Here is an 88,034-nt window from a genome sequence, read left to right on the forward strand (position 1 = left end):
GGACGGCGGAGACCAATGCCGGCGAACTCGCCGAGCTGATGGTCGGGCGCCGCGTGCTCCTGCGGGTCGAGAAGGGCGAGGCGGCCCCCGCCGGCCCGGCGCTCGAAGTCGCCGGCCTGACGGTGCGCGACGCCCGCGGCGTCGTCATGGTCGACGACGTGTCCTTCTCGGTGCGGGCCGGCGAGATCGTCGGCATCGCCGGGGTCGCCGGCAACGGGCAGTCCGAACTCCTCGAGGCGCTGGCCGGCATCCGCCGGGCCGAGCGGGGCACGATCCGCCTGAAAGGCGAGGCGCTCGATCCGACCGGCGATCTCGATCCTGCCGCGATGCGGGGGCGGGGGCTCGCCCATGTGCCGGAGGACCGGCACCATATGGGCCTCGTGCTGCAGTTCCAGGAATGCGAGAACGCCATTCTCGGCTATCACCGCGATCCCGCCTACGCCGCCGGGCCGTTCCTCGATATCGCCGCCATGCGCGAGGACGCCAAGGCCAAGATCGCCGCCTACGACATCCGGCCGCCTTCCTGCGATCTGAAGACCGCCAACTTCTCGGGCGGCAACCAGCAGAAGATCGTGCTGGCGCGCGAGATGGAGCGCGACCCCGCCGTGCTCCTCATCGGCCAGCCAACCCGCGGCGTCGATGTCGGCGCCATCGAGTTCATCCACCGCCGCATCATCGAGATGCGCGACGCCGGCAAGGCGATTCTGCTCGTCTCCGTCGAGCTCGACGAGATCCGCGCGCTCTCCGACCGCATCCTCGTCATGTTCGCCGGCCGCATGGTGGGTGAACGGCTCGCCGATGCCGACGAGGGCGATCTCGGCCTGCTCATGGCCGGCGCGGGTCTCAAGGACGCCGCGCAATGATCGACGCTCGCATCACGCTGGTCACGCTCGGCGTCGTCGATCTCGAGCGATCGGCCCGCTTCTACGAGGCGATCGGCTGGCGCCGCACGGCGGCCGGCAACGAAAAGGTCGTCTTCCTGCAAGGGGAGGGGATCGTGCTTTCGCTCTTCGGGCAGGCGGATCTCGCCGCGGATGCCGGGCTCGATGCGGCCGAACCGCTGCCGCGCTTTCGCGGCATCACGCTGGCGATCAACTTGGCCAGCGAGGCCGAGACCGACCGTCTGTTCGCGCTCGCGGTGACGGCCGGGGCCGAGCCTGTGAAGCCGCCGCAGGCGGTCTTCTGGGGCGGCTATTCCGGCTACTTCGCCGATCCCGACGGCCATTTCTGGGAACTCGCCCACAATCCGTTCTTCGCGCTCGACGCGGCGGGCCGCCTCGACCTCCTGACCCCGAACGAGGAGCCGGCATGAGCCGCCCCTATGCGAAACTGCCCGGCTGGGTGGATCACGGCGTCATTCCGCTCGTCAACGTGGTGGTGGCCTTTCTGGTCGCCGGGCTCGTCGTGCTGGCGGTCGGCGAGAGCCCGGTCGAGGCCGCGCGGCTGATGATCCGAGGTGCCTTCGGCTATGGCGAGGGCGTCGGCTTCACGCTCTACTACATGACGAACTTCGTCTTCACGGGCCTTGCCGTCGCCGTCGCCTTCCATGGCGGGCTCTTCAACATCGGCGGCGAAGGGCAGGCCTATGTGGGCGGCCTCGGCGTCGCGCTGGTGGCGCTCAATCTCGGCACCATCCTGCCCTGGTGGGCGAACCTGCCGCTGGCGATGCTGGCCTCCTTCGTCTTCGGCGCGGCCTGGGCCTTCCTGCCGGGCGTGCTTCAGGCCAAGCGCGGCAGTCATGTCGTGATCACCACGATCATGTTCAATTTCATCGCCGCCGCTCTCATGGTCTACCTCCTCGTCGGGCCGCTGCGCCCGCTCGGCACGATGCAGCCCGAGACCCGCCAGTTCGCCGAAGGCGGGCAACTGCCCAAGCTGGGGTCGATGTTCGAGCGCTTCGGCTGGGACCTCGGCGGCGCACCGCTCAACGTCACTTTCTTCGTCTGCCTGCTCGCCGCGCTCGCCGTCTGGGTGCTGATCTGGCGCACGCGCCTCGGCTACGAGATCCGCACGCTCGGCTTCAGCCCCCAGGCCGCGCGCTATGCCGGCATGCGCGAGACCCGGCTCATCGTCACCATCATGGTCATCTCCGGCGGCCTTGCGGGCATGATGGCGCTGAACTCGGTGATGGGCGACCAGTACCGCCTGCAGCTCAACTTCCCCGCCGGCGCCGGCTTCGTCGGCATCGCCGTGGCGCTGATGGGGCGCGGCCACCCGCTCGGCATCCTGCCGGCGGCGCTGCTCTTCGGCGTTCTCTACCAGGGCGGCGCGGAACTGGCCTTCGACATGCCGTCGATCTCGCGCGACATGATCGTCATCATCCAGGGTCTCGTCATCCTCTTCGCCGGCGCCCTCGAGAACATGCTGCGCCCCGGCATCGGCCGCGCCTACGGATTGATGGCGCTGCGCCTGACCAAGCCCGTGCCGGCCGAGGAGGCGCGCTGATGGATTCGCTCGGGCTCCTCAACCTTCTCGATTCGACGATCCGCCTCTCGACGCCGCTGATCTTCGCGGCGCTCGCCGGGCTCTATTCCGAGCGCGCCGGGGTCTTCGACATCGGGCTGGAGGGCAAGATGCTCGCCGCCGCCTTCGCCTCGGCGGCGACTGCCGGCGTCACCGGCTCGGCCTTTGCCGGGCTGGGCGCAGGCATCGCGGTCGCCATCCTCTTCGCGCTCGTTCATGGGCTGGCGTCGATCACCTATCGCGGCAACCAGATCGTCTCCGGCGTCGCGCTCAACTTCGTCGCCTCCGGCCTCACCATCATTCTCGGCTCGGCCTGGTTCGGCATGGGCGGCGGCACGCCGACGCTTGGCCCCTCCGGCCGCTTCCTCGACATCGACCTGCCGGGCGCCGAGGCCCTGCGCGACGTGCCGGTGCTCGGCTTCGTCTATTCCGGCCTCGTGTCCGGCCAGAACCTCCTCGTCTACATCGCCTTCCTCGCCGTGCCGCTGACATGGTGGGTGCTGTCTCGCACGCGCTTCGGCCTGCGCCTTCGCGCTGTCGGCGAGAACCCGGCGGCGGTGGACACGGCCGGCATCTCGGTGGCGTGGCTGCGCTATCGAGCCGTGTTGATCTGCGGCGTGCTGACCGGGCTGGCCGGGACCTACCTCGCCATCGCGCAATCGGCCGGCTTTGCCCGCGAGATGACGGCGGGGCGCGGCTACATCGCGCTGGCCGCGCTGATCTTCGCCAACTGGAAGCCGGTGCCGACGATGCTCGCCTGCCTCCTGTTCGGCTTCCTCGACGCCGCCTCGATCCGGCTGCAGACCACCGAACTGCCGGGCATCGGCCAGATTCCCCCGCAATTCGTGCAGGCGCTGCCCTACATCCTGACGGTGATCCTGCTCGCCGGCTTCGTCGGCAAGTCCACCCCGCCCAAAGCCGGCGGCGTACCCTACGTCAAGGAGCGCTGAGGGCTCGCCCTCGCGCCCGACCCACGAGAGCCGGAAAGGCCCCGCTCATGTCCGAAGACCTCTTTTCCAAAGCCCGCTCCGCGATGAAAAAGTGCCACGCGCCCTATTCGAACTTCCCGGTCGGCGCGGCGCTGCGCACCGAGGACGGGCGCATCTACGCCGGCTGCAACATCGAGGTCGTCAGCTTTCCCGAGGGCTGGTGCGCCGAGACCACGGCCATCGCCCACATGGTGATGGACGGCGGCGGGGTGATCGCCGAGATCGCGGTGGTGGCCGAGCGCCTGCGTGGCTGTTCGCCCTGCGGCGGCTGCCGCCAGCGCATCGCAGAGTTCGCGCGGCCCGACACCCGCGTCTTCCTCTGCGACGCCACCGAGGGCGTGATCGAGACGATCCTGATGGACGATCTGCTGCCGAAGGCCTTCCCGACGGATTCGCTCTCGTGAGCCGCAGCGCGAGCGTTCTCCTCGAGCGGCTGGGCGCCCGCCGGCCGCGTATCGCCCTCGTGCTGGGCTCGGGCCTCGGCGCGATGGTCGAGACGGTCGAAGACCCCTTGCGCCTTCCCTATGCCGAGATCCCCGGATTTCCCGTCTCGGCCGTGTCCGGCCATGCCGGCGAGATCGTCGCGGGTCGGCTCGCCGGCATTGATGTGCTGATCCTCTCGGGCCGCATCCACTATTACGAAAGCGGCGATGCCTCAGCGATGCGCCCGGCGCTGGAGGCGCTGAAGGCGGTCGGCATCGAGACGCTGGTGCTGACGAATGCTGCAGGCTCAGTCAACGCCGCCATCGCGCCCGGTGAGGTCATGCTGATCGACGATCACATCAACTTCTCCGGCCGCAACCCGCTGATCTCAGAGCCAAGCGACGCCCGCTTCACCGGCATGACCACGGCCTACGACGCGGCCCTTCGCGAGACGATGGTCGCCAGCGCGGCAGAGATCGGCGAGGTGCTGCATCGCGGCGTCTACATGTGGTTCTCCGGACCCTCCTTCGAGACGCCGGCCGAGATCCGCATGGCGCGCGTTCTCGGCGCCGATGCGGTGGGCATGTCCACCGTGCCCGAAACGATCCTCGCCCGCTTTCTCGGCCTTCGCGTCGTCGCCGCGTCCGTTGTCACGAACTACGGGGCGGGCATGACCGGGGATGAACTGTCCCATGCCGAGACGAAGGACGTCGCCCCGCGCGGCGGCGCCAAGCTCGCCCGCATCCTCGCCGCCGCCCTGCCGGAGTTCGCCTGACATGATCGACCTTCAGCACGAAGCGCGACAGCTGATCGCCGCGCTCGACCTCACCAACCTCAACGACGACTGCACGCCAGCCGATATCGACGCGCTCATCGCCCGCGCCGCGACGCCGGAAGGCGCGGTCGCCGCGATCTGCATCTGGCCGCGCTTCGTGGCGCAGGCGCGCGCCGGTCTGCCGGCGAGCATCCGGCTCGCCACCGTCGTCAACTTCCCGGCCGGCGGCGAGGATGTGGACGCGAGCGTCGCCGAGACGGCCCAAGCGGTGGCGGACGGCGCCGACGAGATCGACCTCGTGATCGCCTGGCGCCGCGTCGCCGCCGATCCCGGCTTCATCGAGCGGCAGGTGCGAGCCGTCAAGGCGGCGGCGGGCTCGGCCACGCTGAAGACGATCCTCGAGACCGGCGAACTCGCCGATCCCGACCTCATCCTCTCGGCCTGCGAGGCGGCGCTCGGTGGTGGCACCGACTTCCTGAAGACCTCCACCGGCAAGACCGCCGTCAGCGCCACGCCGGAGGCCGGGCGCATCCTGCTCCAGGCCATACGGGCCCATGGCGGCACCGTCGGCTTCAAGCCGTCCGGCGGCATCAAGTCCTTCGAGGACGCCAAGCTCTATCGCGACATGGCGACGGAGATCTGCGGCGAGGCCTATCCGACGCCTGAACGCTTTCGCCTCGGGGCGTCCGGCGTGCTGACCGATCTCCTGTCGGTCGCGCGCGGCGAGGGGCGCGACGGGGCGAAGGCCGGCTACTGATGCGCCTGCCGCAGGAGATCATCCGCGACAAGCGCGACGGCCGCACGATCGGCGGCGCCGACATCGCCGATCTCGTCGCCGGCATCACCTCCGGCGCGGTGGTGGACGCGCAGATCGCCGCCTTCGCCATGGCCGTCTTCCTGCGCGGCATGGATGGATCTGAGACCGTGGCGCTCACAGTGGCGATGCGCGATTCCGGCGATGTCCTCGACTGGCGATGGCTCGACCGGCCGGTGATCGACAAGCATTCCACCGGCGGCGTCGGAGACAATGTCTCGCTCATGCTGGCGCCGATCCTGGCCGCATGCGGCGCGGCCGTGCCGATGATCTCGGGGCGCGGCCTCGGCCACACCGGGGGTACGCTCGATAAGCTGGAGGCCATTCCCGGCTATACGGTCGTGCCCGATCCCGTTGTCTTCCGGCGGGTGGTGGACGAGATCGGCTGCGCCATCGTCGGCCAAAGCGCCCGGCTGGCGCCGGCGGACGGGCGCATCTATGCGGTGCGCGACACGACCGCCACCGTGGAATCGATACCGCTGATCGTCGCCTCCATTCTCTCGAAGAAGCTGGCCGCCGGGGTCCAGGGTCTCGTTCTCGACGTGAAGACGGGCTCGGGCGCCTTCATGGCCGACATCGACGACGCACGGGCTCTGGCCCGCGCCCTCGTCGAGGTCGCCGGCGGGTCGGGCCTGCGCGCGGCGGCGCTCGTCACCGGCATGGACGAGCCGCTGGCGAGCGATGCCGGCAATGCCGTCGAGATCCGCAACGCCGTCCGCTTTCTCACCGGCGAGCGCCGCGATCCCCGCCTGCTCGCGGTGACCTTGAGTCTTGCGGCCGAGATGCTCGTGCTCGCGGGTCTCGCCGTCAGCGCGGCTGAGGGCGAGCGGATGGCGCTCGCCGCGCTCATTGAGGGCCACGCCGCCGAGCGCTTCGCCCGCATGGTCGCCGCGCTTGGCGGCCCCAACGATTTCGTCGAGTGGATGGACCGGCATCTCGCGCGAGCCCCCGTGGTCCGCCCGGTTCCCGCCGATCGGGACGGATGCGTCGCATCGATCGCGACGCGCGTCGTGGGGCTTGCCGTGGTGACGCTCGGCGGCGGGCGCACCCGGCCGGGCGATCCCGTGGACCCGGCGGTCGGCATCACTGGCATCCTGCCGCTCGGCACGGACGTCACAACGGGAGAACCGCTCGCCTTCGTCCACGCCCGCGACGAGGCGGCAGCCGAGCGCGCCGTCGCCGCGCTGCGCGGTGCGATCACCGTCGGCGATGTCGCCTCGCCCTCGCATGGCGTGATCGAGCGCTTCGCCTGACCTACTGGACGAGCGTCAGCCGGCCGTTCTCGACGCCGTAGCGCTTCAGTTTCTTCAGGAAGCTCATGCCGAGCAGCGTGGTGCCGAGGCCATTGCCCTTGGCCACCATCGCCTCGACGTCGCGCACCTCGACACCGCCGATCGACAGCCGGTCGATCGTCGCCATTGCCACCGGCATCGGCCCGTTGGCGGTCTCGGCGGTGTAGCGGAAGTCGGCCGGCGACAGGCGCACGCCGAGGCGTCGGGCCGTGGTGTCGCTGACGGCGACGTAGGTCGCGCCGGTATCCACCAGCACCGGCTCGGGGCGGCCGTTGAAGCGCGCTTGCGCGCGGAAATGGCCGTCGGCATCGGCGTCGAGCCGCAGCGAGCGCCCGCTCGGCGGCGCGGCGACCTCGACGGCTTTGGGCGCGGGATCGAGCTGCTCGCTCTCGCCGGTCACGAGATCGGCCCGGTAGCGCTCGTAGAGCGAGGGGAAGCCAAGCATCAGCAGGGCGCCGAAGGTGAGGATGTTGAGGATCTTCGACATGGCGCGGCGAGCCTCTGGCGGGCCGCAACGGCCGCGCGTCTCTCAAAGCCTGTCCCGTCGAAGCGGTTCGGCTTCGCCATCGGACAATGCGGACAAAACAAGGACCTGTCGCCTGCCCGGCGAAGAGATCGCCGCTGGACGGACGTCAGCTCATCAACTGTCGCCTGCCAGTCGTTTCCGCATCCTCAACGCGTGGGCGCTGCACGCCGCGCATGGTGAACGAGCGATGAAGTTCGCTCGCGCCCGCCTACTTCGTGCCGTACATCCGGTCGCCGGCATCGCCGAGGCCGGGCATGATGTACCCCTTCTCGTTCAAACCGCGATCGATCGAGGCGGTGAAGATGGGAATGTCGGGATGGGCGTCGCGGAACCGCTGGATGCCCTCGGGCGCAGCCAGCAGGCAGAGGAAGCGGATGTTCCTCGCACCGCGCTCCTTCAGCTTCTCCATTGCCGCAGTCGCGGAATTGGCGGTCGCCAGCATCGGGTCGACGACGATCACCAGCCGGTTGCCGAGATCCTCGGGAGCCTTGAAGTAGTATTCCACCGGCTGCAGCGTCTCGTGGTCGCGATACATGCCGATATGGGCGACGCGCGCGGCCGGCACGAGGTCGAGCATGCCTTCGAGAAGGCCGTTGCCGGCGCGCAGGATCGAGGCGAAGACCATCTTCTTGCCTTCGAGGATGGGCGCGTCCATCGCTTCCATCGGCGTTTCGATCGGCATCGTCGTCAGGTCGAGATCGCGCGTCACCTCGTAGCAGAGGAGAGTGGAGATCTCGCGCAACAGCCGGCGGAAGCTGGCGGTCGAGGTCTCCTTGCGCCGCATCAGCGTCAGCTTGTGCTGGACGAGCGGATGATCGATGACGGTGACGCCGTCCATGCGGGGGACCTCCAGGAAGGGTTGCTCAAGCGCTTCGAGCCTCAAGGCCAAGCTCTAGTCGCTGGCGCCGGGCGCGCCAAGCGAAATGGCGAGGACCGCGAGCCGTTCCAGCAGGCGTTGGCGCGTCGCCTCGTCGACGAAGGCGGCCTCGATCGCGGTGCGGGTCAGCGCCAGTCGTTGCGCCTCGGTGAAGCCGTGCCGTTCAGTGAACGCGTACTCTTCAGTCAGGCTGGTGCCGAAGAACGGCGGGTCGTCGGAGGAGACGGTCAGGCGCAGCCCTGCGTCCCGCAGGCGCTTGAGCGGATGGTCGCTCGGGGCGGCATAGAGGCCGAGCGCGACGTTGGACGTGGGGCAGAGTTCGAGGGTGATGCGCTCGGCCTGCAAGCGCGCCATCAGGCTCGCGTCCTCGATCGCCCGCACGCCGTGGCCGAGGCGCGTGACCTTCAACGCGTCCAGGGTCTCGGCGATGGCGGCGGGCCCGGCAAACTCGCCGGCATGCGCGGTGAGCCCAAGGCCGGCTTCGCCGGCAATGGCAAAGGCGCGAGCGAAATCGGCGGGGCGGCCGACACGTTCGTCGCCGGCGAGGCCGAAGCCGGCGATGTCCGGGTGAGGGGAGCGGACGGCAAAGCGCGCTGCCGCTTCCACCGCATCCGGCCCGAGATGACGGATGCCGACCACCACCAGCCGCGAGACGATGCCGGTTTCGGCCTCGGCCTCCGCCGCGCCGGACGCCAGCGCCCGCACATAGGCGGTGGGATCGAGCCCGGCGCTCGCAGCATGATCGGGCGAGACGAAGAGTTCGGCGTAGAGCGCGCCCGCCCGGCCGATGTCGCTCAGATACGATGCGGCGAGGCGACGGTAGTCGTCCTCCGATCGGAAGAGGGTCGCGACCCGGTCGTAGGCCCGCAGGAAACTGCCGAAGTCGCTCCAGCGATAGCGCTCGCCGTCGAGGAGATCGTCGATCTCGACGCCGTAGCGCCGCGCCTGGCTGCGGGCGAGCGCAGGCGACGCCGTACCCTCGACATGGCAGTGCAGTTCGGCGAGCGGGAAGGGCGGCCGGGTGGCCTCGGCGAGGGTTCGCAGGCGCTCGGTGAGCGTCACAGGAAACTCGCGCCGTGCCGGCCGGGATCGAGGCCGAGATGGGCGGCGACGCTCTCGCCGATGTCGGCGAAGGTCGAGCGCCGGCCGATGTCGCGGGGTGCGATGCCCGGCCCGAAGCCGAGGATGGGCACGCATTCGCGGGTGTGGTCGCTGCCCGGCCAGGTCGGATCGCAGCCGTGGTCTGCGGTGAGGATCACGAGATCATCGGGGCCAAGCGCCGCTTCGAGTTCGGGCAGGCGGCGATCGAAGGCCTCGAGCGCCGCGGCATAGCCGGGCACGTCGCGGCGATGGCCGAAGAGCATGTCGAAATCGACGAAATTGGCGAAGACGAGATCGCCGTCGCGGGCGTCGGGGAGGGCGGAGATCATCGCGTCGAACAGCGCCATGTTGCCGTCGCCCTTGCGCACCTCGCAGATGCCCTGGTGGGCGAAGATGTCGCCGATCTTGCCGATGGCGATGACGCGTCGGCCGGCGGCTACGGCGCGGTCGAGCAGCGTCGCTTCCGGCGGCGGCACCGAATAGTCGCGCCGGTTCGCGGTGCGGCGGAAGTTCGCCGCGTCATCGCCCGTGAAGGGCCGCGCGATGACGCGGCCGATATTCAGCGGGTCGACATGCCGGCGCGCAGCCTCGCAGAGGTCGTGGAGGCGATCGAGCCCGAAATGGGTCTCGTGCGCGGCGATCTGCAGGACGCTGTCGGAGGAGGTGTAGAGGATCGGCCGGCCCGTTGCGATGCTCTCCTGCCCAAGCGCGGCGATGATCTCGGTGCCCGACGCATGGCAGTCGCCGAGGATGCCGGGTAGGCCGGTATCGTCGAGAATGGCGGCGACGAGTTCCGCGGGGAGGGCGGGCACCGTGCGCGGGAAATAGCCCCAGTCGAACAGTACCGGCACCCCGGCGATCTCCCAATGGCCCGACGGCGTGTCCTTGCCGCGCGAGACCTCCGCCGCCGAGCCATGGAGGCCGGCTGGTGTCGGCCCCCCGTCGAGGCCGGCGGACGCGAGGAGGCCCAGACGTTCGAGGTTCGGCAGATGGAGCGGCCCGGCGCGCAAGGCTGCGCTGTCGCCGCGCCCGGCCGCGCAGGCCGCTCGGATATGGCCGAACGTATCGGCACCGCGATCACCGAATGCTTCGGCATCGGGCGCATGTCCGATGCCGAAGGAATCGAGGACGATGAGAATGGCGCGGGGCAAGCGGACTTCCTTCTGACGACGCCGCGAGAGTTTCGCACGTCTTCTCGCTCGCCTCAAAGCGGTGCTGGGGATTGCGCGCGGTCCGGTCGTTGATGGTCAGGAAAACCGACGAGACAGGCGTGCCCATACGGCCAAAGCTGCAGCGTGCTCGTGCCTCCCGGCGCGGGACCGGTCAAAGGCCGTTGTCGCGATCGCTGAAAACGGTGATCCTGGTCACAGTCGCCGCCGCTCGATCCGCCTCAGTTGTCGGTCTTGATCATGCCTTCGCGGGCGGCAAACTGGCCGGCGGCTTGCGCGAACGCTCCGACTTCGTCGCCGATGACGACCTTCGGCTCGCATTGGGGCGCGCAGGCGTAGGTGGTCCGCGCCGCCTGTCGGTAGATCCGAACGGAGTGATCCTCGAAGCTCGTGACGATGACGCTGTCATCGAAGACGACATTGCCGCCGGCCCCGATGACGACGACGTTCGTCACCCCGTAGGAGCGCCCGGTCAGGACGAGCGTTTCGGCATCATGGACGGTCACGTCGACGATCGAGGGATTGCCGATGATGATGGTCTCGGCCGCCTGGGGGATCTTGAGGATGCGGGCATGATCCACCGCGACCTCCAGCGTGTCGCTTGTGCCGGCTGCGGCCGGTGTAGCGGCGGCGATGAGAAGCAGGGAGAGGAGAAGGGATACGCGCATGGACACCTTGAAACTCCGCCGCTTCCCATATCGGATGGCTCGGCAACAAGGTTTACGCCCGCTGAATTAAAAGATGTTTAAATCAGCGTTTACCGGTTTGTTAAGCTTAAGTTATCGCCGGCGTGCGGTAGTGAAAGCTTAACGATGATTTTTAAGCCGTCGGCAATTCGGCCGCGATACTCCTTTGGCATCCGAACGACGGAAGACTTGGGTCGTCGGCAGAGTTACCACTCAGGAGATCACCCCATGTTCAAGCTTCTCGCTCGCTTCAAGAAGAACTCCAAGGGCGCGACCGCCATCGAATACGGCCTGATCGCCGCGCTCGTCGGCACCGCGATCATCGCCGGCGCCTCGACGCTGGGCACCAAGCTCGGCACCACGTTCTCGACGATCGGCACGACGGTCGGCACCGCAACGAAGACCCAGTAAGCTCTTCTTCCGGAAGACTGGCCTCGGTCTAGCCTGTGGTTGTCGTCATGGCGGGTCCTGTGCTCGTCTGGCGGCAACCGCTGGCGTTTTGGGAACCACCATCGTCTTACCAAAGGACCGGCGTCTGACATGATCCCTTCGCTGTCACCGCTGCTGCTGCTCGCGTTTCCTCTCGCGATGTTCGCTGCCATGGCCACGGATCTCACCAGCATGACCATCCCGAACCGGCTCGTGCTCGGGCTGGGCGGGATCTTCGTTCTTTATGCGCTGTCGGCGGACTGGCAGTGGGATGCTGTCGCGTTTCATCTCGCGGCCGGTCTGGGCGCGCTGGCGGTCGGCATCGGATGTTTCGCCGCCGGCTGGATGGGGGGCGGGGACGCCAAGCTGATCGCGGCGGTCGCCCTGTGGTTCGGCCTGTCGCCGGATCTGGCAGAGTTCGCACTGCTCTCGTCCGTCTTCGGCGGCGTCCTCACGCTGGTCGTTCTGCTCGCCCGCACGCTGCTGCGCCCGACGACCGGCCATGGGTCGATCGATCGCCTTCTGGATCGTGCCAACGGCGTGCCCTACGGCGTGGCCTTGGGCATTGCGGGTCTCGCGACATTCGCCCAGTCGGGCCTGTCGCTTCCCCTTCGAACGATGTTCGACATCTGATGATTGCCAGAGTCTGACGAATTCCAACCATCGTCAGCATTCCGTTAACCATGCCTTGAGGGTTTGCGGGGGATAAAGCCCCGTCGGGTCCATGGCGGACCTCCTCTGGCAGGGGTTTGGGAATGCGGATCGCGCGGGTGGCAATCTTCGGCGTCGCGGCGGTGGCCGCGGTCGGCGCCAGCCTTCTGGCGCTGAACCTGGCGGCTCCGCCGCCGCCCGAACCCATCATCATCACCGCCCAGCCGGCCGAACCGCCGATCAGGCTCGTCGATGTCCTTGTCGCGTCGACGGACATCGCGATGGGCGCTCGCGTCGATGACGGACTCGACTGGATGAAGTGGCCGGAAGACGGCGCATCGGCGACGCTGCTGCGCCGTGATGCCCGCCCCGATGCGATCAACGAGCTCAAGGGCTCGATCGCCCGCCAGAGCTTCTTCGCCGGCGAACCGATCCGCGAAGCCAAGCTGATCAAGTCCGACCACGGCTTCATGTCCGCGATCCTGCCGACCGGCAAGCGCGCCATCGCCGTGCAGATCGCCGCCGACACCTCGGCCGGCGGTTTCGTCCTGCCCAACGATCATGTCGACGTCATCATGTCCCGCGAGCGGCCGGCCGTCGGCAACTCGCAGCCAGCCGGCTTCGTCACCGAGACCGTCCTCAAGAACCTGCGGGTCCTCGCGATCGATCAGGCCATCGAGGAGAAGGACGGGGAGCGCGTCGTGGTCGGCTCGACCGCGACGCTCGAGGTCGACCCCGCGCAGGCCGAGGCGCTGACGGCCGCCCAGCGCATGACCGACAAGCTGGTCCTGTCGCTGCGCTCGCTGTCGGACTCGGTGCCGGGTTCGCCGGGCTACGCAGCCTTCCTGCTGGAGCAGGCCAACGCGCCGACGGATACCAAGATCCGGCTCGTTCGCTACGGCAAGTCCACCGACATCACCACGAGGAACTGACGGATGGCCCTTCGCAACCGTTCCGGCCTTCTGCGCTCCGTCGCCCGGCCATTCCTGAACGCGACGCTTGTCGTCGCGACGATCGCCAGCCCCCTGGCGGCCGGCGTCGCGCACGCCGAGGATCCGGTCATCCGGGTCAGCCGCACCAACCAGACCATCGGGCTCGGGCTCAACAAGTCGAAGGTCATCGACCTGCCGCGCGATGCCCATGACATCATCGTCTCCAACCCGCAGGTGGCCGATGCCGTGACGCGCACGGCGCGCCGCATCTACATCTTCGGCAAGCAGATCGGCCAGACCAACATCTTTGTCTTCGATGCCGCCGGTCGCGAGATCGCGGTCCTCGATCTGAAGATCGAGCGCGACATCGCCGGTCTTGCCTCGACGATCCGCAAGTACATCCCGACCGCCGACGTCAAGGCCGAGATGCTCAACGACAACGTCATCCTGACGGGGACGGTCGAGAACGCGCAGGATGCCAAGCGGGCAGAGGATCTCGCGACCATCTTCGTCACGGGCGGCGAGGGCACCACCGGCCAGTACATCCAGACGGCAACCTCCGGCAGTTCGTCGGCGGCCGGCGGCGTCGCGATCGGCGGCGTGTCGCAGGCGCAGGAGCAGCGGCGGGTCAGCCAGATCGTCAACCTCCTGCAGATCCAAGGCGAAGATCAAGTGACGCTGAAGGTCACCGTCGCAGAAGTGCAGCGCTCGGTGGTCAAGCAGCTCGGACTCGATGGTCTCGTCAAGGGCACGATCGACGGTGTCTCCTTTGCGGCGGCGACCGACAATCCGTTCGGTCTCGGCAAGGCGATCGCGGAGGCCGGCGCCGACTTCACGAACCTGTCAGGTGCCAACGATCTTAACGGCGTCTCGGGCCAACTCCGGGCACTCGAGCAGGCCGGCGTCATGCGTACCCTGGCCGAACCGAGCCTGACGGCAATCTCCGGCGAGAGCGCCTCTTTCAAGGTCGGCGGCGAGTTCTCGATCGCAAGCGGTAAGGAGGAGAAGGCGCAAACATCGACGCCGATCCTCAACGCGGCCGGTCAGATCGTCGGCTACGACACGACGCCTGCGAGCGTCGGCTATGAGCATGAGAAGATCGACTACGGCATCGGTCTCGACTTCACGCCCGTCGTCCTGTCGCCCGGCCGCATCAGCCTGAAGATCCGCACCAGCGTTTCAGAGCCGACCTTCGAGACGCCGTTCAACATTCCGAAGGGCGTCGGAGCCGGCATGAACATCATTGGCATCCGCAAGCGATTGGCCGATACGACCGTCGAACTGCCGTCGGGCGGTTCGCTGGTGATCGCGGGTCTGGTGCGCGATGAGGTCCGTCAGGTCATCTCCGGCTTCCCCGGCCTCTCGAAGGTCCCAATCCTCGGGACGCTGTTCCGCTCGCGCGACTTCCAGCGCTACGAGACCGAGCTCGTGGTCATCGTCACGCCCTATCTCGTGCGCCCTGTCGCGAGGCAGGATCTGGCACGGCCGGACGACAACCTGAATTTTACCTCCGACGGCGCCGGCAATTTCCTCGGCCGCATCAACCGCGTCTACGGCGCCGCCGAGACCGCTCCTCCCTCCGGCCGGTATCACGGCACTGTCGGGTACATCTACAAATGAGCGCGCAGACGGGCTACTTCTCCCCTTGCTTCACCGTCCTGGCCGCCCTGCTCCTGGCGGGAACGGCAGGCCTCGGCGGCTGCGCCACGCCGCCCGAAACCGTCGGCACCGTTCCCGACGACTACCGCACGCGCCATCCGATCACCGTGCGCGAGGCGACGCGCGACCTCGACATCTTCGTGGCCTCCTCCGACACGCGGCTGACGCTGCCCGACGAGACCCGCGTCGAAGAGTTCACGACGCGCTTTCGCGCTTCGCGAGCCGCCGTCATCCGGGTTCAACTGCCCTCGGGCACGTCGAACGGCGCCGCTGCCCGGCTTGTCGCCGACAACATCGTGAAGGTGCTGGCGCGCCACGGCGTGCCCCGCTCGCGCGTTGTTGTCACGCCCTATCAGGCGGCGAGCCTTGCCGACGCGCCGCCGGTGCGCTTGTCCTACAATGCCGTCGTCGCGGAGGTGGAGCCCTGCGGGCGCTGGCCCGAGGATCTCGGCAACACCGACCAGAACCGCAACTACTACAATTTCGGCTGCGCCTCGCAGAGCAATCTCGCGGCCCAGATCTCCGATCCGCGCGATCTCCTCGGGCCCCGCGGCATGAGCGAGATCGATGCCGAGCGCCGCACGACCGTCATCGGTGACTATCGGACGGGCGCGAACACGGCATCGGATCGCCCGCGCACCGAATCCAACTACGAATGGTAGGGACCGGACCGATGATCGAAGCTCCCGACGGCGACGGCGCCTACCACCCGAGCGACAGCGACATGCGCTCCCGCCTCGATGCCCTGCGCCCCATTCCGCGCATCACGGTCCAGGCCTTCTGCGAGACCGCCGAGGTGGCCGCCGCCATCGAGGCGGCAGCCGCCGACCGGCGCATGGTGAAGGCGCATGTGCGCGTCAACACCGGCGGCATCCGGGCTGCCGTCGAGCATTACAGTGCAGCGCCGACGCCCAACCTCGTGATCCTCGAGTCGAAATACCCGCCGGCCGAACTCCTCCTGGAACTGGAGTCGCTTGCCGACGTCTGCGATCCCGGCTCGAAGGTCGTGGTGGTCGGACACTACAACGACGTCTCGCTCTATCGCGAGCTGACCCGGCGCGGCATTTCGGAATATGTGGTGGCGCCGGTGCATCTGGCCGACGTGATCGCCATCGTCTCGCAGCTCTTCGTCGCCGAAGGCGTCGAGCCGCTCGGTCGCTCGCTCGCCTTCATCGGCGCCAAGGGCGGCGTCGGTTCCTCGACCATCGCCCACAACGTCGCCTGGTCGATCTCGAAGCTCTTTGCCAGCGACGTGCTGCTGGCCGATCTCGACCTGCCCTTCGGCACCGCCAACATCAATTTCGACAAGGACCCCGCGCAGGGGATCGCCGAGGCCGTCTTCTCCGCCGATCGCCTCGACGACGTTTTCCTCGACCGCCTGCTCGCCAAGTGCGCCGACCATCTGACGTTGCTGGCGGCGCCCTCGGTGCTCGATCGCACCTACGACTTCGAGCCGGAGGCCTTCTCGGCACTCATCGAGGCCGCCCAGCGCGGCACGCCTTGCGTCGTGCTCGACGTGCCGCATGGCTGGAACGACTGGACGCGCTCGGTGCTGCAGCAGGCCGACGAGGTTGTGGTGGTAGCGAGCCCGGACCTGGCGAACCTTCGCAACGCCAAGAACCTCATCGACACGCTGCGCAAGGCGCGGCCGAACGATCCGCCGCCGCGTCTCGTCCTCAATCAGGTCGGCATGGCCAAGCGTCCCGAGATCGACGTCGCCGAATTCGCCGAACCGCTCGGCGTCGAGGCCTTGGCGACGATCGCCTTCGATCCGCATGCCTTCGGCACCGCCGCCAACAACGGGCGGATGATCGCCGAAGGCGATGCCAAGCATGCCGCGGCTCTCGCCTTCGGAGAGATCGCCCATGCGCTGACCGGGCGCAACCCGGCCAAGCGCCTTGCCAAGCCAGCCAAGGGCGGACTTCGCGCCTTCATGCGTCGCCGTTGAACCGGCGGCCTCTCCCATCATGACGAGGTCCGGGTTCGATGTTCGGTAAACGCGGCAACGAGGGCGCTGTCACCAGCCCCAAGGCGATTCCCATCCCTGCTCCCATGCGGTCGGCCCCGGTCGCGGTCGCCGCGACCGTCGCTGCGCCCGTCTCTGCCGCCGTCTCGCGGGTCGCCAGAGAGGAGGCGCCGCCCCCGGTCGCCGTGCGGACACGCCCGGAAAGCTACTACGAGACCAAGAGCAAGGTCTTCGGCGCGCTGATCGACACGATCGACCTGTCGCAACTCGCACGTCTTGAGACCGAGATGGCGCGCGAGGAAATCCGCGACATCGTCAACGACATCATCGCCATCAAGAACTTCGCGATGACGATCGCCGAGCAGGAGGACCTGCTCGCCGACATTTGCAACGACGTCCTCGGCTACGGGCCGCTCGAGCCGCTGCTGGTGCGCGACGACATCGCTGACATCATGGTCAACGGCGCCAAGCAGACCTTCATCGAGGTGAACGGCAAGGTCATCGAGGCGGGCGTTCGCTTTCGTGATAACCAGCAGCTTCTCAACATCTGCCAGCGCATCGTCAGCCAGGTCGGCCGCCGCGTCGACGAAAGCTCGCCGATCTGCGACGCGCGTCTGCCCGACGGCTCGCGCGTCAACGTCATCGCGCCGCCGCTCGCGATCGACGGCACCGTCCTCACCATCCGAAAGTTCAAGAAGGACAAGCTGACCCTGCCGCAGCTCGTCGAGTTCGGCGCGATCTCGCCGGAGGGGGCGACGATCCTCGAGATCATCGGCCGCGTGCGCTGCAACGTCGTGATCTCCGGCGGCACCGGCTCGGGCAAGACGACGCTCCTCAATTGCCTGACGCGCTACATCGACGAGGACGAGCGCATCATTACCTGCGAGGACTCGGCCGAGCTTCAACTGCAGCAGCCCCATGTCGTGCGTCTGGAAACCCGTCCGCCCAACATCGAGGGCGAGGGCGAGATCACGATGCGCGATCTCGTCAAGAACTGCCTGCGCATGCGTCCCGAACGCATCATCGTCGGCGAGGTTCGCGGACCCGAGGTCTTCGACCTCTTGCAGGCGATGAACACCGGCCACGACGGCTCGATGGGCACGATCCACGCCAACTCGCCGCGCGAATGCCTCAACCGCATGGAGGCGATGATCGCGATGGGCGGCTTCACGCTGCCCGCCCGCACGGTGAAGGAGATCATCGTCGGGTCCGTCGACGTCATCGTCCAGGCCGCCCGCCTGCGCGACGGCTCGCGCCGCATCACCCACATTACCGAGGTGATCGGGATGGAGGGCGACGTGATCATCACGCAGGACCTCTTCCTCTACGACATTCTCGGCGAGGACTCGCGCGGGCGCCTCGTCGGCCGTCATCGCGCCACCGGCATCGGGCGTCCCGCCTTCTGGGACCGGGCCCGCTACTACAACGAGGAGCAGCGCCTCGCGCGCGCGCTTGACGCCGCCAATATCGGCGAGGAGGCACGGGCGTGATCGTCGTCGGCTTCGTCCTCCTCATCACCCTGGCAACGCTGGCGCTGGTCTACGGCATTCTCGAACCGAGGCTGCAGCTCGAAAAGAACACCAAGAGCCGGATCAGCCAGTACAAGTCGGCGGAAACCGATCGAGCCACCCGGCAGCATGCGCGCGACCGGGTCAACGAGGTCTCGAAGCGCCGCAAGACGCTCCAGAACTCGCTCAAGGATCTGGAGGAAAAGACGCAGGCGCGCGACCGGCACACCAAGAAGCTGTCGCTCGAGCGCCGGATCGCCCAGGCCGGTCTGAAGACCTCCATGCGCAGCTTCGTCCTCGTCTGTTTCGGTGTCGGCGCTGCGGCCTTCCTCGCCTCGCTCGTCTTTCAGCTGTCTCTGGTGATCGCTCTCGGCATCGGCGTCGTCGCCGGTTTCGGCCTGCCGCGCTGGGTGCTGGGCTATCTGCGCAAGCGCCGGCAGGCCAGCTTCACGCTGGAATTCGCCAACGCCATCGACGTCATCACACGCGGCATCCGCTCGGGCCTGCCGCTCAACGACACGCTGCGGATGATCGCCGCCGACACGCCCGAACCCGTGCGGTCCGAGTTCGCCCGCATCGTCGAGGCGCAGCAGATGGGCATGCCGATCGCCGAAGCGGTGGAGCGGCTCTACCAGAACATGCCGCTGCCGGAGACCAACTTCTTCGCGATCGTCGTCTCCATCCAGTCGCAGGCCGGCGGCAATCTCGCCGAAGCCCTGTCGAACCTGTCGAGCGTCCTGCGCGAGCGCCGGCGCATGAAGGGCAAGATCAAGGCCATGTCGATGGAAGCCAAGGCGTCCGGCTACATCATCGGCTCGCTCCCGATCATCGTCGGCTTCCTCGTCTACCTGACCTCGCCCGACTACATCTCGGTCCTGTTCACGACCTCGACCGGCCACATCGTCCTCGCCGCATCGGCGTTCTGGATGGGGCTTGGGATCATGGTCATGCGCAACATGATCAATTTCGACTTCTGACGAGCAAGGCGGCGCCGACATGGACTTCTTCTTCCGCTCGCTCGGCATTTCCAGCCACGCCGCGCTCGGCATCCTGGTGGGCGTCGCCGTCTTCGCGACCTTCCTGACGATCGCGCTGCCGATGATGTCGGGACGCGAACTCAAGACGCGCATGAAGGCGGTGGCGCTGGAGCGCGACCAGGTTCGGGCCCGCGAACGGGCTCGTCTCGCGAGCGACCGGGACCAGGGTCGCAAGGGTCTTCGCCAGGAGGTCGATGCGGGGTTCGCCGCGAAGGTGGTCGAGAAGCTAGACCTGCGCAAGGCGCTCGTCGACGATGCCACGCTCGTCAAGCTGAAGATCGCGGGCTACCGGACGCAGCGCGCCCTGACGCTCTTTCTCTTCTGCCGGCTGACCCTGCCGCTCGCCTTCGGCATTTTCTGCGCCTTCTACATTTTCGGCATCGGCGTGCTCGCCGACAAGTCGCTGGTCATCCGGATTTTCGTCTGCGTGGTCGCCGCCTATGCCGGCTTCTACGCGCCCAACGCTTACGTCTCGAATGCATCGTCGAAGCGTGCGCAGTCGATCTCGCGGGCCTGGCCGGACGCGCTCGATCTCCTGCTGATCTGCGTCGAGTCCGGCAATTCCATCGAGGCGGCGTTCCGCCGGGTGGCCAACGAGATCGGCATCCAGTCGATCGCGCTGGCCGAGGAACTGGTGCTGGTCTGCGCCGAGCTCTCCTACCTTCCCGATCGCAAGCAAGCCTACGAGAACCTCGTGGCGCGCACGGGTCTGGAATCGGTGCGCTCGGTTTCGACGGCGCTGGTCCAGGCGGAGCGATACGGAACGCCGCTCGGCGTGGCGCTGCGCACAATGGCGCAGGAGAGCCGCGACGTGCGCATGGCCGCGGCCGAGGCCAAGGCCGCTGCCCTGCCGCCCAAGCTCACGGTGCCGATGATCCTCTTCTTCCTGCCGGTGCTCTTCGCCGTCATCATCGGCCCCGCCGTCATCGACATCATGGCCATTCGCGCCAACTGATCGGACGTCGCACGAAGTCGAGCCATGGCTCCCGCATGAAAAAGACCCGCGCCCTCGTTGGAGGGGCGCGGGCCTTCTGACCAAAGTTGATGGAGCTTCGTGCTGCGGCATCGCCGGGGGCGTCAGCCGCGCCCCTCCGTCTTCAGTTCCGACCACGTGCTGCGCTGCGAGACCATCTGGCGAAGATACGCGATGTTGGCCTCGGCCTCGGCGGGCGAGAGCACGGCGGCGGCGATTTTTTCCGCCTCGTCGAAGCGCCCCTGCAGGCCGACTGCGAGCGCCAGGTTCTGGCGCACGCGCGCATCGGCGCCGGGCTGCGCCACTGCGCGCGACAGGTAACGCTCGGCGGATGGCAGGTCGTTGGCGAGGATCGACGACATGCCGAGATTGGAGAGCACCGAGGGTTCGTTCGGCTCGATCACCAGCGCCTTCTCGTAGAGGACACGGGCCTTGTCGCGCTCGCCGAGCTGATCGAGGATCGCGCCCTCGGCCGAGAGCAGACGCCAGTCCGGCCGGTCCGGCGTCTGCGCGCGGCGCACGGTTTCGAGCGCCTTGGGCAGTTCGCCCGCCGCCGCCAGCGCCTTGCCGTAGGCTGCGAGGACATCGCGGTCGGTCGGGTTGGCGATCGCCACCTGCTGCATGACGGCGAGCGACTGGTCGTTGCGGCCGGTCGCCTGCAGCGCCGAGGCATAGGCGAGCCCCGTCGCCTTGTCCTTGGGCTGGCGCTCGTAGTTCGCGCCGTAGACCTTGACGACGCCCGCGAGGTCCCCGGCCGACAGCGTCGAGAGATCGCGCGGGGCCGGCGAGGACGTGGAGGAGGCGACCTGCGGACGGTCGATCGAGCCGGTGTGCATCCGCGTTGTCTGGTTGCAGCCGCTCAACGCCAGAAGCGAGGCGAGGCCAGCGAGCGCGACGGCCGAACGGGTTGCGCCGCCGGGCCGGCGGGCGTAGCACCGCGCGGGCGCCCTGCCGATGCCGGCGGCGCCGTCCTCGGAACGGGCGGCTTCGTACGGGGATGTCTGGTGTCGGCGCATTCGCATCTCGTTCCCGGTGACGGCCATTGCGGGCATGCCGGGGACAATAAGTTGTTAACCCTAACGCTCCGTTAATCCTCTGGAGCGTGGCTAGCCGAGGATCCCGTCATGATCGAGCCGCTGATCGCCGAAGCCGAGGCCGGAGCCGCCGGTCTGCCCGTCCATTTCGCCTTCGAGGGCGAGGGGCACGCTTGGCCGGCATCGGCGCAGGCCTGGGCGAGCGCCAACGGCTTCAAGGCAGGCGCCGGCAGCGTGCTCGTGCTGCCCGGGACGGACGGCGCTCTCGCCGGCGCCCTGCTGGGCCTCGGCAAGCGCGCAACGGGCCAGGGCGGGCAGGGTGCCGATACGGCGCTTCTTGCTGGTGCGCTGGCGCAGCAGCTTCCCGCTGGAACCTGGCGCCTTGCGGCGCCGAACGAGCAGGGGCTCGATGCCGATCTCGTCGCGCTCGCCCTTCTCCTCGGCAGCTACCGCTTCGATCGCTATCTCGCCAAGCCGCGCGACGGGCTCCCGCGCTTTCTCACCCCCGAGGGCGCCGATGCGGCCCGGGTCCTGCGCGAGGCCGAGGCGATCGCGCTCGTTCGCGACCTCGTCAACACGCCGACCAACGATCTCGGCCCCGACGGCATCGAGGCGGCCGCGCGACGGACCGCCGAGGAGTTCGGTGCAACGGTGTCCGTCATCACCGGCGACGCGCTTCTGAGCGCCAACTTCCCGCTGATTCATGCGGTCGGCCGCGCCTCGGCGGTCGCGCCGCGCCTCATCGACATGAGTTGGGGCCGAGAGGACGCGCCGCGCATCACCCTCGTCGGCAAGGGCGTCGCCTTCGACACCGGCGGGCTCGACATCAAGCCGGCCTCCGGCATGCTGCTGATGAAGAAGGACATGGGCGGGGCCGCCAATGTCCTCGGTCTCGCGCGCCTGGTGATGGGCGCCAAGCTTGCCGTGCGTCTGCGTGTCCTGATCCCGGCGGTGGAAAACTCGATTGCCGGCGATGCCTTCCGGCCGGGCGACATCCTGCGCAGCCGCAAGGGCAAGACCGTCGAAATCGGCAACACTGACGCCGAAGGGCGCCTGATCCTCGCCGACGCGCTGGCGCTGGCCGACGAGGAAGCGCCCGAGATCCTCGTCGACATGGCGACGCTGACGGGTGCCGCCCGCGTCGCGCTCGGGCCGGACCTGCCGCCCTTCTACACCGACGACGCAAATCTCGCGGCCGAGATCGAGCGGTCGAGCCTCGCGCTGGCCGATCCGCTCTGGCGCCTGCCGCTCTGGCAGCCCTATGCCCGCAACCTCACCTCGAAGATCGCCGACATCAACAACGTGACGAGCGACGGCTTCGCGGGCTCGATCACCGCGGCGCTCTTCCTTCAGGGCTTCGTCGAGAAGGCCGGCGCCTGGGTGCATCTCGACGTCTTCGGCTGGCGGCCGCAAGCCTCGGTGCTCGGTCCCGCCGGCGGCGAGGCGCAGGGCATCCGTGCCCTGTCGGCGGTTTTTGCCGGGCGCTACCCGCCGACATCTTGAATCCGTCGCCGCTCTCCTGTTCAGTGTCCGGAACGGAGCCGGAACGAACCCGATCGCCGAGCCGGATGGCGGGCGCGGGCAGGGGAGACCGTATGGGGATCGAGATGAAACCGGCGCAGGCGCTGCGTCTTCTCCATGGCAACGCCCTTCGCCAGACGAAGGACGACAGCCCGGACCTGACCCTTCGCCAGACCGCGATCCTCCTCACCGTCTATCTCGAGCCGCCACCGCACACGGTGCGCGGCTTGGCCACCCGCCTCGCGGTCGCCAAGCCGGTGGTGACGCGGGCGCTCGACACGATGGGGCGGCTCGAACTCCTGGAGCGTCGCCGCGATCCGGCCGACCTTCGCAACGTTCTCGTGCGACGCACGGTGAAGGGAAGCCAGTTCGTCTCCGAAATGGCAGACCGCCTCGTCGATGAAGCCGGAGCCCTGTCGCGATGACCCTGCCGCTCGATCCTCGCCTGCACGCCGTCCGGCCGGACCTCGCCGACGAGCGCCTGCGCGGCCGCGTCGAGGCGCGCGCCTTCGTGGCGGGGCGGGCGGCCCATGTCGCGGTGCCGCTGGCGGACCTGCGCCGCCGGCCCGGTGCCGATGCGCCGCTGGAGACGCAGGCACTGCACGGCGAGGGGGTCCGCGTCTTCGAGGACGGGGAGGAGGGCTGGTCCTGGGTCCAACTCGACGGCGACGGCTATGTCGGCTGGATGCCGACCGTGGCGCTGGTCGGCGGCGCGCCGCCCACGGCGACCCACCGCGTCGCGGCGCCGCGGACCTTCGTCTTTCCCGGTCCCGACATCAAGAAGCCGCCGATGCACGACCTGCCGATGGGGGCGGTGGTCGCGGTGCGCGGCGAGGCCGAGGATCACAACGCGGCCTACGCGCTCATCGAACCCTTCGGCGCCGTCGTCCGCCAGCATCTGCGCCCTTTATCCGAGACCACCGACGATTTCGTCGCGGTGGCCGAGCGCTTTCTCGGGGTGCCCTATCTGTGGGGCGGAAAGTCGATGCTCGGCATCGATTGTTCGGGCCTCGTGCAACTCGCACTGGCGCAGTGCGGGATACCCGCGCCGCGCGACACGGATCTCCAGTGCGCCGGTCTCGGGCAGCCCTTGTCCGCCGACACCGCCGCACGTCGCGGCGACCTCGTCTTCTGGCGCGGTCATGTCGGGATCATGATGGACGGGGTCAGGCTGCTGCATGCCAACGCCCACCACATGATGACGGCGATCGAGCCGCTGGCGGAGGCCGTGAAGAGGCTGGGCGCCAAGGGCGCTCCGGTCACCGGGTTGCGACGCCCGACGACGCGTTAACGCGGGTACTGCACAAAAAAGACTGGGCGCCAGAGGCGCCCAGTCTTCATCTCGTTGGGATCCTGCCTTGGCAGATTACAGAGCCTGGAAGTCGTTCGCCGACAGCTTCACGTTGTTGTCGAACTGCGCGATCGCGATGGCCTGACCGGCACCGACGCCATCGGCGTCATAGTACAGGATGTGGGTCTTGGTGTCGTAGATGCCCTGCGGGCCGTTGCCCACGGCGTTGTCGAGGTTGAAGCCCGGGGCGCCACCGAAGTCGGAGGGGACAAAGCCGAGCTTGTCGGAGCCCGACGTGAAGCCACGGATACGGTCGAGGCCGTTCTCGGTCGGAGCGCTGAACACGAACAGGTCCGCATCGGCACCGCCGGTCAGGTCGTCGTTGCCGCCGCCACCGATGATGGTGTCGCTGCCGCCGAGGCCGGAGATCTTGTTGGCGCCAGCGTCGCCCGTCAGACGATCGGCGAAGTTCGAGCCTTCGAGGTTCTCGAAGCCGACCAGACGGTCGATGCCCTGATCGCCGCCGATGATCTGCGCTGCCGTGGTGGCGAGCGAAACCGTCACGCCGCCGGTCGAGAACTTGTAGGTGACTTCGTCGACGCCAACGCCACCGTTCATGGTGTCGTTGCCTTGGTCACCGGAGATGATGTCGTTGCCGGCACCGCCGTTGATGTCGTCATTGCCGACGAGACCGCGCAGGCTGTTGTTGCCGCCGTTGCCGAGAATGCGATTGTCGAGATCGTTGCCGGAACCGTTGAGGTTCAGGTCGCTTTCGGTGCCGGTGGCCGACGTGAAGACGCCGTTCGACAGGAGACGGAGGACTTCGACGTTCGACGAGAGCTTGTAGCTCTGGTTGCTGTAAAGCGGCTCGCCGCCTTCGCCAAAGGTGATCTCGCTCGTGTAACCAGCGAACACGACCGTATCGGTGCCCTCGCCGGAGAACTCGACGACGCGGTCGCCGCGGTCGTCGACGTAGTAGGTGTCGTTACCGACGCCGCCCACCATGGAGTCGGCACCCTCGCCGCCGCTCAACTGATCGTCGCCTTCGCCGCCGAGAAGCGTGTCGTTGCCGGCACCGGCATAGAGCCGATCGTTGCCGGCGCCGCCCTCGAGGCGGTCGTTACCTGCGTAACCGTAGATGAAGTCGTCTCCCGCGGTGCCCGCGAGATCGTTGTCTGCGCCTGCCGTACCAGTGATCTTAGCCATCGTAGCCTCTCAGCGTTCATTCCCGAAGCGAGACCTACCGTTACGTTAAGAAATTGGCAAGCTTACCGTAGTGTGAAAATACCCCTCTGGTGAAAATTAATGGTGAATGCCCCGGATCGCTCGGATTTTAATAAAGTAAAATAATTCTGTCATCGCGTCGGCAGGCTGGCGATGGTGCCAACTGCCGCTGTGGAGACCCGTTTCGTCTCGGTCAGCTTGTGGGACAGATGAATGAAGAAACGTTCGATCGTCAGGTAGCTGATGATAGAAACGACGATCGCGGCAGCAATGATCATCGTCGCGAGCACGGGCCACGGCAGCGATGATCCCTTGAAGATCATGATCGAGGGCACAATCACGAACGGGTGGCTGAGGTAGAGCGAGTAAGAGGCGTCACCCAGCAGGATGAACAAGCGGCTTGAGCGCACAGTATCGTTCAGATCTTTCGACATCACGACGCCTGCAAAGAGCGCCAGCGACGGAAGTCCTCGATAGAGGAACCGGTAATTCATGTCGAAGGCAGGGGTCCAATACGGGCTGAGGACCATGTTGCCGAGGATGAAGCCCGCTAGGCCCAACACGACGAGAGCCACGGCCGAACCCAGGTTCAGCCGGTATCCGCGGACGAACAGATGGTAGGCGACCATGCCGCCGATGAATTCGAGGAGAACCGTGTTGGACAGGAAGCTCGAGAGGACCGTCGCACTGCCGAAAAGGCTGTTGGCGACGACGAACAGGACGATGGCCGCCGAGGCGACGATCTTGATCCGCCTCACGCCGAACAGGATGCAGGCCGCGACGATCGCGTAGAAGAACATCTCGTAGTTCAGCGTCCAGCCCTGACCGAGGATCGGCCGGACGAGCTCTTCCCCGGCCGGGACGAACGGGATGAACAGGAGCGAGCGCAGGAGGTCGGCCAGCGGCGGTATGCCGCCGCCGCGGGGTATGGCGATCGCGGCCGCGAAGAAGAGCGCCGTGTAGAACCAATAGACGGGTGCCACGCGAATGAGGCGACGCAGGCTGAACGAGACGCCCGCCTTCAGGCCGCGAGGCCGGTGCCGCACGACATGTGCGATGATGAAGCCGCTGATGATGAAGAAGATGTCGACGCCGCTGCCCCACGGGACGAGGTCGATCGACCGGTAGGTGGCATCGGGGATCAGTGCGGCCTCGTGCATCATCATCATCACATGTCCGAACAGGACGATGAAGGCGGCGAAGAAGCGAAGGTACTGGACGGAATCGATCCGGAACGACGGTGTCGGGGCTGACGGTCTCACGCTCATCGTCCGGCCTTCTCTTCGATCGCGAGCGCGGCGGGTCCGCGGGTCTGTGTCAGGGGACGCCGAGCCGGCTTCGGCGAGCGTCGCGGGCGGCGAGCCCTGTCGTTGGTCAAGCGCGGATACAGCAGCGTGAAGATCGGCATGATGTACCAGATGATGAAGTCGCCTTGGAACGGGCCGTCATTGTGATAGAAAATGTGCGCGGCGTAGGGCGTGAAGGCCAAGGCGATCAAGGTCTTGCTGCGCATCTTGTAGATCGCGAAGCCGGCGAGCACGAGAATCAGCGCGCCATACTTGTTCAGGATCATCAGATAATAGTTGTGGAGGGCATGCAGCGTCATGGCCAGCGGGTTTTCGTAGTTCTTCAACGTGTCCCAATAGCTGTGCCAATACTCGACGCTGTCGAAGGACAGGCCATAGCCGTAGGGTCTTGCCAGGAACAGGAGAGACCCGAACGCGCGAAGGACGGCCCGGCCCGCCGAGGAGCCGTCGTCCGTGCGCGCCACGCGCCAGCCGAGGTCGGCGAGCGTCAGCATGATGTCGTCGAGGAAGACCACGAAGGGCAGGAGCGTGACGGTGAGGATCACCGCGATCGCCGGCCGGACGAGGAACAGGTAGAAGACGATGAACAGGACGGCGCCGATCAGCGGCGACCGATTGCCGGAGACGATCGATCCGAAGAGGAAGAAGGCGAGCAGCAGCGCGGTCGGCTTGTCGAAGCTGCGCAGCAGATCCTTGTGCTCGACGGCGCGAGCGGCAAAGCCGACCGCGAACAGAAGACAGAGCTGGGTTCCCAGGTGGACCGGACTGAAGGACAGTCCCATGGCGCGCAGGCGCCGGGTCAGGAAGACGCTTTCGTCGCCCATGTCGAGCGGTTGCATGCGCTGCAGCGTATCACGCAGCGCCCAGGCCGGGTTGAAGTGAAGAAACTGGAGGAAGGCGACGAAGGTCGTCAGGCCAATGGCCGCTGCGAAGATGTAGAACACCATGCGAGGTCCGCAGACCCGCACGAGGCAGGCGCCGACGACGACGCTGACGGCGGCCTGGACGTGGATCTCGAGGATCTGGCGTCCGAGATCGGCGGCCGGCATGCCGTTGATGAGGCTCGACATGATGCCGATCGCCGCGCACGCGGCGATGATGCCGAGAATGGTGCGGATATCCTGCACGGCGCGCACGAGAAGGCCGGGGGAGGTGAGGCCGATCAGGCCGAGGATGGCCATCGCCGTCATGGCGCGCAACGGCAGGCCGCCGAAGCCGTATTTCACCAGCGCGATCGACAGCAGCAGCGTGATGAAGAAGAGGGCGGCGCAGCTGTAGTAGAGGTAGTCGCGCCGGATCCCGTCGCGCGAGGCCGGCGGCGCGGCGTTCCGGGCGCGTCGCCGGGCGCCGGACATCGATCGGTGCATCGTCTGCGAGGCCATCATCGTCTCCTTCGCGAGCCCGGAAGCTCCGGCGTCCCCGATCGTCCGGCGGGGCGGTCTGCCAGGGACCCGGACGGTCCGCCGTCAGCCTCAGGCGCTGGCGCGGATGCCGTCGCCGAGCGAGACGGGCACCGCGGCGACGGCCGGCTGCTGGCCGGCAGCCGGGCGGGGAATGTCGAGCACGTCGCAGAAATGGCCGATCGTGGTCTGCCAGTCGTCGAAGAGCTCACGCGAGACGACGAAGGCCTGCGGGTCGAGCATGGCCTCACGGATCTTGTCGGCGAGCCCCTGCGGCGCGTCGGGATCGAAGTAGAAGCGATCGGGGAAGGCGAGGTCGCGGTTGGCGTCGATGTCCGAGAGGATGAGCGGCATCCCCTCCTGGATCGCCTCCAGCACCGCGTTCGACATGCCCTCGTGATGCGAGCAGTTGATGAAGAGGCCGTGGCGGCGCATCTCCTTCAGGACCTCCTCGCGCGGACGGGCGCCCATGAACGAGACGCGGCTCGCGCCCCGTTCGGTGGCGAGCGCCGCCAGCATCGGCGCTTCCGGCGAATTGTCGGCCCCGCCGACGATCGCGATGTCGGGGCAGTCGTCGCCGAGGAGGGCGGCGGCCTCGACGAGGACGCGGTAGTTCTTCTGGACGGTGAGGCGGCCCACCGCCAGAACCGAGCGCGAGCGCTCCGCCAGCGCCACCGGTGCCTCGCGCTGCGCGCGCGCCAGACCGTTGCGGATGACGCTCGCCTCGATGCCGAGGGTCGCCAGATGCTTCTGGATGCTCGGCGTCACCGCGACGACGCGGTGCGCGAAGCGCGCCAGCTTCTCGGACACCTGGAACACGGTCGACATGACCGGTCCCCACTTGGCGAGGATGTGGTCGATCGAGCCCGAGCGCACGACGACGCGCGTGCCGCGCGGGCCCATGAGCCGGGCGAGCGGCGCCAGCATGGCGAAATTGATGCCGAGGATGAAGACGCGGTCGTAGCGCCCCGTCAGGATCCGCCAGAAGGCGTGGACGAGATAGAGCGCCTTGTCGGTGCGCATCAGCTTCGAGGCGGGAACCTTGAGGATGCGCACGTCGCGGCGCGTCTCGTCGCCGGTCAGCACCATGACGCTGATGTCGGCGACGCCGGCGGCATGGTTGACGAACTCTTCGGCGAACTTCTCGACGCCGCCTTCGTGGCCCGAGACGCTGCGCGGGCCGACGATCAGGAGCCGGTGTCTATCGTCCATGTCCCAGTCTCCGCCTTACAGATCGCAACCAAGAGGGAATGAGCAGCAGCTTGGTGTAGGTCACCATCGTGCGCCACGGCGACACCGGCCCCTGGCTTTCGGAATCGTGGATGAGCCGGGCGGCGAAGGAATACAGCATCTGCCGCCGCCGCTTGCTCACGGTGATGGAATTGCCATGATAGGTGCGCGTGACCAGGATCTTCGGGATCGCGCCGAAGGTCAGCCCGGCGCGGATCGCGCGCAGGTAGAGGTCGTAGTCCTGTGCGTAGCGGAAGGTCTCGTCGTAATGCCCGATCGGCGCCGTCGAGGATTTCCGAAAGGCCAGCGAGGAATGGACGATGAAGTTGCGGCTCGCCAGCTCGCGCTTGATGCCGGCATCGTCGGTCGGGCCGCCGATCGTCCACGTCTTGCCCGAGGTGACGTCGAGGCCGAGGGCGTAGGTGAAGAGGAGATCGCATTCGGGATGCGCAACGAAATGGGCGATCGTCTCGGTGGCGCGCGTCGGCTCAGGCAGGTCGTCGTCGTCGTTGCGCAGGATCAGATCCCCGGTCGAGACCGCGATCGCCTTGTTGAGCGAGCGCGTCAGTCCGATCTGGCGCTCGTTCTGCAGGAAGCGCACACGCGCCTCGCCGGCGAAGGGCGCCGACATCGCCGCAAGGTCCGCGGCGGGATTGTCGATCACGACCAGGATCTCGTGGGCCGCGGGATCGGCGAGATAGGTGCGCACGATCTCCTCGGCCCGTCCGTCGCCCGTGGTGGGAATGAGGATCGTGGTGGTCGGCGCTTCCACCTGCCGGGCCGAGCCCGGCGAGGGGGCGGGTGCAACGCTGCCGAAGGCGTCCATTCGAGTTCCGCTCCATTGATGGCTGCCAGACCCGCCGGCCCTGACGGCCGAAGGGCACGGGTGACCCGGCGATCTGCGTGGATCCTGCAAGCCATCCAAAACGGCGTCTGCAAGATGGTCGGCAGAGGACTGAAATCAACCTATCCAACCTGTCCTATAGCCAATTGTGCAGAGCAACACAAAGCGGCTAAGGAGAGGCGAAGTCGCCGATTCCGGTTTTTTCGTCGCCTGGATTGCCGTTCTGCCACAACAGACGAATGCGAGGAGGCCCGAGGCCATGCGTTATCTCGTGACCGGCACGGCCGGATTCATCGGCTTCCACCTGGCGCGGCGGCTGCTGCGCGAGGGCCACGAAGTCGTCGGCATCGACGGTCTGACGACCTATTACGACGTGCTGCTCAAGCAGCGGCGTCTCGCCATTCTGCAGGAATTTCCCGGCTTCAGTCCTTATGAGTTCATGCTCGAGGACGAGGCGGCGGTCATACGGGTGTTCGAGGAGACCAAGCCCGAGATCGTCGTGCATCTGGCCGCGCAGGCCGGCGTTCGCTATTCGATCGAGAACCCGCGCGCCTACATCAACGCCAACGTCGTCGGCACGTTCAACGTCCTGGAGGCCTGCCGCTTCCATCCGGTGAAGCACCTCGTCCTTGCCTCGACCTCCTCGGCCTACGGCGCCAACGAGAAGACGCCGTTCGAGGAGACCGACAAGTCGATCCATCCGATCACGCTCTACGCGGCGACGAAGACCTCGACCGAACTGATGGCGCATTGCTACGCGCATCTCTTCGCGATTCCGACCACGGCGTTCCGCTTCTTCACGGTCTACGGACCCTGGGGCCGGCCGGACATGGCCTATTACATCTTCGCCCGGAAGATCCTGGCCGGCGAGCCGATCGAGATCTTCAACAACGGCGAGAGCTACCGCGACTTCACCTATATCGACGACCTCGTGGAATCGATCGTGCGCCTCGTCGCCGCGCCTCCGGCCTTCCCGGCCGATCGCAGCGGCGAGCCGGCTCCGGCGATCGATACGCTGAGCCCGGTCGCGCCCTATCGCATGGTCAATATCGGCGGCGGTCATCCCGTCAAGCTGATGGATTTCGTCGAGGAGATCGAGACGGCGCTCGGCGTCACCGCGCAGAAGGTGCTGAAGCCGCTGCCGCCGGGCGACGTCGTGGGCACCTACGCCTCGGCCGAGCTCCTGCAGCACGTCATCGGCTACAAGCCGGACACGCCGCTCTCGGTCGGCATTCCCGCCTTCGTCGAATGGTATCGCGCGCACGTCAACTGACATCGCCGTCCTTGCGATGAAACGAGAAAGGCCCCGGCTCGCGCGAGCCGGGGCCTTTTCTGTCGGGCTCCCCGCGGGACGACCGTCCCTGCGGGGAGCGCACTCTGGGCGCTACCAGATCAGGATGTCGGCAGCGGTCAGCGCGAGGTTGGACGAGAGCGTGGCGATCTGCTGGGCCGCCGCGCCGCCGGCGCCGTCCGCGTCGTAGAACAGGCCGCCGGTCTTGGCGTTGTAGATCACGTGCTGGTCGGCCGTAGTGGCCACCGTGCCGATCGTGAACTGCGAGGCCGAGAGCTGGAAGCCGATCGATCCCTGAAGGGCCGTGAAGACCGTGTGGTCGAGCGCGATCGTGTCGTCGGCGGCGTTGTAGTCGGTGATGCGGTCGAGGCCGGCGCCGGCGAGCGGGCTGTCGAAGAGGAAGATGTCCTGCCCCGCGCCGCCGGTGAGCTGGTCGGCGCCGGCGCCGCCGGAGAGACGGTCGTTGCCTTCGCCACCTTCGAGGCGATCGATGCCGGTGCCGCCGATGAGCGTGTCGTTGCCGGCGAGGCCCCGCAGCGTGTCGTCGCCCTCCAGGCCGCTGAGGATGTTGGCGCCGGTGGTGCCGCCGATGACGTTGGCGAGCGCGTTGCCCGTCCCGTTGAGGGCTGCCGTGCCGGTCAGGGTCAGGTTTTCAACGAAGGCGCCGAGGACGAAGGAGACGCTGGACTGAACCGTGTCGGTGCCGCCGCCGGCGCTGCTTTCCACCACCGTGTCGCCGACGCCGTCGACGTAATAGATGTCGTTGCCGTTGCCGCCTTCCATGCGATCGGAGCCGGTCCCGCCGTCGAGCTTGTCGTTGCCGTCGCCGCCGAGCAGCGTGTCGTTGCCGGCGTCGCCGGAGATGGAGTCGTCGCCCGCACCACCGTCGAGGACGTTGGCGGCCACGTTGCCGATCAGGCGGTTGACGAGCGCGTTGCCCGTGCCGTCGATGGCGGCGGTGCCGCTCAGGGTCAGGTTCTCGACATAGGTGCCGAGGCGGTAGCTGACGCTCGACATCACGGTGTCGACGCCGTCGGCGGCCGAGGTCTCGATGGCGATGTCGGCGATGTTGTCGACGGTGTACGTGTCGTTGCCTGCGCCGCCCGTCATCACGTCGGCTCCCGTGCCGCCGTCGAGGCGGTCGTTGCCGGCGCCGCCGAAGAGAAGGTCGCGGCCGTCGCCGCCCGACAGCATGTCGTCGCCCGCTTCGCCCGACAGGATGTTGGCGTTGGCGTTGCCCATGATGCGGTTGTCGAGGCCGTTGCCGGTGCCGATGCTCGCTGCGCCCATCAGCGTCAGGTTTTCGATGCCGGCGCCCAGTACGAAGTCGACCGAGGCGGTGACGCGGTCGTTGCCGCCCGCATCGCTTCCGTCCGCCAGCGTCTCGATCACCGCGTCGCCGGCATTGTCGACGGAGTAGACGTCGTCGCCTGCGCCGCCTTCCATGCGGTCGGCGCCCGTGCCGCCGTCGAGAAGATCGTTTCCGCTACCGCCGAAGAGCTGGTCGTTGCCGCCCATGCCGCGCAGCGTGTCGTTTCCGGCTTCGCCGTAGAGCTTGTTGGCCCCGTCGTTGCCGGTCAGTTCGTTGACGCCCGCGTTGCCGAAGCCGTCGATCGCATTCGAGCCCGTGAGGATCAGCCGCTCGACATTGTCGGCGAGCGCGTAGGAGACCGAAGCGCGAACCGTGTCCATGCCGCCGGTGTCGGAGCCGTCGGCTGCCGTTTCGGAGATACGGTCGTCGATGTCGTCGACGACATAGGCGTCATTGCCGGATCCGCCGGCCATCCAGTCCGCACCCAGCTCGCCGTCGAGCTGATCGTTGCCATTGCCACCTTCGAGCGTGTCGGCCCCGATGCCGCCGGAGAGTCGATCGTTCCCGTCTCTGCCCCAGAGTATGTCGTCCTTCCCGGTGCCCGCAAGCCGGTCGTCGCCGTCCGTACCCTCGATCGTCAGGCCGCTCACGACGGGGGCGGTGACGGCGGCGGCGAAGCGGAAGACCTGCGCCGCGTTCTGCTGGAGATAGGTGATGTCGACGCCGACGAGCTCGACCACGAACTCCATCGTGTAGAGGGATCCGGCGCCGTCGCGGTCGATCGAGATGATCGTGTTGCCGTTGGCGCGCGTCATCTCGACAAAGTCGGCGAGATCGGCACCGTTGAGGTTGGCGCCGGGCAGGGCGAACTTCGGCAGGACGCCGCCGAAGTTCAGCATGTCGCCCTCGGCGATGTTGAAGCCGGTGACGAAGGTGGCGTGCTTGGTGTCGAGGAAGGCGAAGGTATCGGCCTTGCCGGCCGTCGCGGCGACATGCGCGACCTGCTTGGTGACGCTGAGCGTGAAGCCGGTCAGCAGGCCCTGGATATATTCGGAGATGTTGTCGTATCCGTCGCCGTCGGAATCCTTCTGGCTGTCCGCCGTCTTGGCATCCATGCCGAAAATGTCCTCGAACCAGTCGGGGAGGGCGTCGCCGTCGGTGTCGCGCGCGGCTGCGACGCTGACGTTGACGGCCTTGCCGCCGGCCTCGGCCACCGAGTTGACGATCGTGCCGGTGCCGGTCAGCGCCTCGTTGATGATGCGCGTGTCGACGGTGTCGCGGCTGTAGGGGTTGGCGCCGGCATTGGTCAGAACGTGGTTGATGACGTTCTGCGAGTCGAGGATGATGACGTTGCTGCCGCCGAAGAGATGGGTGTCCGAGAGGCCCGTCTTCAGGCCCTTCTCGCTGATCAGCGCGGTCTGGGTCTGGTTGCCGTTCTCGTCGGTCTTCATCGGGGTGAAGAGATTGTCCTCAAGATAGACGCCGCTTCCCTCGCCCATGGCGGAGAGCATGATCGGCTTGCGGCTGCCCACCGTGCTGAGGCCGGGATCGAGCACGTTGCCGATGACATGGACCGTGGTTTCCAGCGTGCCGTTCGTACCGCCGCCAATGGCGATGCCCCGCTCGGACCGGCCGTAGTTGTAAATATAGTTGTTGACGATCTCGATATTCTGGCCGGCCCGGACCTCCGGGTTGCGGTCCATGTTGTCGGCCATCAGGTTCTTGGTGATCGTGATGTTGCTGGAGAGCCCGCCATCGGTGCCCTCCCAGTTCGACACGAGGAGCCCCTTCGAGTGCTCGCCCTTGGTGTGGACGCTCTTGCTGAGGCCTTCGGCGATAATGTTGTTGGAAACGGTGACGTCCTGCATGTAGCCGTTGAGCGAAAGGTTCTCGTCGACGCCCCAGGTGAACGTGTTGTGGTCGATGACGACGTTCTTGATCGTGAAGTCGGTGGTGCCGACCATGAGGCCGTCGCGATCGGCCACCGGCTGGCCGTCGGCATCGTCGCCGGGGCGGAACTTCATGCCCTGGATGATGACCTCGCTCGTCTTCACCCGGATGCGACCGTCCTCGATCGTGATGCCGTCGCCCGGCGCCGTCTGTCCGGCAATGGTGATGTTCGGGTTCTCGATGAGGATCTGCGACTTCAGCTCGATGGCGCCCGACACCTCGAAGACGACGATGCGAGGCCCGTCCACGTTCTCGCAGGCCCAGCGCAGGCTGCCGACGCCGGAGTCGTTGAGATTGGTGACCTTCACGATCTGGCCACCGCGGCCACCGGCCGTGTGGGCGCCGTAACCTTCAGCACCTTCGAAAGCGAGAAGTTCGTTGGACATGGGGTTTCCCTGCAAATGTGGACTAGTTCGCAGGTTATGCTGTAGAAATGAAAGACACGTCGGGAGAGTTGCTTCAAATCGTCGAAACGTTTCATGGTTTTTTTCGAAACGTCGAATCAATTGAGGAGAAATTTGACAGCGATGTTGTGACGCTGCCTTAACCGTGTCGGGCCGCGGGGCGGATCGGGGCGGCGGCCGGCGATGTTGCGGCGCGGTGGGATGCTCTGTAGGACTTCAGCAACCGGTGGACGGCCCCGTCCCTCCACGCCGGTCGCCGGCCATCGATGGAGAGCGCGCCTTGAGAATGCTGTTGTTGCTGTCGTTCGGCGGATCCCTGCGCAAGTGGCACGAGGCCGGTATCCTGTCGCGCGAGATCGAGCTTTATCTCGAGTATCTGCGCCTCGATCTCTTCAGCGACATCGACATCTTCTCCTACGATCCCGACGATGCCGCGTCGCTGGCGCTGATCGACTGCGAACCGGCGATCCGCGCGCGCCTGCACGTGATCGTGCCGCAGCCCTCGCGCCGCGGGCGGATGGGCGCGCTGCGCCATTCGCTCGACCGGGCGCTCGTACGTCGCATGGCGCGGTCCGGCGTTTCGGTGGTGAAGACGAACCAGGCGAGCGGTGGCTGGACGGCACTGCTCTTTGCCGCCGCCGGCATTCCGATCTTCGCACGCTGCGGCTACATCCTGTCGCGCCGCCACTGGAAGAACCGCAAGATCCCGCAGGCTGCGATCTCCTGGGCACTCGAGTTCGCCCTGTTCAACGCCGCGCGCGTCATCTCAGTCACCACCGATGCCGCCGCGGCGACCGTGCGCTCGATGACGTTCGGGCGGCGGCCCGTCTTCGTGGCGCCGACCTACGTCAACACCGATCTGTTCAAGGGCGACGTGCGCGACAAGCCGCAGAGCGACGCCGTGATCTTCGTCGGGCGCCTGACGCCCCAGAAGAACGTCCTGGCCCTCGTCGAGGCCGTGAAGATCGCCGGCGTGCCGCTGACCATCGTCGGCGACGGCCCCTTGCGCGGCGAGGTCGACGCGCTGATCACGAGGCTGGGCGCCGACGTGTCGATCATCCCCCGCCTGCAGAACACCGAGATCGCCGCCCTCTATCGCACGCACCGCCTGTTCGCGCTGCCGAGCGTCCACGAGGGCCTGCCGAAGGTGCTGATCGAAGCCATGTCGGCGGAGATGATCTGCGTCGGCACGGCGGTGCCCGGCATCGTCGACATGATCGAGGACGGTCGCACCGGCTATCTCGCACCCGATCTCGCACCGGCGACGATCGCGGCGGCGATCGACCGGGCGCGAAGCGATCCCGCCCGCGAGCGCGTGGCGGCGGCGGCGCGCGCGCATGTTCTCGCGCGCCACTCGCTGCGGTCCTATGTCGAGCGCGAGTTCGACCGGATCCGCGCGGCGATCCCCTCGCTCGGTCGCGGCGATGCCAAGATCCCGGCCGCTGCCTCGCGGCCGGCGAACTGAGCGTCGAAAGACTTAACGGCAGGCGCTCGAGACGCCGCCGACCGCCTTCTGCTCGTCGCAGAGCCAGCCTGCCAGGCGCTTGAGGTCGCCCTCGCCGGCGATCCGACCCTCGACCGGCGCGTCCACCGGCCGGCTCGTCGGCTCGATCCTGGGATAGCCGCCGGCATCGGCCTCCGTACCGATGATGCGCAATGTGCCCGCGCGGATGCCGGCGATGGCGCGGGCATCGATCGGATTGCGCGCGCCGGGCCGGGCGCCCGCCTGATCGAGGATCGCGGGATAGACATAGGCCGAGGCGCGTGTGCGCCAGTCGTCCACGGGCCGGACGGGTGCGTCCGAGAGGCCGGCGGGGATCGGCGCCTTGGCCGCATCGATACAGCCGGCGTCGTCGCCGATCGCGCGGTTGTCGGCGAGATGAACGTCGGTGCGCGGCCCCCCGTCGAAGAAATCCTTGCTCATCTGCACGATCGGCTGCTTGCAGGTGCTGTCGCCGGTCGCCTGGTAGACGTTGCCGACGACGTCGATCGCGCCGGGATTGAGGATGGTCTTCGAGCGGTCGATATGGGTCGAGGCGCGCCCATAGCCGTAGATGAAATTGTTGATCACCGCCGCGCGGTTGCCGTTCGTCAGGCGCGGACTGCGCTGTTCGCTGCCGGCGAAGATGTTGCCGAGGATCTCGGCGCGCTGCACGGGATTGCCGAGCAGCAGGTTCATCGAATGGACGCCCTTGGGATGCCCGCCATTCCGCAACCCTTGCACGAAGAACGAGTGCTCGACGCGCACGCCGTCGACCAGCCCCTGCAGGTCCATGTTCTCGTCGACGCCCCAGCCCGCCGTCACATGCGAGAGCACGACGTCGCGAATAACGTTCTTGCGCGAGGGCGAACCGTAGACCGAAATGGAGTCGCGGTTCTCGGCGATCTTGGGATCGTTCGTCGAGCCCGCATAGACGGCGATGTTGCGCAGTTCGACCTGGCCGGTGCGCACCTTCAGAGATCCGCCGCGCAGGACGATGCCGGTGCCGGGCGCGGTCTCTCCGGCCACCGTCACCTGGCCGGACTGGATGATGAGGTCCGATTCCAGTTCGATATAGCCGCCGACGGAGAAGACGACGATGCGCGGGCCCCGCTGGTCGAGCGCCGCGCGTAGCGAGCCCGGACCCTTGTCGGCGAGCGTCGAGACGGTGACGATGCGGGCGCCGACCTGCAGGCCGCGCCCATTGGCGGGCGAGGTGGCCGCCTCGGCCCGTGATGCCGGCAGGATGCCGGCCGTGACGAGCGCCACCCCGACGAGGAGGGCGGCGGCGCGGCGGCGCGAGGTCGAGGTCGGGGAAATCGGCAGCATGGTCACTCCGGAAAGGGCAAATCGCGAATGGATCGGCGGACGGCGCGGCCCGGCCCGTCGCGACGCGAAACCGACACAAAGAGGTCGGCAAGCAGGGGTTGGCATGGGTTCATGTTGCAGTGCATTCATATCTGCTAATCGGTAGAAGCCGTCCTTTAGATGGCGCAGGGCTCGCAGCCCTCGATCGAAGACACGGGGCCGGGGCCTCGTCGGGGAACGAACGCGATGTCGAAGAATAAGGTCGTGGGGGCGGACGTCCTGGAAAACGGGGAGAAACGCGGCAAGGCCGGCGTGCTTCGTTTCTTCCTGCGCAACGGACCGCTGGCCATCGCAGCCTCGTCGCTGCCGGGCTTCGTGAACTACTTCATCATCCTCTACCTGACCTATCGCTCGAGCGCGGCGGAGGTCGGCGACTACCGCATCCTCATGTCGTTCTTCGCGCTGGCCGGTCTCGTCTCGGTGCAGGAATCCTCGAAGGTCGTCATCCGCTCGACGGCGATGAACGATCGCGACAGCTACGCGACGATCTTCCTCATCCGCCTCGTCTTCTCCAGTGCGGCGCTGGTCGCGACGCTTCTCGTCTGGGCCCTGTCCGACGCGATCGGCTGGGATTTTCCGCCGGCCGGCCTCATCCCCATCGTGCTGATGAGCGCGCTGTTCTATCCGCTCGACATCTTCAACTCGTACTTTCAGGCCAAGCGCCAGTTCATGACGATGTCGCTGGTGGCGCTGGCCAAGTACCTGATGGCGCTCGTCGTCTTCATGGTGGCGCTCTGGCTGGGGGCTTCCGCCTTCCAGGCGACACTCTGGCAGATCGCCTCGATGGTGCTCTTTCACCTCGTGTTCTTCGCCAACTGGATCGGGCGCGACGTGTGGGAGTCGCTGCGCGCCTCGTTCGACGTCATCGGCCGGTTGAAGAGCAAGCCGTCGCGTGAGTCGATCGTCCTGTCGATCGCCAATCTCCTGCCGAGCTCGCTCGAGCATGTCGACAAGATCGTCATTGGGTCGGTGTTCGGGCTGGAGGCGCTCGGCCTCTACACGCTCGGCTTCTCCACCGGCCGCTTCATCTACAATGCGCTGAAACCCGCGCTCTACATCTACTATGCCCAGTTCGTCGAGAAGATGCCGACCGTGCGCATGCTCTGGGCGGTCATGGTCGTGTTCACGCTTTTCGGACTGGCGCTGACCGGCGCCTTTCTGTGGAGCGTCGACAATCTCGCCTTCATGCACAAGTTCCAGGGCACGAAGCTCGTCACGGCCATCATGTTCCTGTCCTACGGCGTCGCCATGGTGGATGCGATCTACCTGCAGGCCTACGCGATCAACAAGGACACCAACTCCAACCATCTTCTCGTCTCGAATACGATCAGCGGCTTCGGCTGTCTCCTCCTCTTTGCTGCGGCGTCGCAGACCACCGCCTACACCGCGATGATCATCTGCTCGATGCACTATCCGATCCGCCACGGCGCGACCGTCATGATCGTCTCGGCCCTGCGCCGCCGCGAAGAGTCGCGCCGTCTCGTCGACGGATCGAAGCCGTCCGCCGAACTCTCCGCCACCTGACGTCGGTGGGCTGACCGATCAGCGAAAGGCCGGCAACCTTGTTGCCGGCCTTTCTCGTTGAGACGGGCCGATCCCGGCCGAATGACCTGTCAGCGCTCCGAGTCGAGCCGGCCCTCGAAGGCGAACCGGATGCCGGCGGGCTGGAAGTCGATCTGCGCCTCGCCCGCGAAGTAGCCGGGTACCACGCGTTCGATCAGGCGGCTCCCGAAGCCGCGCCGCGTGGGCGGGGCGACCGGCGGTCCGCCGGTCTCGCGCCATTCGAAGCGAAAACCGTGGTCGGGTTCGGTTCGCCAGGTGATGAAGACCCGGCCCTCGTCGGTGGAGAGCGCGCCATATTTCACGGCGTTCGTCGCGAGCTCATGGATGGCGAGCGCGATGCCCATGCTCTGCTGCGCCGTGAGGCGGGCGTCGGGTCCATCGAGGACGAAGCGGTTCGGGCGGTCGGCATGCGGCGCGATCGAGGCTTCCACCACGGGACGGATGTCGGCGACCTCCCAACTGGCATCCGTCAGCATGTCCTGCGCCCGCCCGAGCGCCTGGATCCGCGCCGAGGCGATGGTGGCGGCGTCCGCAGGGGACGTGGCATGCCGCAGGCTCTGCGACACGACGGCCTGCACCATCGCCAGCGTGTTCTTCATGCGGTGCGACAGCTCTCGCTGCAGCACGCGCTGCAGGCGTTCGGCCTCGCGCTGGCGCTCCAGCGCGTGGCTCGTGCGCTCGTATTCGAGCGCGAGGATGGCATTGGCGCGCGCCAGCGCCTCGCGATTTTCGACGTCGCGCGTCGTCTCGTTCACGACGTTCATGAACCCCACGATCACACCGGCGTCGTCGTAGAGCGGACTGTAGGAAAAGGTCCAATAGGTCTGGCAGGTGCGCCCGTTGCGGGTGAGGAGCAAGGGCAGGTCCTCCGACCACGTGCCTTCGCCGGTCATCGCCCGCTCGAAGAAGGGGCGCACGCCCTCGAACACTTCGCCCCAGTAGATCTTGAACGGCGCGCCGACCGGTTCGGGCGGCATGCCGTCGAGCACGGGGCCGTAGACCTCGTTGAAGAACTGAAGAAGGTCCGGGCCCCAGAAGAAGACGATGGGCTGTCGCGACTTCATCACCAGCCGGATGGTCGTGCGCAGGGCGGTCGACCATCGCGTGATCGGGCCGAGCGAGGTGGCCGACCAATCCTTGCCGAGGATGTCGGCGCCGATCGGGCCGCAGCCATGTAGAAACTCGATGAACCCTGCGATTTCAGCGGCTGAAGGAGCGTCTGTCACGCAGGTCGAGTCCGGTCGAACGATGGAGGCGATTGTCAGCTTCTACCGATCCTGCGAACTGGCGCAATGGGCCGCGGGGCCTTCTTCTGGTCGCAGGACGCGTGTGGCGGCTTCAACGCCGACCTGTGGCGGCATGGAAGCCAGCCGCGACGGGTAGAGGCCAGCGGTCATGCGCCTAGCGCGTGGCTTCGGTCTTGTAGCCGGAGAGCGGGTCGGCTTCGACCTGGTTGACGCTGCCGATGGCGACGAAGGCAATGCCGGCAACGAGGAGAAGGCTGCCGACCAGAAGGCCGTAGCGGACGAAACGAATGTGAAGAGGCGAGCGACTGCGCATGGAGATTCCCGTGTTGGATCAGCGGGAAAAGGCTCGATCCCCCGAAATCGTTCCAGCCGGGCCGAAATCGCGGTTACCAGACGCTGACGCGCCAGCAGGTGAAACGATCAGTGTGAGGGGCGGCTCAACAGAAAGGCAAGAACGGCGCAGGCGATCAGGGCGACGCTGGCCAGCGCCAAGGGCGGGGCACCGGACGCCCAGAGGACGAGAAAGCTGACTGCCATCCAGACCGCCGCCAGCACCTTAGCGGGCAATGGGACGACACCGCGCTCCCGCCAGTTCCGCAAGAGCGGTCCGAACTGGCGATGCCGCTCGATCCGGGCCGCCCATTCGGGCGCACCGCGACCGAACGCCCAGACCGCCAGCAGGAGAAACGGCGTCGCGGGCAGACCCGGCAGCACGACCCCCGCGACGCCCAGCGCGAACGCCACCGCGCCCAAGGCCCGGTAGGCGAGGGCGGCGGCCGGGCCGATGCGCGGTTCGATCGGATCTGGCATGGGCTCGCACGGTTTCAGAGGATGCGGATACCGGGTGCGGACGCGGCGCCGGGATCGCCGTTGCCGACCGATAGATATGACGGTGCGCCGCCAGGTCGATCGCCGCGGGCTCATGGGATGAAGATCCCGCCGGGACGATGCGCCCCGAGGATCGGGATCGTGCCACGGCCAAGACGACGGGTTCGACCAGGCAAGAAAAAACCCGCTCGGGGGAGGACCGAGCGGGTTCAAGTCTGAAGCATCAATCTGGGAGGAAACGATGCACCCTCCTTAAAGCATGCTGCACTGCAGCTTGAAACCATCGAGATCGCATGGGAGATATGCGTTTATAGTGGTGCTCGTGATCCGCTGACACTGAAGATCGTCGGCGATCCTCAAATGTCGGAAGACTGTCCCACACGCGGACCTAAGCGCGAACTGGTTTTCGACACGGCGAGGCAGGCGCGTCGCGAGAGTTGCAGGCCCATCCCAAGCGCCATGGCGGCCATCAGCACCACGGTCGAGAGCGCGGCGAGAAGGCCAACGATCGCGAAGAAGCCGATCTTGCGTCCCTGCGCGCTCCATCCGCGGCGCGGCGGCGCGGCCCGCGACGTCCAGTCGGCCTTGGCGGTTTTCGTCAGCATTCCGGCGCCTTTCGAAACGGTGTCCGCCGATCCTGCCTGCAATGGATTGCCATTTGGTATCGCACGGTCACGAGGCCCTCGATCCTGCGGCGCGAAGCCATCCCGATCCTGAACTTTGCGCCGGGTCGCCCCGCCGGCACCCTGGCGTGCGGATCTTCTGCCCCTATGGATCGCCGGGTCCGAGAACCTCGATAAGGTCGCGCAGACGCTGGCGCACCTCCACGTCGGGCAGCCGGTCGATCGCTAGCGACAGGGTCATCTCGCCATTGGCGAGCGTCGTCTTCGGCAGGGCTTCCGGCGGCACCTCCGTTTCGGGCACCCCGTCGAACAGCGCCTCGACGTCGCAGAGGAGAGCATCCGCAAGGCGATAGAGCGTTGCGGCGCTGACGCGGCAGGTGCCGCGCTCGTATTTCTGGATCTGCTGGTGGGTGACACCGACCGCCCGCGCCAGATCCTGCAGCGAAAGCCCGCGCGCCAGACGGTTTTCGCGAATGCGCTCGCCGATGGCGAGATCGATCGTCGTGGGCTTGGCCATGCCCTCGCCCTCCTCCGGTTCTTGTCCCGGAAGCATGACCTGTCTGTCCCGGGGTGCCAAGTCCGCGCCGGCGGACGACGCCGTTTGAGAGCTCGACACCTCTCGCGTGACGCCGACCCATCGCGATCTCCGCCATGGATCGGCGTCGGGCTCAGCCCCGCATGGATCTGGCTTGGGTCCGTAGATCGAACCCGTCGTCGCGCGGGCGCTCGGTCGCCTTCGACCGGTCTGCAGCCGGCGCCCGGACGAAATCTGCGACGCTCGCCTGCAGGGCGCGCACGTCCCGGCCCGCAAGCGCCGTCGCCGGTCCCGGCTGGGTCGTGGTTGCAAAGGCGGTGTCTTCGAGCGTGAAGAACGACGCGCTGTCCGAAAGCCGCCCGGCCTCGGCCGAGAGCTGTTCCGAGGTCGCCGACATCTCGTTGGCTGCACCGGCGTTCGCCTGTGTCACCTGATCCAGCTGCTGGATCGCCTGGTTGATCTGCTCCACCCCGACCGACTGCTCGCGGCACGCGGCTGAGATCTCGGTGACGAGGTCCGCCGTGCGCTGGATGTCCGGCACAAGGTTGCCGAGCATCCGGCCCGCCTCTTCCGAAGCGGAGAGCGTTTCAGACGACAGCGTGCCGATCTCCGACGCCGCCTGCTGCGAGCGCTCGGCCAGCTTGCGCACTTCGGACGCCACCACCGCGAAACCCTTGCCGTGCTGGCCCGCACGCGCTGCCTCGATCGCCGCGTTCAGCGCCAGGAGGTCGGTCTGGCGGGCGATCTCCTGCACGACCTGGATCTTCTGCGCGATGGTCCGCATCGCCTCGACGGAGTGGGCGACGGCCACGCCGGTCTTCTCGGCGCTGATGCTGGCCTGCGCCGCGATCTTCTCGGTGGTGGATGCGTTGTCGGCGTTCTGACGGATGTTGGCGGTCATCTCCTCCATCGCAGCCGAGGCCTGCTCCGAGGCCGCGGCCTGCTCGGTCGAGCCCGAGGAGAGCTGCTCGGCGGTCGCCGCGGATTGGGTGGAACCGGAAGCGACTTGCGTCGCCGACGTTGTCACGTCCCGCATCACCTTGTTCAGCTTCAGGCGCATCTGGCAAAGGTCCGTCAAGAGCGTCCCCAGTTCGTCGCGGCGGGTGTGGACGATGCGGTGCGACAGGTCGCCCGAGCCGAAGCGTCGGACATTGGCGGTCAGTTCCCGGAGGCCGCGCATGATGTCGAGCGCGATCCCTGTCGCCAGCGCCGCGCCGAGCAGCACCGCTGCCGCGACGATGCCGACGAGGATGGCGAAGTTGCGCTCGTGATCGGCCGCGGCGACGGCGAGGAAGTCGTCGGCGCGCCCCTGCGCCCGCTGCGTGAGCTGTGCCATCCGGTCGGTGAGCGCAGTGGCAGCGGGGCGTTCCGTCGTGTCCATGAAGGTGCGCGCGTCCGCGGTACCGGCATTGCCGAGGGTTTGGTCGGCAATGGCGCGATAGGCCTGAAGGCTCGGAAGCAAGTCGGCGATCTCGCGCTTGCCGCTCTCCGTCTGTACGGCGCGCACGAACTGGGCCGCGCCGCTGTCGAGCTCCGCCCAGGACGCATCGTACGCGCCCTTGGCCGCCGCTGCGCGCGCGGGATCGGCGAGGAGGGTGGTCTCGGTGAGGATGCGATGGACGGTTTCGAGGTTCTTCGACACGAGCGCCGCACCCTGGACCTGCTGGAACGGGCGCGCCGCGAACTGCGCCATGTCTCCATTGCTCTTCGACATCGCGTGGATCCCGACGACGCCCATCGCTCCCGTCAGGAGGAGGAGCACCGAAAAGCTCGCTCCGAGCTTGGCCTTCAACGTCAAACGCATGATGAAACTCGCTGCACTGTTTGCTCGCCTTGGGCGAGACCTTGGCCGCTAATTGACCGCGCTTCCTGCCAAATCCAGACCACGAGGCGCTCATGCCGGGGTCAATTGGGAGGGAGGGTGTACGGCTCTTTAAAACGCAATCGCAGGGTATGAGATCGACAACCGCCCGTTCTAATGGGAGCGCCTCGTTGCGGATTGCCGCAGGTCGCGTGGATGCCGGGAAAGTTTGGACTGCGACGATCCCTATGCACTTCGTCTGCGAGGGACGGGGATCGCTCGTTCTCTCACGGTTCAAGGCGTCCGATTGGACAGGGAGGCACATAGGGAACCGTTCAGATTGTACGCCTCAGGGTTGTTGCCCCTCCCGCCAGTTGAAATGGAGAATGAGGCCGGACATTCTTGTCGCGGGCCACTTGAACTCCGTCCTTCCCATGGCATCTTCGGCGAGCGGTGTTGCCGTTCAAATGTGACGGCAACGATCGCTGCAATGCTTGGGCACAAGAACGATGTCGTTTGAAACTGTTCTGGGCTTCTGGTGTTGGGACGTGAAGCGGGACAAGCTCTTCGCGGAAGCAACTGTCTGCGAATATTTCGGACTTCTGCCGGAAGAAGGTGTCGAAGGCGTGTCCCTCACCGCCTTTATCGAGGGGATACATCGGAGCGACCGCAGGACTATTGTCGACCGGATCGGAGCGGCCACTGCGAACGGCAGTCGATTTTCCGAGACCTATCGCGTGGTCAGCGCCAAGCATGGAACGAAGACGATCCAGTCGATCGGGTTCTGCTTCCGCGACTCCAGCGGACGGCCGAGCTACTATCCCGGTGTCGTGACCGAGAGTTCTGTCGCCTACGATGTCGCGCCGATCCATGTCGAGATCGCCGACCATCTCGTCCGCGCCAAGGAACTCTCCGAAGTCGCGCGGGAATTGCTGCTCGGCCGCCTGATCGACGCCGTGCTGCTCGAAACCGGCCAGCGTCTGGCAGCCCGCATCAAGGCCATGGCATCGGGCGCAGCCGGCTCGTCGGTCATCGCCCTCGACCGGCTGGAGGCGGCGATCGGCTCGCCGCACGGCCCGATCGGGCTTGCGGGCTCGATCCCGGTCGCGTTGGGGCAGGGGGCCCCCGAGCCGGTGTCGGACGCCGATGCCCGCAAGACGGCGATCCGCCTGCAGCCGATCCAGATCGCCCTTCCCGCCAGCGAAGGCCGGGGGGTCCTCGTCTACAACGGCGCCAAGCTGGTCGCCGTCCTCGCGCAGATGGGCGAGGAGGCGGGCGACCGGCTGGTCGGTTCGTGGACGATCGAGGCCGGGTTCGACCATATGGGCTTCTCGACCGGCCAGATCTTCGGTGATCTCGAAGAGGCGCAGGACTGGATCAAGCGGCGCGTTCGCTGACGAAGCGACACTCTACAAGGCGCGGCGGCTCTCCCAAGACCGATTGCCGCCTGACGATCCCCGCGCCTCGGTACGCGACCGCCCGCTTCAACCCTCGCCGGACTGGATCCGGCCGCGCACGACGGCGGCCAGTTCCTCGAGCGCTGAAATCGGGACGACGCGAAGGCCGCCGGGCAGCGTGTCGCCGGCTTCCAGCGACTCGACGATCCGCAGCGCGATCCGTTCGGCGGCATAGGGCTCGTAGCGCTCGGCGAGGATCTCCGAGATCCGGGAAACCACCACGTCCACGTCTGCAACCATGTCGATCCCCCGGCTGGCGTCACTCCAGGTTATAACGCCGCGCCGGGGAGTGCGACTCCGCGAAAGCTGCAAAACAGCGGAGAGGCGAGCAGGCCGAAGGCCCCGCGCCCGCCATCAGCGCCCGGCGGAGAGCTGCCGTCTTCGGTTCAGTTGCCGGTCACCGTCTGGATCGAGCCGCCGATGTTGCGGCCGACATCCTCGAGCTGCGTGCCCAGACGATCGCGCGCTCCGCGGTCGACGATCGCGGCCGGGATGTTGACGGTGGCGCCGATCGCAGACCCGACGCCCTGCGCCGTGCCGATCGCCGCGGCGCCGAGCGTGTCGCCGAGCCCGAGTTTCGAATCCGACACCCGGTCGCCCGCGATCAGCCGCGCGCCGATCGCCTGCACCACGTCGGCGCTTTCTGCGAACTTGGTGTGGTTGAGGCTGTCGCCAGCCCGAACGCTGGTGAGATCCACGACGTCGATGCCGCGCTGCGCGAAGGCTGCCTGCACGTCGGGCTGCGTCAGATCGACCGAGCCGAGGCGCTGCACCCCGCCGGCCAGACGCCGCGACACCAGAAGCGCGCGGTCGTCCTGCGAGGTGAAGATGGTGATACGCGCCTGTTCCGGGCCGATCTCGTCGAGCTGCTCGCGAAAGACGTCGACGTCGAGGTCGGGCGAGGCGAGGATGATATTGGTGAGCTTGGAAGGCAGGTGGCCGCGGCGGATGGCGATCTGGCGCAGCGCCTCCATCGTCAGCCAGCTTCCCATCGAATGCGCCATCACCGTGATCTCGCCGACGTCGGGCCGCTGGGCGGCGCCTTCGATGATCTGTTCGAGGCTGGTGCGGGAGTAGTTGGCGCTCTCGCGGTCGTAGAGATAGCCGAAGATCGAGCCCTGCGAGGGCCAGGTGAAGAGGATCGGCGCGGCGTTGACGCCGGTGTCGCGGCTGATCTGAGCGAAGCGGAACACCGCCTCCTCGTAGGTCGAATTGAAGCCGTGGACGAAGATGAGGACGCGCTGCTTGGGCCCGGCGACGCGGCGATACCAGTCGGACGCGCCCTGCGCCTCCAGCGGCTCGACCTTGAGCGTGACGAACTCGGTGGCGGGATTGCCGGGGTTGCGGCGGGGATAGATCACGGCGCCGGGCTTGCGCACGCTGTCGGGCGGGATCGACACCACGATGTTCTCGACCGACAGGCCGGGTCCGCGCTCGCCGGAGAAGACGACGCCGGGCACCGGGGAGGGCGCGCGCGTCGTCGCCACCAGCATGTCGACGAGATGCGCGCCGGGTGCCGAGGCCGGCACCGGGGTCAGCGTCGCGTAGGGGCGGCTGGCGCAGCCCGACAGCAGGACCATCGCGGCGAGCGGCCCGCAGAGGATGCGCCGCCAGGTCGTTTGGCGGTTCGAAGAAGCGTGCGGCAAGGGTCTTTGGATCCTGCGGGTTGGTCGAACGGTGCGCTGGCGCCTATGCCCCTTCGGCGAGCGAACGAGGCGCAGGCGGCGACGGTTGCATGACGCACCGTCCCGGCAAGTCTTCCTTATGCCCGACCACGCGACGCCTTGCCATGCACGATCCGCTCATCGGCCGGGCGAGGGGCCGACAATCCCGGTTCCAAGCGCGGGATGACGCGGTACCGTTCCACACTCACCGTCGATTGCCTCTCGTGCCCGGCCGTCCCGCCTGATACCGACGGACGGAACATCGTGGTGAGAGACGACGTCGGCCGCACGGCCGGCCAGACTGCAGGGATGCTCGCATGGATCCGATCCTCGTTCTCGACGGCGGCATGAGCCGCGAGCTTCAGCGGCTCGGCGCCGTGCTGCGCCAACCCGAATGGTCGGCGCTGGCGCTGATCGAATCCCCCGAGATCGTGCAGCAGGTCCACGCCGAGTTCATCGAGGCCGGCGCGCGCGTCGTCACCACCAACAGCTATGCGCTCGTGCCCTTCCATATCGGCGAGGCGCGGTTCCGCGCCGAGGGTCTGGCCCTGGCGGCTCTGGCCGGACGGCTGGCGCGTGCCGCCGCAGACGCTGCGCCGGGCGGCGAGACCCGCGTCGCCGGCGGCCTGCCGCCGGTCTTCGGCTCCTACGAGCCGCAGCTCTTCGACGCCTCGCGGGTGCAGGACTATCTCGCCGTCCTGGTGGAAGGGCTCGATCCCTCCGTCGATCTCTGGCTCGGCGAGACGCTGAGCCTGATCGCCGAGGGCGACGCGGTTCGACAGGCGGTCGCCGGCACCGGCAAGCCGTTCTGGATCTCCTTCACTCTGCGCGACGACAGCGAGGCGATCGCCGGCGCCGAGCCGGCGCTGCGTTCGGGCGAAAGCGTCGCGGACGCCGCCGCCTGGGCGCTCGAGGCCGGCGCCGGTGCGCTCCTGTTCAACTGCTCGGCGCCCGAGGTGATGGCGGGCGCGGTGCGCTCGGCCAGCGATGTCTTCGCAAAAGCCGGGCGGTCCCTGCCGATCGGCGTCTATGCCAATGCCTTCGAGGAGGAAGCCGATGCGGGGCCGGCCAACGAGGGCCTGGGGGGCACGCGCCAGGAATTGACGCCGGCGCTCTACGCACGCTTCGCCGCCGACTGGGTCGAGGCCGGCGCTTCGATGGTCGGCGGCTGCTGCGGCATCGGCACCGGCCATGTCCACGGGCTGGCCGATCGCTTCCGCCCGTCCTGACGCGCCCGCCAACGAGCGCGCGGCCCTCGGGGCTTTCGCTCATTCCACTGTTCGACTAGACCAATCCACTGCGTACCGTTCCACCCGGCCTTCGCCTCGAGGAAGAGATCTCCATCATGAACCAGTTCCGCTCCCACCTTGCCGGCCCGACCCGGCGCAGCATCCTGAAGACGGGAGCGGCGGGTGCCATGGGTGCGATGATGGCTGGCGTGCCGATCCTCGGCGCGCGGGCGCAGGATGCGGTGGTGACGCCCAAGCGTGGCGGACATCTCGTCCTCGGCCTCGACACGGCCTCCAGCTCCGACAAGCTCGACCCGGCCTTCTACACCGAATCCTACATGTACACGGTGGGCTTCCAGCTCTTCAACACGCTGGTGGAGCTCGGTGAAGACGGCAAGCTACGCCCCTCGCTCGCCGAGAGCTGGGAGCCGGCGGCCCCGGACGGCTCGAAGTGGATCTTCAAGATCCGCCGCGGCGTCCAGTTCCACAACGGCAAGGAACTGACGGCCGCCGACGTCATCGCCTCGATCGACCATCATCGCGGCGCCGAAAATCCGTCGGGCGCCAAGGGCCAGCTTCTCGCCGTCACCGACATTAGCGAGAGCGCGCCCTATGAGGTGACGTTCGCGCTGCGCGAGGGCAATGCCGACTTCCCCTACGGCCTCTCGGACTTCCACCTCGGCATCGGCCCCGCCGGCGAGGATTTCAACAAAGGCATCGGAACCGGTGCCTTCAAGCTCGAGAGCTTCCAGCCGGGCGTGCGCACGCTGACGAGCCGCTTCGCCGACCATTGGAACAATGAGCGCGGTTTTGTCGACAGCTGCGAGACGCTGGCGATGAACGACGCGACGGCGCGCATGGCCGCGCTCCTCAGCGGTCAGGTCCACGTCATCAACCGCGTCGAGCCCCGCATGCTCGGCCGCATCAAGGCGATGAAGCAGGTTCGTGTCGAGGCGACGCCCGCCAGCACGATGTACACGTTCCCGATGCTCTGCAACGTCGCGCCGTTCGACAAGGTCGAGGTGCGTCAGGCGCTCAAGCACGCGATCGACCGCGAGGCGATCCTTGCCAAGGTGCTCGGCGGCGCCGGCATCGTCAGCAACGACAATCCGATCGCGCCCTGGAACCCCTACTTCTCGGCCGACGTGCCGAAGAACGACTACGATCCCGAGAAGGCCCGCTCGCTGATGGCCAAGGCCGGTGTCACCGCACCGATCGAGCTTTCGGTGTCCGACAACGGCTTTCCGGGGTCGGTGGACGCCGCGCAGCTCTTCCAGGTGGCGGCTGAGAAGGCGGGTATCGAGATCGCGGTCAACCGTGTCCCGTCCGACGGCTACTGGGACGAGATCTGGCTGAAGAAGCCCTTCTGCGCTTCCAACTGGGCGGTGCGGCCCACCGCCGACGCCATGCTCTCTCTCATCCTTCAGTCGGACGCGCCCTGGAACGAGACCGCCTGGAAGGTGCCGGCCTTCGACGAGAAGCTGATCGCAGCCCGCTCGGAACTCGACGAGGCCAAGCGCCGGGTGCTCTATCACGACCTGCAGGTGATGCTAGCCGAGAGCGGCGGCGAGCTCATCCCGGTCTTCGCCGACCAGATGATCGCGACCTCGACGAAGGTCGGCGGCGTGACGAGCGTGCCCGGCGGCGGCGATCTCAGCGGCTATCGCATCGCCGAGAAGGTCTGGCTCGACGCCTGAGCCGATCGCGGCCACAGTCGAGACGACGAGCGCCGCCCCCGACGCGGCCAAGGGGATCGGAGCCATGCTGGACAACACGCAAGCGGGACGGGAGCCGGCGCTGACGGCGCCGGTGACGACCCTTGCACCGGGTCATCGCATGGGCGCCGGGCGCGGGCGTTCGCTCGCACGGCTCGTCGCCGGCCGTCTTCTCATCGGTGCCGGGCTGCTTCTCGCCGTGTCGCTGCTGATCTTTGCGGGAACGCAGATCCTGCCGGGCGACGTCGCCACCGCGATGCTCGGCCAGCAGGCGACGCCGGAGGCCGTCGCCGCCATTCGCGCCAAGCTCGGCCTCGACCAGCCGGCGGCGTGGCGTTACCTGCAATGGCTCGGCGGCGTCCTCACCGGCGATCTCGGGGTCAGCACGAGCAATGCGCAGGACATCGCGGTGAGCATCGCGCCGCGCTTGTGGAACACGCTGCTTCTGGCGGGCCTGGCTGCCGCGATCTCGGTGCCGCTGGCGATCCTTCTCGGCGGCCTCTCGGTGATCTATCGCGAAGGCATCGTCGACCGCGTCCTCAACATCGCGACGCTCGCCTTCGTCTCGCTGCCCGAGTTCGTGATCGGCTATCTCCTGATCTTCTACCTCGCCGTCCAGTGGAACTGGCTGCCGTCCTCGGCCGTGGTGCATGACGGAATGGGGGTGGCCGAACGCCTTCAGGCCATGGCGCTGCCGGCGCTGACGCTGGTGCTCGCCGTGCTCGGCCACATGATGCGCATGACCCGCGCGGCGCTGATCAACGTCGTCGCCTCTCCCTATGTCGAGACGGCGGAGCTCAAGGGCCTGTCGCGCGCACGGGTGCTCTGGGTCCATGCGCTCCTCAACGCGCTCGGGCCCATCATCAACGTCGTAGCGCTCAATCTGGCCTATCTCGTGGTGGGCGTCGTCGTGGTCGAGGTCATCTTCGTCTATCCCGGCATGGGCCAGTACATGGTGGACCACGTGACGAAGCGCGACGTTCCGGTGGTGCAGGCCTGCGGGCTGATCTTCGCGGGCGTCTATATCGGCCTCAACATCCTCGCCGATCTCGCCGCCATCATCGCCAATCCACGCCTTCGCCACAGGAGCTGACGCCGTGCCCCGTCCCAGCCTGCCGGCGGCGCTCGCCCTTCTCGTGCTCGCGCTCATGGTGATCGCCGCCGTCTTCGCGCCGCTGATCGCGCCCCATTCGGCCTCCGAGCCGGTCGGCGATCTCTGGATGCCGGCCTCTCCGGAAGCGCTGCTCGGCACCGACAATATCGGCCGCGACCTTCTCTCCCGCGTCATCTGGGGCGCCCGCATCACCTTCGCGATCGCCGGCGCGGCGACGATCCTCGCCTTCGCGCTCGGCATGACGCTCGGCTTTCTGGCGGCGGTGCGCGGCGGCGCGGTGGATCTCGTTCTCTCGCGCGGCAATGACCTTCTCATGGCCGTGCCGACGCTGATCTTCGCGCTCGTGGTGCTTTCCGTCCTGCCGAAAAACGCCATCGTGCTGATCGCGGTGATGGGCGTCCTTGATTCAACCCGCGTCTTCCGCATCGCCCGCTCTCTCGCCGCTGATCTCGCGGTGTCGGATTTCGTCGAGGTCGCGCGCATGCGGGGCGAGGGCTGGGGCTGGATCGTGTTCCGCGAGATCCTGCCGAATGCGGCGACACCGCTTCTGGCCGAACTCGGCCTGCGCTTCACCTTCGCCGTGCTCTTCCTCTCGACGCTCTCCTTCCTCGGCCTCGGCGTGCAGCCGCCGGCCACCGACTGGGGCGGGCTGGTGCGCGAGAACACCGACGGGCTGGTCTTCGGCGTCAACGCCGCCCTCGTGCCGGGCGCGGCCATCGCGATCCTCGCGATCTCGGTCAATCTCGTCGCCGACTGGGTGATGACCCGAACCTCCAGCCTGCGGGGAGGGCGCGGCGATGCATGAGCCGCTCCTCGACATCCGCCATCTCACGATCGTCGCCCGCAACCGCGCGGGCTGGGGCCGCACGGTCGAGACGCCGATCGTCGACGACGTCTCCTTCACGCTGGAGCGGGGCCGCGTGATCGGCCTCATCGGCGAAAGCGGCGCCGGCAAGTCCACCATCGGGCTGGCCGCGCTCGGTCGCCAGCGGCCGGGGCTGCATGTCGCCGGCGGCGAAATCCGACTCGCCGGCCGGAACCTCGTCGGTCTCGCGCCCGCAGCGCTGCGCCGGCTTCGCGGCGAGAGCGTCGCCTATGTCGCGCAGTCGGCGGCGGCGGCGTTCAACCCGGCCTATCCGCTGCTGGCGCAGGTGATCGAGACCACCGTCCGCCACGGGCGGGCGACGCGGGCGCAGGCCGAGGCGCGAGCGCGCGATCTCTTCCGTCTGCTGGCGCTGCCCGAGCCCGAGCGCTTCGGAGACCGCTACCCCCATCAGGCCTCGGGCGGCCAGTTGCAGCGGGCGATGACGGCGATGGCGCTCTGTGCCGAACCCGCGCTCGTGGTCTTCGACGAGCCCACCACGGCGCTCGACGTGACCACGCAGATCGAGGTTCTCGCTGCCATCCGCGCCGCGATCGAGGACACCGGCACGGCGGCGATCTACATCACCCACGACCTCGCGCTCATCGCCCAGATCGCCGACGACATTCTCGTGCTGCGGGGCGGGCGCACCGTCGAGGCCGGCCCGCGCGAGGCGATCATCGAGCGCCCGCGCGAGGACTACACCCGCCGTCTTCTCGCCGCCCGCCGGACCGACGGGCCGGCCTCGATCGGCGAGCCCGCACCCGTTCTCGAAATCGCGTGGCTGGACGCCGGCTACGGCAACACCCCGATCCTTCACGGCATCGACCTGACGGTGGAGCGTGGACGCACGCTGGCCGTGGTCGGCGAATCCGGGTCGGGCAAGTCGACGCTGGCGCGGGTCGTCACCGGCCTGCTGCCACCCGGTGCGGGCACGATGCACTTCGACGGCCGGCCGCTCGCAGGGAGCCTTCGTCAGCGCACCAAGGACGAGCTGCGGCGCATCCAGATCGTCAACCAGATCCCCGATCTCGCGCTCAATCCGCGCCAGAGCGTCGGCGAGATCGTCGGCCGTCCGCTCACCTTCTATTTCGGGCTGCGCGGCGCCGAGCGCCGCCGCCGCGTCGAGGCGCTCTGCGACAGCATCGAACTGCCGGCCTCGCTTCTCGCGCGCTATCCGGCCGAACTCTCCGGCGGCCAGAAACAGCGCGTCTGCATCGCCCGCGCGCTTGCCGCCGAGCCCGAGCTCATCGTCTGCGACGAGCCGACCTCGGCGCTCGATCCGCTCGTCGCCGAAGGGGTGCTCAAGCTACTCGCCCGCCTGCAGGCCGAGCGCGGTGTCTCCTACCTCTTCATCACCCACGACCTCGCCACGGTGGATGCGATCGCTCACTCGGTGGCGGTCATGCGCGAGGGGCGGATCCTGCGCTCCGGGCCGCGCCAGACGGTGCTCTCGCCGCCCTTCGATCCCTACACGCAGGCGCTTCTCGCCAGCGTCCCGCAGATGCGGATCGGCTGGCTCGACGGCGTCCTTGCCGGGCGAAGCCTCGGCGGCGTGAAGGTGCAGAGCTAGGCACCTATCCCGCCGACCGACAGCGGATAGATCGCGGTGAAGCCGGTGTCGGGTATGTCGATCAGGTGGCAGTCGACGCCGTAGACGGCCCGCAGCGTTTCCGGCGTCAGGACGCTGCGGGTCGCACCCGCACCTTGCACCCGTCCCCCCGCCAGGAGCAGCGTCGAGGCGGCGTAGCGGGTGGCGAGGTTCAGGTCGTGCAGGATCGTCAGCGTCACCACCTCGTGGCGCCGCGTGTAGTCGGCGACGGCCGCCAGCATCTGCAGCTGGTTGGCGAGATCGAGCGCCGAGGTCGGCTCGTCGAGCAGCAGGAGGCGCGGGCGCCGCACGAGCGCCAGCGCCAGCGCGATCATCTGCCGCTCGCCGCCTGAAAGGGTGGCGGGCCGGGCGCGGGCGAAGCGCGTCAGCTTGAGCGTCTCGAGGATTTCCTCGGCCTGCGCCAAGCTGTGCGCCTGCGTGCGCCAGGAGCGCCGCCCGCCGTTCTGCGCCAGCAGCATCAGTTCGAACACGCTCAGCTGGACGTTGAGATGCGTCACGTCCTGCGCGACGTAGCCGACGAGGCGCGCTCGCTGCGCCAGGCTCGCCCTGGCGAGATCGATGCCGCCGAGATGCAGCCGCCCGGTAGCGGGCCGAAGGCCGCAGAGGCCCTTCATGAAAGTCGACTTGCCCGCGCCGTTCGGGCCGAGCACGGCCAGGATCTCACCGGGCGCCGCCGAGACGCTGACGTCCCGCACGATCTCCCGCCGGCCGATAGCGACGCCGTAACCTTCGAGGACGAGGCTCATCGGTCCAGCCCCCGCGTCTGGCGCAGCACGAGAAAGATGAAGAAGGGCAGGCCGGTCAGCGACGTCACCATGCCGAGCGGCAGCACCGCGCCGGGAACGATCGTCTTCGTCGCCAGCGAGGCGAGGACGGCGAAGACCGCGCCGACCGCGATCGTCGCCGCAATGGTAAACCGGTGATCCTCGCCGACGAGCATGCGCGCGACGTGCGGCCCGACCAGCCCGATGAAGCCGATGATGCCGACGACCGCGGTGACGGCGCCGGCGAGAAGCGCCGAGAGCGCCAGCATGAGGATGCGCAGCCGTCGAACGCGCACGCCGAACACCGCCGCTTCCTCGCCGAAGGAGCGCATCGCCGTCAGCGACCAGGCATTGATCATCACCAGCGGAAGCGCGGCGAGGCAGAGGCCTCCGGCGATCGCGACCTTCAGCCAGGTGGCGCGCTGCAGCGAGCCCATCAGCCAGAAGACGATGCTTTGCAGCTGGTCGACGCTCGCCATGTACTGAACGAGCGAGAGGAGCGAGGAAAAGACGAAATGCAGGGCGATGCCGAGCAGCGTGATCGATTGGACGCTCGTTCCCCCGCGCGATAGCGCGAGAACGAGGCCCGCCGCCAGCAGCGCGAAGAGAAAGGCGTTGACGGCCGTGACGAGTTCGGGCGGCAGGAAGGGCAGGGCGGAGGTCACCGAGACGCTGAAGCCGAGCGACAGCGCGGCGCCGAAGCCGGCGGCCGAGGAGACGCCGAGCGTGAACGGCTCGGCCAGCGGATTGTCGAGGATGGTCTGCATCAGCAGCCCCGACAGCGACAGGCTGACGCCGGTGACGAGCGCCATCAACGTCATCGGCATGCGCAGGTCCCAGACGATGAACCGTGTGGCAGCTTCTGCCGATCCCGGCCACAGCAGCGCCTCGGCCACCTCGCGCAGCGACAGCGTGCCCGAGCCGACCGCGATGTCGACGATGAACGTGCCGGCGGCGACCACCAGCAGGCCGGCGATGATCGCGATCCGCCGCGCGACCGAATGTCCGTAATCCCAGCTGGCGTCGCGCAACGCATCGCCGGAAAGAGGGGCGGGGATCGATGAGGCCATGACAATCCGGGGTGGTCGATGTCGGGACGGGCAAACCGCATCGAACGGGCCGCCTCGAAAGGCTGGCCCGTTCGGGTGAAGTTCCGGTTCGGTCGCGCGTGCCAGCCGTCAGTTGGCGGCGGGAGCCTTGGCGCCGAGGACGATCGGCAGATCCGCGGGCAGGCCGGTGAAGCGGCCGATCAGCGTCTTGAGGTCGGCGTCGGGATCGAGATCGGCGAAGCGCTCGGGATAGAAGGCTTTGGCCATGGATTCCACGGCGTAGATGTTCCAGGCGCTGGCGTAGAGCTGGTGGTAGAGGCCGTAGACGCGGTTGGTCTCGACGGCCTTCACATGCTCGAAGCCGGGACGGGCCACCAGCTTGCCGAGGGCGGCCTCGACGTCGGCCTTTGCTGCGCCGATGCCGAAGCCCGGCGAGACCGAGCCTTCGTTGCTAAAGGGCGATCCGGTCATCACGAACACGTCCGGCTGCGAAGCGATCAGCGTTTCCGTGGTGATGTCGCCGGTGCGGCCCTTCACGAGGGTGGTGCCGAGATTGTCGCCGCCGGCCGCCGTCACGAGCTTGCCCCAGTAGACGTCGCCATGGGTGAAGCAGCAGGAATCAAGGCCCTTCTGGCCGGCCTTCGCCTCGACGAACACCTTCGGCCGGGTCGTGCCCGCGATGCCGGCCGCAACGCTGGCCATGCGCGCGGCGTAGAAATCGGTATAGGCCTTGGCCTCCGCCTCGCGGTTCAGGACGCGGCCGAGGAGGTCGATGGTCTTCGGCGCATTCAGCGTCGGCTCCATCTCGGTGTCGATGAGGAGGATGGGAATGCCCAGCGTCTTCAAGCGGTCGAAGATCGCGGCATCGTCCAGCGCCTGCCGGACGCGGGTCTGGAAGATCAGGAGATCGGGCTTGGTGGCGGCGACCTGCTCGAGATTGACCTGTCCCTCGTCGCCGAACTTCATGTCGATGGGCTTCGCCGAACTGTCCGGCCACTGCGTCTGAAAGGCGGCCCAGGAGCGCGGATCGGAACGCGACAGGATGTTGTTCCAGGCGACGATGCGGCGGAAGGGATCCTGCCGGTCAAGCAGCGCCAGTGCGAAGAGGTCGCGTCCGTCCTGAACCACGATCCGCTGCGGCTCGGCGGCGATCTCGACCTCGCGGCCGGCGAGATCGGTGACCGTGAGCGGATAGTCGGTCGCCTGAGCGGGGGCGGCCGCGAGCGCGCAGGCACAAAGCGCAATCGCGCGAACAAGATGCGAGATCATAAGGGAGTAGTCCTTTCCAGACTCGAGCGTTCGCGAAGACCGCCGCCCTCCCACGCGAGCGTCTTCGTAGTATCGTGACGCCGCAGCGTCAGTTTCGCTTGTGTCGTCAAAAGTGGACGGCGTCAATCATATTTATAGGACGCGTCGTTTAGAGATCGCGAAGGCGCCAAGCGTTCGAACTTGTTTGGAATCATTCCGATGAGCGGTGGCGCTGCTGGGTTGAAGCGAGCGCGCGCGTCGCGTGTACTTCGGCGCGCGTTCGGTCGAAGGGCGGCGCGGCCCTTCGCTCAGAGGCTGAAAGCGTCGCGGAAGCGCTGGAGCGCCAGTTCGTCGTTGTCGAGGGGCCACGCCTCGAGGCCGATGACGCCGCGATAGCCCATGGCCTCTAGGGCGCGCGCGATGGCAGGATAGTGGATCTCGCCGGTGCCGGGCTCGTGCCGGCCGGGAACGTCGGCGACCTGAATCTCGCCGATATGGGGCAGCGCCCGGCGGCAGAGTTCGATCAGGTTCCCTTCGCCGATCTGCGCATGGTAGAGATCGAGGTTCAGTTTCAGCGATGGGCGGTTCACCGCCTCCACCAGCGCGATCGTGTCGGCCGCCTTCGCGAAGGGTGTCCGGGGATGGTCCACCGCCTCGTTGAGATTTTCGAGGACGAAGGTGACGCCCTCGCGCTCGCCGAGATCGGCGATGCGGCGCAGCGTGTCGACGGCCTTCAGCCACATCGTCCCGGTCACGACCTCGGATTTCACCACCGGCAGGCCCTGTCCGTCGAGTCCGGTGCCGTGCAGGTTGAGGCGCGGGCAGTCCAGCTCCTTCGCCACCGGGATCGACAGGGCGGCGGTGCGCAGCAACTCGTCGGCGCCCGCGTCATCGGCGAGCGTGCCGGTGACGTAGCCGGTCATCGAGGAGAAGGTCGCGCCGGAGCGCGCGAGGCCCGCGATGTCGTGCTTCGTCCAGTCCCAGATCTCGACGAGGAAACCCGCCGCCGTCAGCCGCGCCAGCCGCTCGCTCACCGGCAGCGCGGCGAAGACCATTTCGGCGCAAACCGCCAGCGGAAACGGGCTCGAACGGGTCTCGCTCATCGGGCGTCCTCAACGGTCATCGCGCTTGTCCTTGTGTGTTCCAGGCCGACCGACATTCGGGCGAAAGCGAGGGGATGCCAAGCCCTCGCGCTCGCCGCCTGCGTCAGTCGTCCAGCCGACCGGCGCGGATGCCGACGGCGAGGCCCACCGATGGCGGCAGGAGCGGCAGGAGACAGGCCTGCAGCGCATGATAGAGGTCGGGCTTGCCGGCAAAGGGTTCGGCCTTCGGCAGATTGTCGGCGCCGAGCTGCGGATGCCAGCCGCCGTTCTCGCGGTCGATCAGGCGCAGCGCCGCGAAGTCCCAGATCCGGCGATACCAGGTCTCGTAGAGCGGATCGTCGGTGACGGCGGCGAGTGCCGCGGCCGCGGCGATGCCCTCGCAGACCGGCCACCAGTAGCGGTCCTCGATCCGGGGGCGCCCGTCCCAGCCGAGCGTGTAGACGAACCCGCCGCGGGCCGCGTCCCAGCCGTCCTCGACCGCCCGTGCGAAGAGATGGCGCGCAGCCTCCAGCATCCACGGCGTGCGGCGCCCCTCCAGTTCCCAGAGCTGGACGAGGAGCCTCGCCCATTCCAGCCAGTGGCCGGGCGTCGTGCCGGCCGGGCGGAAGATCGGGTTGCCGTCGTAGGCCTTGTCGAGCGACCAGTCCTGCCGGAAATGCTCGGGCAGGTGCCAGTTCATCGCCCGCGCATGACGGTTGACGACGAGATCGGCGATGCGGCCGGCCATGGCGAGATAGCGGTCCTCGCCGGTCGCCTCGAACGCCGCCATCAGCGCCTCGGTCAGGTGCATGTTGGAGTTCTGGCCGCGATAGGTGTCGAAGGGCTGCCAATCCGCCGTGAACTCTTCCGCCGAGGCGCCGTGGTCCTCCTCCCAGAACCGCTCGGTGAGCACCTGCGTGACGTCGGCAAGCAGGCGGGGGGCGTCGGGATGCCCGGCCATGAGGGCGCTGGAGGCCGCGAGCAGCACGAAGGCGTGGCCGTAGGCCTGCTTCTTGTCGTCCACCGGACCGTTGCGGTCGAAGCTCCAGACATAGCCGCCGTTCGCGGGGTCGCGGTGGCGCTCCCAAAGCGCGCGCATGCCGTGGTCGACGATCGCCATGGCGCCCGGCCGGCCCATCATCGCGGCGAGCGCGAAGCCATGAACGAGGCGGGTCGTCGTGTGCAGCTCCGTCGGATCCGCTTGGCCGGTCGGCCGGCCGTCGGTGCCCGGGATGGAGAAGCCGCCCTCGGGATCGACGCTCGCGCCCTCGAAGAAGCGCAGGAGATCGTCCGCCTCCTGCCGCAGCCAGCGCCGATGGGCGCTCAGCGAAAGCCATTTGGGCTCGGGAAGACCGGCGGCGGCGTGCGATGGATGCAAGATCGGTGTCCTTGTCCTGTTCCGGCCCCCGCGCATACCAGAGCGCGCTGCTGGCGAGAAGATCGGCCCGGTGCGCGGCCGCTCAGCTGAAGCCGGAGACCTATATGTACCACTCCGCTCGAGGCCACCGTTTCGCGCTCTCCGAAGTGATCGGGGTCGCGCGCGGAACGGTGGCCTCGAGCGGATGCCGCGCCAGATGCGTCGCAGGTCAACGAACAAGGACGGGCGGACATGACGCAATCGACACGGGCGGGTTGGGCTTCGGCCGCAGCGGTGGCCATGGCGGCGATGGTCGCCGCCGTTCCGGCAGCCGAGGCGCGCACCTTCGTCTACGTCTCCGCGGCGGGCGGCGGTACGGTCGACGCCTACAGGCTGGACGAGGCGAGTGGCGCGCTGGCCCCGCTCGGCAAGGTCGAGGCCGGAGCCAAGGTCGGCCCGCTCGCCGTCAGTCCGGATCGGGCGCATCTCTACGCCGCCGTCGGCGCGCAGCCCTACCGGGTCGTGACCTTCGCGATCGATCCGCAGTCGGGCGCGCTGCGCGAAAAGGCCGTCGCCGCGCTGCCCGACGCCATGCCCTACATCGCGACCGACGTGACCGGACGCCTTCTCCTCGCCGCCTCCTACGGCGGAAGCTCGCTCGCCGTCCTGCCGATCCGGGCGGACGGCCTCGTCCTCGATGGCACGCGCCAGTTCGTCCCCGCCGGCCGCAATGCGCATGCGATCGTCAACGACCGGAGCGGTCGCTATGTCTTCGTCCCCGCACTGGGCTCCGATGTCGTCGAGCAGTTCGTGCTGAATGCCCGGACAGGGATGCTCGAACCCAACGATCCGCCGTCGGTCGCGACGAAGCCGGGTCTCGGGCCCCGTCACATGGCGCTGTCGCCGGACGGCAAGGCCGTCTACGTGATCGGAGAACTGACGGGCGAGGTCGTCCACTTCACCCTCGATGCCGATAGCGGGACGCTGCGCGCGGTCGAGACCGTTTCCTTCGTGCCGCCGGAGGCCGGCCTCGAGCCCGGCATCACGCCGCCACCGCCGCCGCCCTTCGGCGTCGAGGCGTCGCCTACTGAGCCGGCCGACGACGGCCGGCCGAGGGTCTGGGCCGCCGACATCGCCGTCACGCCGAACGGCCGCTTCCTCTACGCCACCGAACGCACCCAGAGCCGGATCGCGATGATGACCGTCGCCCCCGACACCGGAACGCTTCGCCATGTCAGCGATGTGCCGACCGAGACGCAGCCGCGCGACATCGCGATTGACCCCGCCGGGCGCTACCTCGTGGCCTCCGGCGAGAAGTCGGACCGTCTGGCGGTCTACGCGATCGACGCGGACAACGGTTCCCTCACGGAGGTCGGGCGCTATCCCGTGTCCGCCGGCGCCAACTGGGTCGAGATCGTCACGCTGCCCTGACGGCCGTCTCTCCCCCCGGGGGGGTGGGCTGTTCGCTCGCGCCACTCGCGCCGTCGCCGGAAGGGGCGAGGCTGCGGACGGTCGGCTGGCGAAGACATGCGGCCCGTCGCATGATCGCGACGGGGCTCGCCTCCTGGTTCCGCTGGCGACCTGATCAGCTCAGCTCAGCTCAGGTTCGTTTCACCCGGCCGGGCCCGGCCCGACCCAGCGCACCGCGCGTCCCATCCAGCGAACCACCGACGACTCAGCACGCCGCCCGCTCCCTAAATGCAAATGTTTCGCAAGTGCAATTGACTCCTGCAAATGGTTTGCAATATCAAGGTGGCATTGCTGAACGACGATGGGAACCTGACCGCATGACGCGAACTCGCCTGGGCCTTCTGGCTGCCGCCGCTCTCGGCCTCCTCACGGCCGGTGCCGGTGCGCAGGAGCCGGCCAAGCCGTTCAAGGTCGTCACCACCTTCACGGTGATCGCCGACATGGCCCGCAACGTCGCGGGCGAGGGCGCCGAGGTCGTCTCCATCACCAAGCCGGGCGCCGAGATCCACGGCTACGAGCCGACGCCGCAGGATATCGTGCGCTCGCGCGATGCCGACCTGATCCTCTGGAACGGGCTCAACCTGGAGCGCTGGTTCGAGCAGTTCGTCGGCAATCTCGGCGAGGTGCCCTCCGCCACGGTGAGCGAGGGCATCGTCCCCATCGCGATCACCGAGGGCGATTATGAGGGCCGCGCCAATCCGCATGCCTGGATGGGTCTCGACAGCGCCATCGTCTATGTCGACAACATCCGCGACGCGCTCGCGCAGCACGATCCCGCCCATGCCGCGCTCTACGCCGCCAATGCCGAAGCCTACAAGACGCGCATCCGCGCTGCGATCGAGCCGTTGCGCGAGCGGATCGCCGGGATCCCCGAGGCCAAGCGCTGGCTCGTCACCTGCGAGGGCGCCTTCAGCTATCTCGCCCGCGACTTCGGCCTTCGCGAACTCTATCTCTGGCCGATCAATGCCGACCAGACCGGCACGCCGCGCCAAGTGCGCAAGGTCGTCGATGGCGTGCGCGAGCACCAGATCCCGGCGGTCTTCTGCGAGAGCACGGTGAGCGACGCGCCGGCGCGGCAGGTGGCGCGCGAGACCGGCGCGGCCTTCGGCGGCGTCCTCTACGTCGACAGTCTCAGCGAGAGCGACGGGCCGGTGCCGACCTATCTCGATCTCCTGCGCGTCACATCGCAGACGGTGGCCGACGGTCTCGCCCCGCGCGTCGATTGACCCGCCCCATCCCGCCCGACCTCTTCCCCAAGGACACCCCATGCTCGACCGCGTGAGCGCCGCGACCCCGAACGAACCCGGCGGCGACGACGGGATCATGACCCGCGACGTCACCGTCACCTATCGCAACGGCCACACGGCGCTGCGCGACGCCAGCTTCGCCATTCCGCGCGGCACGGTGACGGCGCTCGTCGGCGTCAACGGCGCCGGCAAGTCGACGCTGTTCAAGGCGATCATGGGCTTCGTGAAGCCGGCGCGCGGCGAGATCCGCATTCTCGGACGCCCGATGAAACAGGCGCTGCGTGAAAATCTCGTCGCCTACGTGCCGCAGGCCGAGGAGGTCGACTGGACCTTTCCGGTCCTCGTCGAGGACGTGGTGATGATGGGACGCTATGGGCACATGGGCTTCCTGCGCCGCCCGTCGGCCGGGGACCGCGCAATGGTGGACACGGCGCTGGCGCGCGTCGGCATGGCGGATCTGCGCCGGCGTCAGATCGGCGAACTCTCCGGCGGCCAGCGCAAGCGGGTCTTCCTGGCGCGGGCGCTGGCGCAGGACGGGCAGGTCATCCTCCTCGACGAGCCCTTCACCGGCGTCGATGTCGGCACCGAGGAGCGGATCGTGGCCCTCCTCGGCGAACTGAAGCGCGAAGGCCGCGTCATGCTCGTCTCCACCCACAATCTCGCCAGCGTGCCGCAGTTCTGCGACCGGGTCGTCTTCGTCAAGGGAACGGTGCTGGCCGCCGGCCCGACCGCAACGACCTTCACCCCCGCCAATCTGGAGCGCGCCTTCGAGGGCGTCATGCGCCATTTTCCGCTCGACCTGCTCGCGCGGGCCCCGAAGCCCGAGCCGGTGCGGTCATGATCGAGCTTCTCGTCGAGCCCTTCGGCTACGGCTACATGCGCAACGCCATGTGGGTGTCGGCCCTCGTCGGCGGCGTCTGCGCCTTTCTCTCCTGCTATCTCATGCTCAAGGGCTGGTCGCTGATCGGCGACGCGCTCAGCCATTCCGTGGTGCCGGGCGTCGCCGGCGCCTACATTCTCGGCCTGCCTTTCGCGCTCGGCGCGTTCCTCTCCGGCGGCCTTGCGGCGGGGGCGATGCTGTTCCTCAGCGACCGATCCGGTCTCAAGGCCGACGTCGTGATCGGCATCATCTTCACCGCCTTCTTCGGGCTCGGCCTCTTCCTGGTCTCGATCCATCCGATGTCGGTCAGCATCCAGACGATCACGATGGGCAACATCCTCGCGATCACGCCGGGCGACACGCTGCAACTGGCGATCATCGGCTTCGTCTCGCTGGCGGTGCTCCTCGCCAAGTGGAAGGACCTGATGGTCACCTTCTTCGACGAGAACCACGCCCGCTCGATCGGTCTTCGTCCCGGCCTTCTCAAGGCCGTCTACTTCACGCTCCTCTCGGCTTGCGTCGTTGCGGCGATGCAGACGGTGGGCGCCTTCCTCGTCATCGCCATGGTGGTGACGCCGGGCGCCACGGCCTATCTCCTCACTGACCGCTTCCCCCGGATGATCGCGCTCGCCGTCGCCATCGGCACGGCGACGAGCTTTCTGGGCGCCTATGCCAGCTATTTTCTCGACGGGGCGACGGGCGGGGTCATCGTCACCCTGCAGACGTTCGTCTTCCTCGCCGCCTTCGTCTTCGCGCCGCGCCATGGGTTGCTGGCGGCGCGCCGCAGGGCCGCGAACGCCCTGCGTCCAAGCGGGGAGGCGTTGTCATGAGCCTCGAGACGCTGCTTCTGCCCTTCGAGTTTCCCTTCATGCGCAACGCCTTCCTCATCGCGGCGATGGTCGCGGTGCCCACCGCCATCCTCTCCTGCTTCCTCGTCCTCAAGGGCTGGGCGCTGATGGGCGATGCCGTCAGCCACGCCGTGGTGCCGGGTGTCGTGCTGGCCTGGATCGTCGGTCTCCCGCTCATCGTCGGGGCCTTCGCGGCCGGCATGGTCTGCGCGCTCGCCACTGGCTATCTCGCGGCCAACAGCCGGGTGAAGCAGGACACGGTGATGGGCGTGGTCTTCTCCGGCATGTTCGCCGTCGGTATCGTCCTCTACACCGCGACGCCCACGAACGAGCATCTCGACCACATCCTGTTCGGCAACATGCTCGGCGTGGGCACGGACGATCTCCTGACCTCCGGCCTCATCGCGCTCGGGGTCACCGCGGGGCTGCTCCTCAAATGGAGGGATCTCCTGCTCCACGCCTTCGATCCCGCGCAGGCGCGCGCCTCGGGGCTGGCGACCAGGCTCCTCCACTATGGCCTGCTGGCCGCGCTCTCGCTGACGATCGTCGCGACGCTCTCCTCGGTCGGGCTGGTGCTGGCGGTGGCGCTCCTCGTGACGCCCGGTGCCACGGCCTTCCTGCTGGTGCGCAGTTTCGCGCCGATGATGGCGGTGTCGGTCGCGGTCTGCCTCGGGGCGATGCTGTCGGGCACCTATCTCAGCTTCTTCCTCGACAGCGCACCGGCGCCGACGATCGTCCTCGTCCTGACCGCGCTGTTCCTCGCCGCGTTCGCCCGCCGGCTTTATCGAACCCGCGCGACCTCGAGGATGGCCGGAGCCGCCGGCCCGCCCGCATGACCGCCGGCATGGCGCGCGTGCGACGACGCCGTTGCCTGGTGCTCCTCGCAGCCGGGCTTGTCGTCATCGGGGCGGCGGCACGCGCTGATGAACCGGAGCCGCTCATTGACCCGGCGGTGCGTCTCTGCGAACACCTGATCCGCGAAGCCGTGCGCACGCGCTCGACCTATATCCGCGAGACCGTCGCCTTCGGCCGCCCGCGCGGTGGCCGCGCCTTCACCCGCATCACCTTCACCGCGCTCGCCCAGAACGGCTACCACATGCACGGCAAGGCCGAGTGCCGGTTCGACGATGCGCCGGCCACCGCCCGCGAGGCCGCGCGCTGCCCGACCTGCACCCACTACACGTTCCACAGCTTCGTCTTCGACGGCGAGGACCTCGTCCTGCCGCAGCCCAGCCCCCGCATCAGCAGCACCGAGAGCGCACTGCCCGCCCGGGACGGCTGACGAGCGACACGTCCGGAGAACGGCACCCGTCGAGCCCGTCCGTCGAGCCAGCGGCTCATGCAGGCGTCCGACTCTCACGCCTGCGAACTCTCATCCCCACAAGTTGCCGAGTTGCAGCACGCCGGCCGGCGTCGCGCCTGGCGGTCCGTTCGAGTGATCGCAAATCCCTCGCAGCCCAATGCCGCGAGGTGGCTTCGGCACGTCGCCTCGCCAACCGCGAAGACATCGTGCCAAAACTCGCTTGACAACTTTCGCGCCATGCCCGCAGATACAGCAGTCCGCTATTGCAGTCAGATGAACACTATAGCGGACATCAACGGCGATCAGGAGAGTGGCATGGATGTGAAGTCCCTTATCTGCGGTCTGGCGGCGACGACCGTCCTCGCTCTCGCGGCCACCGGTGCGCAGGCCGGCAAGCTCGAGGACGTGCTGGCGCGCGGCACGCTCGTCGTCGGCACCGGCTCGACGAATGCGCCCTGGCACTTCAAGGATGCCGGCGACACGCTGCAGGGCTTCGACATCGACGTGTCGAAGATCGTCGCCAAGGCGCTGTTCGGCGACGCCGAGAAGGTCGAGTTCGTCAACCAGTCCTCCGATGCCCGCATCCCCAACATCACCACCGGCAAGGTCGACATGACCTGCCAGTTCATGACGGTGACGGGCGAGCGCGCGCAGCAGGTGAACTTCACCGTTCCCTACTATCGCGAGGGCGTCGGCCTGATGCTGAAGGCCGACAGCCAATATGCCGACTACGCGGCGCTGAAGGCGGCAGGCTCGTCGGTCACGGTCGCCGTGCTCCAGAACGTCTATGCTGAGGAACTGGTCCACAAGGCGCTGCCCGAGGCGAGCGTCGACCAGTACGAGAGCCAGGACCTTCTCTATCAGGCGCTGCAGTCGGGCCGCGCCGACACGGCGGCGACCGATCAGTCCTCGATCGCCTGGTACGTCACGCAGAACGCCGGCCAGTACAAGGATGCCGGCTACGGCTGGAGCCCGCAGACCTACGCCTGCGCACTGGCGCGCGGCGATCAGGACTGGCTGAACTTCGTCAACACCGCCCTGCACGAGGCGATGACCGGCGTCGAATTCGACACCTATGCCGCCTCCTACAAGGAGTGGTTCGGCAAGGATCTGGCGCCGCCCGCGATCGGCTTCCCCGTCGAGTTCAAGTAGGCCCCGCCATGCTCCCGGCCCTCGCGCGGCCGGGAGCATCCTTCCCGCTCGGCGCGCGGCGCCGCCAGAACCACCGCAGGCGGTCATGGGTTACACGCTGAACTTCGCCGCCGTCTGGCGCAATTTCGACGACCTCGTCTGGGGCCTCGGGCTCAGTCTCGCGCTGGCTTTCGTCGCCATCGGCCTCGGCTGCGTCATCGGCCTCGTCACCGCCTTCGGCCGCACGGCACGCAACCCCGTGCCGAGGGCGCTCGCCGGTGTTTATGTCAGCGTCTTCCGCAACACGCCGCTTCTCGTGCTCGTGCTCTTTTCCTTCTTCGCGCTGCCGCAGCTCGGCTTTCGCCTGTCGAAGACCAACTCCTTCGTGCTGGCGCTCAGCCTCTATTCCGGCGCCTATCTCGCCGAGGTGTTTCGCGGCGGGCTGCTCGGCGTGCCCAAGGGCCTGCGCGAGGCAGGCCTCGCCATCGGCCTGACCGAAGGGCAGATCCGACGTCGCATCGTCGTGCCGGTCATGCTGCGGGCCGTGCTGCCGGCGCTCGGCAGCACCTTCATCGGCCTCTTCAAGGACACCTCGCTCGCCGCCGCCATCGCGGTGCCGGAGCTGACCTTCGAGGCCCGCAAGATCAATGTCGAGACGTTCCGCGTGGTCGAGACCTGGCTCGTCGCCTCCGCCCTCTACGTCGTCACCTGCTCGATCCTCGCCGCGCTCCTGCGCCGGGTCGAGGCCCGTCTCGCGGTTTCGAGGTAAGGCCATGAACGCTCCCGCCTCCTTCCTCGATCTCGTCTGGCTCGCGCGCTGGCCGCTCCTCTACGGGCTCGGCACCACGATCGCGATCTCCGCGCTCGCCATTCTCGGCGGCACGGTCGTCGGCACCGCGCTCGGCCTCGCGCTCACCTTCGGCAACCGCGCGGTGCGCTTCGTCGCGCGTCTCTACACCGACTTCGTGCGCGGCACGCCGGTGCTCGTCCTGGTGCTGGCGAGCTACTACATCCTGGGCACGATCGGCCTCGACCTCACGCCCTTCCAGGCCGGCGTGCTGGCGCTCACCGTGTTCTGCTCCTCGCATGTCGGCGAGATCACGCGTGGCGCACTGCAGGCGCTGCCGCGCGGGCAGGGCGAAGCCGCCAAGGCGATCGGCCTGACCTTCCGCCAGACCTTTCGATACGTGCTGGCGCCGCAGGCGCTGCGCCTCGGTCTGCCGGCTCTCGTCAACACGGCGGCCGAGATGGTGAAGGCCTCGACGCTGCTGTCGGTCATCGGCGTCGCCGAGCTTCTGCTGCGCACGCAGGAGGTGATCTCCCGGACCTTCCAGAGCCTCGAATTCTACCTGCTGGCGGGGCTTCTCTACTTCCTCGTCAACTCCGCCATCGAACGTCTCGGCCGCTTCGTCGAGCGCCGCGTCAGCCTCGCCTGAGGGACCTGCCATGACCGCCAACCTTCTGGAAATCCGGGATCTGCACAAGCGCTACGGCCCGCTTGAGGTCCTCAAGGGCGTCGACTGCGACGTTCGCGCCGGCGAGGTGATCTCGATCATCGGCTCGTCGGGCTCGGGCAAGACCACGATGCTGCGCTGCGTCAACATGCTCGAGGAGTTCGAGGGCGGCACGATCCGCATCGACGGCGAGGAGATCGGCTTCACGACGCAAGGCGGCGTGCGCACGCGCAAGAGCGAGCGCGAGATCGCCCGCCAGCGCGCGCTCACCGGCATGGCGTTCCAGCAGTTCAACCTCTTCCCGCACATGACTGCGGTCGAGAACGTGATGCTCGGGCTCCAGCTCGTGCGCAAGATGAGCCGCGACGAGGCGAGAGCCGTCGGCGAGACCTGGCTCGACCGCGTCGGGCTCCTCGCGCGCAAGGACCAGTATCCCGCAAGGCTTTCCGGCGGCCAGCAGCAGCGCGTGGCGATCGCCCGCGCCATCGCGATGAGCCCGCGCCTCATGCTGTTCGACGAGGTGACCTCGGCGCTCGATCCCGAACTCGTGGCCGAGGTGCTGCAGGTCGTCGGCGATCTCGCCAAGGACGGGATGACGATGCTGCTCGTCACCCACGAGATGCGCTTCGCCTACGAGGTGTCCAGCCGCGTCATCTTCATGAATGGCGGGCGGATCGGCGAGGAGGGGAACCCGCGCGAGATGTTCGTGGCCCCCAAGACCGAGCGGCTGGCCGATTTCCTCAAGTCCTCCCGCTTCAACTGAACCCACAAGGAAGACCCATGTCATTGATCCGTTATGGTGCCGGCGAAACAGGGGCCGGAGGCCAGGCGCTTCCGTTTGCGCGCGCGGTCGAGGCCGACGGCTGGCTGTACGTCTCCGGTCAGGTCGCCATGGAGAAGGGCGAGATCGTCGGCGGCGGCGTGGTCGCGCAGACCCACAAGACGATGGAGAACCTTCTCGCCATTCTTAAAGAGGCCGGATACGGGCTGGAGGACGTGGTGCGCGTCGGCGTCTGGCTCGACGATCCCCGCGACTTCTGGAGCTTCAACGGCGTCTACGCGCAGTATTTCGGCGAGCATCCGCCGGCGCGGGCCTGCGTCCAGTCCGCGATGATGGTGGATTGCAAGGTCGAGATTGACTGCGTTGCCTTCAAGCGGAAATAAGCCGGACGGTGAACGGGGAGTCGGGAATGGACAAGCGGGTCGAGGATGTCGCGAACCGCAGGTCGCGGGGGCTGGAACGGGCCTTCGACATTCTCGACTGCCTGCGCGACGCCGGGCGGCCGCTGCGGCCGAACGAGATCGCCACCGCGATGGGGGCGCCGCGCTCGACCATCTACGAGCTGACCGGCGTTCTCCTCAAACTCGGCGTTCTCGAATCGCGGGGCGGCGAGGGGCGTCTGTTCCTCGGCGCCAAGCTCTTCCTCTTCGGCGCCGCCTATGCCGACCAGTCCGACGTGATGCGCCATGCCTCCGAGCTTCTCGACCGGATCGTCGAGGAGACGCGCGAGACCGCGCAGTTCTGTCTCCTCGACGGCCACAAATACACGGTCGCGATGATGCGGGAGAGTTCGCGCCCGTTCCGCATCTCCTCGAGCGTCGGCGAGCGCACGCCCATCCCGTGGACGGCCTCCGGGCGCCTGCTGCTCGGCCATCTCGGCGAGGCCGAGATCCGCGCCTTCGTGCCGCCCGAGGACTTCCGGCTGCCGTCCGGCGAATGGCTCGACCCCGCGCTCTTCAGCGAGCAGGCGCATCGGGCGCTGAAGGAAGGGGTCTTCACCTTCGATTCCATCGTCGACAGCTATACGCACTGCTTCGCGGTGCCGGTGCTACGCCCCGATGGCTCGGCGGCGGCCACGCTCTGCCTCGTCGCCCCCAAGGACGACGCCCGCCAGAACCACGAACGCTACGTCCGATGCCTGAAGGACGCGGCCGACCGCCTGTCGGTCTGGTACGGCGCGCTCTGAGCGCCGCGCGGGACGGCGGCGAAGCGCGTCCCGTCTACAGCGCCTCGGCGATCTCGCGCCAGGCCGGGTTCTCGCCTCTGTCGGGCTCGCGCACGCCGAAGAACTGGGCCGCCAGCGTCCGGTCGGCGGCGTAGAGTTCGACGGAGGTGAGGAGGCCGAAGCGCGTCGGCTTGCGCACCACGAAGGCGTCGCCGACGAGATCCTCGCGGAAATGCAGTGTGAAGCCGGGCTCCATCGCGTTGATCCACGGGCCCATCGCGCGCACGGTCGTCACCGGTCCGCTGCGGATCTGGATGCCGCCGCGGTTTCCGACGAAGCACATCACCGGCACGCCGGCGGCCGCCGCAGCTTCCAGAAGGCGGGTCGTGGCGAGCGCTTCGAGCGGGCGAACATGCGCTGCGTCCATCGCATCGAGCGCGGAGCGACGGTCGAGCCCATGCCGACGCAGGATCGCGAAGAACTCGTGGATGTCGGCCATGCCGGCGACGTGGCGGCGGAAGGCGTCGGGGTCGGCCGGTCGGCTGGGGCCAGGTGCTGATGCGCGCGGCGAGACGACGAGCGGCGCGCGGCTGCCGGATGCGAAGCCATCGCGAAGGGCTTCGAAGGCATCGACGTCGGACGTCGCGCGAAGATGCACCTTCAGGATCGCGTCGCCCGCAGCGTCGAAGACCTGGACGCTGCGGCGCGGGCCCGCTTCGTCGGGGATTTCCACCGCGAAAGCATGGCGCCACTCCGCGAGGAAGAGCCGCATGTCGAGCGGCGGGTTGACGACGAGGGCGCTCATGCCCTCGATCCCGATGCCGCCGAACTGCCCGACCGTCTCGTGGACGGCCACCTCGTTGCGCATCAGGCTAAGCACTTCGCCGAGCGCCGGCAGGGCCCGGAGAAGCGCCGCCATTTCCGGCCGCAGCCGCACGACCTCCGGCCCGTCGTGGCGAGCCAGCAACGAGGCTTCCGCGAGGCCGAGTTCGTCGGCGAGATCGCGCGGACGGTTGGAGCGCATGTAGTAGGGAAGCGGGCGTTCAGGCGCGAGCGGCGTGTCCATGGGGATCCTCGGAGAGGGCCGCGGTCTGCGGCAGGATGAAGGGAATGTGCGGGGGAGGAAGCACGCCGACGCGAAGGTCGAGGCGGAACACGGACACGACGAGCGCATCGGTCAGGATGTGGCCCGGCGGGCCGTCGGCGACCACGGCCCCTTCGGCGATGACCACGAGCCGGTCGGCAAAGCCCGCGGCGAGGTTGAGATCGTGCAGCACGGCGACGACGCCGCCGCCGGCGCGGGCGAACTCGCGGGCGATCTGCAGCACCGCGATCTGGTGGCGGATGTCGAGGCTGGAAATGGGCTCGTCGAGGAACAGGAAGCGGGTGGGCTCGTTCGGCGCCGGCGTACCTGCTTGGCAGAGGACGCGGGCGAGATGCACCCGCTGCTGCTCGCCGCCCGACAGTTCGCCATAGACCCTCGCCCCGAACCCGGAGAGCTCCACCCGCGCCAGCGCCTGCTCCACCGCCGTAGGCCCGCCGCCCCGCCCGCCGGCGTCGAGGCCGAGCCGAACGACCTCGGCGACGGTGAAGGGAAAGGACAGCGCCGAACTCTGCGGCAGAACGGCGCGGCGCCGGGCGATCGCGGCGGGCGACAGTCGCGCCATGTCGACGCCGTCGAGCCGCACCCGGCCCGACGCCGGCGCGATCTCGCCGGTCGCGAGTTTCAGAAGCGTCGACTTGCCGGCCCCGTTCGGCCCGGCGATCACGGTGAGCTGGCCCGGCACGAAGGCGAGCGTCGTGGGATGCAGCGCGATCCGGCCGCGATAGGCGAGGGCGGCGTCGTCGAGGCGGATCATCGCGGCCACGTTCATAGGCCCGAGACGCCGCGTCGGCGCATCAGGATCCAGAGGAAGACGGGCGCGCCGATCGCGGCGGTGAGGATGCCGATGGGAAGCTCGGCCGGCGCCACGATCGTGCGGGCCGCCATGTCGGCGACGAGAAGCAGCGCGCCGCCGCCGAGCGCGGAGGCCGGCAGGAGGTGGCGGTGGTCCGGCCCGATCGACAGGCGCAGGAGATGGGGCACGACGATACCGACGAAGCCGATCGGCCCGGCGACGGCGACGGCCGCGCCGGTGGCGAGCGCCACGAGGAGGATCGTCAGGCGCTTGAGGCGCTGCACGCGGATGCCGAGATGGAAGGCTTCCGCCTCGCCGAGCACGATGCCGTTGAGGCCGCGCGCGATCAGCGGCATCAGCGCGAGGGCGGCGAGCATCATCGGCGCGCCGGCGAGGAGCTTTGTCCAAGTCGCGCCGCCGAGCCCGCCGAGGCTCCAGAAGGTGAGGTCGCGCAGCTGCGCGTCGTCGCTGCCATAGACGAGAAGCCCGATGCCGGCGCTGGCGAAGGCACCGAGCGCGATGCCGGCGAGCAGCATGAGCGCGACCGAGGACTGTCCGGCGCGCGTGCCGATGCGATAGATCAGCAGCGTCGTCGCCAAGCCTCCGCCGAAAGCGGCGACCGGCAGGGCGTAGACGCCGAAGAGCGCGACGAGCGGCGCCAGCGCGCCGTGCGACAGCACGATCGTCGCCACCGCCGCGAGTGCGGCGCCGGAGGAGACGCCGACGAGACCGGGATCGGCGAGCGGGTTGCGGAACAGGCCCTGCATCATCGCCCCGACCGAACCGAGCGCCGCGCCGACGAGCGCCCCGAGCAGCACGCGCGGCAGCCGGATCTGCCACACGATCACCGTCTCGGCGAGCGGCGCGCCGCGCCCCTGCGGCCCGGCGGCGAGGATCGAGGCGACGCGCGCCGGCGACAGCATGGCCGGGCCGACGCCGACCGCCATCACCGCAATGGCGAGGAGGCTGAGCCCGAGCGCCAGCAGCACCGCTCGCCCCACCGCGCTGCGGTCGCCGGACCGCGTGCGGGCGGGGGGGCGATCGGTGAGACTCGCGATGTCAACGGACAAGGGGGCCGTCGCCTTCGGCAAGGTCGGGATAGAGGCGGGCGGCGAGATCGCGCACGGCGTCGGGCGTGCGCGGTCCGAAGCCGAGGAGATAGAGACCGTCCATGCGGATCAGCGCGCCGGCCTGTCCCGCCGGCGTCGCCGCCAGTGCGGGCACGCTGAACGGGTCGGCGGGGGGCGAGCCGGCGCGATCCACCATGAGGATGACGTCCGGCTGCAGCGCCGCCAGGGCCTCGCTCGACAGGATCTTGTAGCCCTCGACCTCGTCGAAGACGTTGTCAGCGCCGGCGAGGCGGATCACCGTGTCGGCACCGGTGCCGCGACCGGCGGCGTTCGGGCGACCGTCCGCCAGCGACAGGATGAAGAGGACGCGCTTGCGACGCTCCACCGCGCTGAGCGCCGTCTCCAGCGCCGTGAACTTGGCGGCCATGGCGGTCGCCATCGCCTCGCCCTCCGCCGGGTGCCCGACCGCTGCGGCGACGGCGCGCACCTTGTCGAGGAGGCTCGGCACGGTGAGGCCGGTCGGCACGTGGCGCACGGGCACGCCCGCGGCATCGATCAGCGTCACCGCCTCTGGCGGACCGGCGCCCTCGTCCATCAGGATAAGGTCCGGCGACAGCGACAGGACCCCTTCGGCCGAGAGCGCGCGCATGTAACCGACATTGGGCTTGGTGGCCATGACTTCGGGCGGATGGAGGCTGGTCGTGTCCACGGCCGCCACGCGGTCGCCCTCGCCGAGCGCATAGAGGATCTCGGTGATCGCGCCGCCGATGGAGACGATGCGGCGGGGCAGTTCGTCGGCCTGCGATCGGCCCGTGGCCAGACCGGCCGTGACGAGCGCGAGGGTGAGAAGGGCGGCGGAGCGAAACGGGCGCATGACGCAAGGGATCCGGACTTGCGCCGCCTCGCGAAGCTCGGGGCTCGGAGCCAAGCGGCGATAGCGGCGAGGGAATGATCGCTCTTCCGATTGCGGCATCGCACAGTGAGTGTCAAGCAAAGTCATCTTAAGAACGCTTCTAATATTGACATTGGAACGTCTCGAAACTGGAAATATTCCAGCCAATACTGAAATGGTTCTAACAAACTGAACTATTGACTCTTTGTCATCCGATGAAATACCGAACGATGACGCACGCCGCATCTGCCCTGCCGCTCGAACATCGAGCGATGCCTGCCGGGTCGTCCTGCGTCGATTTTCAGACACGGGGTTCGGGACTTGAAAGACATGACACGGTCGATACGAGGATGGATGGCGGGCGTCGCCGTGTCGGCCCTGGCCATGGGTGCGCTCGCAGTGCCGACCCCGGCGCTGGCGCAGGCGGTTGCCGGCGCTGACGACGACGTGGTGCTCGATCCCGTCGTGGTCGAAAGCGCGGCGGCGCCGGTCTCGGCCGCCAAGACGACCACCGCCACCACCACCACGACGACGCGCCGCACGATCGACGACAAGCTCGTCGACAGCATCGCCGATCTCGGACGCACCGAGGAGGCCGGCGTCACCTTCAACCGCCGCACCAACAGCCTCAACGTGCGCGGCTTGGAGGGCTCGCGCGTCCTCACCACGATCGACGGCGTGCGGGTTCCCTATCTCAACGACGCCACGCGCGGCGCCACCGGCGGTGGAAGCTCGTTCGACTTCGACACGCTCTCGGCGCTCGATCTCACCCGCGGTACGGCGCCGCTCGCCGGCTCGGGCGCGCTCGGCGGCGTCCTGGCGCTGCGCACGCTCGACCCGGAAGACCTGCTCCTCGGCGGGCGCCGGATCGGCGGGCTGACGAAGAACGGCTACGATTCCGTCGATCGCAGCTGGTTCACCAGCAATGCCGCCGCCATGCGCTCGGGCGACACGCTCGTCCTGGTGCAGGGCGGCTATCGCGGCGGTCACGAGTTCGACTCGATGGGCGACCGGGATATCCTGGGGGCTGCGCGCACCGCGCCGAACCCGTCCGACACCGAGCAGGGCAACCTCCTCGCCAAGCTCCACCAGTATGTCGAGGGCGGCCACCGCTTCGGTCTCGTCGGCGAGATCTACGATCGCAACGAGGATATCGACGGCCGCACGACGCAGACGGCCACCGGCAACTATCGGGGCGGCCAGTACTTCACCGGCGAGGAGCTGGCCCGGCGCAAGGCGGCGCTCACTTATGATTTCGACGCGCCGGAGCGCGGCACCGGCTGGATCGACGAGGCCAACGCCACGCTCTACTACCAGGAGGTCGAGCGGCACACGAGTGTCGATGCCTATCGCTCGACCTCCGTGGTCGGCCCGTTCACCCGTGACAACAGCTACGAGGAGGGGACCTACGGGTTCAACGGTTCGGCGTCGGGCGACTACGCGCTGGGCGCGGCCCGGCACCGCATCACGGTCGGCACCGAACTGCGCTCGGGCACCTCGACGCAGTATTCCGCCGGCGAGGACGGCTGCCCCGCTGGCCCGCCCTATCCGCGCGCCTTCACCGCCTGCAACAACCTCCACACCAATCAGGCCGACACGCCGAAGGTCGACAGCCGGGCGATCGGCTTCTACGCGCAGGACGAGGTGGCGCTCCTTGCCGAGCGGCTGCGGATCACGCCGGGCCTGCGCTTCGACTGGTACGAGGAGAAGCCAGAGCTGACCCCGGAATACGAGGGGAGCGCGGCCTTCAACGGCAGGCTGCCCGCATCCTCCAGCGATCAGGCGCTGTCGCCCAAGCTTCTCGCCGAATACGACCTCCTGCCCGAGCTCACCGCCTATGCGCAGTGGGGCATGGGCTTCCGGGCACCCACGGCGGGCGAGCTCTACTCGCGCTTCGGCGCCGTCGGCACCTATCTGCGCATCGGCAACGAGGATCTCGATCCCGAGACGAGCCGGGGCTTCGATGTCGGCCTGCGGGCCGGCAATGCCGATCTCGGCGGCCAGCTCAACGTCTTCCACACCCGCTATCGCAACTTCATCGACACGGTGACGCTCGCCCGGCCCGGCGGCGAGTACCCGCAGGGCGGCATCACCGGCTACCGGAACATTCCCGACGCCGAGATCGCGGGCGTCGAGGTCGGCGGCCATGTCCGCTTCCTCGACGGCTGGCAGGCGCGGGCCTCGCTCGCCTATGCGCAGGGGCGCAACCTGACGGACGATACCTATCTCGATTCGGTGTCGCCGCTGACCGCGTTGCTCGGCCTCGGCTACGAGCGGCAGGACTGGGGCGGGGAGGTCACGACGAAGCTCGCGGCACGGCGCGACAAGGTCGACGAGGGCTTCGTCGCCCCCGGCTACGGCGTCCTCGACGTCACCGCCTGGTACGCGCCGGCACGCCTGCCCGGTCTCAAGCTGACCGGCGGCGTCTTCAACATTCTCGACAAGACCTACTACGACGCCGTGAACGTGCCCGACAGCCGGACGCAGCCGTCACTCTACTATTCCGAGCCCGGCCGCTCGTTCAAGCTGAACGTCACCTATCAGTTCTAGGCAGCAAGACGCACCGTCGGCGAAGTCAGGCGACCCGGACCGGCAAGACGGTTCGGGTCGTTTGGCGTTCGGACGCTGGCGGACCTCGCGAGACCCGGCGCGTCAGGCGCCCATGCCCGCGAAGTGGGCGAGCATGCGTTCGGCATCGGGCTCGATCCCGGTGAAGAGGCGGAAGGCGCCGACGGCCTGGAACACCGCCATGCCGCCGCCGTCCACCGTGCAGCATCCGAGCGCCCGTGCGCGGCGTAGCAGCTCGGTCTCCAGCGGAAAATAGACGATCTCGGCGACCCATATGGCGGGGCGCAGCATCTCGGCCGGCAGCGGCAGGCCGGGATGGGCGGCCATGCCGGTCGGCGTCGCGTGGACGAGGCCCGACGCCCGCGCCATCGCGGCGCCAAGGTCCGTGCCAGGCTCGACGCGTGCCCCCTCGAATTGCGCCTGCATCTCGCTCGCCAAGGCTGCGGCGCGGCCGGCGTCGCGGTCGAAGATCGTCAGGTGGCGTGCCCCCAGCCCAAGCGTCGCATGGGCCACCGCGGCACCCGCGCCGCCGGCGCCGAGCTGCACGACCGAGCGCATGTCCGCGTCCGGCAGGCCGCGGCGGAAGCCTTCCGCGAAGCCGGACTGGTCGGTGTTGTGGCCGATGCGACGCCCCTCGCGCAGCACCACCGTGTTGACGGCGCCGAGCGCCCGGGCTGCGGGAGAGAGGTCGTGCAGGAAGGGGATCACCGCCTGCTTGGCGGGATGGGTGACGTTGACGCCGGCAAAGCCGCGCGCCTCGACCTCGGCAAGGAGATCGGGCAGCGCCGCGACCCCGACGCCCCGCCGGTCGAGATCGATCAGCTCGTAGCGCAGCGACAGGCCGTTGGCGCGGCCTTCCTCGGTGTGAAGGGCGGGCGAGCGCGAAAGCTGGATGCCGCTGCCGATGAGGCCGACATCGATCGTGCGGGTGGGTCTGTCGAGCATCGCGGCGGTCCCGCTTCTTGGGGTCTGGGAAGGCGGACCCGCCACGGGAGGGCGGGCCGCGGAAAGGGGCGTCCCGCGCCCTCGGCCGATCGTCGGCTTCGAGGGGCGGGCCGCCGGGGCGCGGCGCGTCTTACTGCGTGCCGCGAAGGCGCTTCAGCTCGGCCGCCACCGCATCCACCGTTTCGCCGCCGATCTGGTCGCGGAACTGCGCGACCACCGGCTGCACCGCCGCGCGGAAGCCTTCCAACTCTTCGGGCGTCAGTTCGGTGACCTCCATGCCGCTGGCCTTGATGTCGGCGAGGAAGCCGGCATTGGCGTCGCGCGAGACCTTGCGCTGGTAGTCGCGCGCCTCGTTCGCGGCGTCGCGGAGAAGCGCCTGCTCGTCGGCGTCGAGCTTGTCCCAGAAAGTCTTCGAGACGAGAACGACCTGCGGATTGTACTGGTGGCCGGTCAGCGTCAGGTACTTCTGCACCTCGGTGAACTTGGCGTTGACGATGTTGGAGAGGGGGTTCTCCTGGCCGTCCACGGTGCCGGTCTCCAGCGCCGAGTAGAGCTCGGGATAGGGCAGCGGCACGGCGTTGGCGCCGAGCGCGTTGAACATGGCAATGGGGACCGCCGACTGCACGGTGCGGATCTTCAGGCCCGCGACCTCGCCGACGCTCTTCACCGCATGGCGGTCGTTCGTCAGGTGGCGGAAGCCCAGCTCCCAGAAGCCGAGACCGACCAGCCGGTTCGCCGGCAGGCGCTCCGTGAGCGCGGTGCCGACCGGTCCGTCCATCACCGCATCGGCCTCTTCCGGCGTGCCGAAGAGGAAGGGCAGGTCGACGACGCCGAACTCCTTGACCGTGCCGGACAGGAGGCCGGCATTCATCACGCTCATCTCGACGATGCCGCCCTGCAGCGCCGACAGGGTCTGGACGTCGCCGCCGAGCGTGCCGCCGGGGAAGAGCTTCACGGCGATCTTGCCGTCGCTCTTTTCCTTCACGATCTCGGCGAAGCGCTCCATGCCGGTCACCTGCGGGTGGCCCTTGGAGTTCTGCGCCGCGAACTTGATCGTGCGGGACTGGATCTCGGCGCTCGCGCCGCCAGCGGAGACGAAGAGCGCGGTGGCCGCGACGGCGGCCATGAGGGTCTTGGTCAGGGTCATTGTCGGTTCCTCCCGAGGCGGCTTCGCGCCTCTTCTCGTTGACGGCCCTTGGGGCCGGTTCGGGTTGCGCCGGGCCGGGGTCAGCGCCCGGCGAAGAAGGCGGCGGGCACGGTGACGAGCGCCGGAAACAGGACGAGCAGCAGCAGCACGATGAGCTGCGCCAGCATGAAGGGCAGGACGCCGCGGATCAGCTTGTCCATCGAGATGCCGCCGACGCCGCAGACGACGTTCAGCACCGTGCCGACGGGGGGCGTGATCAGGCCGATCGAGTTGTTGATGATGAAGAGGACGCCGAAATAGACGGGGTCGATGCCGGCCTCGCGGATCACCGGCATCAGCACCGGCGTCAGGATGAGGATGGTCGGCGTCATGTCCATCGCCGTGCCGACGGCGATGATCAGCGCCATGATGGCCAGAAGCAGCAGCGTCTGGTTGTCCATCAGCGGTTCGAGCAGCGCCACCATGGCGCCCGGCAGGTCGGCGATGGTGATGAGCCAGGCCGAGACCGAAGCGGCGGCGACGAGGAACATGACGACCGCCGTGGTCTTGGCGGCGGCGGTGAAGACGCCGAGCAGCATGGCCGGCGTCAGCTCGCGGTAGATCACCATCGCGACGAAGAGCGAGTAGACGGCGGCGACGACGCCGGCTTCCGTCGGGGTGAAGATGCCGAACTTCAGGCCGAAGATGATGATCACGGGCAGCATCAGCGCCCAGAGGCTGGACACGAAGGCGTGGCGCCGATCCGCCCCACTGGCGCGCGGCGGCAGGGCGATCTCGTCGCGCCGGATCACCACCAGCCAGGCGATGCAGAGCGCGGCGCCGATCATCAGGCCGGGTGCGATGCCGGCGAGGAAGAGCTGCGTGATCGAGACGCCGCCGACGACGCCGTAAAGGATGAAGCCGATCGAGGGCGGGATGATCGGACCGATGATCGCCGAGGAGGCGATGAGGCCGCCCGATTTCGCCGCGTCATGGCCGGACTTCACCATCATCGGCATCAGAAGCGCGGCGAGCGCCGCGGCATCGGCCACCGCCGAGCCCGAGAGCGAGGAGAGGACGCAGGCCGCCAGGATGCAGACGAAGCCGAGGCCGCCGCGCCGGTGCCCGACGAGCGCCACCGCGAGATCGACGATGCGTTTCGACAGGCCACCCTGGTTCATCACCTCGCCGGCCAGCATGAAGAAGGGCACCGCCATCAGCGTGAAGCTGTCGGCGCCCTGCAGGATGGTCTGGGCGACGATCTGCCCGTCGAACAGGTCCATGTGGACCATGAGCGCGACGCCGGACAGGATGAGCGCGAAAGCGATGGGCATGCCCAGCGCCATCGTGCCGAGGAGCGAGCCGAGGAAGACCGCGATGACCATGGTGTCGCTCTCCCTCTAGCGGCCGAGGCCGGCGGCGGCGCGCGGGGCCGTGCCGGTGGCTTCGGGCGGCAGCAACTCCTCCGATTCCTGCACCAGCACCGCCGAGGCGAGGTCGATGCGACCGGTCAGGATGCCGAGGAGTTCGCTGGCGAGAATGAGGAGGGCGGGCACGGCGAAGGCGATGGCGGGGATGTGGAACCAGGCCATGGAGATGCCGGTGGCGGGCGTCACCGAGCTCCAGTTGATCACGGCCTGCGCGAAGCTGCCCTGCAGCAGCAGGCCGCAGGCGAGGATCATGAGGAGATAGGAAAGCGCGACGCAGGCCTTGGCGAGCGGCAGCGGCAACGCCCGGATCATCGTGTCGATGCCGATATGGGCGTGCTCGCGCAGCGCCACGAGGGCACCGAGGAAGATCAGCCAGACGAAGGCGAGGCGCGACAGTTCTTCGGAGGCGGTGATGCCGCTGTTCATCGCGTAGCGCAGCACGACATTGCCGAAGACGAGCACCACCATCGCCGCCAGAAGCAGGGCGATGGTCAAGCGCAGGGCCGCGAAATAGAGATCGACGAGACGTCGCATCGATGCAGTCCTCCCGTGGCCGCCCGGATTCGGGTTCGGCCCTTGTCGTTCGTTCGACCCTCGACGCGCAAACCGCAAGCGGCGACCGGGCACCGAGAGGTGTCGGACGAGCGGGACGCCGCCGTCCTCCCGGCTGCGATCCCTGTTGGAAAATGTGTACGAACCAGTTCGTATAGTCAACCACGAAAACGGTCCCGATGATTTTCGGGCTTCTCTTCGACGACGCATTGGGGCAACTGCGAAGAATGATGAAGCGTGACGAGACCAGCGCAACGGATGGGCCGCACGGCGACGAGCCCGCGGGCGCGCCCGTTCGCGCCTCGCGTTCGCACCGCGACCGCACGCAGACCACCCGCAACGACATTCTCGTGGTGGCGCGCGAGGAGTTCGCCGCCAATGGCCTGTCGGGCGCGCGGGTCGATGCGATCGCCGAGCGCACGCGCACCTCGAAACGGATGATCTACTATCATTTCGGCTCGAAGGAGGGCCTCTACCTCGCCGTTCTCGAGCATGCCTACGGCGCGATCCGGCAGGTCGAATCGCAGCTCAATCTCGGTGATCTCGACCCGCCCGAGGCGATGCGCCGGCTGATCGACTTCACCTTCGACTACGACGAGGCGAACCCCGAATTCATCCGCCTCGTCACCATCGAGAACATCCATCGGGCCGAGCACATGGCGCAGTCGGCGACGCTGGGCGCGCTGAACGTCTCGGTGATCTCAACGATCTCGACGATCCTCCAGCGCGGCCAGGCGCGGGGCGATTTTCGCGGCGGCATCGATCCCATCGACCTCCACATGCTCATCTCGTCCTTCTGCTTCTTCCGCGTCTCCAACCGCCACACGTTCGGCACGATCTTCCGGCGCGACCTGTCGGAGCCGCAGACCCGCGAGCGCCACAAGGCGCTGCTGCAGGACGCGGTGCTGGCTCTTCTCGCGCCGCGCCCCTGAGGGCTTCAGAGCTTCGGGATCGCGGGTTGCGACAGGCGCGACTGCGTGGCGAGGCGGATCGGCGCATTCGGCGCGCCGAGGCCACGATAGCCGCGGCGCTCCACGAGTTCGACGAAGAAGCCGCCGGGCAGCGCCCGCAGGTAGATCTGGAAATACTCGCCGGCCTCGTCGCGGTCGTAGAGGATGCCGGTGGCGCGCATTTGGGCCAGCGTCTCGGGGGGCAGATCGAACTTGGCCTCGAGGTCGTCGTAGTAGTTCTGGGGGATCGGCAGCAGCGGCACGCCGCTCGCCTGCAGCGCCTTGGCCGTCGCAAAGATGTCGTTGGTGCGGAAGGCGACGTGCTGCACCCCCGGCCCGACGAATTGCGAGACGAACTGGGCCGAGAGCGTGCGCGCCGACTGCGATCCGTTGAGGACGACGCGAAGGCTCCCGTCGGCGGTCTCCAGCACCTGGCTGCGCACCAGCCCGCCGGGATCGGGCACCTCCACCGTCGGCAGGACGCTCAGGTCGAAGATCGAGCGGTAGAACAGCGTCCAGGACAGCATGTCCTCGTAGCGCACGGTCTGGGCGATGTGATCGACCGCGACGAGGCCGGCGCCGGCATGGCGGTCCCAGCCCGGCTCCAGCGCGAAATCGCGCTCCCATTGCCGGCCGAGCGCGTCGTCCTGCGGCACGAGATAGAGAAGGCTGCCGCCAACGCCCCGGATCGCCGGCAGGTCCTGTTCGCCCGAGGCGACCGTCTGGCGGAAGGGCGTCGCCAGAAGCCCCTCGGCGCGCGCCAGGGCGGCCGGGGCGTCCGTCATGCGCAGCCCGAGCGCGCAGACATTGGTGCCGTGGACGACGTAGGAGGAATGCGCGAACCCCTCCATCTCGGTGTTGACGACGACGCGCAGGTCCCCCTGCACGAAAAGCTCGACATCCTTCGAACGGTGCGTGCCGGCATGGCGAAAGCCGATCGCCGTCAGCATGTCGGTCAGCCCCTCCGCCGAGGCGCCGTCGGTGGCGAACTCGGTGAAGGAGACGCCCGCGGTGCGCGCCGGGGCGGGCAGGGGATCGCGCTCGGACGGGCCCTTCATCGCCCGGCCTTCGGCCTTCAGACGGTCCATCAGGTAGATCAGCGAGCGCCGCCCGTCGACGGCGGTCTGGCGGGCCGAGCCGGCGCGGAACTGGTCGTTGAAGATCTCCAGCGAATAGTAGCCGTCGTAGCCGGTCGCCTCGATCGCGGCCATGAAGTCGGCGATGGGCAGGGCGCCCTGGCCGGGCATGTTGCGGTAGTGCCGGCTCCACGAGAGAAGATCGAGGTCGAGCTTCGGCGCGTCGGCCATCTGGACGATGAAGATCTTGTCCTTCGGGATCGAGCGGATGGAGGCGCTGTCGATGCCGCGCGCCAGCGAATGGAAGCTGTCGAGGATGAGGCCGACATGGGCGTGGTCGGCGCGGCGCACGATCTCCCAGGCGTCGCGGTGGTCGTTGACGAAGCGCCCCCAGGCCAGCGCCTCGTAGCCGATGCGAACGCCGGCGCCGGCGGCGATCTCGCCGAGCGCAGCCAGGTCCTCGGCCGCGCGGTCGATGCCGCCCAGCGCCAGCGGCGAGACGGTGGAGCAGATGAGGATGAGATCGGTGCCGAGCTCGTTCATCGTCTCGAACTTGCGCCGCGCCCGGTCGAAGGCCTTGGCGCGCTGCGGCTCGGGCAGGCCCTCGAAGTCGCGGAACGGCTGGAACAGCGAGATCTCGAGGCCGGCATCGCGCACCATCTGCCCGACCTCGCGGGGCCCGTGGTCGAAGGCGAGGAAGTCGTTCTCGAAGATCTCGACCGCGCCGAAGCCGGCGGCGGCCGTCGCAGTCAGCTTCTCGGCGAGGTCGCCGGAGAGCGAGACGGTGGCGATCGAGGTCTTCATCGGCGGGCCCTCATGCGGTTGCGCGGCAGGTGAAACGGGCGCCGGTCAGAAGCGCGTCAGCGAGGCGAAGCCCGGCGCCGGCGGCTTCCGCCATGGGCGGCAGGACGAACCATTCGAGCGTCCAGGCCGCGCCGGAGCGCTCGTTCTCGTGGATCATGGCCTGCTGCATCGTGCCGGCCAGCCCGGCATTCAGCCGCGCGAGGGCGACGAGCACCTCGGCACCGACCGGGTTCTGCTTGTGCGCCATGGCCGAGGATCCGCCGCCGCCCAGGAGTTGCAGCGCGCCGACCTCGCTCTGGGCGAGAAGCGCCGCATCCTGCCCGATCTTGCCGAGCGTGCCGGTGAGGACCGCCAGCGCCTGCGCGATGTCGAGGATGCGGGTGCGATCGCTGTGCCAGGGTGCGGCGTCGGCCAGAGCGAGACGGCGGGCGAGCGCGGCCGACAGCTCGGCCGCCTGCGGCCCGAAGCTTGAGCCGTCGCCGACGGGGCCGCCGAGCTGGACCGCCAGCGTTGATGCGGGAAGCGCCGCTAGGCGCGCGCGATGGGCGAGAAGCGGCCGGCGCCAGGTCGCCAGCTTGGCCGCGACGGTGAAGGGGAGGGCTGCCTGCATGCGCGTGTGCGCCATGAGAGGCGAGTCGCCCTGCTCGGCGGTCCATGCGTCGAGACGGGCCAGGAGCGCGTCGAGCCGTTCGCCGAGCAGGGCGACCACCGGCTTCAGCCGCAGCATCAGGCCGGTGTCGATCGCATCCTGGCTCGTCGCGCCCTTGTGGACCGAGGCCGCATGAGGGGCGCCCACGGCCTCGCGCAATTGGCGAACCAGGGCGGGCACCACGACGCCATCGCGGGCGAAGCCGCGGCGAAGGTCGTCGTGGTCGAGAGCCTTCCCCATGCGCCCCACGGCCTCGCGGATCGCAACCCCCGCCTCAAGCGAGAAGATGCCCAGCTCTGCCTGCGCCTCGGCCAGCGCCGCCTCGAATTCGAGGATGGCGGCGATCTCCGCCTGCATCGAAAATTGCGCGGCGATCGCGGCATCGCTCGCGAAGGCATGGGCGAGGGGCCGGTCCGCGCTTTCCATCGTCAGACCCGCTCAACGGCCACGGCGATGCCCTGGCCGACGCCGACGCACATCGTGGCGAGCGCCCGTTTCCCACCCGTCAGCGCCAGCTCCAGCGCCGCCGTGCCCGCAATGCGAGCACCCGACATGCCGAGCGGATGGCCGAGGGCGATGGCGCCGCCGTTCGGGTTCACACGCGCGTCGTCGTCGGCGATCCCGAGGTCGCGCAGCGTCGCGAGGCCCTGAGAGGCGAAGGCCTCGTTCAGTTCGATCACGTCGAAGTCGGCCTCGGTCAGACCCAGCCGCGCCATCAGCTTCCTCGAGGCCGGCGCCGGGCCGAAGCCCATGATGCGAGGCGGTACGCCCGCCGAGGCACCGCCGAGGATGCGCGCGATCGGCGTCAGGCCGTGGCGCCGAGCCGCCGCCTCGCTCGCCACGATCAGCGCCGCTGCGCCATCGTTGACGCCCGAGGCATTGCCCGCCGTCACCGATCCGCCCTTGCGGAAGGGCGTGCCGAGCTTGGCCAGCGCCTCCATCGTCGTGGCGCGCGGGTGCTCGTCGCGATCCACCACGACCGGGTCGCCCTTGCGCTGCGGGATGGTGACGGGAACGATCTCGCGGGCGAGGCGCCCGTTGCCCTGTGCGGCCGCAGCCTTCTCCTGCGATCGAACGGCGAAGGCGTCCTGATCCTCGCGAGAGATGCCGAAGTCCTCGGCGACGTTCTCGCCGGTCTCCGGCATGGAATCGACGCCGTACTGCGCCTTCATGATCGGGTTGACGAAGCGCCAGCCGATCGTCGTGTCGTGGATCTCGGCGTGGCGCGAGAAGGCGGTTTCCGCCTTCGGCATGACGAAGGGCGCGCGCGACATGGACTCGACGCCGCCCGCGATCACCAGCTCCGCCTCGCCGGCCTTGATCGCACGGGCCGCCGTGATGACCGCGTCCATACCGGATCCGCAGAGCCGGTTCATCGTGGTGCCCGGCACGGTCTCGGGAAGACCGGCGAGCAGCAGCGACATGCGCGCCACGTTGCGGTTGTCCTCGCCGGCCTGGTTGGCGCAACCGAAGATCACCTCGTCCACCGCCTCGAAGTCGAGCGCGGGATAACGCTCCATCAGCGCCTTCAGGGGCACGGCGCCGAGATCGTCGGCCCGCACAGAGGCCAGCGCGCCGCCGAAGCGGCCGATGGGCGTGCGCAGGTAGGCGCAGATGAAGGCCTCAGTCATCTCAAAGCTCCGGAACGACGAGGTCGGCGACGGCGCCGGGCACGAGGAGTTCGGCGCCGGTCACGGCCTGCAACTCTTCGACCGACAGGGACGGCAGCTTCTCGACCAGCACGAAGCGCCCGCCCTCGATGTCGATGACGGCCAGGCTCGTGTAGACCCGCGTCACGCATCCGACGCCGGTCAGCGGCAGCGAGCAGCGTTTCACGAGCTTCGGCTTGCCGTCCTTGGTCACGTGGTCGGTGATGACGGCGACGCGCTTGGCGCCGTGCACGAGGTCCATTGCGCCGCCCACCGCCGGAACCCCCTTCGGCCCGGTCGACCAGTTGGCGAGATCGCCGGTCTCGGCCACCTCGTAGGCGCCGAGGATGGCGACATCCAGATGGCCGCCGCGCACCATGGAGAAACTGTCGGCGTGGTGGAAGAAGGCGGTGCCGGGTTTCAGCGTCACCGCCTTCTTGCCGGCGTTGATGAGGTCCCAGTCCTCCTCGCCCGCGGCGGGCGCCTCGCCAAAGCCGAGGATGCCGTTCTCGGTGTGGAAGATCGCCTCGCGGCCGGGCGGCTGGAAGCGCGCGACCATTTCGGGAAAGCCGATGCCGAGATTGACGTAGGCGCCATCCGTGATGTCCTGCGCGGCGCGCCAGGCGATCTGGGTGGCGGTCAGCTTGGCGGTCATGCGGCCCTCGCAGGGTAGACGGCGTTGGCGCGGTTCAGCTCTTCTTCCTGCGCTGGATCGGGCACCTCGACCACCCCTTGCACGAAGATGCCAGGGGTGACGACGCATTCGGGGTCGATCGCGCCGGGCTCGACGATCTCGGACACCTGCACGATCGTCCGCGCGGCGGCCATGCACATCAGCGGATTGAAGTTGCGGGCCGCCTTGTTGAAGACGAGGTTGCCCAGCCGATCGCCGCGATGGGCCTTCACCAGCGCGACATCGGCCTTCAGCCAGAGTTCGCGCACGTAAGGCCGCCCGTCGAACGTCTCGACCGGCTTGCCCGCGGCGAGGTCGGTGCCGTAGCTCGTCGGCGTATAGAAGGCGGGGATGCCCGCCCCGCCGGCGCGGATGCGCTCGGCAAGCGTTCCCTGCGGCACCAGCTCCAGTTCGATTTCCCCGGCCAGATAGCGCTCGGTGAAGACGCGCGGATCGGCCGAGCGTGGGAAAGAGCAGATGAGCTTCGCCACCATGCCCTGCTCGATGAGCGCGGCAAGACCCACATGGCCGTTCCCGGCATTGTTGTTGACGACCGTCAAACCCGTCGGATGACCGGTGGCGCAAAACCGATCGATCAGCGCATGGATCAGCTCGATCGGCGCGCCCGAGCCGCCGAAGCCGCCGATCATCACCGTCGCGCCGTCCTCGATGCCGGCGACGGCCTCGGCGAGGCTGGGAAGCGTCTTGTCCATGTCGGTCCTTCCATGCGGCCGATCGGGCCACCGCCGGTTTCAGATGTCGAGGAAGACGGTCTCGGCCTCGCCCTGCAGGCGGATGTCGAAGCGAAAGACGGGGAGCCCATCCCGCTCCGAGCGACCGGCGATCAGCGTCTCGCGCCGTTCGGGCTCGGGAATGCGTGAAAGCAGCGGGTCGCCCGCATTGGCTTGCCGCTCGTCGGCGAGATAGGCGCGGGTGTGCAGGCCGAGATTGATGCCGCGTGCCACGATCCAGACCGTGATGTGCGGCGCCTGCAGGCGACCATCGGGGAAGGGCACCCGGCCTGGCCGGATGGTCTCGAAGCGATACGTGCCGTCCTCGACTGAGAGCGGCTGGCGTCCCCAGCCGGCGAAGGCCGGGTCGGCGGTCCCGCGCGTCTCGGCGGGCGAGTTGTAGAGGCCGGCCGCGTCCGCCTGCCAGATCTCGATGAGCGCGTCGCGCACCGGCGCGCCCGCGCCGTCGGTGACGCGGCCCTCCAGCACGATGCGCTCGCCCCGCGTGTCGGGGCCGACGAGGACGAGCCCGAGATCCTCGCGCCAGACGCCCGTGATCTCCACCCAGTTCGGATTGGTGCCGATATGGACGTAGGGGCCCGCCGTCTGCGAGGGCGACTCCTTCAGGTAGTCGAGGCGCTGCTTCGTCACGTCAGTTCCCCTCCATCCGGTTTTCGAACATCGTCGAGCGCCGCCCGCGCAGCACGATGTCGAAGCGGTAGGCGAGCGCGTCCATCGGAATCGTGGCGTTGCGGTCGAGAAGGGCGACGAGCTGCTCGACCGCCTCACGGTCGCGAATGGTGCGCACGATCGGACATTGCCCGATCATCGGGTCGCCCTCGAAATACATCTGGGTGACGAGACGCTGCGCGAAGGCGCGGCCGAAGAGCGAGAAGTGGATATGGGCGGGGCGCCAGTCGTTCGGCCCGTTCGGCCAGGGGTAGGCGCCGGGCTTCACGGTGCGGAAGGCGTAGGCACCGTCCTCGTCGGTGATGCAGCGCCCGCAGCCGCCGAAATTGGGGTCGAGCGCGGCGAGATACGACTCTTTCTTGTGGCGGTAGCGCCC

At 68.2% G+C, this 88,034-nt stretch carries 83 protein-coding genes and 1 pseudogene; 43 read left to right on the forward strand and 41 right to left on the reverse strand.

The genetic code is table 11. The features are described 5' to 3' along the window. The 8 genes from AUL33_RS10260 to deoA all read left to right on the forward strand — a co-directional run. The coding region (locus AUL33_RS10260) for an ATP-binding cassette domain-containing protein (RefSeq protein WP_156419360.1) at positions 1 to 863 on the forward strand (863 nt) is incomplete at its 5' end. Beyond that, complete coding sequence (locus tag AUL33_RS10265) at positions 860 to 1,312, forward strand: VOC family protein (RefSeq protein WP_062207260.1); 453 nt, start codon at positions 860 to 862, stop codon at positions 1,310 to 1,312. The genes AUL33_RS10260 and AUL33_RS10265, both read left to right, overlap by 4 nt. Then, a complete protein-coding gene (locus tag AUL33_RS10270) occupies positions 1,309 to 2,445 on the forward strand; it encodes an ABC transporter permease (protein WP_062207262.1) in 1,137 nt (378 codons plus the stop codon). The genes AUL33_RS10265 and AUL33_RS10270 overlap by 4 nt, the downstream gene beginning before the upstream one ends. Continuing rightward, a complete protein-coding gene (locus AUL33_RS10275; RefSeq protein WP_062207264.1) occupies positions 2,445 to 3,413 on the forward strand; it encodes an ABC transporter permease in 969 nt (322 codons plus the stop codon). The genes AUL33_RS10270 and AUL33_RS10275 overlap by 1 nt, the downstream gene beginning before the upstream one ends. Before the next feature lie 47 nt (positions 3,414 to 3,460). Then, positions 3,461 to 3,856 (forward strand): cytidine deaminase, encoded by a 396-nt coding sequence (locus tag AUL33_RS10280; protein WP_062207266.1) that lies wholly within the window; start codon positions 3,461 to 3,463, stop codon positions 3,854 to 3,856. Then, positions 3,853 to 4,650, forward strand: a complete 798-nt coding sequence (locus AUL33_RS10285) for a purine-nucleoside phosphorylase (RefSeq protein WP_062207268.1) — start codon at positions 3,853 to 3,855, stop codon at positions 4,648 to 4,650. The genes AUL33_RS10280 and AUL33_RS10285 overlap by 4 nt, the downstream gene beginning before the upstream one ends. 1 nt (position 4,651) lies before the next feature. Then, positions 4,652 to 5,407, forward strand: a complete 756-nt coding sequence (deoC, locus tag AUL33_RS10290) for a deoxyribose-phosphate aldolase (protein WP_062207270.1) — start codon at positions 4,652 to 4,654, stop codon at positions 5,405 to 5,407. After that, positions 5,407 to 6,717, forward strand: coding sequence for a thymidine phosphorylase (gene deoA / locus AUL33_RS10295; protein ID WP_062207272.1), 1,311 nt, complete (start codon positions 5,407 to 5,409; stop codon positions 6,715 to 6,717). The genes deoC and deoA overlap by 1 nt, the downstream gene beginning before the upstream one ends. A gap of 1 nt (position 6,718) precedes the next feature. On the opposite strand, the gene AUL33_RS10300 is transcribed toward deoA, so the two are convergent. The 5 genes from AUL33_RS10300 to AUL33_RS10320 form a co-directional block, all read right to left on the reverse strand. Next, positions 6,719 to 7,243, reverse strand: a complete 525-nt coding sequence (locus tag AUL33_RS10300) for a TIGR02281 family clan AA aspartic protease (RefSeq protein WP_062207275.1) — start codon at positions 7,241 to 7,243, stop codon at positions 6,719 to 6,721. A 247-nt stretch (positions 7,244 to 7,490) separates the two neighbouring features. Further along, positions 7,491 to 8,120, reverse strand: a complete 630-nt coding sequence (upp, locus tag AUL33_RS10305; RefSeq protein WP_062207277.1) for a uracil phosphoribosyltransferase — start codon at positions 8,118 to 8,120, stop codon at positions 7,491 to 7,493. Between the two features lie 54 nt (positions 8,121 to 8,174). Then, the gene (gene add, locus AUL33_RS10310) at positions 8,175 to 9,221 is read right to left on the reverse strand and encodes an adenosine deaminase (RefSeq protein ID WP_244492112.1); all 1,047 of its coding nucleotides are present in this window, start codon (positions 9,219 to 9,221) and stop codon (positions 8,175 to 8,177) included. Next, positions 9,218 to 10,411: a phosphopentomutase gene (locus AUL33_RS10315; protein ID WP_062207279.1), complete on the reverse strand. Its 1,194-nt coding sequence runs from the start codon at positions 10,409 to 10,411 to the stop codon at positions 9,218 to 9,220. The genes add and AUL33_RS10315 overlap by 4 nt, the downstream gene beginning before the upstream one ends. 239 nt (positions 10,412 to 10,650) lie before the next feature. Beyond that, positions 10,651 to 11,097, reverse strand: coding sequence for a pilus assembly protein N-terminal domain-containing protein (locus AUL33_RS10320; RefSeq protein ID WP_062207280.1), 447 nt, complete (start codon positions 11,095 to 11,097; stop codon positions 10,651 to 10,653). Positions 11,098 to 11,343: 246 nt separating this feature from the next. Here AUL33_RS10320 and AUL33_RS10325 point away from each other — a divergent pair, with 246 nt between their 5' ends. The 9 genes from AUL33_RS10325 (at position 11,344) to AUL33_RS10365 (ending at position 20,252) form a co-directional block, all read left to right on the forward strand. Beyond that, positions 11,344 to 11,526 (forward strand): Flp family type IVb pilin, encoded by a 183-nt coding sequence (locus tag AUL33_RS10325; RefSeq protein WP_062207282.1) that lies wholly within the window; start codon positions 11,344 to 11,346, stop codon positions 11,524 to 11,526. 129 nt (positions 11,527 to 11,655) lie between these two features. Next, complete coding sequence (locus AUL33_RS10330) at positions 11,656 to 12,177, forward strand: prepilin peptidase (RefSeq protein ID WP_062207284.1); 522 nt, start codon at positions 11,656 to 11,658, stop codon at positions 12,175 to 12,177. A 122-nt stretch (positions 12,178 to 12,299) separates the two neighbouring features. Further along, positions 12,300 to 13,127, forward strand: coding sequence for a Flp pilus assembly protein CpaB (gene cpaB, locus AUL33_RS10335; RefSeq protein ID WP_062207286.1), 828 nt, complete (start codon positions 12,300 to 12,302; stop codon positions 13,125 to 13,127). Between the two features lie 3 nt (positions 13,128 to 13,130). Further along, a complete protein-coding gene (locus tag AUL33_RS10340; RefSeq protein ID WP_062207288.1) occupies positions 13,131 to 14,747 on the forward strand; it encodes a type II and III secretion system protein family protein in 1,617 nt (538 codons plus the stop codon). Next, positions 14,744 to 15,448, forward strand: a complete 705-nt coding sequence (locus tag AUL33_RS10345) for a CpaD family pilus assembly lipoprotein (protein WP_062207290.1) — start codon at positions 14,744 to 14,746, stop codon at positions 15,446 to 15,448. The genes AUL33_RS10340 and AUL33_RS10345 overlap by 4 nt, the downstream gene beginning before the upstream one ends. Positions 15,449 to 15,510: 62 nt before the next feature. Next, positions 15,511 to 16,734, forward strand: a complete 1,224-nt coding sequence (locus tag AUL33_RS10350) for a CpaE family protein (protein WP_374754422.1) — start codon at positions 15,511 to 15,513, stop codon at positions 16,732 to 16,734. A gap of 38 nt (positions 16,735 to 16,772) precedes the next feature. Beyond that, entirely contained in the window at positions 16,773 to 18,242 is a 1,470-nt protein-coding gene (locus AUL33_RS10355; protein ID WP_062207294.1) for a CpaF family protein, read from the forward strand. Further along, positions 18,239 to 19,237, forward strand: coding sequence for a type II secretion system F family protein (locus AUL33_RS10360; protein ID WP_062207296.1), 999 nt, complete (start codon positions 18,239 to 18,241; stop codon positions 19,235 to 19,237). The genes AUL33_RS10355 and AUL33_RS10360 overlap by 4 nt, the downstream gene beginning before the upstream one ends. A 19-nt stretch (positions 19,238 to 19,256) precedes the next feature. Next, positions 19,257 to 20,252, forward strand: coding sequence for a type II secretion system F family protein (locus tag AUL33_RS10365; protein ID WP_062207298.1), 996 nt, complete (start codon positions 19,257 to 19,259; stop codon positions 20,250 to 20,252). 122 nt (positions 20,253 to 20,374) lie between these two features. Here AUL33_RS10365 and AUL33_RS10370 read toward each other — a convergent pair whose 3' ends face one another. Beyond that, positions 20,375 to 21,286, reverse strand: a complete 912-nt coding sequence (locus AUL33_RS10370) for a tetratricopeptide repeat protein (protein WP_156419361.1) — start codon at positions 21,284 to 21,286, stop codon at positions 20,375 to 20,377. Positions 21,287 to 21,394: 108 nt separating this feature from the next. On the opposite strand from AUL33_RS10370, the gene AUL33_RS10375 reads away from it, so the two are divergent. From AUL33_RS10375 to AUL33_RS10385, 3 genes are all read left to right on the forward strand, one after another. Then, complete coding sequence (locus AUL33_RS10375) at positions 21,395 to 22,807, forward strand: M17 family metallopeptidase (RefSeq protein WP_374754420.1); 1,413 nt, start codon at positions 21,395 to 21,397, stop codon at positions 22,805 to 22,807. Positions 22,808 to 22,899: 92 nt separating this feature from the next. Further along, positions 22,900 to 23,250 carry a MarR family winged helix-turn-helix transcriptional regulator gene (locus tag AUL33_RS10380; RefSeq protein WP_062207300.1) on the forward strand — a complete coding sequence of 117 codons (351 nt, stop codon included), beginning with the start codon at positions 22,900 to 22,902 and terminating at the stop codon, positions 23,248 to 23,250. Continuing rightward, positions 23,247 to 24,116, forward strand: a complete 870-nt coding sequence (locus AUL33_RS10385; protein ID WP_062207302.1) for a C40 family peptidase — start codon at positions 23,247 to 23,249, stop codon at positions 24,114 to 24,116. Before AUL33_RS10380 ends, AUL33_RS10385 begins: the two co-directional genes overlap by 4 nt. Before the next feature lie 75 nt (positions 24,117 to 24,191). On the opposite strand, the gene AUL33_RS10390 is transcribed toward AUL33_RS10385, so the two are convergent. The 5 genes from AUL33_RS10390 to AUL33_RS10410 all read right to left on the reverse strand — a co-directional run bounded on the left by AUL33_RS10390 (position 24,192) and on the right by AUL33_RS10410 (position 30,103). Further along, positions 24,192 to 25,322 carry a calcium-binding protein gene (locus AUL33_RS10390; protein WP_062207304.1) on the reverse strand — a complete coding sequence of 377 codons (1,131 nt, stop codon included), beginning with the start codon at positions 25,320 to 25,322 and terminating at the stop codon, positions 24,192 to 24,194. A 149-nt stretch (positions 25,323 to 25,471) separates the two neighbouring features. Next, complete coding sequence (locus tag AUL33_RS10395; protein WP_062207306.1) at positions 25,472 to 26,608, reverse strand: acyltransferase; 1,137 nt, start codon at positions 26,606 to 26,608, stop codon at positions 25,472 to 25,474. Further along, positions 26,605 to 28,029: an O-antigen ligase family protein gene (locus AUL33_RS10400; protein WP_062207308.1), complete on the reverse strand. Its 1,425-nt coding sequence runs from the start codon at positions 28,027 to 28,029 to the stop codon at positions 26,605 to 26,607. The genes AUL33_RS10395 and AUL33_RS10400 overlap by 4 nt, the downstream gene beginning before the upstream one ends. A gap of 90 nt (positions 28,030 to 28,119) precedes the next feature. Continuing rightward, positions 28,120 to 29,259, reverse strand: a complete 1,140-nt coding sequence (locus AUL33_RS10405) for a glycosyltransferase family 4 protein (RefSeq protein ID WP_062207310.1) — start codon at positions 29,257 to 29,259, stop codon at positions 28,120 to 28,122. After that, the gene (locus AUL33_RS10410) at positions 29,249 to 30,103 is read right to left on the reverse strand and encodes a glycosyltransferase (RefSeq protein ID WP_062207312.1); all 855 of its coding nucleotides are present in this window, start codon (positions 30,101 to 30,103) and stop codon (positions 29,249 to 29,251) included. Before AUL33_RS10410 ends, AUL33_RS10405 begins: the two co-directional genes overlap by 11 nt. A 277-nt stretch (positions 30,104 to 30,380) precedes the next feature. Here AUL33_RS10410 and AUL33_RS10415 point away from each other — a divergent pair, with 277 nt between their 5' ends. Continuing rightward, complete coding sequence (locus tag AUL33_RS10415) at positions 30,381 to 31,394, forward strand: NAD-dependent epimerase/dehydratase family protein (protein ID WP_062207314.1); 1,014 nt, start codon at positions 30,381 to 30,383, stop codon at positions 31,392 to 31,394. Between the two features lie 111 nt (positions 31,395 to 31,505). Here the strand turns inward: AUL33_RS10415 and AUL33_RS22150 are convergent, their stop codons facing one another. After that, positions 31,506 to 35,060: a type I secretion C-terminal target domain-containing protein gene (locus AUL33_RS22150; RefSeq protein WP_062207316.1), complete on the reverse strand. Its 3,555-nt coding sequence runs from the start codon at positions 35,058 to 35,060 to the stop codon at positions 31,506 to 31,508. Between the two features lie 304 nt (positions 35,061 to 35,364). On the opposite strand from AUL33_RS22150, the gene AUL33_RS10425 reads away from it, so the two are divergent. Next, positions 35,365 to 36,543 carry a glycosyltransferase family 4 protein gene (locus AUL33_RS10425; RefSeq protein WP_062207317.1) on the forward strand — a complete coding sequence of 393 codons (1,179 nt, stop codon included), beginning with the start codon at positions 35,365 to 35,367 and terminating at the stop codon, positions 36,541 to 36,543. A 12-nt stretch (positions 36,544 to 36,555) separates the two neighbouring features. On the opposite strand, the gene AUL33_RS10430 is transcribed toward AUL33_RS10425, so the two are convergent. Continuing rightward, complete coding sequence (locus tag AUL33_RS10430; RefSeq protein WP_062207319.1) at positions 36,556 to 37,887, reverse strand: hypothetical protein; 1,332 nt, start codon at positions 37,885 to 37,887, stop codon at positions 36,556 to 36,558. Positions 37,888 to 38,112: 225 nt separating this feature from the next. Here AUL33_RS10430 and AUL33_RS10435 point away from each other — a divergent pair, with 225 nt between their 5' ends. Beyond that, on the forward strand, positions 38,113 to 39,450 hold the full coding sequence (locus AUL33_RS10435; RefSeq protein WP_062207322.1) for a lipopolysaccharide biosynthesis protein: 1,338 nt from the start codon (positions 38,113 to 38,115) through the stop codon (positions 39,448 to 39,450). 89 nt (positions 39,451 to 39,539) lie between these two features. Here the strand turns inward: AUL33_RS10435 and AUL33_RS10440 are convergent, their stop codons facing one another. The 6 genes from AUL33_RS10440 to AUL33_RS10460 all read right to left on the reverse strand — a co-directional run bounded on the left by AUL33_RS10440 (position 39,540) and on the right by AUL33_RS10460 (position 44,526). Continuing rightward, the gene (locus tag AUL33_RS10440) at positions 39,540 to 40,715 is read right to left on the reverse strand and encodes a sensor histidine kinase (RefSeq protein ID WP_244492117.1); all 1,176 of its coding nucleotides are present in this window, start codon (positions 40,713 to 40,715) and stop codon (positions 39,540 to 39,542) included. A gap of 175 nt (positions 40,716 to 40,890) precedes the next feature. Then, positions 40,891 to 41,049, reverse strand: a complete 159-nt coding sequence (locus AUL33_RS22155; protein ID WP_156419364.1) for a hypothetical protein — start codon at positions 41,047 to 41,049, stop codon at positions 40,891 to 40,893. 107 nt (positions 41,050 to 41,156) lie between these two features. Then, positions 41,157 to 41,546, reverse strand: a complete 390-nt coding sequence (locus AUL33_RS10445; protein ID WP_062207324.1) for a YbaN family protein — start codon at positions 41,544 to 41,546, stop codon at positions 41,157 to 41,159. Between the two features lie 374 nt (positions 41,547 to 41,920). Further along, a complete protein-coding gene (locus AUL33_RS10450; protein WP_062207326.1) occupies positions 41,921 to 42,169 on the reverse strand; it encodes a hypothetical protein in 249 nt (82 codons plus the stop codon). A gap of 163 nt (positions 42,170 to 42,332) precedes the next feature. Beyond that, positions 42,333 to 42,704 carry a helix-turn-helix domain-containing protein gene (locus AUL33_RS10455; protein WP_192843175.1) on the reverse strand — a complete coding sequence of 124 codons (372 nt, stop codon included), beginning with the start codon at positions 42,702 to 42,704 and terminating at the stop codon, positions 42,333 to 42,335. A 151-nt stretch (positions 42,705 to 42,855) separates the two neighbouring features. Continuing rightward, a complete protein-coding gene (locus AUL33_RS10460) occupies positions 42,856 to 44,526 on the reverse strand; it encodes a methyl-accepting chemotaxis protein (RefSeq protein WP_062207330.1) in 1,671 nt (556 codons plus the stop codon). 506 nt (positions 44,527 to 45,032) lie between these two features. Here AUL33_RS10460 and AUL33_RS10465 point away from each other — a divergent pair. Beyond that, the gene (locus tag AUL33_RS10465) at positions 45,033 to 45,920 is read left to right on the forward strand and encodes a PAS domain-containing protein (RefSeq protein WP_082652498.1); all 888 of its coding nucleotides are present in this window, start codon (positions 45,033 to 45,035) and stop codon (positions 45,918 to 45,920) included. Between the two features lie 87 nt (positions 45,921 to 46,007). On the opposite strand, the gene AUL33_RS10470 is transcribed toward AUL33_RS10465, so the two are convergent. Both AUL33_RS10470 and AUL33_RS10475 read right to left on the reverse strand, forming a co-directional pair. Next, the gene (locus tag AUL33_RS10470; RefSeq protein WP_062207334.1) at positions 46,008 to 46,220 is read right to left on the reverse strand and encodes a hypothetical protein; all 213 of its coding nucleotides are present in this window, start codon (positions 46,218 to 46,220) and stop codon (positions 46,008 to 46,010) included. Between the two features lie 146 nt (positions 46,221 to 46,366). Continuing rightward, positions 46,367 to 47,560, reverse strand: coding sequence for an alpha/beta hydrolase (locus tag AUL33_RS10475; protein WP_062207407.1), 1,194 nt, complete (start codon positions 47,558 to 47,560; stop codon positions 46,367 to 46,369). 401 nt (positions 47,561 to 47,961) lie between these two features. Between AUL33_RS10475 and AUL33_RS10480 the strand changes: the two genes are divergently transcribed. The 5 genes from AUL33_RS10480 (at position 47,962) to AUL33_RS10500 (ending at position 54,137) form a co-directional block, all read left to right on the forward strand. Continuing rightward, the gene (locus AUL33_RS10480; protein WP_062207336.1) at positions 47,962 to 48,873 is read left to right on the forward strand and encodes a homocysteine S-methyltransferase family protein; all 912 of its coding nucleotides are present in this window, start codon (positions 47,962 to 47,964) and stop codon (positions 48,871 to 48,873) included. Between the two features lie 116 nt (positions 48,874 to 48,989). Then, on the forward strand, positions 48,990 to 50,570 hold the full coding sequence (locus AUL33_RS10485; protein ID WP_062207338.1) for an ABC transporter substrate-binding protein: 1,581 nt from the start codon (positions 48,990 to 48,992) through the stop codon (positions 50,568 to 50,570). Positions 50,571 to 50,709: 139 nt separating this feature from the next. Further along, the gene (locus AUL33_RS10490) at positions 50,710 to 51,681 is read left to right on the forward strand and encodes an ABC transporter permease (RefSeq protein WP_062207409.1); all 972 of its coding nucleotides are present in this window, start codon (positions 50,710 to 50,712) and stop codon (positions 51,679 to 51,681) included. A 55-nt stretch (positions 51,682 to 51,736) separates the two neighbouring features. Continuing rightward, positions 51,737 to 52,507, forward strand: coding sequence for an ABC transporter permease (locus AUL33_RS10495; RefSeq protein ID WP_062207411.1), 771 nt, complete (start codon positions 51,737 to 51,739; stop codon positions 52,505 to 52,507). Then, entirely contained in the window at positions 52,500 to 54,137 is a 1,638-nt protein-coding gene (locus AUL33_RS10500) for an ABC transporter ATP-binding protein (protein ID WP_062207340.1), read from the forward strand. Before AUL33_RS10495 ends, AUL33_RS10500 begins: the two co-directional genes overlap by 8 nt. Here the strand turns inward: AUL33_RS10500 and AUL33_RS10505 are convergent. From AUL33_RS10505 to AUL33_RS10525, 5 genes are all read right to left on the reverse strand, one after another. Further along, complete coding sequence (locus AUL33_RS10505; protein ID WP_062207342.1) at positions 54,134 to 54,922, reverse strand: ABC transporter ATP-binding protein; 789 nt, start codon at positions 54,920 to 54,922, stop codon at positions 54,134 to 54,136. The genes AUL33_RS10500 and AUL33_RS10505 overlap by 4 nt on opposite strands. Continuing rightward, complete coding sequence (locus AUL33_RS10510; RefSeq protein ID WP_082652500.1) at positions 54,919 to 56,010, reverse strand: iron ABC transporter permease; 1,092 nt, start codon at positions 56,008 to 56,010, stop codon at positions 54,919 to 54,921. The genes AUL33_RS10505 and AUL33_RS10510 overlap by 4 nt, the downstream gene beginning before the upstream one ends. Before the next feature lie 108 nt (positions 56,011 to 56,118). After that, positions 56,119 to 57,258 (reverse strand): ABC transporter substrate-binding protein, encoded by a 1,140-nt coding sequence (locus AUL33_RS10515; protein ID WP_062207347.1) that lies wholly within the window; start codon positions 57,256 to 57,258, stop codon positions 56,119 to 56,121. Positions 57,259 to 57,545: 287 nt separating this feature from the next. After that, positions 57,546 to 58,340: a TIM barrel protein gene (locus AUL33_RS10520; RefSeq protein WP_062207349.1), complete on the reverse strand. Its 795-nt coding sequence runs from the start codon at positions 58,338 to 58,340 to the stop codon at positions 57,546 to 57,548. A gap of 103 nt (positions 58,341 to 58,443) precedes the next feature. Beyond that, a complete protein-coding gene (locus tag AUL33_RS10525) occupies positions 58,444 to 59,697 on the reverse strand; it encodes an AGE family epimerase/isomerase (RefSeq protein WP_244492122.1) in 1,254 nt (417 codons plus the stop codon). 231 nt (positions 59,698 to 59,928) lie between these two features. Here AUL33_RS10525 and AUL33_RS10530 point away from each other — a divergent pair, with 231 nt between their 5' ends. The 12 genes from AUL33_RS10530 (at position 59,929) to AUL33_RS10585 (ending at position 69,976) form a co-directional block, all read left to right on the forward strand. Beyond that, positions 59,929 to 61,107 (forward strand): beta-propeller fold lactonase family protein, encoded by a 1,179-nt coding sequence (locus AUL33_RS10530; RefSeq protein WP_062207353.1) that lies wholly within the window; start codon positions 59,929 to 59,931, stop codon positions 61,105 to 61,107. 356 nt (positions 61,108 to 61,463) lie between these two features. Then, positions 61,464 to 62,372, forward strand: coding sequence for a metal ABC transporter substrate-binding protein (locus AUL33_RS10535; RefSeq protein WP_062207355.1), 909 nt, complete (start codon positions 61,464 to 61,466; stop codon positions 62,370 to 62,372). A 97-nt stretch (positions 62,373 to 62,469) separates the two neighbouring features. After that, complete coding sequence (locus AUL33_RS10540; protein WP_192843179.1) at positions 62,470 to 63,234, forward strand: manganese/iron ABC transporter ATP-binding protein; 765 nt, start codon at positions 62,470 to 62,472, stop codon at positions 63,232 to 63,234. Next, positions 63,231 to 64,103 carry a metal ABC transporter permease gene (locus AUL33_RS10545; RefSeq protein ID WP_062207357.1) on the forward strand — a complete coding sequence of 291 codons (873 nt, stop codon included), beginning with the start codon at positions 63,231 to 63,233 and terminating at the stop codon, positions 64,101 to 64,103. Before AUL33_RS10540 ends, AUL33_RS10545 begins: the two co-directional genes overlap by 4 nt. Further along, a complete protein-coding gene (locus AUL33_RS10550) occupies positions 64,100 to 64,957 on the forward strand; it encodes a metal ABC transporter permease (protein ID WP_062207359.1) in 858 nt (285 codons plus the stop codon). The genes AUL33_RS10545 and AUL33_RS10550 overlap by 4 nt, the downstream gene beginning before the upstream one ends. Before the next feature lie 38 nt (positions 64,958 to 64,995). Next, positions 64,996 to 65,403: a hypothetical protein gene (locus AUL33_RS10555; RefSeq protein WP_156419365.1), complete on the forward strand. Its 408-nt coding sequence runs from the start codon at positions 64,996 to 64,998 to the stop codon at positions 65,401 to 65,403. A gap of 336 nt (positions 65,404 to 65,739) precedes the next feature. Beyond that, positions 65,740 to 66,576, forward strand: coding sequence for a transporter substrate-binding domain-containing protein (locus tag AUL33_RS10560; protein WP_062207362.1), 837 nt, complete (start codon positions 65,740 to 65,742; stop codon positions 66,574 to 66,576). A gap of 85 nt (positions 66,577 to 66,661) precedes the next feature. After that, positions 66,662 to 67,324 (forward strand): amino acid ABC transporter permease, encoded by a 663-nt coding sequence (locus AUL33_RS10565; RefSeq protein WP_062207364.1) that lies wholly within the window; start codon positions 66,662 to 66,664, stop codon positions 67,322 to 67,324. A gap of 4 nt (positions 67,325 to 67,328) precedes the next feature. After that, a complete protein-coding gene (locus tag AUL33_RS10570) occupies positions 67,329 to 67,991 on the forward strand; it encodes an amino acid ABC transporter permease (protein WP_062207366.1) in 663 nt (220 codons plus the stop codon). A 10-nt stretch (positions 67,992 to 68,001) separates the two neighbouring features. Next, positions 68,002 to 68,772, forward strand: coding sequence for an amino acid ABC transporter ATP-binding protein (locus AUL33_RS10575; RefSeq protein WP_062207368.1), 771 nt, complete (start codon positions 68,002 to 68,004; stop codon positions 68,770 to 68,772). Positions 68,773 to 68,789: 17 nt separating this feature from the next. After that, positions 68,790 to 69,173 carry a RidA family protein gene (locus tag AUL33_RS10580; protein WP_062207370.1) on the forward strand — a complete coding sequence of 128 codons (384 nt, stop codon included), beginning with the start codon at positions 68,790 to 68,792 and terminating at the stop codon, positions 69,171 to 69,173. A gap of 26 nt (positions 69,174 to 69,199) precedes the next feature. Beyond that, positions 69,200 to 69,976: an IclR family transcriptional regulator gene (locus AUL33_RS10585; RefSeq protein ID WP_062207372.1), complete on the forward strand. Its 777-nt coding sequence runs from the start codon at positions 69,200 to 69,202 to the stop codon at positions 69,974 to 69,976. A 34-nt stretch (positions 69,977 to 70,010) separates the two neighbouring features. Here the strand turns inward: AUL33_RS10585 and AUL33_RS10590 are convergent, their stop codons facing one another. Genes AUL33_RS10590 through AUL33_RS10605 form a run of 4 tightly spaced genes read right to left on the reverse strand, consistent with a single transcriptional unit; the run spans position 70,011 to position 73,797 of the window. Further along, a complete protein-coding gene (locus AUL33_RS10590; protein WP_192843177.1) occupies positions 70,011 to 71,021 on the reverse strand; it encodes a hemin-degrading factor in 1,011 nt (336 codons plus the stop codon). Next, positions 70,999 to 71,814, reverse strand: coding sequence for a heme ABC transporter ATP-binding protein (locus tag AUL33_RS10595; protein ID WP_062207415.1), 816 nt, complete (start codon positions 71,812 to 71,814; stop codon positions 70,999 to 71,001). Before AUL33_RS10595 ends, AUL33_RS10590 begins: the two co-directional genes overlap by 23 nt. An 11-nt stretch (positions 71,815 to 71,825) precedes the next feature. After that, positions 71,826 to 72,854 (reverse strand): iron ABC transporter permease, encoded by a 1,029-nt coding sequence (locus tag AUL33_RS10600; protein ID WP_244492125.1) that lies wholly within the window; start codon positions 72,852 to 72,854, stop codon positions 71,826 to 71,828. A gap of 58 nt (positions 72,855 to 72,912) precedes the next feature. After that, a complete protein-coding gene (locus AUL33_RS10605) occupies positions 72,913 to 73,797 on the reverse strand; it encodes a hemin ABC transporter substrate-binding protein (RefSeq protein ID WP_062207376.1) in 885 nt (294 codons plus the stop codon). A 372-nt stretch (positions 73,798 to 74,169) separates the two neighbouring features. Here AUL33_RS10605 and AUL33_RS10610 point away from each other — a divergent pair, with 372 nt between their 5' ends. Further along, positions 74,170 to 76,365 (forward strand): TonB-dependent hemoglobin/transferrin/lactoferrin family receptor, encoded by a 2,196-nt coding sequence (locus tag AUL33_RS10610; protein WP_062207378.1) that lies wholly within the window; start codon positions 74,170 to 74,172, stop codon positions 76,363 to 76,365. Positions 76,366 to 76,467: 102 nt separating this feature from the next. On the opposite strand, the gene AUL33_RS10615 is transcribed toward AUL33_RS10610, so the two are convergent. From AUL33_RS10615 to AUL33_RS10630, 4 genes are all read right to left on the reverse strand, one after another. Further along, a complete protein-coding gene (locus tag AUL33_RS10615) occupies positions 76,468 to 77,328 on the reverse strand; it encodes a shikimate dehydrogenase (protein WP_062207380.1) in 861 nt (286 codons plus the stop codon). A gap of 130 nt (positions 77,329 to 77,458) precedes the next feature. After that, positions 77,459 to 78,475, reverse strand: a complete 1,017-nt coding sequence (locus tag AUL33_RS10620; RefSeq protein ID WP_062207381.1) for a TRAP transporter substrate-binding protein — start codon at positions 78,473 to 78,475, stop codon at positions 77,459 to 77,461. Between the two features lie 80 nt (positions 78,476 to 78,555). Beyond that, positions 78,556 to 79,839: a TRAP transporter large permease subunit gene (locus AUL33_RS10625; RefSeq protein WP_062207383.1), complete on the reverse strand. Its 1,284-nt coding sequence runs from the start codon at positions 79,837 to 79,839 to the stop codon at positions 78,556 to 78,558. Positions 79,840 to 79,854: 15 nt separating this feature from the next. Continuing rightward, positions 79,855 to 80,418, reverse strand: coding sequence for a TRAP transporter small permease (locus AUL33_RS10630; protein ID WP_062207385.1), 564 nt, complete (start codon positions 80,416 to 80,418; stop codon positions 79,855 to 79,857). A 245-nt stretch (positions 80,419 to 80,663) separates the two neighbouring features. Here AUL33_RS10630 and AUL33_RS10635 point away from each other — a divergent pair, with 245 nt between their 5' ends. After that, complete coding sequence (locus AUL33_RS10635; RefSeq protein ID WP_244492124.1) at positions 80,664 to 81,368, forward strand: TetR/AcrR family transcriptional regulator; 705 nt, start codon at positions 80,664 to 80,666, stop codon at positions 81,366 to 81,368. A gap of 5 nt (positions 81,369 to 81,373) precedes the next feature. Here the strand turns inward: AUL33_RS10635 and AUL33_RS10640 are convergent, their stop codons facing one another. From AUL33_RS10640 to AUL33_RS10670, 7 genes and pseudogenes are all read right to left on the reverse strand, one after another. Next, complete coding sequence (locus AUL33_RS10640) at positions 81,374 to 83,266, reverse strand: bifunctional sugar phosphate isomerase/epimerase/4-hydroxyphenylpyruvate dioxygenase family protein (RefSeq protein WP_062207387.1); 1,893 nt, start codon at positions 83,264 to 83,266, stop codon at positions 81,374 to 81,376. Positions 83,267 to 83,276: 10 nt separating this feature from the next. After that, positions 83,277 to 84,341 carry a 3-carboxy-cis,cis-muconate cycloisomerase gene (locus AUL33_RS10645; RefSeq protein ID WP_062207389.1) on the reverse strand — a complete coding sequence of 355 codons (1,065 nt, stop codon included), beginning with the start codon at positions 84,339 to 84,341 and terminating at the stop codon, positions 83,277 to 83,279. Positions 84,342 to 84,343: 2 nt separating this feature from the next. Further along, on the reverse strand, positions 84,344 to 85,546 hold the full coding sequence (pcaF, locus tag AUL33_RS10650; protein WP_062207391.1) for a 3-oxoadipyl-CoA thiolase: 1,203 nt from the start codon (positions 85,544 to 85,546) through the stop codon (positions 84,344 to 84,346). 1 nt (position 85,547) lies between these two features. Then, on the reverse strand, positions 85,548 to 86,219 hold the full coding sequence (locus AUL33_RS10655; RefSeq protein ID WP_062207393.1) for a 3-oxoacid CoA-transferase subunit B: 672 nt from the start codon (positions 86,217 to 86,219) through the stop codon (positions 85,548 to 85,550). After that, positions 86,216 to 86,950: a 3-oxoacid CoA-transferase subunit A gene (locus AUL33_RS10660; protein ID WP_062207395.1), complete on the reverse strand. Its 735-nt coding sequence runs from the start codon at positions 86,948 to 86,950 to the stop codon at positions 86,216 to 86,218. The genes AUL33_RS10655 and AUL33_RS10660 overlap by 4 nt, the downstream gene beginning before the upstream one ends. 39 nt (positions 86,951 to 86,989) lie before the next feature. Continuing rightward, a complete protein-coding gene (gene pcaG / locus AUL33_RS10665; RefSeq protein ID WP_062207397.1) occupies positions 86,990 to 87,619 on the reverse strand; it encodes a protocatechuate 3,4-dioxygenase subunit alpha in 630 nt (209 codons plus the stop codon). Position 87,620: 1 nt separating this feature from the next. Continuing rightward, positions 87,621 to 88,034 (reverse strand): annotated as a pseudogene (locus AUL33_RS10670) (protocatechuate 3,4-dioxygenase subunit beta); the annotation flags it as partial.

It is taken from the genome of Aureimonas sp. AU12 (assembly GCF_001463705.1).
GTDB lineage: Bacteria > Pseudomonadota > Alphaproteobacteria > Rhizobiales > Rhizobiaceae > Aureimonas.

Bases quoted from the DNA above. Each gene is read 5' to 3' on its own strand.
- AUL33_RS10265 (WP_062207260.1), top strand. From the start codon at position 860: ATGATCGACGCTCGCATCACGCTGGTCACGCTCGGCGTCGTCGATCTC.
- AUL33_RS10270 (WP_062207262.1), top strand. From the start codon at position 1,309: ATGAGCCGCCCCTATGCGAAACTGCCCGGCTGGGTGGATCACGGCGTC.
- AUL33_RS10275 (WP_062207264.1), top strand. From the start codon at position 2,445: ATGGATTCGCTCGGGCTCCTCAACCTTCTCGATTCGACGATCCGCCTC.
- AUL33_RS10280 (WP_062207266.1), top strand. From the start codon at position 3,461: ATGTCCGAAGACCTCTTTTCCAAAGCCCGCTCCGCGATGAAAAAGTGC.
- deoC (WP_062207270.1), top strand. From the start codon at position 4,652: ATGATCGACCTTCAGCACGAAGCGCGACAGCTGATCGCCGCGCTCGAC.
- deoA (WP_062207272.1), top strand. From the start codon at position 5,407: ATGCGCCTGCCGCAGGAGATCATCCGCGACAAGCGCGACGGCCGCACG.
- AUL33_RS10300 (WP_062207275.1), bottom strand. From the start codon at position 7,243: ATGTCGAAGATCCTCAACATCCTCACCTTCGGCGCCCTGCTGATGCTT.
- upp (WP_062207277.1), bottom strand. From the start codon at position 8,120: ATGGACGGCGTCACCGTCATCGATCATCCGCTCGTCCAGCACAAGCTG.
- AUL33_RS10320 (WP_062207280.1), bottom strand. From the start codon at position 11,097: ATGCGCGTATCCCTTCTCCTCTCCCTGCTTCTCATCGCCGCCGCTACA.
- AUL33_RS10325 (WP_062207282.1), top strand. From the start codon at position 11,344: ATGTTCAAGCTTCTCGCTCGCTTCAAGAAGAACTCCAAGGGCGCGACC.
- AUL33_RS10330 (WP_062207284.1), top strand. From the start codon at position 11,656: ATGATCCCTTCGCTGTCACCGCTGCTGCTGCTCGCGTTTCCTCTCGCG.
- cpaB (WP_062207286.1), top strand. From the start codon at position 12,300: ATGCGGATCGCGCGGGTGGCAATCTTCGGCGTCGCGGCGGTGGCCGCG.
- AUL33_RS10340 (WP_062207288.1), top strand. From the start codon at position 13,131: ATGGCCCTTCGCAACCGTTCCGGCCTTCTGCGCTCCGTCGCCCGGCCA.
- AUL33_RS10345 (WP_062207290.1), top strand. From the start codon at position 14,744: ATGAGCGCGCAGACGGGCTACTTCTCCCCTTGCTTCACCGTCCTGGCC.
- AUL33_RS10350 (WP_374754422.1), top strand. From the start codon at position 15,511: ATGCGCTCCCGCCTCGATGCCCTGCGCCCCATTCCGCGCATCACGGTC.
- AUL33_RS10355 (WP_062207294.1), top strand. From the start codon at position 16,773: ATGTTCGGTAAACGCGGCAACGAGGGCGCTGTCACCAGCCCCAAGGCG.
- AUL33_RS10365 (WP_062207298.1), top strand. From the start codon at position 19,257: ATGGACTTCTTCTTCCGCTCGCTCGGCATTTCCAGCCACGCCGCGCTC.
- AUL33_RS10370 (WP_156419361.1), bottom strand. From the start codon at position 21,286: ATGCGCCGACACCAGACATCCCCGTACGAAGCCGCCCGTTCCGAGGAC.
- AUL33_RS10375 (WP_374754420.1), top strand. From the start codon at position 21,395: ATGATCGAGCCGCTGATCGCCGAAGCCGAGGCCGGAGCCGCCGGTCTG.
- AUL33_RS10380 (WP_062207300.1), top strand. From the start codon at position 22,900: ATGGGGATCGAGATGAAACCGGCGCAGGCGCTGCGTCTTCTCCATGGC.
- AUL33_RS10385 (WP_062207302.1), top strand. From the start codon at position 23,247: ATGACCCTGCCGCTCGATCCTCGCCTGCACGCCGTCCGGCCGGACCTC.
- AUL33_RS10390 (WP_062207304.1), bottom strand. From the start codon at position 25,322: ATGGCTAAGATCACTGGTACGGCAGGCGCAGACAACGATCTCGCGGGC.
- AUL33_RS10395 (WP_062207306.1), bottom strand. From the start codon at position 26,608: ATGAGCGTGAGACCGTCAGCCCCGACACCGTCGTTCCGGATCGATTCC.
- AUL33_RS10400 (WP_062207308.1), bottom strand. From the start codon at position 28,029: ATGGCCTCGCAGACGATGCACCGATCGATGTCCGGCGCCCGGCGACGC.
- AUL33_RS10405 (WP_062207310.1), bottom strand. From the start codon at position 29,259: ATGGACGATAGACACCGGCTCCTGATCGTCGGCCCGCGCAGCGTCTCG.
- AUL33_RS10410 (WP_062207312.1), bottom strand. From the start codon at position 30,103: ATGGACGCCTTCGGCAGCGTTGCACCCGCCCCCTCGCCGGGCTCGGCC.
- AUL33_RS10415 (WP_062207314.1), top strand. From the start codon at position 30,381: ATGCGTTATCTCGTGACCGGCACGGCCGGATTCATCGGCTTCCACCTG.
- AUL33_RS22150 (WP_062207316.1), bottom strand. From the start codon at position 35,060: ATGTCCAACGAACTTCTCGCTTTCGAAGGTGCTGAAGGTTACGGCGCC.
- AUL33_RS10425 (WP_062207317.1), top strand. From the start codon at position 35,365: ATGCTGTTGTTGCTGTCGTTCGGCGGATCCCTGCGCAAGTGGCACGAG.
- AUL33_RS10430 (WP_062207319.1), bottom strand. From the start codon at position 37,887: ATGCTGCCGATTTCCCCGACCTCGACCTCGCGCCGCCGCGCCGCCGCC.
- AUL33_RS10435 (WP_062207322.1), top strand. From the start codon at position 38,113: ATGTCGAAGAATAAGGTCGTGGGGGCGGACGTCCTGGAAAACGGGGAG.
- AUL33_RS22155 (WP_156419364.1), bottom strand. From the start codon at position 41,049: ATGCGCAGTCGCTCGCCTCTTCACATTCGTTTCGTCCGCTACGGCCTT.
- AUL33_RS10445 (WP_062207324.1), bottom strand. From the start codon at position 41,546: ATGCCAGATCCGATCGAACCGCGCATCGGCCCGGCCGCCGCCCTCGCC.
- AUL33_RS10450 (WP_062207326.1), bottom strand. From the start codon at position 42,169: ATGCTGACGAAAACCGCCAAGGCCGACTGGACGTCGCGGGCCGCGCCG.
- AUL33_RS10455 (WP_192843175.1), bottom strand. From the start codon at position 42,704: ATGGCCAAGCCCACGACGATCGATCTCGCCATCGGCGAGCGCATTCGC.
- AUL33_RS10460 (WP_062207330.1), bottom strand. From the start codon at position 44,526: ATGCGTTTGACGTTGAAGGCCAAGCTCGGAGCGAGCTTTTCGGTGCTC.
- AUL33_RS10465 (WP_082652498.1), top strand. From the start codon at position 45,033: ATGTCGTTTGAAACTGTTCTGGGCTTCTGGTGTTGGGACGTGAAGCGG.
- AUL33_RS10470 (WP_062207334.1), bottom strand. From the start codon at position 46,220: ATGGTTGCAGACGTGGACGTGGTGGTTTCCCGGATCTCGGAGATCCTC.
- AUL33_RS10475 (WP_062207407.1), bottom strand. From the start codon at position 47,560: ATGGTCCTGCTGTCGGGCTGCGCCAGCCGCCCCTACGCGACGCTGACC.
- AUL33_RS10480 (WP_062207336.1), top strand. From the start codon at position 47,962: ATGGATCCGATCCTCGTTCTCGACGGCGGCATGAGCCGCGAGCTTCAG.
- AUL33_RS10485 (WP_062207338.1), top strand. From the start codon at position 48,990: ATGAACCAGTTCCGCTCCCACCTTGCCGGCCCGACCCGGCGCAGCATC.
- AUL33_RS10490 (WP_062207409.1), top strand. From the start codon at position 50,710: ATGGGCGCCGGGCGCGGGCGTTCGCTCGCACGGCTCGTCGCCGGCCGT.
- AUL33_RS10495 (WP_062207411.1), top strand. From the start codon at position 51,737: ATGGTGATCGCCGCCGTCTTCGCGCCGCTGATCGCGCCCCATTCGGCC.
- AUL33_RS10500 (WP_062207340.1), top strand. From the start codon at position 52,500: ATGCATGAGCCGCTCCTCGACATCCGCCATCTCACGATCGTCGCCCGC.
- AUL33_RS10505 (WP_062207342.1), bottom strand. From the start codon at position 54,922: ATGAGCCTCGTCCTCGAAGGTTACGGCGTCGCTATCGGCCGGCGGGAG.
- AUL33_RS10510 (WP_082652500.1), bottom strand. From the start codon at position 56,010: ATGGCCTCATCGATCCCCGCCCCTCTTTCCGGCGATGCGTTGCGCGAC.
- AUL33_RS10515 (WP_062207347.1), bottom strand. From the start codon at position 57,258: ATGATCTCGCATCTTGTTCGCGCGATTGCGCTTTGTGCCTGCGCGCTC.
- AUL33_RS10520 (WP_062207349.1), bottom strand. From the start codon at position 58,340: ATGAGCGAGACCCGTTCGAGCCCGTTTCCGCTGGCGGTTTGCGCCGAA.
- AUL33_RS10530 (WP_062207353.1), top strand. From the start codon at position 59,929: ATGACGCAATCGACACGGGCGGGTTGGGCTTCGGCCGCAGCGGTGGCC.
- AUL33_RS10535 (WP_062207355.1), top strand. From the start codon at position 61,464: ATGACGCGAACTCGCCTGGGCCTTCTGGCTGCCGCCGCTCTCGGCCTC.
- AUL33_RS10540 (WP_192843179.1), top strand. From the start codon at position 62,470: ATGACCCGCGACGTCACCGTCACCTATCGCAACGGCCACACGGCGCTG.
- AUL33_RS10545 (WP_062207357.1), top strand. From the start codon at position 63,231: ATGATCGAGCTTCTCGTCGAGCCCTTCGGCTACGGCTACATGCGCAAC.
- AUL33_RS10550 (WP_062207359.1), top strand. From the start codon at position 64,100: ATGAGCCTCGAGACGCTGCTTCTGCCCTTCGAGTTTCCCTTCATGCGC.
- AUL33_RS10560 (WP_062207362.1), top strand. From the start codon at position 65,740: ATGGATGTGAAGTCCCTTATCTGCGGTCTGGCGGCGACGACCGTCCTC.
- AUL33_RS10565 (WP_062207364.1), top strand. From the start codon at position 66,662: ATGGGTTACACGCTGAACTTCGCCGCCGTCTGGCGCAATTTCGACGAC.
- AUL33_RS10570 (WP_062207366.1), top strand. From the start codon at position 67,329: ATGAACGCTCCCGCCTCCTTCCTCGATCTCGTCTGGCTCGCGCGCTGG.
- AUL33_RS10575 (WP_062207368.1), top strand. From the start codon at position 68,002: ATGACCGCCAACCTTCTGGAAATCCGGGATCTGCACAAGCGCTACGGC.
- AUL33_RS10580 (WP_062207370.1), top strand. From the start codon at position 68,790: ATGTCATTGATCCGTTATGGTGCCGGCGAAACAGGGGCCGGAGGCCAG.
- AUL33_RS10585 (WP_062207372.1), top strand. From the start codon at position 69,200: ATGGACAAGCGGGTCGAGGATGTCGCGAACCGCAGGTCGCGGGGGCTG.
- AUL33_RS10590 (WP_192843177.1), bottom strand. From the start codon at position 71,021: ATGGACACGCCGCTCGCGCCTGAACGCCCGCTTCCCTACTACATGCGC.
- AUL33_RS10595 (WP_062207415.1), bottom strand. From the start codon at position 71,814: ATGATCCGCCTCGACGACGCCGCCCTCGCCTATCGCGGCCGGATCGCG.
- AUL33_RS10605 (WP_062207376.1), bottom strand. From the start codon at position 73,797: ATGCGCCCGTTTCGCTCCGCCGCCCTTCTCACCCTCGCGCTCGTCACG.
- AUL33_RS10610 (WP_062207378.1), top strand. From the start codon at position 74,170: ATGGCGGGCGTCGCCGTGTCGGCCCTGGCCATGGGTGCGCTCGCAGTG.
- AUL33_RS10615 (WP_062207380.1), bottom strand. From the start codon at position 77,328: ATGCTCGACAGACCCACCCGCACGATCGATGTCGGCCTCATCGGCAGC.
- AUL33_RS10620 (WP_062207381.1), bottom strand. From the start codon at position 78,475: ATGACCCTGACCAAGACCCTCATGGCCGCCGTCGCGGCCACCGCGCTC.
- AUL33_RS10625 (WP_062207383.1), bottom strand. From the start codon at position 79,839: ATGGTCATCGCGGTCTTCCTCGGCTCGCTCCTCGGCACGATGGCGCTG.
- AUL33_RS10630 (WP_062207385.1), bottom strand. From the start codon at position 80,418: ATGCGACGTCTCGTCGATCTCTATTTCGCGGCCCTGCGCTTGACCATC.
- AUL33_RS10635 (WP_244492124.1), top strand. From the start codon at position 80,664: ATGATGAAGCGTGACGAGACCAGCGCAACGGATGGGCCGCACGGCGAC.
- AUL33_RS10640 (WP_062207387.1), bottom strand. From the start codon at position 83,266: ATGAAGACCTCGATCGCCACCGTCTCGCTCTCCGGCGACCTCGCCGAG.
- AUL33_RS10645 (WP_062207389.1), bottom strand. From the start codon at position 84,341: ATGGAAAGCGCGGACCGGCCCCTCGCCCATGCCTTCGCGAGCGATGCC.
- pcaF (WP_062207391.1), bottom strand. From the start codon at position 85,546: ATGACTGAGGCCTTCATCTGCGCCTACCTGCGCACGCCCATCGGCCGC.
- AUL33_RS10655 (WP_062207393.1), bottom strand. From the start codon at position 86,219: ATGACCGCCAAGCTGACCGCCACCCAGATCGCCTGGCGCGCCGCGCAG.
- AUL33_RS10660 (WP_062207395.1), bottom strand. From the start codon at position 86,950: ATGGACAAGACGCTTCCCAGCCTCGCCGAGGCCGTCGCCGGCATCGAG.